The sequence below is a fragment of the Streptomyces venezuelae ATCC 10712 genome (assembly GCF_008639165.1).
Taxonomy (GTDB): domain Bacteria; phylum Actinomycetota; class Actinomycetes; order Streptomycetales; family Streptomycetaceae; genus Streptomyces; species Streptomyces venezuelae.
Genome location: NZ_CP029197.1, coordinates 3,743,186 through 3,852,713, shown reverse-complemented (window position 1 = coordinate 3,852,713; position 109,528 = coordinate 3,743,186). Strand labels below are relative to the sequence as shown.

Annotated in this window: 120 protein-coding genes, 1 tRNA gene and 1 riboswitch (2 of these 122 cut by a window edge); of the genes, 70 read left to right on the top strand and 51 right to left on the bottom strand. The window is 72.7% G+C overall.

The window, feature by feature from the left end; translation table 11 throughout:
• The 6 genes in view from DEJ43_RS17660 to DEJ43_RS17635 are tightly spaced (at most 37 nt apart) and all read right to left on the bottom strand, a layout consistent with a single transcriptional unit that may run on beyond the window.
• On the bottom strand, positions 1-1,712 hold the 5' portion of the coding sequence (locus tag DEJ43_RS17660; protein ID WP_015034746.1) for an FUSC family protein. It extends 268 nt beyond the left edge of the window; 1,712 of the gene's 1,980 nt are visible here — the first part of the coding sequence; its start codon is at positions 1,710-1,712; the stop codon falls past the left edge of the window.
• A gap of 32 nt (positions 1,713-1,744) precedes the next feature.
• Positions 1,745-1,981 carry a DUF2630 family protein gene (locus DEJ43_RS17655; protein ID WP_015034745.1) on the bottom strand — a complete coding sequence of 79 codons (237 nt, stop codon included), beginning with the start codon at positions 1,979-1,981 and terminating at the stop codon, positions 1,745-1,747.
• Between the two features lie 18 nt (positions 1,982-1,999).
• Complete coding sequence (locus tag DEJ43_RS17650) at positions 2,000-3,037, bottom strand: endonuclease/exonuclease/phosphatase family protein (RefSeq protein ID WP_015034744.1); 1,038 nt, start codon at positions 3,035-3,037, stop codon at positions 2,000-2,002.
• Between the two features lie 4 nt (positions 3,038-3,041).
• Positions 3,042-3,479, bottom strand: coding sequence for a hypothetical protein (locus DEJ43_RS17645; protein ID WP_015034743.1), 438 nt, complete (start codon positions 3,477-3,479; stop codon positions 3,042-3,044).
• A 9-nt stretch (positions 3,480-3,488) separates the two neighbouring features.
• Positions 3,489-3,923 (bottom strand): DUF7144 family membrane protein, encoded by a 435-nt coding sequence (locus DEJ43_RS17640; protein ID WP_015034742.1) that lies wholly within the window; start codon positions 3,921-3,923, stop codon positions 3,489-3,491.
• 37 nt (positions 3,924-3,960) lie between these two features.
• Positions 3,961-4,767 carry an alpha/beta fold hydrolase gene (locus DEJ43_RS17635; protein WP_015034741.1) on the bottom strand — a complete coding sequence of 269 codons (807 nt, stop codon included), beginning with the start codon at positions 4,765-4,767 and terminating at the stop codon, positions 3,961-3,963.
• Positions 4,768-4,843: 76 nt separating this feature from the next.
• On the opposite strand from DEJ43_RS17635, the gene DEJ43_RS17630 reads away from it, so the two are divergent.
• The 4 genes from DEJ43_RS17630 (at position 4,844) to DEJ43_RS17615 (ending at position 7,799) form a co-directional block, all read left to right on the top strand.
• Positions 4,844-6,175: an aminotransferase-like domain-containing protein gene (locus DEJ43_RS17630; protein ID WP_041662615.1), complete on the top strand. Its 1,332-nt coding sequence runs from the start codon at positions 4,844-4,846 to the stop codon at positions 6,173-6,175.
• A 95-nt stretch (positions 6,176-6,270) separates the two neighbouring features.
• The gene (locus tag DEJ43_RS17625) at positions 6,271-6,744 is read left to right on the top strand and encodes an RrF2 family transcriptional regulator (protein WP_015034739.1); all 474 of its coding nucleotides are present in this window, start codon (positions 6,271-6,273) and stop codon (positions 6,742-6,744) included.
• Positions 6,745-6,854: 110 nt separating this feature from the next.
• Complete coding sequence (locus DEJ43_RS17620; RefSeq protein ID WP_015034738.1) at positions 6,855-7,283, top strand: RidA family protein; 429 nt, start codon at positions 6,855-6,857, stop codon at positions 7,281-7,283.
• 111 nt (positions 7,284-7,394) lie between these two features.
• Positions 7,395-7,799: a hypothetical protein gene (locus DEJ43_RS17615; protein ID WP_015034737.1), complete on the top strand. Its 405-nt coding sequence runs from the start codon at positions 7,395-7,397 to the stop codon at positions 7,797-7,799.
• Here DEJ43_RS17615 and DEJ43_RS17610 read toward each other — a convergent pair.
• On the bottom strand, positions 7,757-8,314 hold the full coding sequence (locus DEJ43_RS17610) for a hypothetical protein (protein ID WP_015034736.1): 558 nt from the start codon (positions 8,312-8,314) through the stop codon (positions 7,757-7,759). The genes DEJ43_RS17615 and DEJ43_RS17610 overlap by 43 nt on opposite strands.
• 187 nt (positions 8,315-8,501) lie before the next feature.
• On the opposite strand from DEJ43_RS17610, the gene DEJ43_RS17605 reads away from it, so the two are divergent.
• Positions 8,502-9,470, top strand: a complete 969-nt coding sequence (locus DEJ43_RS17605) for a daunorubicin resistance protein DrrA family ABC transporter ATP-binding protein (RefSeq protein WP_015034735.1) — start codon at positions 8,502-8,504, stop codon at positions 9,468-9,470.
• Entirely contained in the window at positions 9,467-10,327 is an 861-nt protein-coding gene (locus tag DEJ43_RS17600) for an ABC transporter permease (protein WP_015034734.1), read from the top strand. The genes DEJ43_RS17605 and DEJ43_RS17600 overlap by 4 nt, the downstream gene beginning before the upstream one ends.
• A gap of 49 nt (positions 10,328-10,376) precedes the next feature.
• Here the strand turns inward: DEJ43_RS17600 and DEJ43_RS17595 are convergent, their stop codons facing one another.
• From DEJ43_RS17595 to DEJ43_RS17580, 4 genes are read right to left on the bottom strand one after another with little or no spacing between them, the layout of a single operon-like run.
• Positions 10,377-10,748: a VOC family protein gene (locus DEJ43_RS17595; protein ID WP_015034733.1), complete on the bottom strand. Its 372-nt coding sequence runs from the start codon at positions 10,746-10,748 to the stop codon at positions 10,377-10,379.
• A 41-nt stretch (positions 10,749-10,789) separates the two neighbouring features.
• Positions 10,790-11,212 carry a universal stress protein gene (locus tag DEJ43_RS17590; RefSeq protein ID WP_015034732.1) on the bottom strand — a complete coding sequence of 141 codons (423 nt, stop codon included), beginning with the start codon at positions 11,210-11,212 and terminating at the stop codon, positions 10,790-10,792.
• A 52-nt stretch (positions 11,213-11,264) separates the two neighbouring features.
• Positions 11,265-11,888, bottom strand: coding sequence for an FMN reductase (locus tag DEJ43_RS17585; RefSeq protein WP_015034731.1), 624 nt, complete (start codon positions 11,886-11,888; stop codon positions 11,265-11,267).
• A 3-nt stretch (positions 11,889-11,891) separates the two neighbouring features.
• Entirely contained in the window at positions 11,892-12,980 is a 1,089-nt protein-coding gene (locus tag DEJ43_RS17580; RefSeq protein WP_015034730.1) for an LLM class flavin-dependent oxidoreductase, read from the bottom strand.
• Positions 12,981-13,174: 194 nt separating this feature from the next.
• Between DEJ43_RS17580 and DEJ43_RS17575 the strand changes: the two genes are divergently transcribed.
• The 4 genes from DEJ43_RS17575 to DEJ43_RS17560 are packed head-to-tail and all read left to right on the top strand — an operon-like array spanning position 13,175 to position 15,892.
• Entirely contained in the window at positions 13,175-14,401 is a 1,227-nt protein-coding gene (locus DEJ43_RS17575; protein WP_015034729.1) for a bifunctional cobalt-precorrin-7 (C(5))-methyltransferase/cobalt-precorrin-6B (C(15))-methyltransferase, read from the top strand.
• Positions 14,398-15,147: a precorrin-4 C(11)-methyltransferase gene (gene cobM / locus DEJ43_RS17570; protein ID WP_015034728.1), complete on the top strand. Its 750-nt coding sequence runs from the start codon at positions 14,398-14,400 to the stop codon at positions 15,145-15,147. The genes DEJ43_RS17575 and cobM overlap by 4 nt, the downstream gene beginning before the upstream one ends.
• 56 nt (positions 15,148-15,203) lie before the next feature.
• On the top strand, positions 15,204-15,482 hold the full coding sequence (locus DEJ43_RS17565) for a hypothetical protein (RefSeq protein ID WP_041662612.1): 279 nt from the start codon (positions 15,204-15,206) through the stop codon (positions 15,480-15,482).
• Complete coding sequence (locus tag DEJ43_RS17560; RefSeq protein ID WP_015034726.1) at positions 15,479-15,892, top strand: PIN domain-containing protein; 414 nt, start codon at positions 15,479-15,481, stop codon at positions 15,890-15,892. Before DEJ43_RS17565 ends, DEJ43_RS17560 begins: the two co-directional genes overlap by 4 nt.
• A 105-nt stretch (positions 15,893-15,997) precedes the next feature.
• Here the strand turns inward: DEJ43_RS17560 and DEJ43_RS38770 are convergent, their stop codons facing one another.
• Positions 15,998-16,072, bottom strand: coding sequence for a 50S ribosomal protein bL37 (locus DEJ43_RS38770; protein ID WP_015034725.1), 75 nt, complete (start codon positions 16,070-16,072; stop codon positions 15,998-16,000).
• Between the two features lie 62 nt (positions 16,073-16,134).
• On the opposite strand from DEJ43_RS38770, the gene DEJ43_RS17555 reads away from it, so the two are divergent.
• A complete protein-coding gene (locus DEJ43_RS17555; RefSeq protein WP_015034724.1) occupies positions 16,135-16,848 on the top strand; it encodes a hypothetical protein in 714 nt (237 codons plus the stop codon).
• A gap of 32 nt (positions 16,849-16,880) precedes the next feature.
• Here the strand turns inward: DEJ43_RS17555 and DEJ43_RS17550 are convergent, their stop codons facing one another.
• On the bottom strand, positions 16,881-18,014 hold the full coding sequence (locus DEJ43_RS17550) for a cobalt-precorrin-5B (C(1))-methyltransferase (protein ID WP_015034723.1): 1,134 nt from the start codon (positions 18,012-18,014) through the stop codon (positions 16,881-16,883).
• Positions 18,015-18,026: 12 nt separating this feature from the next.
• On the opposite strand from DEJ43_RS17550, the gene DEJ43_RS17545 reads away from it, so the two are divergent.
• Positions 18,027-18,752: a cobalt-precorrin-6A reductase gene (locus DEJ43_RS17545; RefSeq protein ID WP_015034722.1), complete on the top strand. Its 726-nt coding sequence runs from the start codon at positions 18,027-18,029 to the stop codon at positions 18,750-18,752.
• Between the two features lie 55 nt (positions 18,753-18,807).
• Entirely contained in the window at positions 18,808-20,364 is a 1,557-nt protein-coding gene (locus tag DEJ43_RS17540; protein ID WP_041662608.1) for a serine hydrolase, read from the top strand.
• Between the two features lie 6 nt (positions 20,365-20,370).
• Here the strand turns inward: DEJ43_RS17540 and DEJ43_RS17535 are convergent, their stop codons facing one another.
• Genes DEJ43_RS17535 through DEJ43_RS17525 form a run of 3 tightly spaced genes read right to left on the bottom strand, consistent with a single transcriptional unit; the run spans position 20,371 to position 23,896 of the window.
• Positions 20,371-21,855, bottom strand: a complete 1,485-nt coding sequence (locus DEJ43_RS17535; protein WP_015034720.1) for a precorrin-2 C(20)-methyltransferase — start codon at positions 21,853-21,855, stop codon at positions 20,371-20,373.
• Positions 21,852-22,514: a precorrin-8X methylmutase gene (locus tag DEJ43_RS17530; protein WP_015034719.1), complete on the bottom strand. Its 663-nt coding sequence runs from the start codon at positions 22,512-22,514 to the stop codon at positions 21,852-21,854. The genes DEJ43_RS17535 and DEJ43_RS17530 overlap by 4 nt, the downstream gene beginning before the upstream one ends.
• Positions 22,511-23,896: a cobalamin biosynthesis protein CobG gene (locus DEJ43_RS17525; RefSeq protein WP_041662606.1), complete on the bottom strand. Its 1,386-nt coding sequence runs from the start codon at positions 23,894-23,896 to the stop codon at positions 22,511-22,513. The genes DEJ43_RS17530 and DEJ43_RS17525 overlap by 4 nt, the downstream gene beginning before the upstream one ends.
• Positions 23,897-23,968: 72 nt before the next feature.
• Positions 23,969-24,125: riboswitch (cobalamin riboswitch) on the top strand.
• 36 nt (positions 24,126-24,161) lie between these two features.
• Here DEJ43_RS17525 and cobN point away from each other — a divergent pair.
• Complete coding sequence (cobN, locus tag DEJ43_RS17520; RefSeq protein ID WP_015034717.1) at positions 24,162-27,782, top strand: cobaltochelatase subunit CobN; 3,621 nt, start codon at positions 24,162-24,164, stop codon at positions 27,780-27,782.
• Here the strand turns inward: cobN and abc-f are convergent.
• Positions 27,779-29,386: a ribosomal protection-like ABC-F family protein gene (gene abc-f, locus DEJ43_RS17515; protein WP_015034716.1), complete on the bottom strand. Its 1,608-nt coding sequence runs from the start codon at positions 29,384-29,386 to the stop codon at positions 27,779-27,781. The two genes, cobN and abc-f, sit on opposite strands and share 4 nt — an antisense overlap.
• Before the next feature lie 344 nt (positions 29,387-29,730).
• Between abc-f and DEJ43_RS17505 the strand changes: the two genes are divergently transcribed.
• On the top strand, positions 29,731-30,606 hold the full coding sequence (locus DEJ43_RS17505) for an alpha/beta fold hydrolase (protein WP_015034714.1): 876 nt from the start codon (positions 29,731-29,733) through the stop codon (positions 30,604-30,606).
• Between the two features lie 72 nt (positions 30,607-30,678).
• Here DEJ43_RS17505 and DEJ43_RS17500 read toward each other — a convergent pair whose 3' ends face one another.
• Entirely contained in the window at positions 30,679-31,653 is a 975-nt protein-coding gene (locus tag DEJ43_RS17500; RefSeq protein WP_015034713.1) for a S8 family peptidase, read from the bottom strand.
• A 136-nt stretch (positions 31,654-31,789) separates the two neighbouring features.
• Between DEJ43_RS17500 and DEJ43_RS17495 the strand changes: the two genes are divergently transcribed.
• Positions 31,790-32,755 (top strand): hypothetical protein, encoded by a 966-nt coding sequence (locus DEJ43_RS17495; RefSeq protein ID WP_015034712.1) that lies wholly within the window; start codon positions 31,790-31,792, stop codon positions 32,753-32,755.
• A gap of 2 nt (positions 32,756-32,757) precedes the next feature.
• On the top strand, positions 32,758-33,114 hold the full coding sequence (locus DEJ43_RS17490; protein ID WP_015034711.1) for a GntR family transcriptional regulator: 357 nt from the start codon (positions 32,758-32,760) through the stop codon (positions 33,112-33,114).
• A 144-nt stretch (positions 33,115-33,258) separates the two neighbouring features.
• Here the strand turns inward: DEJ43_RS17490 and DEJ43_RS17485 are convergent, their stop codons facing one another.
• Together DEJ43_RS17485 and DEJ43_RS17480 are read right to left on the bottom strand one after the other, a co-directional pair.
• A complete protein-coding gene (locus DEJ43_RS17485; RefSeq protein WP_015034710.1) occupies positions 33,259-34,218 on the bottom strand; it encodes a D-2-hydroxyacid dehydrogenase family protein in 960 nt (319 codons plus the stop codon).
• A 5-nt stretch (positions 34,219-34,223) separates the two neighbouring features.
• On the bottom strand, positions 34,224-34,931 hold the full coding sequence (locus tag DEJ43_RS17480; RefSeq protein ID WP_041662603.1) for a TetR/AcrR family transcriptional regulator: 708 nt from the start codon (positions 34,929-34,931) through the stop codon (positions 34,224-34,226).
• Between the two features lie 157 nt (positions 34,932-35,088).
• On the opposite strand from DEJ43_RS17480, the gene DEJ43_RS17475 reads away from it, so the two are divergent.
• Together DEJ43_RS17475 and DEJ43_RS17470 are read left to right on the top strand one after the other, a co-directional pair.
• Positions 35,089-35,616: a hypothetical protein gene (locus tag DEJ43_RS17475; protein ID WP_015034708.1), complete on the top strand. Its 528-nt coding sequence runs from the start codon at positions 35,089-35,091 to the stop codon at positions 35,614-35,616.
• 79 nt (positions 35,617-35,695) lie between these two features.
• Positions 35,696-36,055, top strand: coding sequence for a hypothetical protein (locus tag DEJ43_RS17470; protein ID WP_015034707.1), 360 nt, complete (start codon positions 35,696-35,698; stop codon positions 36,053-36,055).
• Between the two features lie 58 nt (positions 36,056-36,113).
• On the opposite strand, the gene DEJ43_RS17465 is transcribed toward DEJ43_RS17470, so the two are convergent.
• From DEJ43_RS17465 to DEJ43_RS17445, 5 genes are all read right to left on the bottom strand, one after another.
• The gene (locus tag DEJ43_RS17465; RefSeq protein ID WP_015034706.1) at positions 36,114-36,401 is read right to left on the bottom strand and encodes an SCO5918 family protein; all 288 of its coding nucleotides are present in this window, start codon (positions 36,399-36,401) and stop codon (positions 36,114-36,116) included.
• Positions 36,402-36,515: 114 nt separating this feature from the next.
• Complete coding sequence (locus DEJ43_RS17460) at positions 36,516-36,719, bottom strand: cold-shock protein (RefSeq protein WP_015034705.1); 204 nt, start codon at positions 36,717-36,719, stop codon at positions 36,516-36,518.
• A 374-nt stretch (positions 36,720-37,093) separates the two neighbouring features.
• A complete protein-coding gene (locus DEJ43_RS17455) occupies positions 37,094-37,723 on the bottom strand; it encodes a VOC family protein (RefSeq protein ID WP_051026109.1) in 630 nt (209 codons plus the stop codon).
• Between the two features lie 10 nt (positions 37,724-37,733).
• Positions 37,734-38,174 (bottom strand): helix-turn-helix transcriptional regulator, encoded by a 441-nt coding sequence (locus DEJ43_RS17450; RefSeq protein WP_041662601.1) that lies wholly within the window; start codon positions 38,172-38,174, stop codon positions 37,734-37,736.
• Positions 38,175-38,205: 31 nt separating this feature from the next.
• Positions 38,206-38,616, bottom strand: a complete 411-nt coding sequence (locus DEJ43_RS17445; RefSeq protein ID WP_015034702.1) for a VOC family protein — start codon at positions 38,614-38,616, stop codon at positions 38,206-38,208.
• A 367-nt stretch (positions 38,617-38,983) separates the two neighbouring features.
• Here DEJ43_RS17445 and DEJ43_RS37500 point away from each other — a divergent pair, with 367 nt between their 5' ends.
• Genes DEJ43_RS37500 through DEJ43_RS38135 form a run of 3 tightly spaced genes read left to right on the top strand, consistent with a single transcriptional unit; the run spans position 38,984 to position 40,795 of the window.
• Entirely contained in the window at positions 38,984-39,187 is a 204-nt protein-coding gene (locus DEJ43_RS37500) for a hypothetical protein (protein WP_041662600.1), read from the top strand.
• Positions 39,181-40,113 carry a Gfo/Idh/MocA family protein gene (locus DEJ43_RS17435; protein ID WP_051025896.1) on the top strand — a complete coding sequence of 311 codons (933 nt, stop codon included), beginning with the start codon at positions 39,181-39,183 and terminating at the stop codon, positions 40,111-40,113. The genes DEJ43_RS37500 and DEJ43_RS17435 overlap by 7 nt, the downstream gene beginning before the upstream one ends.
• Positions 40,114-40,162: 49 nt before the next feature.
• Positions 40,163-40,795: a response regulator transcription factor gene (locus tag DEJ43_RS38135; protein WP_015034699.1), complete on the top strand. Its 633-nt coding sequence runs from the start codon at positions 40,163-40,165 to the stop codon at positions 40,793-40,795.
• Between the two features lie 29 nt (positions 40,796-40,824).
• On the opposite strand, the gene metK is transcribed toward DEJ43_RS38135, so the two are convergent.
• From metK to DEJ43_RS17415, 3 genes are all read right to left on the bottom strand, one after another.
• Positions 40,825-42,042 (bottom strand): methionine adenosyltransferase, encoded by a 1,218-nt coding sequence (metK, locus tag DEJ43_RS17425; RefSeq protein ID WP_015034698.1) that lies wholly within the window; start codon positions 42,040-42,042, stop codon positions 40,825-40,827.
• A 64-nt stretch (positions 42,043-42,106) separates the two neighbouring features.
• The gene (locus tag DEJ43_RS17420) at positions 42,107-42,499 is read right to left on the bottom strand and encodes a hypothetical protein (RefSeq protein ID WP_015034697.1); all 393 of its coding nucleotides are present in this window, start codon (positions 42,497-42,499) and stop codon (positions 42,107-42,109) included.
• A 290-nt stretch (positions 42,500-42,789) separates the two neighbouring features.
• Positions 42,790-44,349 (bottom strand): amino acid adenylation domain-containing protein, encoded by a 1,560-nt coding sequence (locus DEJ43_RS17415; protein ID WP_015034696.1) that lies wholly within the window; start codon positions 44,347-44,349, stop codon positions 42,790-42,792.
• 237 nt (positions 44,350-44,586) lie between these two features.
• Here DEJ43_RS17415 and DEJ43_RS17410 point away from each other — a divergent pair, with 237 nt between their 5' ends.
• The 11 genes from DEJ43_RS17410 (at position 44,587) to DEJ43_RS17355 (ending at position 55,978) form a co-directional block, all read left to right on the top strand.
• Positions 44,587-45,336, top strand: coding sequence for an alpha/beta fold hydrolase (locus DEJ43_RS17410; RefSeq protein WP_015034695.1), 750 nt, complete (start codon positions 44,587-44,589; stop codon positions 45,334-45,336).
• Positions 45,324-46,568: an MFS transporter gene (locus DEJ43_RS17405; protein ID WP_341874289.1), complete on the top strand. Its 1,245-nt coding sequence runs from the start codon at positions 45,324-45,326 to the stop codon at positions 46,566-46,568. The genes DEJ43_RS17410 and DEJ43_RS17405 overlap by 13 nt, the downstream gene beginning before the upstream one ends.
• A 73-nt stretch (positions 46,569-46,641) precedes the next feature.
• Positions 46,642-47,775 carry a thioesterase domain-containing protein gene (locus tag DEJ43_RS17400; RefSeq protein ID WP_041662596.1) on the top strand — a complete coding sequence of 378 codons (1,134 nt, stop codon included), beginning with the start codon at positions 46,642-46,644 and terminating at the stop codon, positions 47,773-47,775.
• Positions 47,772-48,272 carry an SAM-dependent methyltransferase gene (locus DEJ43_RS17395; protein ID WP_015034692.1) on the top strand — a complete coding sequence of 167 codons (501 nt, stop codon included), beginning with the start codon at positions 47,772-47,774 and terminating at the stop codon, positions 48,270-48,272. Before DEJ43_RS17400 ends, DEJ43_RS17395 begins: the two co-directional genes overlap by 4 nt.
• Before the next feature lie 61 nt (positions 48,273-48,333).
• Positions 48,334-49,803: a radical SAM protein gene (locus DEJ43_RS17390; protein WP_015034691.1), complete on the top strand. Its 1,470-nt coding sequence runs from the start codon at positions 48,334-48,336 to the stop codon at positions 49,801-49,803.
• Positions 49,804-49,805: 2 nt separating this feature from the next.
• Positions 49,806-50,927, top strand: a complete 1,122-nt coding sequence (locus tag DEJ43_RS17385; protein ID WP_051025894.1) for a PLP-dependent transferase — start codon at positions 49,806-49,808, stop codon at positions 50,925-50,927.
• Positions 50,921-51,991 carry an OsmC family protein gene (locus tag DEJ43_RS37495; protein WP_071891373.1) on the top strand — a complete coding sequence of 357 codons (1,071 nt, stop codon included), beginning with the start codon at positions 50,921-50,923 and terminating at the stop codon, positions 51,989-51,991. Before DEJ43_RS17385 ends, DEJ43_RS37495 begins: the two co-directional genes overlap by 7 nt.
• Positions 51,992-52,144: 153 nt before the next feature.
• Complete coding sequence (locus DEJ43_RS17370) at positions 52,145-52,894, top strand: class I SAM-dependent methyltransferase (RefSeq protein ID WP_015034688.1); 750 nt, start codon at positions 52,145-52,147, stop codon at positions 52,892-52,894.
• Positions 52,894-54,270 (top strand): ATP-grasp domain-containing protein, encoded by a 1,377-nt coding sequence (locus DEJ43_RS17365; RefSeq protein WP_015034687.1) that lies wholly within the window; start codon positions 52,894-52,896, stop codon positions 54,268-54,270. Before DEJ43_RS17370 ends, DEJ43_RS17365 begins: the two co-directional genes overlap by 1 nt.
• 12 nt (positions 54,271-54,282) lie before the next feature.
• Complete coding sequence (locus DEJ43_RS17360) at positions 54,283-54,762, top strand: SAM-dependent methyltransferase (protein ID WP_015034686.1); 480 nt, start codon at positions 54,283-54,285, stop codon at positions 54,760-54,762.
• A gap of 205 nt (positions 54,763-54,967) precedes the next feature.
• A complete protein-coding gene (locus DEJ43_RS17355; protein WP_015034685.1) occupies positions 54,968-55,978 on the top strand; it encodes a helix-turn-helix transcriptional regulator in 1,011 nt (336 codons plus the stop codon).
• 9 nt (positions 55,979-55,987) lie between these two features.
• On the opposite strand, the gene DEJ43_RS17350 is transcribed toward DEJ43_RS17355, so the two are convergent.
• On the bottom strand, positions 55,988-56,767 hold the full coding sequence (locus tag DEJ43_RS17350; RefSeq protein ID WP_079179227.1) for an NIPSNAP family protein: 780 nt from the start codon (positions 56,765-56,767) through the stop codon (positions 55,988-55,990).
• A 231-nt stretch (positions 56,768-56,998) separates the two neighbouring features.
• On the opposite strand from DEJ43_RS17350, the gene DEJ43_RS17345 reads away from it, so the two are divergent.
• Positions 56,999-57,976, top strand: a complete 978-nt coding sequence (locus DEJ43_RS17345) for a helix-turn-helix transcriptional regulator (RefSeq protein ID WP_015034683.1) — start codon at positions 56,999-57,001, stop codon at positions 57,974-57,976.
• A gap of 147 nt (positions 57,977-58,123) precedes the next feature.
• Here the strand turns inward: DEJ43_RS17345 and DEJ43_RS17340 are convergent, their stop codons facing one another.
• Together DEJ43_RS17340 and DEJ43_RS17335 are read right to left on the bottom strand one after the other, a co-directional pair.
• A complete protein-coding gene (locus DEJ43_RS17340; protein WP_015034682.1) occupies positions 58,124-59,326 on the bottom strand; it encodes an NAD(P)/FAD-dependent oxidoreductase in 1,203 nt (400 codons plus the stop codon).
• A gap of 114 nt (positions 59,327-59,440) precedes the next feature.
• Positions 59,441-60,385 (bottom strand): RNA polymerase sigma-70 factor, encoded by a 945-nt coding sequence (locus DEJ43_RS17335; protein ID WP_041662590.1) that lies wholly within the window; start codon positions 60,383-60,385, stop codon positions 59,441-59,443.
• Between the two features lie 66 nt (positions 60,386-60,451).
• On the opposite strand from DEJ43_RS17335, the gene DEJ43_RS17330 reads away from it, so the two are divergent.
• The gene (locus DEJ43_RS17330) at positions 60,452-60,676 is read left to right on the top strand and encodes a DUF6243 family protein (RefSeq protein WP_015034680.1); all 225 of its coding nucleotides are present in this window, start codon (positions 60,452-60,454) and stop codon (positions 60,674-60,676) included.
• A 137-nt stretch (positions 60,677-60,813) separates the two neighbouring features.
• Complete coding sequence (locus DEJ43_RS17325) at positions 60,814-61,545, top strand: GNAT family N-acetyltransferase (protein WP_233447959.1); 732 nt, start codon at positions 60,814-60,816, stop codon at positions 61,543-61,545.
• Positions 61,546-61,642: 97 nt separating this feature from the next.
• Here the strand turns inward: DEJ43_RS17325 and DEJ43_RS17320 are convergent, their stop codons facing one another.
• A complete protein-coding gene (locus DEJ43_RS17320; protein ID WP_041662588.1) occupies positions 61,643-62,203 on the bottom strand; it encodes a GNAT family N-acetyltransferase in 561 nt (186 codons plus the stop codon).
• A 111-nt stretch (positions 62,204-62,314) separates the two neighbouring features.
• On the opposite strand from DEJ43_RS17320, the gene DEJ43_RS17315 reads away from it, so the two are divergent.
• Both DEJ43_RS17315 and DEJ43_RS17310 read left to right on the top strand, forming a co-directional pair.
• A complete protein-coding gene (locus DEJ43_RS17315) occupies positions 62,315-62,737 on the top strand; it encodes a VOC family protein (RefSeq protein ID WP_015034677.1) in 423 nt (140 codons plus the stop codon).
• On the top strand, positions 62,734-63,615 hold the full coding sequence (locus DEJ43_RS17310) for a sigma-70 family RNA polymerase sigma factor (protein WP_015034676.1): 882 nt from the start codon (positions 62,734-62,736) through the stop codon (positions 63,613-63,615). The genes DEJ43_RS17315 and DEJ43_RS17310 overlap by 4 nt, the downstream gene beginning before the upstream one ends.
• A gap of 30 nt (positions 63,616-63,645) precedes the next feature.
• Here the strand turns inward: DEJ43_RS17310 and DEJ43_RS17305 are convergent, their stop codons facing one another.
• Entirely contained in the window at positions 63,646-64,044 is a 399-nt protein-coding gene (locus DEJ43_RS17305) for a VOC family protein (RefSeq protein WP_041662586.1), read from the bottom strand.
• Positions 64,045-64,157: 113 nt separating this feature from the next.
• Between DEJ43_RS17305 and DEJ43_RS17300 the strand changes: the two genes are divergently transcribed.
• The 5 genes from DEJ43_RS17300 to DEJ43_RS17280 all read left to right on the top strand — a co-directional run bounded on the left by DEJ43_RS17300 (position 64,158) and on the right by DEJ43_RS17280 (position 68,770).
• Positions 64,158-64,811, top strand: coding sequence for a TetR/AcrR family transcriptional regulator (locus DEJ43_RS17300; protein WP_015034674.1), 654 nt, complete (start codon positions 64,158-64,160; stop codon positions 64,809-64,811).
• Between the two features lie 127 nt (positions 64,812-64,938).
• Positions 64,939-65,574 carry a DUF998 domain-containing protein gene (locus DEJ43_RS17295; RefSeq protein WP_015034673.1) on the top strand — a complete coding sequence of 212 codons (636 nt, stop codon included), beginning with the start codon at positions 64,939-64,941 and terminating at the stop codon, positions 65,572-65,574.
• Entirely contained in the window at positions 65,571-66,674 is a 1,104-nt protein-coding gene (locus tag DEJ43_RS17290; protein ID WP_015034672.1) for a sensor histidine kinase, read from the top strand. The genes DEJ43_RS17295 and DEJ43_RS17290 overlap by 4 nt, the downstream gene beginning before the upstream one ends.
• Complete coding sequence (locus DEJ43_RS17285) at positions 66,671-67,330, top strand: response regulator transcription factor (RefSeq protein WP_015034671.1); 660 nt, start codon at positions 66,671-66,673, stop codon at positions 67,328-67,330. The genes DEJ43_RS17290 and DEJ43_RS17285 overlap by 4 nt, the downstream gene beginning before the upstream one ends.
• 222 nt (positions 67,331-67,552) lie before the next feature.
• Complete coding sequence (locus DEJ43_RS17280) at positions 67,553-68,770, top strand: M23 family metallopeptidase (protein ID WP_234106312.1); 1,218 nt, start codon at positions 67,553-67,555, stop codon at positions 68,768-68,770.
• A gap of 170 nt (positions 68,771-68,940) precedes the next feature.
• Here DEJ43_RS17280 and DEJ43_RS17275 read toward each other — a convergent pair whose 3' ends face one another.
• The 6 genes from DEJ43_RS17275 to DEJ43_RS17250 all read right to left on the bottom strand — a co-directional run bounded on the left by DEJ43_RS17275 (position 68,941) and on the right by DEJ43_RS17250 (position 73,455).
• Positions 68,941-69,279 (bottom strand): MerR family transcriptional regulator, encoded by a 339-nt coding sequence (locus DEJ43_RS17275; protein WP_015034669.1) that lies wholly within the window; start codon positions 69,277-69,279, stop codon positions 68,941-68,943.
• A 691-nt stretch (positions 69,280-69,970) separates the two neighbouring features.
• Positions 69,971-70,267 carry an SCO5918 family protein gene (locus DEJ43_RS17270; protein ID WP_015034668.1) on the bottom strand — a complete coding sequence of 99 codons (297 nt, stop codon included), beginning with the start codon at positions 70,265-70,267 and terminating at the stop codon, positions 69,971-69,973.
• Positions 70,268-70,316: 49 nt separating this feature from the next.
• Positions 70,317-70,724: a CBS domain-containing protein gene (locus tag DEJ43_RS38130; protein ID WP_015034667.1), complete on the bottom strand. Its 408-nt coding sequence runs from the start codon at positions 70,722-70,724 to the stop codon at positions 70,317-70,319.
• A 46-nt stretch (positions 70,725-70,770) separates the two neighbouring features.
• Positions 70,771-72,282 (bottom strand): DEAD/DEAH box helicase, encoded by a 1,512-nt coding sequence (locus DEJ43_RS17260; RefSeq protein ID WP_015034666.1) that lies wholly within the window; start codon positions 72,280-72,282, stop codon positions 70,771-70,773.
• A gap of 250 nt (positions 72,283-72,532) precedes the next feature.
• Positions 72,533-72,736 carry a cold-shock protein gene (locus DEJ43_RS17255; protein ID WP_015034665.1) on the bottom strand — a complete coding sequence of 68 codons (204 nt, stop codon included), beginning with the start codon at positions 72,734-72,736 and terminating at the stop codon, positions 72,533-72,535.
• Positions 72,737-73,038: 302 nt separating this feature from the next.
• On the bottom strand, positions 73,039-73,455 hold the full coding sequence (locus DEJ43_RS17250; protein ID WP_015034664.1) for an arsenate reductase ArsC: 417 nt from the start codon (positions 73,453-73,455) through the stop codon (positions 73,039-73,041).
• Between the two features lie 112 nt (positions 73,456-73,567).
• On the opposite strand from DEJ43_RS17250, the gene DEJ43_RS17245 reads away from it, so the two are divergent.
• Genes DEJ43_RS17245 through DEJ43_RS17235 form a run of 3 tightly spaced genes read left to right on the top strand, consistent with a single transcriptional unit; the run spans position 73,568 to position 75,745 of the window.
• Positions 73,568-73,876 carry an ArsR/SmtB family transcription factor gene (locus tag DEJ43_RS17245; protein ID WP_015034663.1) on the top strand — a complete coding sequence of 103 codons (309 nt, stop codon included), beginning with the start codon at positions 73,568-73,570 and terminating at the stop codon, positions 73,874-73,876.
• Positions 73,877-73,910: 34 nt separating this feature from the next.
• Positions 73,911-74,681, top strand: coding sequence for an aquaporin (locus DEJ43_RS17240; protein WP_015034662.1), 771 nt, complete (start codon positions 73,911-73,913; stop codon positions 74,679-74,681).
• On the top strand, positions 74,678-75,745 hold the full coding sequence (locus tag DEJ43_RS17235; RefSeq protein ID WP_015034661.1) for an ArsO family NAD(P)H-dependent flavin-containing monooxygenase: 1,068 nt from the start codon (positions 74,678-74,680) through the stop codon (positions 75,743-75,745). The genes DEJ43_RS17240 and DEJ43_RS17235 overlap by 4 nt, the downstream gene beginning before the upstream one ends.
• 21 nt (positions 75,746-75,766) lie before the next feature.
• Here DEJ43_RS17235 and DEJ43_RS17230 read toward each other — a convergent pair whose 3' ends face one another.
• A complete protein-coding gene (locus DEJ43_RS17230) occupies positions 75,767-76,270 on the bottom strand; it encodes a GNAT family N-acetyltransferase (RefSeq protein ID WP_015034660.1) in 504 nt (167 codons plus the stop codon).
• Positions 76,267-76,629, bottom strand: a complete 363-nt coding sequence (locus DEJ43_RS17225) for an ArsR/SmtB family transcription factor (protein ID WP_041662582.1) — start codon at positions 76,627-76,629, stop codon at positions 76,267-76,269. The genes DEJ43_RS17230 and DEJ43_RS17225 overlap by 4 nt, the downstream gene beginning before the upstream one ends.
• 168 nt (positions 76,630-76,797) lie before the next feature.
• Here DEJ43_RS17225 and DEJ43_RS17220 point away from each other — a divergent pair, with 168 nt between their 5' ends.
• The 8 genes from DEJ43_RS17220 to DEJ43_RS17185 all read left to right on the top strand — a co-directional run bounded on the left by DEJ43_RS17220 (position 76,798) and on the right by DEJ43_RS17185 (position 84,023).
• Entirely contained in the window at positions 76,798-78,180 is a 1,383-nt protein-coding gene (locus DEJ43_RS17220) for an NAD(P)-binding domain-containing protein (protein WP_015034658.1), read from the top strand.
• A complete protein-coding gene (locus DEJ43_RS17215; protein ID WP_015034657.1) occupies positions 78,180-79,412 on the top strand; it encodes an MFS transporter in 1,233 nt (410 codons plus the stop codon). Before DEJ43_RS17220 ends, DEJ43_RS17215 begins: the two co-directional genes overlap by 1 nt.
• A gap of 190 nt (positions 79,413-79,602) precedes the next feature.
• Entirely contained in the window at positions 79,603-79,938 is a 336-nt protein-coding gene (locus tag DEJ43_RS17210; RefSeq protein ID WP_041662580.1) for an ArsR/SmtB family transcription factor, read from the top strand.
• Positions 79,939-79,940: 2 nt separating this feature from the next.
• On the top strand, positions 79,941-80,609 hold the full coding sequence (locus DEJ43_RS17205) for a cation efflux transmembrane domain-containing protein (RefSeq protein ID WP_015034655.1): 669 nt from the start codon (positions 79,941-79,943) through the stop codon (positions 80,607-80,609).
• 175 nt (positions 80,610-80,784) lie between these two features.
• Positions 80,785-81,024 (top strand): acyl carrier protein, encoded by a 240-nt coding sequence (locus tag DEJ43_RS17200; RefSeq protein WP_041662578.1) that lies wholly within the window; start codon positions 80,785-80,787, stop codon positions 81,022-81,024.
• Positions 81,021-82,043, top strand: coding sequence for a beta-ketoacyl-ACP synthase III (locus tag DEJ43_RS17195; protein ID WP_015034653.1), 1,023 nt, complete (start codon positions 81,021-81,023; stop codon positions 82,041-82,043). The genes DEJ43_RS17200 and DEJ43_RS17195 overlap by 4 nt, the downstream gene beginning before the upstream one ends.
• A 19-nt stretch (positions 82,044-82,062) precedes the next feature.
• Positions 82,063-83,298: a wax ester/triacylglycerol synthase domain-containing protein gene (locus DEJ43_RS17190; RefSeq protein ID WP_015034652.1), complete on the top strand. Its 1,236-nt coding sequence runs from the start codon at positions 82,063-82,065 to the stop codon at positions 83,296-83,298.
• A complete protein-coding gene (locus tag DEJ43_RS17185) occupies positions 83,298-84,023 on the top strand; it encodes a lysophospholipid acyltransferase family protein (RefSeq protein ID WP_015034651.1) in 726 nt (241 codons plus the stop codon). Before DEJ43_RS17190 ends, DEJ43_RS17185 begins: the two co-directional genes overlap by 1 nt.
• On the opposite strand, the gene DEJ43_RS17180 is transcribed toward DEJ43_RS17185, so the two are convergent.
• Positions 84,003-84,638 (bottom strand): histidine phosphatase family protein, encoded by a 636-nt coding sequence (locus tag DEJ43_RS17180; RefSeq protein WP_015034650.1) that lies wholly within the window; start codon positions 84,636-84,638, stop codon positions 84,003-84,005. The two genes, DEJ43_RS17185 and DEJ43_RS17180, sit on opposite strands and share 21 nt — an antisense overlap.
• Positions 84,639-84,883: 245 nt before the next feature.
• Between DEJ43_RS17180 and DEJ43_RS17175 the strand changes: the two genes are divergently transcribed.
• The 4 genes from DEJ43_RS17175 to DEJ43_RS17160 all read left to right on the top strand — a co-directional run bounded on the left by DEJ43_RS17175 (position 84,884) and on the right by DEJ43_RS17160 (position 88,661).
• Positions 84,884-85,771 carry a LysR family transcriptional regulator gene (locus tag DEJ43_RS17175; RefSeq protein ID WP_015034649.1) on the top strand — a complete coding sequence of 296 codons (888 nt, stop codon included), beginning with the start codon at positions 84,884-84,886 and terminating at the stop codon, positions 85,769-85,771.
• A 179-nt stretch (positions 85,772-85,950) separates the two neighbouring features.
• Positions 85,951-86,622 carry a hemerythrin domain-containing protein gene (locus DEJ43_RS17170; RefSeq protein WP_015034648.1) on the top strand — a complete coding sequence of 224 codons (672 nt, stop codon included), beginning with the start codon at positions 85,951-85,953 and terminating at the stop codon, positions 86,620-86,622.
• Positions 86,623-86,705: 83 nt separating this feature from the next.
• Positions 86,706-88,016: an SgcJ/EcaC family oxidoreductase gene (locus DEJ43_RS17165; protein ID WP_015034647.1), complete on the top strand. Its 1,311-nt coding sequence runs from the start codon at positions 86,706-86,708 to the stop codon at positions 88,014-88,016.
• A 102-nt stretch (positions 88,017-88,118) separates the two neighbouring features.
• Positions 88,119-88,661, top strand: a complete 543-nt coding sequence (locus DEJ43_RS17160) for a dihydrofolate reductase family protein (RefSeq protein WP_015034646.1) — start codon at positions 88,119-88,121, stop codon at positions 88,659-88,661.
• A 9-nt stretch (positions 88,662-88,670) separates the two neighbouring features.
• Here the strand turns inward: DEJ43_RS17160 and DEJ43_RS17155 are convergent, their stop codons facing one another.
• Positions 88,671-89,906 carry a glycosyltransferase gene (locus DEJ43_RS17155; RefSeq protein ID WP_106433722.1) on the bottom strand — a complete coding sequence of 412 codons (1,236 nt, stop codon included), beginning with the start codon at positions 89,904-89,906 and terminating at the stop codon, positions 88,671-88,673.
• Positions 89,907-90,116: 210 nt separating this feature from the next.
• A complete protein-coding gene (locus DEJ43_RS17150) occupies positions 90,117-90,545 on the bottom strand; it encodes a DUF6223 family protein (protein ID WP_015034644.1) in 429 nt (142 codons plus the stop codon).
• Between the two features lie 197 nt (positions 90,546-90,742).
• Here DEJ43_RS17150 and DEJ43_RS17145 point away from each other — a divergent pair, with 197 nt between their 5' ends.
• Both DEJ43_RS17145 and DEJ43_RS17140 read left to right on the top strand, forming a co-directional pair.
• Entirely contained in the window at positions 90,743-91,870 is a 1,128-nt protein-coding gene (locus DEJ43_RS17145; protein WP_015034643.1) for a sensor histidine kinase, read from the top strand.
• Positions 91,867-92,526 carry a response regulator gene (locus DEJ43_RS17140; protein ID WP_015034642.1) on the top strand — a complete coding sequence of 220 codons (660 nt, stop codon included), beginning with the start codon at positions 91,867-91,869 and terminating at the stop codon, positions 92,524-92,526. Before DEJ43_RS17145 ends, DEJ43_RS17140 begins: the two co-directional genes overlap by 4 nt.
• 84 nt (positions 92,527-92,610) lie before the next feature.
• Here DEJ43_RS17140 and DEJ43_RS17135 read toward each other — a convergent pair.
• Positions 92,611-92,681, bottom strand: a tRNA-Gly gene (locus DEJ43_RS17135).
• A gap of 402 nt (positions 92,682-93,083) precedes the next feature.
• Between DEJ43_RS17135 and dcd the strand changes: the two genes are divergently transcribed.
• Entirely contained in the window at positions 93,084-93,659 is a 576-nt protein-coding gene (dcd, locus tag DEJ43_RS17130) for a dCTP deaminase (protein WP_017240230.1), read from the top strand.
• Between the two features lie 13 nt (positions 93,660-93,672).
• Complete coding sequence (locus DEJ43_RS17125) at positions 93,673-94,170, top strand: phosphoribosyltransferase (RefSeq protein ID WP_015034639.1); 498 nt, start codon at positions 93,673-93,675, stop codon at positions 94,168-94,170.
• Between the two features lie 83 nt (positions 94,171-94,253).
• Here DEJ43_RS17125 and DEJ43_RS17120 read toward each other — a convergent pair whose 3' ends face one another.
• Positions 94,254-95,108 (bottom strand): Yip1 family protein, encoded by an 855-nt coding sequence (locus tag DEJ43_RS17120; protein WP_041662572.1) that lies wholly within the window; start codon positions 95,106-95,108, stop codon positions 94,254-94,256.
• Positions 95,109-95,333: 225 nt separating this feature from the next.
• Here DEJ43_RS17120 and DEJ43_RS38550 point away from each other — a divergent pair, with 225 nt between their 5' ends.
• The gene (locus tag DEJ43_RS38550) at positions 95,334-96,092 is read left to right on the top strand and encodes a hypothetical protein (RefSeq protein WP_015034637.1); all 759 of its coding nucleotides are present in this window, start codon (positions 95,334-95,336) and stop codon (positions 96,090-96,092) included.
• Between the two features lie 64 nt (positions 96,093-96,156).
• Here DEJ43_RS38550 and DEJ43_RS17110 read toward each other — a convergent pair whose 3' ends face one another.
• On the bottom strand, positions 96,157-98,418 hold the full coding sequence (locus tag DEJ43_RS17110; protein ID WP_015034636.1) for a (Fe-S)-binding protein: 2,262 nt from the start codon (positions 98,416-98,418) through the stop codon (positions 96,157-96,159).
• Between the two features lie 107 nt (positions 98,419-98,525).
• Entirely contained in the window at positions 98,526-99,020 is a 495-nt protein-coding gene (locus DEJ43_RS17105) for a sugar transferase (protein WP_015034635.1), read from the bottom strand.
• A gap of 202 nt (positions 99,021-99,222) precedes the next feature.
• On the opposite strand from DEJ43_RS17105, the gene dnaK reads away from it, so the two are divergent.
• From dnaK to DEJ43_RS17085, 4 genes are read left to right on the top strand one after another with little or no spacing between them, the layout of a single operon-like run.
• Positions 99,223-101,067, top strand: coding sequence for a molecular chaperone DnaK (gene dnaK, locus DEJ43_RS17100; RefSeq protein ID WP_015034634.1), 1,845 nt, complete (start codon positions 99,223-99,225; stop codon positions 101,065-101,067).
• Positions 101,067-101,711 carry a nucleotide exchange factor GrpE gene (gene grpE / locus DEJ43_RS17095; protein ID WP_015034633.1) on the top strand — a complete coding sequence of 215 codons (645 nt, stop codon included), beginning with the start codon at positions 101,067-101,069 and terminating at the stop codon, positions 101,709-101,711. The genes dnaK and grpE overlap by 1 nt, the downstream gene beginning before the upstream one ends.
• Positions 101,712-101,750: 39 nt before the next feature.
• Positions 101,751-102,932, top strand: coding sequence for a molecular chaperone DnaJ (dnaJ, locus tag DEJ43_RS17090; protein ID WP_015034632.1), 1,182 nt, complete (start codon positions 101,751-101,753; stop codon positions 102,930-102,932).
• Between the two features lie 4 nt (positions 102,933-102,936).
• Complete coding sequence (locus DEJ43_RS17085) at positions 102,937-103,380, top strand: heat shock protein transcriptional repressor HspR (protein WP_015034631.1); 444 nt, start codon at positions 102,937-102,939, stop codon at positions 103,378-103,380.
• A 78-nt stretch (positions 103,381-103,458) separates the two neighbouring features.
• Here DEJ43_RS17085 and DEJ43_RS38545 read toward each other — a convergent pair whose 3' ends face one another.
• Together DEJ43_RS38545 and DEJ43_RS17075 are read right to left on the bottom strand one after the other, a co-directional pair.
• Positions 103,459-103,932 carry a hypothetical protein gene (locus DEJ43_RS38545; protein ID WP_015034630.1) on the bottom strand — a complete coding sequence of 158 codons (474 nt, stop codon included), beginning with the start codon at positions 103,930-103,932 and terminating at the stop codon, positions 103,459-103,461.
• Between the two features lie 44 nt (positions 103,933-103,976).
• Complete coding sequence (locus tag DEJ43_RS17075) at positions 103,977-104,981, bottom strand: regulatory protein (protein WP_015034629.1); 1,005 nt, start codon at positions 104,979-104,981, stop codon at positions 103,977-103,979.
• A 367-nt stretch (positions 104,982-105,348) separates the two neighbouring features.
• Between DEJ43_RS17075 and DEJ43_RS17070 the strand changes: the two genes are divergently transcribed.
• Positions 105,349-105,669, top strand: coding sequence for a Rieske (2Fe-2S) protein (locus DEJ43_RS17070; protein WP_041662570.1), 321 nt, complete (start codon positions 105,349-105,351; stop codon positions 105,667-105,669).
• A gap of 181 nt (positions 105,670-105,850) precedes the next feature.
• Here the strand turns inward: DEJ43_RS17070 and DEJ43_RS17065 are convergent, their stop codons facing one another.
• Positions 105,851-106,255 carry a pyridoxamine 5'-phosphate oxidase family protein gene (locus tag DEJ43_RS17065; protein ID WP_015034627.1) on the bottom strand — a complete coding sequence of 135 codons (405 nt, stop codon included), beginning with the start codon at positions 106,253-106,255 and terminating at the stop codon, positions 105,851-105,853.
• Between the two features lie 131 nt (positions 106,256-106,386).
• On the opposite strand from DEJ43_RS17065, the gene clpB reads away from it, so the two are divergent.
• Complete coding sequence (gene clpB, locus DEJ43_RS17060) at positions 106,387-108,978, top strand: ATP-dependent chaperone ClpB (protein WP_015034626.1); 2,592 nt, start codon at positions 106,387-106,389, stop codon at positions 108,976-108,978.
• A gap of 141 nt (positions 108,979-109,119) precedes the next feature.
• A protein-coding gene (locus DEJ43_RS17055; RefSeq protein WP_041662569.1) for a type III secretion system chaperone family protein crosses the window boundary here: on the top strand, positions 109,120-109,528 show its 5' portion. The gene runs 128 nt beyond the window's last position; the window shows 409 of its 537 coding nt (coding positions 1-409); its start codon is at positions 109,120-109,122; the stop codon falls past the right edge of the window.

Below are 109,528 nucleotides of genomic sequence, written 5' to 3'. Positions count from 1 at the left end.
GCGGCGGCCCGGGTGCCGGTCGGCGGCGGCTCCGTCAGCGCGCGCTGGAACTCGGAGCGCACGGTCGACAGGTCGCGGTAGAGCTTGCGCCGGGCCCGCACCCGGGCGCCCTGGTCCCCGTCCGCGGCGAACGCGCGGGTCACATAGGCGGCGGTGTCGGAGACGGCGTCCGCGAGCCGGTCGCCGATCCGGCTGTGCCAGGACTCGGGCCACAGCAGGTAGCCGGCGATCAGCGCGATGCCGCAGCCGATGAGCGAGTCGTACAGGCGGGGCATGACCAGGGCGAAGCCCTGCTGGTTGAGGGTGTCGGAGAGGAGCAGGATCACCGGGGTGATGGCCGCGGTCTGGAAGGCGTACCCCTTGGCGGAGAAGGCGGGGATGAGGGCGGCGAGCACGCACATCACGGGCACGTCCCACCAGCCGCGCGGGACCTCGGCGAGGACGAGGGCGGCGAGCAGCAGCCCGGCGGCGGTGCCGAGGGCGCGCAGGACGGCCCGGGAGAACACCGAGCCGAAGTCGGGCTTCATGACGAACGTGACGGTCAGCGCCACCCAGTACGAGCGGGGCACGGCGATCAGCGACACGAGGGCCTGCGCGAGCCCGATGCAGAGCGCCAGGCGCAGCCCGTACCGCCAGGAGGCCTCCGACAGCAGGGCGGCGCGGGTGGCCCGGCGGGCCCTGATCCGCAGGGCGGCGGGGCGGCCGAGCCGGTCGTCGACGGAGTCGCCCTTGGCCGGTGACGCCGGGTGGGGTTCGGTTCCGGCGGTGTGGACGACGGCGGCGGCGTGCCGCAGGGCGTGGTCGACGGCCTTTTCTGCGGGTCGCTCGGGGGTCGGCAGGTCGAGTACGGGTGCCCCGGTGCGGCCTTCCTCGACGGCGTCGGCGAGTTCGCGGACGCAGGCGGGGACGGCGGCGGGGATCGGGCCGTACAGCTGGGCGCGGAGGTGGGCGGCGGGGGCGGCCTCGACGAGCGGGATGACGACGTTCAGCTGGGACAGCAGGCGGACCAGGGAGGGCGTGCGGCCGTGCTGGCGGGCGCGGCGGGCGAGGATGAGGTCGTAGGACTGGTTGAGGGAGGCGGTGACGGCCTGCCGCTGTTCGTCGTACGCGGCGGTGCCGGTGGCCTCGTACAGCGCGGCGACGGAGCGGTAGGTGGCGGCGACGGCGGTCCGTTCGGGCGCGGCGCGGCGGAAGGGCCAGCCGAGGAGGGTGAGGAGGAGGACGAACAGCCCGCCGAGGGTGAGCAGGACGGGGGCCTTCCACCAGGGGTCGGGCATCGGGAGTCCGGCTCCGACGACGGCGTTGAGCAGCAGGAGGAGGCCCGAGACGGAGGCGACGGCGCCGATCGAGGAGATCATCCCGGAGACCAGCGCGACGACCGTCAGCACGGCGACGGCGAGCCAGCCGTGTCCGAAGACGAGGGTGCCGAGGGTGACGCCGACGGCGCCGAAGAGCTGCGGCACGGCGATGTTGAAGATCCGCATCCGGTAGGCGTCGGCGGTGTCGCCGATGACGCCGGAGAGCGCGCCCATGGACACTAGCGCGCCGTACGCGGGCTGCCCGAGGGCCAGTCCTGCGGCGAGCGGGGCGGACAGGGCGACGGCGGCGCGGGCGACGGCGGCCCGGGGGACGGGGGTGTCGGCCGGTTTGAGGCCGGCGGTGAGCCAGGGGGGTGGGGTGAGGCGGGTGGGGCCGGTGGTAGGTCGCGCCATACGGCCAACGTACTGTCCCCGCCTGGCCCCGGTCAGTTGCGGTAGGACTCGACCTCCGTGGCCGGCCGGAGGGTGGCCGTGTCCGGGTCCTCGCCGAACTCCGCCTTCGCCCTCCGCTGCCGCAGCAGGTCCCAGCACTGGTCCAGTCGGACCTCCAGTTCCGCGAGGCGGGCGCGTTCCTCCGGGAGGAGGCCGCCCGTGCGCTGCCGGAGGGCGCGCTCCTCCTCGACGAGGGCGCCGATGTCGTCCAGGATCTCGTCGTTCTCCATGTCCTCAAGCGTGGCCGATCAGCGCGGCCCGCGCAGGTCGAGATCGGCGAGGACGGCCCGGTGGTCGGAGCCGGCGAGGGCGGGGAAGCGGACCTCGCGGACGGTGAAGTCGCGGACGAGGACGTGGTCGATCTGCACGTACGGGGGGAGGGGGCCCTCCGTGGGCCAGGTCGGCGTGCGGCTGGCCTCGGCGCGCCGGGCGGCGTCCTGGAGGCCGCCCGCGGCGAGGATGTGGCGGAAGGCGGCGTGGTCCTGGGAGGCGTTGAAGTCGCCCGCGATCAGGGTCGGGCCGGGGGTGCGGGCGGCGGTCGCGGCGTAGTCCTGGACGCGGCCGAGTTCGCGTTTCCACAGGTGGACCTGGCCGGGCAGCGGCGGCAGGGGGTGGGCGAGCTGGAGCCGGACGGGGACGCCGGCGATGTCCGCCGTGGCGCCCGGCATGCCCATGGCGGCGGGGATCATCCGCCAGTCGCGCAGCGGGTAGCCGCTGAGCACGATCGAGCCGGTGGAGCCTTCGCCCTCGACGGAGGCGTAGTACGGGTGCGAGTCGGCGAAGGCCGAGGTCAGTGCGGTGCGGCAGGCGCGGTCGCATTCGGAGACGAAGGCGATCTGGGGGCGTTCGCGCCGGATGACGTCGATGAGCGCCCGCGTCCCCTCGCCGAACTCGACGTTCGCCGCGATGACCTTGACCCGGGCGAGCGGCAGCCCGTACGGGATGACGGTCTGCGGCATGTAGGGGACGGAGCTCCAGGCGGTGGCGCCGAGGACGAGGACCGCCAGGTAGGTGAGGCCGCGGCGGCGGGCGGCCGCGGCGAGGAGTACGCCGAGGCCGGCGGGGACCGTCAGCCAGGGGAGGAACGAGAGCAGTTGGGGGACCGGGGTGACGGCGTCGGTGTCCAGGGCGCGGCAGGCGGCGGTGACGGCCGGGACGATCAGGAGCAGCCCCGCGGCCCAGGCCGTGACGCGGTGCCTGGGCCGCAGGGGCGGCTCGGGGGCCGGGGGGACGGGGCTGTCGTTCACGGGCTCGGCGGCATGCTCGGCGGCTAGGACTCGGTCCACGTCCTCAGTGTCGCAGGGCCTGGGTGATCTCTGCCTTGGGTTGGCCCGAGAGGCTCCGATTGCTGCGTGCCGTACCGGTTTTGGACTGTCCGGGCGGGACGCCGTCGATGTTCAGGACGACCGAGTCGAGGAAGTTCCCGTCCGCGTCCCGGAAGGTGACCATGATCGTGTAGTCGGCGGCCGCGTCCTTGGGGTTGGTCGCGGTGATCGGGGCGACGGTCCGGTCGCCGTCGGTGGCGGTCGGTCCCGCGCTCACGTCGCCGGCGGCGTTGACCCCGTCCTTGACCTCGTTCATCTTCTGCTCGGCGGCGGAGGCGACGGCCGCCGTCGCCGAGGAGAAGATGTCGCCCGCCGTGTCCTTGGCGGTGTCGCAGCCGGTGAGGCCGAGGGTGAGCGCGGTGCCGGCGGCGAGGGACAGGGCCGCCGCCGTGGTGCGTCTCATCGGCGCCCCTCAGAACTTCTCGTGGCGGCCGTACGCCTCGTCGGTGGCCAGCGCCCAGATCACGAAGACCGAGATGGCCATCGAGAACAGGGCCCACCACGGCTGGTAGGGCAGGAAGAGGAACTGGAAGAGGACGTTGAGGGAGGCGAGGGCGATGCCGGCGACCCGGCCCCATTCGGCGCCCTTGAGGATGCCGTATCCGGCGATCGCGACGATGACGCCGAGGATGAGGTGGATCCAGCCCCAGGTGGTGAGGTTGAACTTGAAGACGTAGTCGCCGACGCGGGTGTAGACGTCGTCCTCGGCGATGCCGGCGATGCCCTGGAAGATGTCCATGAAGCCGGTGACCAGCATCAGGACGCCGGCGAAGAGGGTGCCGCCGGCCGCCCAGGCGCCGGCGGACGAGGGCTTGGGGGTGCGCTGTGGTGCCGTGTTCTGGCTCATGGCCCCATCGTGGGAGCGTTCGTGCGGTTCCGAACTTTCAGTTGGGCCGTACGAGTGAGCGGAGGTAGTTCTCCAGTACGGCGTTGAACTCCTCGGGCCGCTCCAGGTTGGGCAGGTGAGCGGCCTTCTCGATGATCGCGAGGGTGGCCACGGGGAGGAGCGCGTGCATGTCCTCCGCGTCGGTGACCGGGGTGTACGTGTCGTCCCGGCCGACCACGACGAGCGCGGGGAACGGGACGGTGGTCAGCGTCCGCCGGTAGTCGGGGCGCTCGGCCCGGCCGCGCAGCGCGGCGGCCGCGCCGGCCGGGTCGGTGGCGCACATCATGCGGTGGACGTGCGGGGCTGCGTGGGTGTTGTACGGGGCGACCATCCGGTCCAGCACCTCGTCGGCGTATCCGCGCATGGCCCGGGCGCCGCCGGCGAGCAGCCGGTCGGCCATGGCGTTCCGGGCGGCCTTGCCCTCCTCGGTCTCGGCGGTGGGGAAGGTGTCGGCGAGGACGAGGCCCCGGACGCGCTCCGGGTGGCGGCGGTAGAGCTCCATGGCGATCTGCCCGCCCATGGAGAGCCCGGCGAGGACGCAGGTGTCGATGCCGAGCTCGTCGAGGAGGTCGATGAGGTCCTCAGCGAAGACGCCGAGGTCGGTGGAGTGGGGGTGCGCGCCGAGCGGTGTGGCGCCGTAGCCGCGCAGGTCGGGGGCGATGACCCGGTGGGTGCGGGAGAAGTGGTCGAGCTGGGGCTGCCACATGGTGTGGTCGAAGGGGTGCCCGTGGACGAGGAGGAGGGCGGGGCCCGTGCCCTGGTCCGCGTAGCCGATCTCGGTGGTGGCGGTGCGCATGACGTGCATGTCCGCAGGCTAGGCAGCCCGAACTCCTCGGTGCAATAAGATCTTTGCTCTCGGTGCAATGGTGGAGGGGGCCGGCGTGGAGGAGTACCGGAGGATCGCCGACCGGGTCGAGGCGGCCGTCCGCGACGGACGGCTGAAGCCCGGCGACCGGCTGCCGCCGCAGCGGGTCTTCGCCCGCCGCCACGCCATCGCGAACTCCACCGCGATCCGCGTGTACGGGGAACTCGCCCGGCGCGGCATCGTCGTCGGCGAGGTCGGACGCGGCACCTTCGTCCGGGCCGCACCCCCGCTGCCCGGGCCCGCGCTCGCCGAGGCGACCGGCGCCGCCCCCGTCGACCTCCAGCTCAACTACCCGGTCTTCGACGGCCAGTCGGAGCTGATGGCTCGGGCGCTCGCCGCCCTCGCCCGGCCCGACGTGCTGGCCGAGGCCGTCCCCCGGCCCGCCGCCGCGACCGGCACCCCGCAGGCCCGCGAGGCGGCGGCGGCCGTCCTCGCCAGGCCCGGCTGGGCGCCGGACCCGGACGGCGTCCTCTTCGCCGGGAACGGCCGGCAGGCCATCGCCGCCGCACTCTCCGCCCTCGTGCCGCCCGGCGGCCGACTGGGCGTCGAGGCGCTCACGTATCCCCTGGTCAAAGCGGTGGCGGAGCGGCTCGGCATCCGGCTGGTGCCGCTCGCCCTGGACACCGATGGGGTACGGCCCGAGGCGCTCGCGGCGGCCCACCGGGCGGCGCCGCTGGCCGCCGTCTACCTCCAGCCGACCCTGCACAACCCGCTCTCCACCGTCACCGGCGAGGCACGCCGGAGCGCACTCGCCGAGCTGCTCCGGCAGCTGGACCTGACGGCCGTCGAGGACACCACCTGGGCCTTCCTGGTGCCGGACGCGCCCGCCCCGCTCGCCGCGCACGCCCCCGAGCGGGTCCTCCTCGTCGACAGCCTCTCCAAGCGGCTCGCCCCCGGACTGACCGTCGGCTACCTGGTGGTGCCCGGCAGGCTGCGGGCGGCCGTGGCGGAGGCGCTGCGCTCCGGCGCCTGGACGGCCGGCGGGCTCGCGCTCGCGGCCGCGACCCGCTGGACCGGGGACGGCACGGTCGCCGAGGCCGTCGCGGCCAAGCGGGCGGACACGGCGGCCCGGCACGCCCTGGTCCGGCGGCGGCTCGCCGGGCACGCCGTGCGGACCTCGCCGTACGCGTACTACTGCTGGTGGGAACTGCCCGCGCCGTGGCGGGCGGAGACCTTCACGGCGGCCGCCGCCGCGCGGGCGGGGGTCGCGGTCACCCCGGGCGGCGCCTTCGCGGTGGGGCCGGGGACGGCCCCGGACGCGATCCGGGTCGGGCTCGCCTCGCCGCCGCGCGCGGTGCTCGACGGGGCGCTGGAGCGGCTGGCGGCCCTGGCGGAGGAGGGGCCGTAACGGGGCTTCCGGGAGGGGCCGTCGCGAGGCTTCCGGGAGGGGGTGGATCTCCCTTGCCTTCGTAATCCTGGATATGTAGTGTCCAGAATATGAAGATGAGCGACGGCGTGGAATGGGCGCTGCACAGCTGCCTCAACCTGGCCTGGATCGGATCCGGGCAGGCGGTCACCGCCGCACGGCTCGCGGCCTACCACGAACTGCCCCCCGCCTATCTGAACAAGCAGCTCCAGGCGCTCGCCCGGGCCGGGATCGTCACCTCGGTCTCCGGACCCAAGGGCGGCTTCCGGCTGGCGCGCGCCCTGGACCGGATCACGCTGATGGATGTCGTCGCCGCGATCGAAGGCCCCGACGAGGCCTTCCGCTGCACCGAGATCCGGCAGCAGGGGCCCGGCGCGGCGGCGCCGGAGTCGTACGCCGCCGAGTGCGCCATCGCCGGAGCCATGAGCCGGGCCGAACTGGCCTGGCGGCGGGAGCTCATGGCCCAGACCCTGGACGACGTCCGGGCGCGGGCCGAGCTCCAGGCGCCGGACGCGCCCGAGCGGCTCCGCCACTGGCTCGCCCACCTCTGAGACCGCGCCCGGCCCCGTCGCGCCCCCCCGCCACCGTCCGCACGGCGGGCGCCCGCACTCAGCCCGGCCGCCGCTCCGGTGGCCGTACTCCACGGAAGGAACGACCCGTCATGACGGACACCGACCGCACCCCCGCCGACCAGCGGACCATCACCAACCCGGACACCCTCCACGACCCCACCCCCTTCGGCTACAGCCACGCCGTCTCCGCCCCCGGTGAACTCGTCTTCATCGGCGGCCAGTACGCCTCCGACGCCACCGGCTCGCCGGTCCCCGGCGACTTCGCCGCCCAGGTCGAGCTGTCGCTCACCAACCTGCGGCTCGCCCTCGAAGGCGTCGGCCTCGGCCTGGAGAACGTCGTCCGGCTCGGCTCGTACGTCGTCGACCACGACATGACGAAGCTGGCGGCCCTCGGCAAGGGGCTGCACGCCCACTTCGGTGAGCGGCTGCCCGCCCAGACCCTGAGCGGTGTCGCCGCGCTCGCCCTCCCGGGCATGCTCTTCGAGATCGACGCCGTGGCGGTACGCCCGGCCCGCTGACGCCGCCGCCCGCCCGGCCCCCGCCTGATCCACTTGCGGGTCGCCGGGCGCGGGTGTGCCCTGGAGGGTGCGGGAAGCAGCAGGGGGGCGAGAGACGAAGGAGCTCCTGCCATGGCCGCACACGCAGCGATACCCGTCCGGAAACCGTTCGGCACGCACGGCTTGGCCACCCCGATCATCATCGGCGTGCTGTACGGCCTCTACGCGGCGACCGTCGCGCGCCACGGCGGCCCCACCACCCTCGGACAGCTCTGGCTGGGCCTCGTCTCGGCCGTGGTCCTGGCCGGCGGGATCTACGTCCTGCGGCGCTTCGGCCGCGCCCTGCCGCGCGAACTGCGCGCCCTCGCCTGGGGCTCCCTGACGGGCATCGCGGTCGGCTTCCTGTTCAGCCTGTCCGGCGCCAGCGTCCTGTCGTCGAGCGGCCTCGGACTGGCCTTCGCCGGCGTCAACGTCGCCGCGGCCTACTACCTCTTCTACACCCACGAGGACGCCGCCGGACGGCCCGCGCCGTACTGACGGCCACCGTCTGCCGCGCGCCTGCGCCGGTGGTACGCGACCGCCACCGCGGCGAGCAGCACCGGCCAGGCCGCAAGCGGCGCGTAGCAGGCGATCAGCAGGGCGTCCTGCGCCGGGCTCGCCGGGATGCCGGGTCCGAGGCCCGCGTACGAGGCGTACGCGCCCCAGCCGGCGATCGCGCACAGCCCGGCCACGCCGGCGAACGCGGCGCCGGTCGCGGCGGCCGCGTTCACCCGGCGCCCGCCGAGGAACGGCAGCCACCGCGGGAACACCTCGCCCCAGGAACGCACAAGACCCAGGGTGAGCAGGGCGAGCAGCTCGGACACGACGCTCAGGGAGACCACGTACACCGACGTCCCCAGCGTCATGGCACCGAGTTCGGCGTCCTGGGTGACCGGGAGACCGGCGACGAGCGCCAGGCGCCAGAGGCCCGACGGCAGGGTCGCGAGCGGAACGGCGTGGGCGGCGAGGACGGCCCAACGGGGCACATCGGGAAGGGCTTTGATTCTCGGCATGGGAGCAGCCTCCCGCCGGGGAGCCCCCCGGCACGTCGGCCCGCGGGCCGGTCCGCCTCCGCCGCGCGGGGGAGCCGCCGTCCCCCGCCGGTCGGGGTGCCGCGGCGCGGCGCCCTGGCGGTACGGGAGCGGCCGACGCAGACTGGGAGGAGCGCCCTCTTTCCCGGAGTGCTGGAGGAACCACGGTATGACCGACCTCGCCATCGAGACCGAGGGCCTGGTCAAGGTCTTCGGCAGCAACCGCGCCGTCGACGGGATCGACCTCCGCGTCCCCGCCGGAATCGTCTACGGAGTCCTTGGCCCCAACGGCGCGGGCAAGACCACGGCCGTCAAGATGCTCGCGACCCTGCTGCGGCCCGACGGCGGCCGCGCCCGGGTCTTCGGCAAGGACGTCGTCACGGACGCCGACGCCGTACGCGGCCGGGTGAGCCTCACCGGCCAGTACGCCTCGGTCGACGAGGACCTGACCGGCACCGAGAACCTCGTCCTGCTCGGCCGGCTGCTCGGCCACGCGCGGGCCGCCGCCCGCGAGCGCTCCGCGCAGCTGCTCGCCGCGTTCGGCCTCGCGGACGCCGCCGACAAGCAGATCAAGAACTACTCGGGCGGCATGCGGCGCCGCATCGACATCGCCGCGTCCATCCTCAACACCCCCGACCTGCTCTTCCTCGACGAGCCGACCACCGGCCTCGACCCGCGCAGCCGCAACCAGGTCTGGGACATCGTCCGCGCGGTCGTCGCCCAGGGCACCACCGTCCTGCTGACCACCCAGTACCTGGACGAGGCCGACCAGCTGGCCTCCCGGATCGCCGTCATCGACCACGGGAAGGTGATCGCGGAGGGCACGAAGGGGGAGCTGAAGGCCTCCGTCGGCTCGGGCTCGGTGCACGTACGGCTCCGGGACCCGGAGCAGCGGGCGGAGGCCGAGCGGGTGATCCGGGGCGCCCTGAACTCCACCGTCCAGCTGGACGCGGACCCGGTCGCCCTCACCGCCACGGTCGACGGCCACGGGACCGACCTGGGCGCCGCCGAGCAGGCCGCCAGGGCGCTGGCGGAGCTGTCGCGGGCCGGGATCACGGTCGACAACTTCGCGCTGGGCCAGCCCAGCCTCGACGAGGTCTTCCTGGCGCTGACGGACAGGAAAGGAACGACGGCATGACCACCGTCACCACCGGTAAAGAAGGGGCGGACGCACTCGACTTTGTCGCCCCGAAGGCGGACGAACTCGCGGCGCTGCTCGTGGGCCACTCCCGGCCGCCGCGCCCCAGTGCCCTGTCCGCCTCGATGACCTTCGGCTGGCGGGCCATGCTGAAGATCAAGCACGTGCCGGAGCAGCTGTTCGACGTGACGGCGTTCCCGATCATGATGGTGCTGATGTACACGTACCTCTTCGGCGGTGCGCTGGCCGGCTCCGTCTCCTCGTACATCCAGTTCCTGCTGCCGGGCATCCTCGTGATGAGCGTCGTAATGATCACGATGTACACGGGGGTCTCGGTCAACACGGACATCGAGAAGGGCGTCTTCGACCGCTTCCGCACGCTGCCGATCTGGCGTCCGGCGCCGATGGTCGGCTATCTCCTCGGCGACGTCGTGCGCTACTTGATCGCCTCGGCCGTGATGCTGACCGTCGGCATGATCATCGGCTACCGGCCGGACGGCGGTGTCGTGGGCGTGCTGCTCGGGGTGGCGCTGCTGCTGGTGTTCTCGTTCGCGTTCTCGTGGATCTGGACCATGTTCGGTCTGCTGCTGCGCAGCGAGAAGTCCGTCATGGGCGTCTCGATGATGGTGATCTTCCCGCTGACGTTCCTGTCGAACGTCTTCGTCGACCCGAAGACCATGCCGGGCTGGCTGCAGGCCTTCGTCAACAACAGCCCGGTGACCCATCTGGCGACGGCGGTGCGCGAGCTGATGGCGGGGAACTGGCCGGCCGCGGACATCGCCTGGTCGCTCGGCTGGTCGGCGCTGCTCGTGGTCGTCTTCGGGGCGGTCACCATGCGGCTCTACAACCGCAAGTAGCCGCGTCCCGCGTCCCGGCCGCCCGCGTCGTCGGTCGCTTCCCGCGTCGTCACTTCCCGCGCGGGGTGGTCTGCTGGACCGCCCAGCGGTTGCCGTCCGGGTCGGCGAAGAAGACGAACGAACCCCACGGCATGTCGGCGATCTCGCTCACCGCGATCCCGCGCGCGGTGAGTTCGCGGTGGGCCTCCTCGATGTCGGTGACGACCACCTGCATGTTGTCGAGGGAGCCCGGGGCCATCTCGGTGAGCCCCTTGCCGAAGGCGATCGAGCAGGCCGAGCCCGGCGGGGTCATCTGGACGAACCGGATGTCGTCGTTCACGGGCACGTCGTGGTCGGCGTGGAAGCCGACCCGCTCGTAGAAGGCCTTGGCACGGTCGACATCGGTGACGGGCACGGCGACCAGTTCCAGCTTGATGTCCATGGGGGCATCATGCGCCCCTCCGGCGTCCCGCGCTCCCCGGGCTACGCGCCCCGGACGACCACCACGGGGCAGGGGGCGTGCTGGGCGACCCTGGTGGAGACCGAGCCCAGGACGGCGGCCTTGAAGCCGCTGTGGCCGCGGTCGCCGACGACCAGCAGGGATGCGCCCTCGGCCTGGTCGATCAGGGCCTGGGCGGGGTTGCCGCTGACGACCGTCCGGGTCACGCCGGCGGCGACGGCCGGGTCGAGCGCCTTGGCGAGGGACTCGTCCAGGATCTGCTCGGCGAGCAGTTCGGGGTTGAAGTCGGGCGGTACCCCGGGGGCCGTCGTCCAGGACGCGGGGTACTCCCATGCGATGACCGCACGGAGGGAGTCCCCGGTCAGGGCGGCCTGCCCGGCCGCCCACGTCAGTGCCTTCAGGGAAGGCTCCGATCCGTCCACGCCCACCACGATCCTGCCGGCCATCGCCGACCTCCGTTACGTCGTCGGGAACTCTCCCCACAACGTAACAAACCGATCAATCAAGGCGCAGATCGGCCAACTGCTTCTCGAACGGGACGACCTCGTCGTCCTCCGCCCGCCGGGCCGGCCGGGCCGCGACCGTGTCGGCGAACTCGTTGCCCGCTCGGGTGATCCGGGTGGGCAGTCCCTCCGTGTACTCGTCGCCGCCGGTGCCCCAGTCCTCCGAGGCCGCGTAGACGGCGGTCGGGACGACGAGGGCCCGCAGATAGGCGAAGAGCGGCCGCAGGGCGTGGTCGAGGACGAGCGAGTGCCGGGCGGTGCCGCCGGTGGCCCCGATGAGGACCGGGGTGCCGGTCAGCGCGGCCGGGTCGATCAGGTCGAAGAAGGACTTGAACAGGCCGCTGTACGAGGCGGTGAAGACCGGTGTCACGGCGATGACCCCGTCGGCGTCCGTCACCGCGTCGATCGCGTCCTGGAGCCGCCCGGAGGGGAAGCCGGTCACGAAGTTGTTGGCGATGTCGACGGCCAGGTCACGGAGTTCGACGACCTGGACGTCGACGGCGTACTCCTGCTCGGCCAGCCGGTACCGGGCGGCCTGGAGGAGCCGGTCGGTGAGCAGCCGCGTGGAGGAGGGGGAGCTGAGGCCGGCGGAGACGGCGACCAGCTTCAGGGTCTGCATGGCTTACGACTCCTTCTGTGTACGGGAGTTGATCACGGCGGGGTGGAGCGGCGCGGTCTCGGGGACGCCGGCCGGGCGCAGGGCGGCGAACTCCTTGCGCAGCACCGGCACGACCTCCTCACCGAGGATGTCGAGCTGCTCCAGGACGGTCTTGAGGGGCAGTCCCGCGTGGTCGACGAGGAAGAGCTGGCGCTGGTAGTCGCCCACGTAGTCGCGGAAGGACAGGGTGCGCTCGATGACCTCCTGCGGCGAGCCGACGGTCAGCGGGGTCTCGCGGGCGAACTCCTCCAGGGACGGGCCGTGGCCGTAGACCGGCGCGTTGTCGAAGTACGGGCGGAACTCCCGTACCGCGTCCTGGGAGTTCTTCCGCATGAACACCTGGCCGCCGAGGCCGACGATCGCCTGCTCGGGGGTGCCGTGGCCGTAGTGGGCGTACCGCTGGCGGTAGAGCCGGACCATCTTCTCGGTGTGCTGCTTGGGCCAGAAGATGTGGTTCGCGAAGAACCCGTCGCCGTAGTAGGCGGCCTGCTCGGCGATCTCGGGGGAGCGGATGGAGCCGTGCCAGACGAAGGGCGGGACGTCGTCGAGCGGGCGGGGGGTGGAGGTGAAGCCCTGGAGGGCGGTGCGGAACGTGCCCTCCCAGTCGACGACGTCCTCCCTCCACAGCTTGTGGAGGAGCGCGTAGTGCTCGATGGCGAGCGGGATGCCCTGCCGGATGTCCTGACCGAACCAGGGGTAGACCGGGCCGGTGTTGCCGCGGCCCATCATCAGGTCCACGCGGCCGTCGGCGAGGTGCTGGAGGGTCGCGTAGTCCTCGGCGATCTTCACCGGGTCGTTGGTGGTGATCAGCGTGGTGGAGGTGGAGAGGATCAGGTTCTCGGTGCGGGCGGCGATGTGACCGAGGAGGGTGGTGGGGGAGGACGGCACGAACGGGGGGTTGTGGTGCTCTCCGGTCGCGAAGACGTCGAGCCCGACCTCCTCGGCCTTGAGCGCGATGGCGACGGTGTTCTTGATCCGCTCGTGCTCGGTCGGGGTGCGGCCGGTGGTGGGGTCGGCCGTCACGTCGCCGACGGTGAAGATCCCGAACTGCATCGTGCTCACCTCTCGCCTGGGGGCCGGAGGCCCTGTTGGTTGAATCGTAAACTATCCGCTCCAACGGCGCACCCCCACCCGCTATTCCCGCCCGCGAGGCCCGGCGGACGGCCCGCCCGGCCGCCCCCGTCCCGCGCGCCCAGTGGGCCCCGCCACGTACCGACGGAAAACGGCCCTCACGTAGAGTCCCCGACGTGAACGGTGCGATAGCGGTCGTCGGAATCGGCGCGGACGGCTGGGACGGACTCCCCGAGAACTCCCGCCGCGCCCTGCGCACCGCCGAGGTCCTCATCGGCGCCCCCCGCCAGCTCGCCCTGCTCCCCGGCGGCGACTGCCCCGGCGAACGGATCACCTGGCCCTCCCCGCTCCGCCCCGCCGTCCCCGGACTCCTCGCCGCCCACCAGGGCCGGGCGATCGCGGTCCTCGCCAGCGGCGACCCCTCCTTCTACGGCATCGGTCGCACCCTCGCCGAGACCGTCGGCGCCGACCGCCTCCGCATCCACCCGCACCCCTCCTCCGTCTCCTACGCCTGCGCCCGGCTCGGCTGGCCGCTGGAGGACACCGAGACCGTCTCCCTCGTCGCCCGCCCCCTCGCCGCGCTCGCCGCCGCCCTCCACCCCGGGCGCCGGCTCCTCGTCCTCGGCGAAGGCCCGGAAACCCCCGCGCGGGTCGCCGCCCTGCTCCGGGAGACCGGCTGGGGCGGCACCCGGATCCGGGTCCTGGAACAACTCGGCGGCCCGGCCGAGCGGCTCCTCGACGCGACCGCCGCCGACTGGCCGCACGAGCGGACCGACGCCCTCCACGTCCTCGCCCTCGACTGCGTACGCGACCCGGACGCGCTCCGGCTCGGCACCGTCCCCGGGCTGCCCGACGAGGCGTACGAGCACGACGGACAGCTCACCAAGCGGTACGTGCGCGCCGCGACCCTCGCCGCCCTCGCCCCCGCGCCCGGCGAACTCCTCTGGGACATCGGCGGCGGCTCCGGCTCCATCGGCGTCGAATGGATGCGGGCCCACCGCTCCTGCCGGGCGATCGCGGTCGAGAAGTCCGCGGAGCGGGCGGCGCGGATCGCCCGGAACGCCGACGCCCTCGGCGTACCGGGACTGCGCGTGGTCACCGCGTCGGCGCCGGACGGCCTCGCCGGGCTGCCCACCCCCGACGCGGTCTTCGTCGGCGGCGGCCTCACCGCCCCCGGCCTGCTCCAGGCCTGCTGGGACGCGCTGCCGGCCGGCGGCCGGCTCGTCGCCAACACCGTCACGCTCGAATCCGAGGCACTGCTCGCCGAGGGCCACCGCCGCCACGGCGGCGAGCTGATCCGGCTCGCGGTCTCCACCGCCGTCCCCGTCGGCGGCTTCACCGGCTGGCGCCAGGCGATGCCGGTCACGCAGTGGTCCGTAACGAAAGGTTCTGAACAGGCATGACCGTCTACTTCATCGGCGCGGGCCCCGGCGCGGCCGACCTGATCACCGTGCGCGGCGCGCGGACGCTCGCGTCCTGCGGGGTCTGCCTGTACGCGGGCTCCCTCGTCCCCACCGAACTGCTCGCCGAGTGCCCGCCGGAGGCGAAGCTCGTCGACACCGCCCGGATGGACCTGGACCAGATCGTCGCCGAGATCGCGGCGGCGCACCGGGCGGGGCAGGACGTGGCACGGCTGCACTCGGGCGACCCGTCGGTGTTCAGCGCGATGGCCGAGCAGATGCGACGGCTCGACGCGCTCGGCATCCCCTACGAGGTCGTCCCCGGCGTCCCGGCCTTCGCGGCGGCCGCCGCCGCCCTCAAGCGGGAGCTGACCGTCCCCACGGTCGGCCAGACGGTGATCCTCACCCGCATCGCCCAGCAGGCCACGCCGATGCCGGAGGGCGAGGACCTGGCGACCCTGGGCCGCAGCGGCGCCCTCCTCGTCCTGCACCTGGCCGCCCGCTACGTGGACCGCGTCGTCGACGAACTCGTCCCCCACTACGGCGCGGACTGCCCGGCGGCGGTCGTCGCGATGGCCAGCCGCCCCGACGAGATCGTCCTCCGCGGCACCCTGGAGGACATCGCGGCCCAACTGAAGGAGGCCGGCATCACGAAGACCGCCGTCATCCTGGTCGGCCGCACCCTGGCGGCCTCCCAGTTCCGCGACAGCCACCTGTACGACCCGGAACGGGACCGCCACACCTGCTGACGGCGGCCCGGCCGGAACCCCGTACGGCGGCGGGTATGGGGAGTATGGTCGTGAGTATGGCCACGAAGAAGGTGACGGTGACGATCCCGGAGGACCTCCTGGAGGAGGTCCGCGCCGAGGCGGCCGAGCACGGTCTGTCGGCGTACGTCGCGGAGGCGCTGCGGCTGCGGCGCGACCGTGACCGGCTCCGGGAACTGGTCGACTGGCTGGAGGAGGAGCACGGCCCGGTCACGGACGCCGAGCGGACCTCCGCCCTCGCCGAGCTGGACGAAGTCGACGCCGAACACGAACGGCGCCGCCGGGCCCGGGAGGGGCGCGCGGGTGAAGCCGCGTGACGAGGCGGGCGGAGCGGCCGCTCCGGGTCTTCGTCCTGGACAGTGAGGCGCTCTCGCTCGCCGTGCGGGGCGACCGGCCGATGATGGCCCGCCTCGACCTGGCCGCTCGGGGGGAAGCGGACGTGGTGACGTCCCCCCTGACGCTCGTCGAGGCGTACGACGGCAGGACGACGGAGCAGCGCTGGGACTGGGTACTGTCCCGCGTGCGCGTCGCGGACATCGGCAAGGACGAAGCCCGTCAGGCCCGTCGGCTCCTGTCCTCCACCGGGCTGCACGGGCACAAGTACGCCATCGACGCCGTTCTCGCGGTCGTCGCCCGTCAGCAGGCGGGCGAGGTCACGCTGTTCACGCCGGACGTGGACGACCTGGAGAAGCTCGTGACCGACCGGATCGTCGTCGTCAAGGTCTGACGGCGGGCTCGCCCCCGGCGGGGCGGCTTTCGGGCGGCGTGGGGGGACGCGCTTCGGGGCCCGGGGGAGTCCGATCCCCGGGGCCCCGGTGCGGTGCGTCGACGGTCAGGCGTTGGGGCGCTTGCCGTGGTTCGCGTTCTTCTTCTTGCGGGCCCGCCGCTTGTTGCCGCGCTTCGCCATGGGACTCCCTCTCGCTCGGGGGGTGTGTGCTGGCAAGCCTAGGTTCGGGGCAGGGGGGCCGCATGTCGGCCGTCGGCGGGGTGCGGTCTCATGGAGACGTGACTGTCTACGACGTGGCCCGGGCGCTGCCGGGCATCGAGGAACTGCGCGACCACAGCCGGGGGCTCGCGATGGTGGAGGCCGTGCTCAGCCCGGAGTGGGAGAGCCGGTACTACTCCTTCGACGCGCACTGGTCGGCGACCGAGCAGCTGGCGTCCATGAAGGACGGCCAGGGCGGCGAGTACACGATCGTGCTGTCCGCCGCCGGAGCCTTCGCGCGCGGCTTCGACCACGAGTCGCCGATGAGCCCGTACGGGGCGGCCGCGGACGGGGTCACGTGGCCCGGGGTGCTCGACGGGGTCCCGGAGGCGTTCCGGGAGTACCTGACGGAGCCCGCCTTCACGGACGAGGACGGCATCCACGTGACCACCGCCTGCCTGTGGCGCGAGACCGCCGACACGGCCTGGCGCACGGGTCCGGTCGAGTTCACGGGCCTGGAGGACCACGAGGACCCGGACGGGTCCGGCGGCCTCTTCCACCACCTCACGCACCGCTCGGCACAGGCGTACGCGGAATGGGCGTCGGACTACTACGAGCGGCCCGTCGACATCGAGGCGGTCCGGCACGTCCTCGCCCTGCGCCCGCTGACGGCGGAGACCGTCGCCGCCCTCAACCCGGACGTCACGCTCGCGGACCTCGCCGAGGACGTACGGGAGATCGGGTACCCGACGGCCTGACACCCGGCCGCCCCGCCGCTACCCGCCCGCCGCTACCCGCCCGCCGGGCCCGCCACCTCCGACCGGCCCACCACCGTGCCCGCGCGGTCGATGCAGATCACGTCCACCGCCACCGGGGCGCCCCGGAGGACCGTCAGGGCCTCGTCGCGGGCGCGGGCGGCCACCAGGTCGCCCAGCGGGACGCCGGCCGCCTCGCAGAGGCGGAGGGCCGCCAGGCCCGTGTTCGCGGCGGCGATCTCCGCCGCGAGGGCCGGTGACGCGCCGCCCGTGCGCGCCAGCTCCGCCAGGAACGCCTTGTCGACCTGCGAGCGGGCCGAGTGGAGGTCCAGATGCCCGGCGGCCAGCTTGGAGAGCTTCGCGAAGCCGCCGCAGATCGTGAGCCGGTCGACCGGGTGGCGGCGGACGTACTTGAGGACCGCGCCCGCGAAGTCGCCCATGTCGAGCAGCGCGATCTCCGGCAGGTCGTACAGGCCCGCCACCGTCCGCTCCGACGTCGAGCCCGTGCAGCCCGCCACATGCGTCAGACCGCCCGCCCGCGCCACGTCCACCCCGCGCCGGATCGAGTCGATCCACGCCGAGCAGGAGTACGGCACCACGACCCCGGTCGTGCCGAGGATCGACAGGCCGCCGAGGATGCCGATGCGGGGGTTCCAGGTGGAGCGGGCGATCTCGGCGCCGTTGTCGACGGAGACGGTGATCTCGACGTCGCCGCTCCCGCCGTGCCGCCCCGCGACCGCCGCCACGTGCTCCCGCATCAGCTGCCGCGGCACAGGGTTGATCGCCGGTTCGCCGACGTCGAGGGGCAGCCCCGGCAGGGTGACCGTGCCGACGCCCTCGCCGGCCCGGAAGACGACGCCCGAGCCCGCCGGCAGGAGCCGTACCGTCGCGCGGATCACCGCCCCGTGCGTGACGTCCGGGTCGTCGCCCGCGTCCTTCGTGACCGCCGCCATGGCCGTACCGGCGCCGGCGTCGAGGGACTCGGCCGTGAGCGCGAACGACGGCGTCTGGCCCTTCGGCAGCGTGATCGCCACCGGGTCAGGGAAACCGCCGGTCAGCAGGGCCGTGTACGCGGCGGTCGTCGCCGCCGTCGCACAGGCACCCGTCGTCCAGCCCGGGCGGAGGCCGGTGTGCTTGAGTTGGGCCTCACGCCCGCCGCCTGAAGTCACGAAGAGGCTCCTGTGCACATACTCATTCTCGGGGGGACCACCGAGGCCCGCGCCCTCGCGGGCCTGCTGCACGGCCGGCTCCGGGTCACCAGCTCCCTCGCGGGGCGGGTGGCGAGCCCCCGGCTGCCCGAGGGCGAGGTGCGGATCGGCGGGTTCGGCGGCGTCGACGGGCTGGTGGAGTGGATCGGCGCGCACGCGGTGGACGCGGTCATCGACGCCACGCATCCCTTCGCCGGGCGGATCAGCTTCAACGCGGCCCGGGCGGCCGCCACCGCCCATGTTCCCCTGCTGGCGCTGCGCCGTCCCGGCTGGGTCCCGGCGGAGGGCGACGACTGGCGTCCGGTGGCGTCCCTCGATGCGGCGGCCCGCGCCCTCGACGGCCTCGGCGACCGGGTGTTCCTGACCACCGGCCGGATGGGCCTCGCGGCCTTCGCGGACCGCCCGGAGTGGTTCCTGGTCCGCTCGGTGGACGCCCCGGCCGGCCCGATGCCGGCCCGGACCGAGCTCCTCCTCGACCGGGGCCCGTTCGGCCTGGCCGGTGAGCGGGAGGTGCTGGCCCGGCACCGGATCGACGTCGTGGTGACGAAGGACAGCGGCGGTGCGGCGACCGCCCCGAAGCTGACGGCGGCCCGTGAGGCGGGGCTTCCGGTGGTGGTGGTGCGCCGTCCTCCGGTCCCGGAGGGCGTCCCGGTGGCGGCGACCGCGGAGGCGGCCGCCGAGTGGGCCCGCACGCTGTGAACTCCTGGTTTCCGCCCCGCGCGACAGCCGGTTGCGGCGGGCGTTCAATGGAGGGGTGAGTACCGTCCGATGGCTGGTCACAGCGGGGCTCGCGTCCGTGCTGGGGTTCGCCCCCGGCTTCGGCGCCCCCTCGCCCACCCCCGAGCCGCCTCCGGCGGAGCCGCCACCGCTGCTCGACCAGGCGGACGTGGACCGGGCCGTCGACCGACTCGACGGAAGCGTCGCGGAGTTGATGCGGAAGACCGGGGTCCCCGGGGTGTCCGTCGCCGTCGTGTACAAGGGCAAGGTGCTCCACATCCAGGGCTACGGCGTGCGGGAGGTCGGCAAGAGTGCCCGCGTCGACGCCGACACCGTCTTCCAGTTGGCCTCGGTGTCGAAGCCGATCGCCTCCACGATCGTGTCCGGCGCGGTGGGTGTGGAGGGCTGGCAGAAGCCGGTCAATCCCGAACTGCCCGACTTCCGGCTGAAGGACCCGTGGGTGACCTCGCACATGACGGCCGCCGACCTGTTCTCGCACCGCAGCGGGCTGCCCGATCACGCGGGCGACCTCCTGGAGGACCTGGGCTACGACCAGGACTACATCCTGTCCCACCTGCGGTACGAGCCCCTGGCGCCGTTCCGCGTGAGCTACGCGTACACCAACTTCGGTCTGACGGGAGCCGCCGAGGCCGTCGCCGCCGAGAAGGGCGTGCCCTGGGAGAAGCTCGCCGAGGACACCCTCTACAAGCCCGCGGGGATGAACGACACCAGTTCCCGCTTCGAGGACTTCGTCTCGAACCCGGACCGCGCCCACGGCCACGTCAAGCAGCCCGACGGCACGTGGAAGGCGCAGTTCGTGCGCGACCCGGACGCCCAGTCCCCGGCGGGCGGGGTGAGTTCCTCGGCCCGTGACATGGCGCGCTGGCTGCGGCTCCAGCTCGCGGGCGGTGAGCTGGACGGGAAGCGGATCGTCGCCGAGGACGCCCTCGTCCTCACCCACCACCCCGAGTCCGTGTCCGGCCCGGCGCAGGCGCCGGCCGCCCGGACCGGCTTCTACGGGCTCGGCTGGAACGTGTCGTACGACGACGAGGGCCGGCTGCGGCTCTCGCACACCGGCGCGTTCGCCGAAGGGGCGCACACCAACGTCACGATGCTGCCGGGCGAGCAGCTCGGCATCGTCGTCCTCACCAACGGCGCGCCGGTCGGCGTCGCCGACACCGTGGCCCTGGACTTCTTCGACACCGCGCAGGACGGGAAGCCGAGCCGGGACTGGCTGCCGATCGTCGACGCCCTGTACGAGCAGGAGGCGGACGCCGACCTGTCCCCCACGGACTACGCGAAGCCCCCGGCGGACGCCGAGCCGGCGAAGGCCTCCGACGCCTACACGGGCACGTTCACCAGCGACTACTACGGCCGGGCGCAGGTGGTCGAGGAGAACGGCGGCCTGGTCCTGCGGCTTGGGCCGAAGCCCCAGACGTACAAGCTCACGCACTACGACGGCGACACGTTCAGCTTCCCGACCCGCGGGGAGAACGCCGTCGGTCTCACCGGCGTCACGTTCTCCCCGGACGGCACGTCCCTGCGCGTCGAGTACCTGGACCAGGAAGGCCTCGGTACCTTCACCCGGTCGTGATCCGGCTCACCCGTAGCGGCGCGGTGTCCACGCGATCGTCCGGCCGTCGCCCCGCTCGACCGCCCGCGTCTGCGAGGAGCCGACGAGGAGCAGGGTCCGCATGTCGACCTCGGAGGGCTCCAGGGTCTTCAGGGTGACGACCCGTACGGACTGCTCGGGCCCGCCCACGTCACGGGCGACGACCACCGGGGTCTCGGGGGAGCGCAGTTCAAGCAGGAGGTCGCGGGCGGCGGCCACCTGGTGCGTACGGGACCTGGATCCGGGGTTGTAGAGGGCGAGGACGAGGTCGGCGGTGGCCGCGGCGCGCAGCCGGGCCTCGATGACGTCCCAGGGCTTGAGCCGGTCGGAGAGCGAGACGGTCGCGTAGTCGTGGCCGAGGGGGGCGCCCGCGGCGGCGGCGGCCGCGTTGGCGGCGGTCACCCCGGGGAGGACCCGTACGGGCACGTCGGTGTACTCCGGTTCGCAGGCGACCTCCAGGACGGCCGTGGCCATCGCGAAGACGCCCGGGTCGCCGCCGGAGACGACCGCGACCTTGTGGCCGCGGCGGGCCAGGTCGAGGGCGAACTCGGCGCGCTCGGACTCCACCTTGTTGTCCGAGCCGTGCCGGATCTGCCCGGGGCGCAGCACCGGCACCCGGTCCAGGTAGGTGGTGTAGCCGACGAGGACGTCGGCGTTGACGAGCGCGCCGCGCGACTCGGGGGTGAGCCAGGGTGCGCCGGCCGGGCCGGTGCCGACGACGACGACCTCGCCCCGCTCCCGTACGGGAGGTTCCGCGTCGATGCGGGAGGGCAGGACGGCGACCGAGAAGTAGGGGACGGACTCGGGGTCGACGTCCGCGAGGTCGCCGGTCCGCTCGCCCGCCATGAACGCCCGCTCCACGTACCGGGCGTCGTCGAGCCGTCCGGCCCGCTCCAGGGCCCGCTTCACGGTGGGGAAGGTGCGGCCGAGCTTCATCACGACCGCCGAGTCGGTGCCCGCGAGACGGGCCGTCAGCTCGTCCTCCGGCAGGGTGCCGGGGATGATCGTGAGGACCTCCTCCGCCTCGCACAGCGGCTCGCCGAGCCGGGCGGCGGCGGCGGACACCGAGGTGACGCCGGGGATGACGGTCGTGTCGTAGCGGTCCGCGAGCCGCTTGTGCATGTGCTGGTACGAGCCGTAGAACAGCGGGTCGCCCTCGGCGAGGACGGCGACCGTGCGGCCCGCGTCGAGGTGCGCGGCGAGGCGGGCCGCGGCCTCCTCGTAGAAGTCGTTGAGGGCGCCCCGGTAGCCGCCCGGATGGTCGGTGGTCTCCACCGTGAGCGGGTACATCAGCCGCTCCTCGATGTGGTCCTCGCGCAGGTGCTCGGCGGCGATCGAGCGGGCGATGGACCGGCCGTGCCGGGCCGAGTGGTAGGCGATCACGTCGGCGGCGGCGATGGCCTTCACGGCGGCCACCGTCATCAGGTTCGGGTCGCCGGGGCCGAGCCCCACCCCGTACAGCTTGCCGGTCACTTCTGGATCTCCTGAATCTCCGCCTCGTGGGCGATGGCGTTGATCGCGGCGGCCGTCATCGCGCTGCCGCCGCGCCTGCCCCGTACGACCAGGTGGTCGAGGCCCAGGGTGTTCGCGGCCAGGGCGTCCTTGGACTCGGCGGCGCCGATGAACCCGACGGGTATGCCGAGGACGGCGGCCGGCTTCCCTGCGCCCTTCGCGACCATCTCCAGGAGGTGGAAGAGGGCGGTGGGGGCGTTGCCGATGGCGACGACGGAGCCTTCGAGGCGGTCCCGCCACAGTTCGAGGGCGGCGGCGGAGCGGGTGGTGCCCAGGTCGGCGGCGAGGGCGGGCACGGCCGGGTCCGAGAGCATGCACAGCACCTCGTTGGCGGCGGGCAGCCGCTTGCGCGTGACCCCGCTCGCGACCATCTGCGCGTCGCAGAGGATCGGGGCGCCGGCGCGGAGCGCGGCCCGCGCGTTCGCGACGACCCCGGGGGAGTACGCGATGTCCTGGACGAGGTCGGTCATGCCGCAGGCGTGGATCATCCGCACCGCGACGGTGGCGACGTCGGCGGGCAGCCCCGCCAGATCCGCCTCGGCGCGGATCGTGGCAAAGGACCGGCGGTAGATCTCCGCCCCGTCCTTCTCGTAGTCGAACATCCTGTTGCTCTCGCTCATCTCGTCGTCGTGCGGGCCGTGGTCACGGCTTCGGGCAGGGCGGTACGGGGGGCGGGGACGCCGTCCACGAGGTAGTCGCCGCCGGGGGTGGCGAGGACGTCGGTCCACCGGCCGTGCGGATGGCCGCAGCGGCGCTCACAGCCGGAGAAGTGCACGGGGAGGCCGTGGGCGGCCCCGACCGGTCCGGGGGCGGCGTCGGCGCGGACGTCGGCGAGGGCCTTGGCGCAGCCGGGCCGTCCGGTGCAGGCGCTGATGCCCACCCACGGGGAGTCGGGGCGGGTGACGAGCCCGGCCGCGTCGAGCGCGGGCAGCCGCTCGGGCCCGGCGCCGGCCACGACGACACCGCGCCAGGGCGTGAACCGCACCTCGTCGGCGGGCAGCAGCGCCCGCAGCTGCGCGGCGGTGAGCCGGCCGAGCGGGGCGAGCAGACAGACCGCGGCGGAACCGAGGGGGCCGGGGGGAGGGGGCGACCCTTGGGGAAGCGGGGGTACGGGCGCTTGCGGGGGTTCCGGCTTCCGGGCGGGGGTGGGGTCCAGGGTGCGGGCGTGGGATCGCACCGTCGCGGGGTCCGCGGGGTCCGCGGGCTCCGCGGGCTCGGCGGGCTCCGCAGGGTCCGTGGGCTCTGCGGGCTCCGTGGGGTCCGCGGGCTCCGCGGGCACGCACGCTTCCGTGAGCGCGGTCGGTACGTCCGGTTCGTGGTCCTCCGGGAGTTCCCGGACCCGCCAGGCGCCGGTGCCGGCCTCCCGCGCCGCGGTCAGGAACGCGCCCGCCGCCGCCAGCGCCGCGCGGGCCGCGTCGGCCGCCGCGACGCGGAGGGCCCGCCCGCCGACGTACAGGAGCGCCGCCCCGCCCCGCACTGCGACCAAGGTCACATCGCCGCCGAGCCCGGCCACGTCCCCGCGGCCGTCGTCGAGGACGAAGAGGAAACGGCCGGAAAGCGCCGCCGCCCAGGGCGTGGCGCACAGCAGGGCGTCCAGTTCGCGGGCCCACAACTGCACGTCGGCGGCGCCGAGTCCGTCGAGACCGGCGGCCGGGGAGGCCACGATGTTGCGGACCCGTTCATGCGTGGGGGAGGGCAGCAGGCCCGCTCCGGCGAGCAGCTCCGCGAGCCGTGCCCCGCAGTCGTCGGCGAGCCCGCGCAGCTCCGCGTTGCCACGCGAGGTGATGCTGATCCGCCCGTCGCCCAGGGTCTCCGCCGCGACCGCCAGAACCTCTACCTGACGCGCCGTCAAGCGGCCTGCGGGCAGGCGGAGTCGGGCGAGGCGGCCGTCGTCGGCGGAGTGCAGGCGCAGCGCCCCCGGGCACGCGTCGCCACGGTCCCGTATGCGAGGTTCGCCCGGGTCGGGCGTCGGGGTCGGGGTGGGCGGCATGGCGGCGAGCATACCGACGGGCCACCGGGCGGCCACCGGGTGTGATCCGGCCGACTCGGCCGTCCGCCCCGGGCCGTCGGCCGCACGATCTACTATGCAGACGGCATGGGGTCCCAGGACCCCGGGGAGGAAGCCCGGTGAGATTCCGGCGCGGTCCCGCCACTGTGAGCCGGCCCGGCTTCATGTCCGCATGATCCCGGTCCGGTGAGTCAGGAACTCCCGCCGTCCATACGACCACCCGGGGCGCGGACAACCCCGAGGAAGGCCTGCGCTCGCCATGCTTCTGCTGCTGTCGCACTCCGACACCGACCTGCTCAGCGCCCGCGCGGCCGGCGGCCCGGTGGAGTACCGCTTCGCGAACCCCGCCCGCCTCCCCCTGGCCGACCTCACCGGCCTCCTCGCCGACGCCGAGCTCGTCGTCGTACGGCTCCTCGGTGGACTCCGGTCCTGGGAGGACGGCCTCGACGCGGTCCGCGCCGCCGGGAAGCCGGTGGTGGTCCTCAGCGGCGAACAGGCCCCCGACGCCCAGCTGATGGAGGCGTCCACCGTCCCCGTCGGCGTCGCGACCGAGGCGCACGCCTACCTCGCGCACGGCGGCCCCGGGAACCTGGAGCAGCTGGCCCGCTTCCTCTCCGACACCGTCCTGCTCACCGGTCACGGCTTCGAGGCCCCGGCGGCCGCCCCCACCTGGGGCCCCCTGGAGCGCGCGGCCCGCACGACGACCGGCCCGACCGTCGCCGTGCTCTACTACCGCGCCCACCACATGAGCGGGAACACCGGCTTCGTCGACGCGCTGTGCGAGGCGATCGAGGACCAGGGCGCCCAGGCCCTCCCGCTGTACGTGGCGTCGCTGCGGGCCCCCGAGCCGGAGCTGCTCGACCGGCTCCGCACCGCCGACGCGATCGTCACCACCGTCCTCGCCGCGGGCGGCACCAAGCCCGCCGAGGCGCAGGCCGGCGGGGACGAGGAGGCCTGGGACGCGGGCGCGCTCGCCGCGCTCGACGTGCCGATCCTGCAGGCGCTCTGCCTCACCGGCTCGCGCGCCGCCTGGGAGGAGAACGACGAGGGCCTCTCCCCGCTGGACGCCGCCAGCCAGGTCGCCGTGCCGGAGTTCGACGGGCGGCTGATCACCGTGCCGTTCTCCTTCAAGGAGATCGACGAGGACGGCCTGCCCGCGTACGTCGCCGACGCCGAGCGCGCGGCCCGCGTCGCCGGGATCGCCGTCCGGCACGCCCGGCTCCGGCACATCCCGAACGCCGAGAAGAAGCTGGCGCTCGTCCTCTCCGCGTACCCGACGAAGCACTCCCGCATCGGCAACGCCGTCGGCCTCGACACCCCCGCCTCCGCCGTCTCGCTGCTGCGCCGGCTGATCGCCGAGGGGTACGACTTCGGCCCGGCCGAGGACCTCCCCGGCCTCGTCTCCGGCGACGGCGACGAGCTGATCTACGCCCTGATCGAGGCCGGCGGCCACGACCAGGACTGGCTGACCGAGGAGCAGCTCGCCAAGAACCCGGTCCGCATCCCGGCCGCCGACTACAAGCGCTGGTACGCGACGCTCCCCGAGGAGCTGCGGACCCACGTCGAGGAGCACTGGGGTCCGGCGCCCGGCGAGATGTTCCTCGACCGGTCGCGCAACCCCGAAGGGGACATCGTCCTCGCGGCCCTGCGCCGCGGGAACCTGCTGATCCTCATCCAGCCGCCGCGCGGCTTCGGCGAGAACCCGATCGCGATCTACCACGACCCCGATCTCCCGCCGTCCCACCACTACCTGGCCGCCTACCGCTGGATCGCCGCCCGCGCCGAGGACGGCGGCTTCGGCGCCGACGCGATGGTGCACCTCGGCAAGCACGGCAACCTGGAGTGGCTGCCCGGCAAGAACGCCGGCCTGTCCGCCGCCTGCGGCCCCGACGCGGCCCTCGGCGACATCCCGCTGATCTACCCCTTCCTCGTCAACGACCCCGGCGAAGGCACCCAGGCCAAGCGGCGCGTGCACGCCACGCTCGTCGACCACCTGGTGCCGCCGATGGCCCGCGCCGACTCCTACGGCGACATCGCCCGCCTGGAGCAGCTCCTCGACGAGTACGCGCAGATCTCCGCCATGGACCCGGCGAAGCTGCCCGCGATCCGCGCCCAGATCTGGACGCTGATCCAGGCCGCCAAGCTCGACCACGACCTGGGCCTCGAGGAGCGCCCGGAGGACGACGGCTTCGACGACTTCCTGCTGCACGTCGACGGCTGGCTGTGCGAGGTCAAGGACGCCCAGATCCGCGACGGACTGCACGTCCTCGGCGGCGCCCCGCAGGGCGAGGCCCGGGTCAACCTGGTCCTGTCCATCCTGCGCGCCCGGCAGATCTGGGGCGGCACGCAGGCGCTGCCCGGGCTGCGCGAGGCCCTCGGCCTCGACGAGTCGGCCGCCACCCGCACCACCGCCGACGAGGCGGAGGCGAAGGCCCGCGAGCTGGTCGAGGCGATGGAGGCGGCGGACTGGTCCGTGGCCGCCGTCGCGACGGTCGCCGCCGCGTACGGCCCCGACGTCCACGCCGTCCTGCGCTTCGCCTGCGAGCAGGTCGTCCCGCGTCTGGCCGCCACCACCGACGAGCTCGGCCACGCCGTGCACGCCCTGAACGGCGGCTTCGTCCCGGCCGGCCCGTCCGGCTCCCCGCTCCGCGGCCTGGTCAACGTCCTGCCAACCGGCCGGAACTTCTACTCCGTCGACCCGAAGGCCGTGCCGTCCCGGCTCGCCTGGGAGACCGGACAGGCGCTCGCCGACTCGCTCCTGGAGCGGTACCGCACCGACAACGGCGAGTGGCCGACCTCCGTGGGCCTCTCCCTGTGGGGGACGAGCGCGATGCGCACCGCCGGTGACGACGTCGCCGAGGCGCTCGCCCTGCTCGGCGTCCGGCCGCTGTGGGACGAGGCCTCGCGCCGGGTGAACGGCCTGGAGCCGATCCCGCTCGCCGAACTCGGCCGTCCGCGCGTCGACGTCACCCTGCGCATCTCGGGCTTCTTCCGGGACGCGTTCCCGCACGTCATCGGGCTCCTCGACGACGCCGTACGGCTCGTCGCCGGCCTCGCGGACGAGTCCGCGGAGGACAACTACGTCCGGGCGCACGCACAGGCCGACCTCGCCGAGCACGGTGACGAGCGGCGCGCCACGACCCGCATCTTCGGCTCCCGGCCGGGCACGTACGGCGCGGGCATCCTCCAGCTGATCGACTCGCGGGACTGGCGCACGGACGCCGACCTCGCCGAGGTGTACACGGTGTGGGGCGGGTACGCGTACGGGCGCGGGCTCGAAGGCCGTCCGGCGCGGGCCGAGATGGAGACGGCGTACAAGCGGATCGCGGTGGCGGCGAAGAACACCGACACCCGCGAGCACGACATCGCCGACTCCGACGACTACTTCCAGTACCACGGCGGCATGGTGGCGACCGTCCGCGCGCTCAAGGGCACGGCCCCCGAGGCGTACATCGGCGACTCGACCCGCCCGGAGACGGTCCGCACCCGGACGCTCGTCGAGGAGACCTCCCGGGTCTTCCGCGCACGGGTGGTCAACCCGCGCTGGATCGAGGCGATGCGCCGCCACGGCTACAAGGGCGCGTTCGAGCTGGCGGCGACCGTCGACTACCTCTTCGGGTACGACGCCACGACGGGTGTCGTCGCCGACTGGATGTACGACAAGCTCACCCAGGAGTACGTCCTGGACGCGGAGAACCAGGCCTTCCTGAAGGAGGCCAACCCCTGGGCCCTGCACGGCATCGCGGAACGGCTCCTCGAAGCCGAGTCGCGCGGCATGTGGGAGAAGCCGGACCCGGAGACGCTGGCCGCGCTGCGACAGGTCTTCCTGGACACCGAGGGAGACCTCGAAGCCTCCACGGACGGCTCCGACGAGGACTAGATCCTCACGGACTTCACCAGGGCGGGGGCCGGTGCCAGTTCCAGGCGGCGGCCCCGGAAGCCCTTTCTGAGGCGGCGGTCGTGGGTGACCACGACCAGTGTGCCCGGGTAGTGCGCGAGCGCGGCCTCGATCTCCTCCACGAGCGCCGGGGCCAGGTGGTTGGTCGGCTCGTCGAGGAGGAGGAGATCGGCCGGTTCGGTGACGAGGCGTGCCAGTTCCAGTTTCCGGCGCTGTCCTGTCGACAGGTACCGGACCGGGGTCGCCAGGTCCCCGGCGGTGAAGAGGCCGAGGGCGAGGAGTTCGTCCGTGCGGTCCGCTCCGAAGGTTTCGCCCACCGTACGGGGGTCGGTGGGCGGGGCCGTCTCCTGGCGGAGCATCCCCACGCGGGCCGGGACGTCCACCGTGCCCGTGTCCGGGGCGAGTTCGCCCGCGAGCACCTTCAGGAGGGTGCTCTTGCCGGCGCCGTTCGGCCCGGTGACCAGGAGTCGCTCGCCCGCGTCGAGGTGCAGCGCGTCGAGCCGGAGCCGGCCGTCGACCCGGAGGCCGGCGAGGTCGACGGGCGCGCCCTCACCGCTGAGTTCCGCGTGGAACCGGAGCGGCTGCGGGGGCGCCGGTACCGGGCGGGCGGTCAGCCGGGCGAGCCGCTCGCGGGCCGCCCGGATGCGGCTCATCGCGCCGTGCGCCCGTGACCGGGCCCGGAAGGCGCCCGCCCCGCTGAACGCGGCAGGGGCCTTGCGCGGGATGGCCGAGAAGCGGTCGATGTGGGTGTCGGCGAGTGCCCGGTACCGGGCGAGCTCCTCCTTCCACTCCTCGTGCTCCCGCTGTCTGCGGGCCCGTTCGGCGGCGCGTCCGGCGAGGTAACCGGCGTAGCCGTCGCCGTAGCGGCGGACGGTGTGACGGTCCTCGTCGACCTCCAGGACGGCGGTGGTGACCCGGTCGAGGAAGACCCGGTCGTGGGAGACGGCGACGACCGTGCCCCGGTGGGCGCGCAGCCGCTCCTCCAGCCAGGCCACGGCCTCGTCGTCGAGGTCGTTGGTCGGCTCGTCGAGCAGCAGCAGTTCGGGCTCGGCCGCGAGGACGGCGGCGAGTGCGAGCCGGGACCGCTGCCCTCCGGAGAGGGTGCCGAGCGGCCGGGCGCGGTCGAGCGGGCCGGGTTCGCCGAGCCGCCGCAGGGTGGTCTCGACCCGCCGGTCGGCCCCGGCGCCGCCTCTGGCCTCGTACGCGGCGAGCAGCTCCGCGTACCCGGTGAGGTCACCGGTCACGGCGAGGGCGGCCTCGGCCGCCCGGATCGCCCGCTCCAGCTCCCTTACGTCCGCGAGGGCGTGGTCGACGGCGTCGCCGACGGTCGCGTCCGGGGCGAGGTCCAGGGTCTGGGCGAGGTGTCCGAGCCCGCCGGGGGCGTCGACGGTCACGGTGCCGTTGTCGGGGGCCTCGATGCCGGCGAGCAGCCGGAGGAGGGTGGACTTCCCGGAGCCGTTGTCGCCGACGACCCCGAGGCGCTCCCCGGCCCGCACGGAGAGGGAGACCCGGTCGAGCACGGTGCGGTGCCGGACGTACCGGTCGTCGTAGCGCTTGGTGACATCGGTGAGTTGGGCACGGAACAAAGGGTGACTCCTGTTCGTCGACGACGAGGCCGCGATACTGAGACGGTACGTCTCGTCTCGCTTCTTCGACGGTACTCCAGGCGCGCCCCCTCCGCAAGACGATTCGTCTCGTCAGGCCGAGAGGGTGCTCAGCTCGCCGAGCGCGAACTCTTCGGCGACCTCACCGAAGCCGAACAGGTACTGCTGCGCGGCCTGTTGGACCGGGTCGTGGTGAACGCGGCGGAGCACGACTGCGACGCGGGGCAGGAAGAGTCGGCGGAGGGCCCGCGCGACCGATGAGTTCCGGTGGGGCCGGGGGTCCACCCCCATGAACGGCCGAACGGCCCACCACCGAGGAGATGACCATGGTCGAGATCGACACCCGCGTCCTGGACACCGCCGGCGCCACCCTGCGCTACGACGTGCGCCCCGGCACCGGGACCGGCGAGCGCCCCCTGCTGCTGATCGGCTCCCCGATGGACGCCACCGGCTTCACCACGCTCGCCTCGCACTTCGCCGACCGGACCGTCGTCACGTACGACCCGCGTGGGGTGTCCCGCAGCGAGCGCACCGACGGCGCGACGGAGACGTTCCCCGAGGAGCACGCCGACGACCTGGCCCGGCTGATCGAGGCGCTCGGCGCAGGACCCGTGGACGTCTTCGCGAGCAGCGGCGGCGCCGTCAACGCCCTCGCGCTGGTCGCCCGGCGCGGCGACCTCGTGCACACCCTGGTCGCGCACGAGCCCCCGACCGCCCAGGTCGTCCCGGACCGCGAGGCGGCCCTGGAGGTCTGCGCCGACGTCCACGCGACCTATCTGCGGGACGGCTGGGGACCCGCGATGGCCAAGTTCCTGGCGCTGACCGCCCGCACGGGGGAGTTCCCGGCGAACTGGGCCGAGGAGCCCGCCCCCTCCCCGGCGGCGTTCGGCCTGCCGTCCGAGGACGACGGCACGCGCGGCGACCCGCTGCTCGGCCAGAACATGCGGGGCTGCACCTCCTACGTCCCCGACTTCCCCGCCCTCCGCGCCGCGCCGACGCGGATCGTCGTCGCGGCCGGCAAGGAGTCCGAGGGCACCTTCGCCGCCCGTGCCGCGGTCGCCGTCGCCGAGGGCGTCGGCACCCCGCTCACCGTCTTCCCGAGCCACCACGGCGGCTTCCTGGGCGGCGAGTTCGGCCAGCACGGGGCTCCGGCGGAATTCGCGGAGGCGCTGCGCGCGGTCCTCGACGACAGCGCGAGCTGACCGGCCACGTCAGCCACTGCGCGAGCCGGCCGCCGTGTCGGCGTCGGCCGTGGCGCCGACTGGCCGGCCGTGTCAGCTCTTCGTCGCGGGGGCAACCTTCACGGCTGCCGACGCGTCGACGTTTCCGAGGCCGAGCTTGGCGAGCTGCTGCGGGTTGGCCGCCGCGCCGCGGATCGTCGACATGATCGCGGCCGGGTCGAGACCCTGGTGGTGCAGGAGCGCGGCCACGGCGGAGACGTACGGCGAGGCCATCGACGTCCCGGACAGCTTCCCGTACCCCGAGGTGTTCTTCAGGGTCTCCTTCGTCGGGTACGTCGGGAGGGTCGAGAGGATGTCGACGCCCGGGGCGGAGACGGCGTTCTGCGCGCCGAAGTTGGTGAAGGAGGCCGGCTGTCCGTTCCGGTCGGCCGCGTTGACGACGAGGACCGGGGTGTCGAGCTTGTAGGGCTGGAGCGCGGTGGAGTCGTTGCCCGCGGCGGCCACCACGACCGCTCCCTTGCCGTTGGCGTGCGTGATGGCCTGGTTGAGGATGCCGCCCTTGAGGAGACGGGCCATCAGGCCGGACTCGCCGAGGGAGAGGTTGATGACGTCGGCGCCCTGGTCGGCGGCCCAGACGATGCCCTTGGTGATGTTCGCGTCGGTGCCGCTGCCGTCCGCGCCGAGCACCCGGACCGGCATGATCTTGGCGCCGGGCGCGCCGCCCGCGACGCCGATGCCGTTGTCGGTGTGGGCGGCGGCGATGCCGGAGACGTGGGTGCCGTGGCCGTTCAGGTCCTTGGGCTCGTCGTCGCCGTCGACGAAGTCGTAGCCGTCGACGAGCCGGCCCTTCAGGTCGGGGTGGTCGAGGTCGACGCCGGTGTCGACGACCGCGATGACGGTGTCCTCGCCCTTGGAGGTCTTCCAGGCGTCCGGCAGCTTCAGTGCGTCGAGGGCCCATTGCTGACCGCGCAGCGGGTCGGGCTCGTCGTCGCTGCCGCAGCCGGTGGCGAGGGCGGCGGTGAGGACGACGAGGGCCGTGAGGGTGACGGTGGTGGGCCGACGACGCATGTTTTTCTCCCCATTTGTGCGCGTTTGGCCCAGTCAACAGGCTGTGGATCACGTCCGCATCCCGACGGAGACGCGCATTGTTCTAGCTAAGTGCGAACAACTTGTTCTATCCTGATGCGAACAAGGGAGGTTTCACATGAACCGCGCCACGCCTCGACTCCGCGCCTTCGCCGCGTTCCCGTTCGTCCTCACCCTCGTCACCTACCTGGTGCTGCTCGCCGCCTGGGGCGACCGGCTCCCCGACACCCTCGCCACCCACTTCTCCGGGGCCGACTCCGCCCGCGCCGACGGCTTCACCGGCCGCACCGCCTTCGCGGCCGTCAGTGTCGCCCTGCTCCTCGGCCTCGGCACCGGCTGGACCGTCCTCGTCCGCCGCACCGCCCTCTGGGGCGCCTGGGCGACGGCCGGCTTCACCGGAGCGCTGCTCGTCCTCCTGCTCCGGGACAACCTCGACGCGGCCGACCCGGCCCAGGTCGTCTCCCCGCTCACCAACCTCCTGCTCGGGGGCGCGGCCGCGGCCCTGTTCGCCCTCGCGGGCGGGGCGCTGACCCGGCTCGCACCGGCCGGGGCGGGAGCGGACGCTCCCGGGGCCGCGGCCGAGGGGCCCCGGCTTGCACTCGGCGCGAGCGAGGTCGCCGGCTGGTCACGCACCACCGCCTCACGGCCGCTGACCGTGCTCTCCCTGCTGGCCCTCGCCGCCGTCCCGGCGGGCCTGCTCCTCGCCCCCTGGCCCGCCGCCCTGCTCGCGCTGCTCGGCCTGGTCATCGGGGTGCCGGGGCTCGCGCTCGCCCGGGTCCGCGTCACCGTCGACCGGTGGGGCGTGACCGTACGGCCGTCGCTGGCCGGCCGGCCCCGCGTCCGGGTCCCGCTCGACGAGGTCACCGGCGCGAGCGTGCGGGAGCTCGACACCGCCGCCGTGCTCGCCGACTACGGCGGCTGGGGGTACCGGGTCAGGGCCGACCGCACCGGCCTGGTGCTGCGGGCCGGGGAGGCACTCGTCGTGCGGCGGTCCGGCGGGCGGGAGTTCGCCGTCACCGTGCCCGACGCGCGGACCGCGGCCGCGCTGCTCAACACGCTCGCCGAGCGCCGTGGGAAGGTCTGACCGTGCTCTTCCGTGTCGACCCGGCCTCCGCCGTCCCGCTCGGCGACCAGATCGCCGCCTGTGTCCGGGGCGCCCTCGCCGACGGCTCCGCCGCGCCCGGCGAGCGGCTCCCGGCCGCCCGCGAACTCGCCGACTCCCTCGGCGTCAACGTCCACACCGTCCTCCGCGGCTACCAGCGGCTGCGCGAGGAGGGCCTCATCGAACTCCGCCGGGGCCGGGGCGCCGTCATCGTCCCCGGGGCCGCCGCCCCCGACCGGGCCCGGCTGGTCTCCCGGCTCCGCGAGGCGGCGGCGGAGGCCCGCGAACTCGGCCTGACGGACGAGGAGTTCGTGGAACTGGCCCGTACGAGCCTGGGCTAGCGGGCGCGGGCTCGGCCGGCGCCGGGACGGGGCCAGCCCTCGGTCTGTACGGGGCCGGGTCGCGCCGGCCCTCGCCGGTACGGAGCCAGCCCTCGGCCGGTATGGTCCCGGGCCGCGCCCGTCCTTCCGGTACGGCCCCGGGCCTCAGGTCAGTTCGCGTACCGGCGCGCCCGCCAGGTAGGCCTCGATGTTCTCCACCGCCTGCCCGAAGTAGCGCGCGTAGTTCCCCTTCGTCACGTATCCGAGGTGCGGGAGCGCGAGGACGTTCGGCAGGGACCGCAGCGGGTCGTCCGCCGGGAGCGGCTCGGTGTCGAAGACGTCGAGGCCCGCCCCCGCGATCCACCCCTCGCGCAGCGCCCGCAGCAGCGCCGCGCCGTCGACGAGACCGGCCCGCGAGGTGTTCACGAGGTACGCGTGCGGGCGCATGGCCCGCAGTTCGGGCTCTCCGATCAGGCCCCGGGTGCGGTCGGAGAGCACCATGTGGAGCGAGACGAAGTCGCTGTCGGCGAGGAGTTCCCGCCGGTCCTTCGCGAGCCGTACGCCGTGCTCGGCGGCCCGCTCCTCGGTCAGGTGGGGGCTCCACGCGTGGACGTCCATGCCGAAGGCGAGCCCGATCCGGGCGACCCGGCCGCCGATCTTGCCGAGTCCGACGAGGCCGAGGGTCCGGCCGGCCAGGTCGGCGCCGACGGTCGACTGCCAGGGCCCGCCTTCCCGCAGGGCGCGGGCCTCGGCGGGTACGTGCCGGGCGAGGCCGAGGAGGAGGGCCCAGGTGAGTTCGGTGGGCGGCTCGGAGCTGCTCGCGGTGCCGCAGACGGTGACGCCGCGGGCGCGGGCGGCGGCGACGTCGACGGAGGCGTTGCGCATGCCGGAGGTGACGAGGAGCCGGAGCTGGGGGAGCCGGTCGAGGAGCGCGGCGTCGACGGGGGTCCGTTCCCGCATGACGACGAGGATCTCGCAGTCCTCGACGGCGGCGACGAGCGCGTCCCGGTCGGTGAGGTGCTCGCGGAGCACCCGCACGTCGATCCGGTCGGCGAGCGGGCTCCAGTCGGCGGAGGTGAGGGCGGCGCCCTGGTAGTCGTCGAGTACGGCGCAGCGCGGTTTCATGGGCCTCAGTTCTCGTCGGCGGTGCGGGTGGCGGGGTGGGCGGCGGGCAGTCGGGCCGCCATGCCGTCGAGCAGGGCGTCGAGGCCGAACGCGAAGGTGTCGTCGGGGCCTTCGGCGTAGTCGTCGGCGGTCAGGGCGTCGATGCGGCTCCGCAGCCGGGGGAAGCGCCCGGCGACCTCGGCGGCCTCCTTCATGGTGGCGGCGAACACCTCCCCGGCGTCCCGGCCGTCGCGTTCGATCCGGCGGGTCAGGGCGGTGGTGGCGGCGGAGGAGGAGGCGTTGCCGAGGACGTAGGTGAAGACGGCGGCGGCGGCCCGGTCGGCCGCGGGGCCGGTGAACCCGCCCGCCTCGTACACCGCGAGGTTGTGGTCGTCGTGCCGGGCCTTGCCCTCGCCGTGGAAGAGGTGGGTCGCGAAGGCCTGGACGAGCCAGGGGTGGCGGCCGAACATCGCGTACAGGTCGCCGGCCATGGCGGTGGCGGCCGTGCGCCAGTCGACGGTGTCGAGGTCGGGCAGCCGGATCTCGTCCCAGACGAGGTCGCCGGCCAGCGTGACCAGGTCGTCCTTGTTCTTCACGTGCCAGTAGACGGCGGTGGCGGCCGAGTTCAGTCGCTGGCCGAGGCTGCGCATGTTGAGGCCTTCGAGGCCGTCGGAGTCGAGGAGTTCGACGGCGGTGCGGACGATCTGGTCGCGGGTGAGCGTGGAGCGGGCCATGCGCTCACGATAGGTCACCGCGGATGCGGTTGCACAATGTTCAAGTCAGGTCTTGCACTTAGTTCAAGTGGGCCTCTACAGTTCTCGACATCGTCACTTGAACTAAGTGCAAGTCCGTCTGTGAGTCCATCGGATCGCAACCGCCAAGGAGCCCGTCATGACCACCCTCACCGTCCTCGCCGCCGCCGCCCAGATCCTCGTCGCCGCCGCCTTCGTCAGCATCCCCGTCCTCCGCCACCGCTTCGGCGCCGCCGCCAAGGCCGCCGCCGTCACCGAACTGCGGCGCCAGGGCGTCCGCCCGGCCGTCCTGGAGGAGAACAGGCTCCGCTTCGACGCGAGCGGCCACGAGTGGTGGGCGCCGGGCGCCTTCGGCGCCGCGTCGCTGACCGCCGCCGTCCTCAACCTGGCGGGCAGCCCCTGGGGAACCACCCTCACCTGGGTGTTCTCCTCGATCGCCTTCCTCGCCAACATCGCGATCCTGCAGAGCCAGCTCGGCGCCGTGAAGTCCGTCCGCGCCGCCTTCCGCCGCAAGGGCGACCCCGAGCTCCTCCGGGTCGACGTCCCCGCCTTCCTCGCGGCCGCCGAGGGCGCCTTCCCCGCCTGGACCCGCATCCTCCAGAACGTCCGCCACACCGTGGTGTTCGCCGGCTCGGCCCTCGCTCTGACGGCCGCGGCCCTGGTCTGACCCGGCGGCCGGGCCCGCCCGGCCGCCGGCCCGACGGGCACCGCTCGCGCGGTCGCGGGGCCGCCTAGAATCGACTTCCATGTCGAAGCCTGACGAACTGCTCGTCGCCCTTGCCTCCACGGTGGAGTCCGGGCAGAGCAACCAGATGTCCCTGACGGTGGTCGTGGGGGGTGCGGTCCTCACCGGCCGGCTCGCCCCGGAAGCCCTGTGGAGACAGCGCGTGTCGGAAGTCCTGACGGACTCGGACCGCCTCGGCGAGTTCTCCGGAATCTTCAGCCCCACCGTCCGCAAGGACGGCCCGCCCACCCATCTGCACTTCCATCTCGCCCGGATCCTCCAGGGCACGGTGGGCATCCCGGAGACCGGCGGAATGTACCGGGTCGCCCTCGCCGACGTCAGCGCCTGGACGGTGGGCGACTTCAGTTACTTCGACCACTGACCGCGCCCGCTGACCGGCCGCTGCCCGACCACTGACCGGTCACGTCGAACCGCTGACGTCAGAAGGCCGACCCGGTGGGCTCCTCGGTGGATTCCCCGGTGGGGCCCCCGGCGGTCACGGTGAGCGTCGTGAAGCCCAGCTTGGTCATCGCACGGACGACCTCGCCGGCGCTGAAGTCCCGCCGGTCCTGGCGGGTGACGACCTCGCCCACCTGCTTCACGGGGTACTGGCGGCGCCCGATGACGACGACCTCACCGATGGCCGGCTCGGGCTTGACGCCCTTCATCGATGCGATGACCCCGGCTTTGGTGAGCTCGAAGGGGAAGCGGGCGATGACACAGCGCATGGTGACTCCTGCGAAGAAGTGATCCGAATAAAAGGGGAGACAAAGAGCTGAGGCCCGCACCCCGAAGGTGCGGGCCTCAGCTCGTCAGCCGGTGCTGCGCGTCGGCGCCTGGACTCAGGCGGGGACGATGTTCTCGGCGGTCGGGCCCTTCTGGCCCTGCGCGATGTCGAAGCTCACCTTCTGGCCTTCCTGGAGCTCACGGAAGCCGGAGGCGGCGATGTTCGAGTAGTGGGCGAAGACGTCGGGGCCGCCGCCGTCCTGCTCGATGAAGCCGAAGCCCTTTTCCGAGTTGAACCACTTCACGGTGCCGGTCGCCATATCAAACTCCTTCGGGGCAGTGCTCGGAGCGCACGCCGTGCGCGCTCCGTGTCGCCGCGATGATCGCCCCGCCCGGAAAACCCGGAAATCAAAAAAAGAGCGCCCACAGCCGGTAAACCGGACGGGCACTCGTATGTTCGGGACCCACAACTGCAACTGATATCGACACTAGCACGGTGGGGGCCGTTGTGCGGGGTGAAGATTTCTCCGGGGGCGATCACGTGTGTTTAGATGACAAATTTTCACCGTGCGGCGCCCGGAATTCCCGCGGCGCGCTCTCGGATATTCACCCGGAGGCCGGAACCCGGAACCCGGGGGGGCGGGGGACCGGCCCGCGGCGGGCCGGTCCTGCCCCGCCGTGCGGGAGCGGGTGGTCAGGGCGTGGTGGGCACGGCCGCGGGTTCCCAGGCGAAGCCGTCCGGGTCGGTGAAGGCGTCGGTGCCGGTGCCGCCGAGCACGATCCGGTGGGACCCCTCGCCGTCGACCGGGACGCCGACGTCCTTGGCGAGCGCCCGGCGCCCGTACAGGGCGAGCTTCACCGGGCTGTCCGGCGCCGCGGCGAACTCCACGTACTTGCGGCCGAAGCTCTTGGCGACGGTGAGACCGTGCCCGACGTAGAACGCCCTGGTCTCGGCGACGTCCGAGGCCCCGAGGAGGAGCACGAACGAGTCGACGCGGCCGGTCGCCGGGCCGTCGTCCTTCTTGGCCGAGGTCGCGACCTTCCAGATGGTCCCGTCCGGGGCCTGGACGACGCCGCCGTAGCCCCAGAAGGACTTCGAGGCGGGCTTCAGCGAGGTGGCGCCGGCGTCCAGGGCTCCGTCGAGGAAGTGCCGGACATCGGCCGGCCGGTCGACCGTGAGCGAGAGCGAGAACCCGCGGAAGCCGGTCGTGGGCGCGTCCGAGGCCCGCAGGCGCACATGGGCGCCGAGCCCGGAGGCGGAGTAGAAGCGCTCGGCGGCCGGAAGGTCGGCCACCTCGAGGGTGATGGCTGCGAGGGAGGTCATGCACTTCACGCTAGGCGGGGGCGGCCACCGGTGCTTCTCGATTCCTGACCGGTCGGCCGACCTGCTTCGCGACGCACGACGGCATGCCCGCCTCGCTGTCGGCGACCTGGCGCCGGTAGACGCTGGGAGGGACGCCGACGAGCTCGGTGAAGCGGGTGCTGAAGGTGCCGAGCGAGGAGCAGCCGACGGTGAAACAGACGTCGGTGACGCTGAGGTCGCCCCGCTGGAGCAGGGCCATGGCCCGCTCGATGCGCCGGGTCATGAGGTAGGAGTACGGGGCTTCGCCGTAGGCCTGGCGGAACTGCCGGCTGAGGTGGCCCGCCGACATGTTCACGCCGCGGGCGAGCGCCTCGACGTCGAGCGGCTGCGCGTACTCCCGGTCGATGCGGTCGCGGACGCGGCGCAGCCGTGCCAGGTCGCTCAGGCGCTGCGCCTCGGTCAGTGCGCTCATCCACGCAGGATGACACATGGGAGGAATCCTTTCAGCGGAGCTGCTGGATCCGGACGAGGTTGCCCGCGGGGTCGCGGAAGGCGCAGTCCCGCACGCCGTACGGCTGCTCGGTCGGCTCCTGCACCACCTCGACGTCCCCGGCCTGCACCTTCTCGAAGACGCCGTCGAGGTCGGGGGTGGCGAGCAGGATCCAGCCGTACGTGCCCTTCGCCATCATCTCGGCGATGGTGCGCCGCTCGGCCTCGGTGATCCCCGGGTCGGCGCCGGGCGGTGCGAGCAGGATCGACGTGTCGGGCCGGCCGACGGGGCCGACGGTGATCCACCGGGTCCTGCCCTGGCCGACGTCGCTGCGCACCTCGAAGCCGAGGGCGTCGCGGTAGAAGGCCAGGGAGGCGTCGGGGTCGTCGTGCGGGAGGACGGTGGTGTGAATGGTGAGGTCCATGGCCCACAAGCTAGTTGGGCCGGCGGGGCGCCGCTTCTCGAATCCTGACGAAAACCGGTCGATCGCCCCAAGACCTTCGTAAGGCGGGCGAGCCCGGCCCCGGGGCTTCCGCCGCGCGGAACGTCAACGCCCCCTTCGGAGCGTCCCGTTGCGCGCGATTAGCGCCCCGGCGCCCCGCACCGCAAGATTGTCTCAACATGTGAGACGTGGCGGGGGGTGGCCACGAGGCGTCATGGCCACTGACCGCCATCCCGGGGCGTTGATCACCGCCCGCCGGGCGCACACCATGAACCCCACAGGCACCGCGGCGAGGCGCCCAGAAGTCGGAGGCGCCGCGCCGCTCCACACGTCTCGGGGGGACACCACAATGAGCAAGGCCCTGCGTACCCGCGTACTCGTCGCCACCACCGGCCTGCTGCTTGCCGCGCAGGCCACCGTCGCCGGCCACGCCTTCGCGGCCCCGGAGCCGGCCCCGGAGCCGGCGGCGGAGACGCACACCGTCGCCACCGCGCCGGCCACCACCGCGGCAGCGGCGGTGAACGCGCCGGGCGACGACAACGGCTGGTGGTAGCCGCCGCCGTGGTCGTGAACGTCGCGATCGTCGGCTTCGGCGTGGCGGGGCGCCAGCACGCCGAGGCCCTGGCCGGGTCCACCGAGTTCCGGGTCTCCGCCGTCGTCGAGGCCGACGAGGCCCTGACCACCGGCCCGCTGCGGCGCGCACCCTCCTGGGACGCGGTGCTCGCCGACCCCGAGGTCGACCTGGTGGGCCTCTGCCTGCCGCCCGGCGGCCGGGCCGACCTTGCCCTCGAAGCCCTGCGGGCGGGCAAGGCCGTCCTCCTCGAAGCGCCTCCCGCGCTCTCCGAGCAGGAGGTCGACCGGATGGTCTCGGTCGCGGAGCAGGCGGGCCGGCCCATCGGCGTCATGCTCCAGCACCGCCTCCGGCTGCCGGAGGCGGTGTGCGCGGCCGACTGGTCCGACCCTTCGCTGACCGGGACGCTCGAGGTGTCCCGGTTCAGGTCCCCGGCCCACTTCGGCCGGACGCCGTGGCGGTCGGACCCCGCCGCCGCCCTGGGCGGCGCCGTCGCGCACCTCGCGGTCCACTACCTCGACCTGGCCTGCCAGTTGCTCGGCGACCCCGCCGGGCTGTGGCTCGCCCCCGGCCGGGAGGCGTACCGGGGCATCGACACCCGGGCCACCGGCGTCATCGAGTTCGGCAGCGGGGCCACGCTCTCCTTCACCGCGACCTCGGAGGCGGCCGCCTCCTCCGAGCGGCTGCGGGTCCTCGGCCCCGCCAACTGCCTCTCCGTCGACGACGGCACGGTCAGCGCGCGGATCGACGACGTCGACGACATCTGGCCGACGCTGCCGCTCCCGCTGCTGCGGCGGCTCGTCTACCAGGACATGGCCGAGGCGATGAGGACGGGGCACCGGCCCCGGCACAGCCATCTGGACGGCGCGCGTCCCGTGACCCGGATCCTGCAGGCGCTCCGCGCGTGAGCGTGCCCTGCCCGGGCCTTCCCGACCGTACGACACTGTGAGGGTTCCGTTGTTCGAGATCGGACTGATCCACGACCATCCGCTGATCGAGTGGGCCGTGAGCCAAGCCCTCTCGGAGGCGCCGGACATGCGGGTCCACGTCCTGAGCACGGGGTACGGCCCCGCCGAGGACCCGTCCGGTTCCGGCGGCCCGGACGGACCCGGCGGTACGGGCGGCCCGCGCGGCTCCGTACGCGAGCTGCCGGAGCGGCTGGACGTCCTCGTCCTCGACCGGCCGCCTGAACGGGCGACGCCCGCCGAGGCGGCCGTGACCCGGGCGTCGTGCGTCCTGCTCATGCCCTCGACCGGACACCTGGAGAGCAGCTGTCCGGGCGTCAGCGGCTACCTCTCCGAGCGGTCCGGGCCGGTGGCCCTGGCCGCCGCCGTGCGCGAGGCGGCCGTACGGTCGCGCGGGGCGGAGCGGGAGGGGGAGGCGGCGGAGGAGGACGCGACGCTGCTGTCCGTACGCGAACGGCAGGTGATCCGCATGCTCACCCACGGCCTGACGCACGATCAGATAGCCCGCCGGCTGGGCATCAGCCGCCACACCGTGGACACGTACGTCAAGCGGATGCGCAGCAAGCTCGGCCTCGGCAACAAGGCCGAGCTGGTGCGGGCCGCGATGGCGTACGGCTGGGACTGACGGCCCCCGGCGGCGGCCGGGTCTCCGGCTCAGGCGCCCGCCGCGAGCCGGAGGCGCTCGGCGCGGTCCGTGCGCTCCCAGGTGAAGTCGGGCAGTTCCCGGCCGAAGTGGCCGTACGCCGCCGTCTGGGCGTAGATCGGGCGGAGCAGGTCCAGGTCCCTGACGATGGCGGCCGGACGGAGGTCGAAGACCTCGCCGACGGCCTCCTGGATCCGCGCCACGGGCACGGTCTCGGTGCCGAAGGTCTCGACGAAGAGGCCGACGGGTTCGGCCTTGCCGATGGCATACGCGACCTGGACCTCGCAGCGGCGGGCGAGCCCGGCCGCGACGACGTTCTTCGCGACCCAGCGCATCGCGTACGCCGCCGAACGGTCCACCTTCGACGGGTCCTTGCCGGAGAACGCCCCGCCGCCGTGCCGGGCCATCCCGCCGTACGTGTCGATGATGATCTTCCGCCCGGTGAGGCCCGCGTCACCCATCGGACCGCCGATCTCGAACCGGCCGGTCGGGTTCACGAGCAGCCGGTAGCCGCGGGTGTCGATGTCGAGCGAGGCCAGCTCGGGCTCGACCACGCACTCGTGGATGTCCGGCACCAGCACCGAGTCGAGGTCGAGGCCGTCGGAGTGCTGCGCGGAGACCACGACGGTGTCGAGCCGGACCGGCCGGTTGCCGTCGTACTCGATGGTGACCTGCGTCTTCCCGTCGGGCCGCAGGTACGGCAGGGTGCCGTCCTTGCGCACGGCGGCCAGCCGCCGGGCCATCCGGTGCGCCAGCATGATCGGCAGCGGCATCAGTTCGGGGGTCTCGTCGCAGGCGAAGCCGAACATGATCCCCTGGTCGCCGGCGCCCTGCCGGCCGATCGCGTCCTCGTCGCCCCCGGCGGCGCCCGCCTCCTCCTCCGCCGTCCGCACCTCGTAGGCGTGGTCGACGCCCTGGGCGATGTCCGGGGACTGCGAACCGATGGACACGGACACCCCGCAGGAGGCGCCGTCGAAGCCCTGCGTGGAACTGTCGTAGCCGATGTCGAGGATGCGATCCCGCACCAGCGAGGCGATCGGGGCGAACGCGGAGGTGGTCACCTCGCCGGCGACGTGGACCAGGCCCGTGGTGATCAGCGTCTCCACGGCGACCCGCGAGGAGGGGTCCTCCTTGAGCAGGGCGTCGAGGATGGTGTCGCTGATCTGGTCGGCGATCTTGTCGGGGTGTCCTTCGGTGACGGATTCCGAAGTGAACAGACGTCGGGACACGGAGCTCCTCCGAGGGGGCGGTGTACGGGGCGGATGGGGGCGGCCGGAACCCCGGCCGGGGTGGTCAGGAACCGGTGGGGGCGGGGACCTTGGCGTCTCCCTGCCACACGTTTCCCCGGACGAGCAGTTCGCCCGGGACGGCCCGGCGGACGACGAGGTAGACCTCGTCGGCCGGGACGGCGAGCAGCGTGCTCAGCTCGTCGCGCAGCAACAGCAGCAGCTCCGACACGAGTTCCTTCGGGTACGTCTCCTTGCAGGTGACGAAGCCGACGGGAGCGCACGGGGAGCCGTCGTCCCGCCAGTCGGGCCGGTGCGCCGCGTCGGCGTCGAGCCGCTGCCAGAGCACCCAGCAGTGCTCCGCAGGGATGCCCAGGAGGCCGGTGACCGCCTCGGCCACCCGCGCGAGGGCCGGGCGACCCGGACCGGGATCGGGCGACATGAGGGTGATGACGGGCATCGGGAGGGGCCTTTCGGTGAGGGACGCGAGGGGGGGCGAGGGGGGCGAGGGGTCGGCGGGGGCCGAGTGGCGGCCGGGGCGGGAGCTGTCGTCGTACGGGCCAGGCGGCCGGCCCCCCCCGGGACGGGCGCTCGGCCGCCGGGGCCCGGCGGCCGGCTCCCGGGACAGGCGCCGGGCCTGCGGGACAGGCGCCGGGCCTGCGGGACAGACGCCCGGCCCCCGGGGCCCGGCGGCGGGGCCCCCGGGGCCCGGTGACCGGCCCCCAGGGACCGGCCCCCGCCCCCCCCGGGTCAGGTGCCCAGCCCCGCGAGCAGCCGTGGGCGGTCGATCTTGCCGTTGGCGGTGACGGGGAGCCGGTCCACCCGCTGGACGACGTCGGGGACGGCGTACGGGGGGAGTTCGCGGCCCAGCGTGCGCCGCAGCGCCTCGGGCGTTCCTGGGTCCTCCCCGGCCGCCGTGTAGAACAGCGCGAGCCGGTCGTAGTTCCCCAGCACGCCGGGGACGGGCACGGCCGCGCAGCGGGCGATGCCGGGCAGCCGGGCGGCGTGGGCCTCGATCTCCTCGGGCTCGACGCGGTTGCCACGGATCTTGACCTGGCGGTCGGTGCGCCCGGTGAAGTGGAGGACGCCGTCCGCGTCGCGGAAGCCCCGGTCGCCGGTCCGGTAGGTGCGCGGGCGGGTCCCGTCGGGGGCGGCGGCGAGGAAGCGGCGGGCCGTGAGCCCGGGGTCGCCGAGGTATTCGCGGGCCAACCCCGCGCCGCTGACGCAGAGTTCACCGACGGCGTCGGGCCCGCAGGGATGTCCGTCGTCGTCGAGGACGTGCACCTCCGTCCCGGGGACCTCGCGCCCGATGGGGATGCCGTGCTCGCGGTCGCAGTCCTCCGGGCCGATCGGATGGACGGTGGCGAAGACACAACTCTCCACCGGCCCGTAGCCGTTGAGCAGCCGGATGCCCGGGTGCCGCTCCAGGAAGCGGGCGACGTGCGGGGCGGACAGCCGCTCACCGCCGGTGTAGAGCCGGCGCAGGCCGTCGAAGCAGTCCACGTCGATCTCGGTGAGGAGGTTGAAGAGGGAGGCGGTCAGCCAGGCGGTGTCGACGCCGTGGTCGGCGACGAGCCGGCTCACGGTGTCCGGGAGCAGGTAGTCCTCGGCGGCGGTGACACAGGTGCCGCCGGTGGTGAGCGGGCCCCACAGTTCGAGGGAGAAGGCGTCCCAGGGCGAGGGCGAGGCCTGCATCACGACGGTGCCGGGGCCGAAGGCGAGCGGGCCGTCCGGTGCGAAGAGCCGGGTGGTGGCCGCGTGCGGGGACACCACGCCCTTGGGGGTGCCGGTGGTGCCGGAGGTGAAGAAGACGGCGGCGGGAGCGTCGGCCGGCCCGTCGTACGCGACGAACCCGTCCTCGGCCCCGTCCTCGGTCCCGGCCTCGGTCCCGCCCTCGGTCCCGTCCTCGGTCCCGTCCTCGGTCCCGTCCTCGTCCCCGAGGGCCGGCGGCCGCCACGACGGGGTGTCGCCGTACGCCTCGTCCGCGTCCGTCACGAGCACCGGCGCGTCCAGCTGCCGGAGCACCTCCTCGACCCGCTCGCGGGGCCACCTCGGGTCCAACGCGGCGTACGCGGCCCCGCACTTGAGCACCGCGAGCAGCGCCGTGTACAGCCGGGCCGAGCGCGGCAGGAGGACCGGGACGAGGGTGCCGGGCCCCACCCCGGCGCGGGCGAGGAGCCCGGCCCAGTGGCCGGCCGCCGCGTCCAGGGAGGCGTACCCGAGGCGGGTGTCCCCGTCCACCACCGCGACCGCGTCCGGCGCCAGGCGGGCCTGACGGGTGACGGCCTGATGAATGAGCGCAATTCCCACGGATATCCCTCCGACGGTGGCGGACGATAAACCGTAGGCAAGGGGAAGAGACTCCCGCACCTGTCGTCGTGTCCCCGGTTCTGGGGACACCGGGGAGCGTTGACACCCCCGCACCGACCGGGAAATCTGATCGAGGTCCGGCGAGCAGCAACCGCCGCGATCCGCCCGGCGGTACGCCGGTTCCCTGCCGGCGTCGCCGCATTCGGTATTCGGTCCTTTCCCAAGGGGGTTTCGTCGATGAGCGCGCTCGATCCGGAAGCGCACGTCCTTCCCGGCCCGGCCCTGGCCGGTCACTCCAGCGGCGTCGAGCTGCTGGACTACGACGCGGTGCCCGGCGCGACGCGGGCCGGCGGGGCCCCGGGAAGCATGCTGCTGCTGCACGGATTCGGCGGCGACAAGCGACAGCTGCGGCCGATCGGGGACGCGCTGTGCCCGGCGGGCGCGGTGGCCGTCCACCCCTCCCTGCGCGGCCACGGCGACAGCCCGAGCCCCGACTGGGGCTTCTCCGTCCTGGACTTCTCCGCCGACCTGCACCGCTTCGCCGACGTGCTGCCGGACGAACTGCACCTGGTCGGCTACTCGTACGGCGGTCTCGTCGCGGCGGTCTCCGCCGTCACCTGGGGCGCCTCCCGGGTCCGCAGCGTGGTCGTCGTCGACCAGTCCTTCGACGCCCATCCGCACCTGCACGTGGCGGACGAGTGGGCCGAGGGGAGCCTGCTGCGCTGGACGTACGACTTCGGTCACCTGCCGGACCTGCTGGAGCGGCTCGGCATCCCGCTGCTCGTCCTGGCCGCCGACGACAGCCCCAAGATCCCGGCGGACGAGCGCGAGCGCCTGTCCCGCCGTGCCGGCGCCTCCTTCTCCCTCGAATTCATCAAGGGCACGCACGCCGACTGTCTCCGGCACACCGGTGACATCACCTCCGCCATGCGCGCGTTCTATCGGAACCATTTCGGCGGTACGGACGAGAGGGAATGCGCCGCATGAAGTTCGGTTCCATAGAGCGGGGCCCGGGGCGCATGCTGCTCCTGGGAACGCTCGCGAATTCCTTCGGAAACGGTGTGTTCCTGACGGTTTCCGTGCTCTATTTCACCCGGATCGCGGGATTCTCCCCGACCCAGCTGGGCCTCGGCCTCAGCATCGCGGGAATCGCCGGTCTCTTCGCGGGCGTCCCGTTCGGGCACCTCGCCGACCGCAAGGGCGCCCGGGGCACCACCGTCGTCCTGCTGATGCTGGCCGGCCTCGCCACCACCGCCTACCTGGCGACGGACTCCTTCCCGCTGTTCGTCGTCATCGCGACCTTCTACGCGACGTTCGACCGGGGCGCGCACGCCGCCCGGCAGGCGCTGATCCCGGCGGTCCTCAGCGGCGAGAAGCTGGTGCTCGTCCGGGCCAGGATCCGAGTCTTCACCAACCTCGGCATCTCGGCCGGCGCCGGCCTCGGCGGTCTCGCCCTGCTGTGGGACACCCGGGCCTCGTACCTCCTCATGTTCGCGATCAACGCCCTCAGCTTCGTGGTGTGCGGACTGCTGTTCCTGCGGCTGCCCGCCGCGCCCGTCGCCGCGGACCGCGCGCCCGGCGAGCCGCGGCTCGCGGTGCTCCGCGACCGCCCGTACGCGCTGCTCGCCCTGATCAACATGGTGATGCTGCTGTACATCCCGATCCTGGGCGTGATCATGCCGCTCTGGATCTCCCTGCACACCGACGCGCCCCGCTCGCTGACCGCCGTCCTGCTCCTCCTCAACACCCTGTCCGTCGTCGCGCTCCAGGTCAGGGTCACCAAGAAGATCGACTCCCTGGAGCCCGCGATCCGTTCGTTCCGCACGGCCGGCCTCGTGCTCCTCGCCTCCTGCCTCGCCTTCGCCCTCTCGGCGGACCGCGGCGGAGTGGCCGCCACGGCGGCCCTCGTGGTCGCCGCGGCCCTGCACGTGTACGGCGAGATGGTGCAGTCGGCCGGCTCCTGGGTGATCGGCTACGAACTCGCCCCGGCGGACAAGCAGGGCCAGTACCAGGGGCTGTTCAACACCGGGATCGCGGCGGTCCAGATGTTCGGCCCGGTCTCCCTGACGCTGCTCCTCGTCGACTGGGGCACGCCCGGCTGGCTGGTGCTCGGCGGGGTGTTCCTCGCGGGCGGACTGCTCATGGCCCCGGCCGTCCGGTGGGCCCAGGGCCGCCGCGCGACGGCGGGGGAGACGGACCCGGCCCCGCTCGCCGTCTGAACGGTCCGGCCACCACCGATCGATGACAGCCGCGCCGGCGCCCGAGCGCGCCGGCGCGAGGATGGGGGAACTCATGCTCCACCAGGAAGCCACCACGACAGCCACCACCCCGACAGCCACCACCACGACACCCGCCACCACACCGCCCCCGGGCGTCGGCCGCGACGGTGTGGAGCTCCAACTCTGCGACGTATGGCGCAAGTTGCTCGGCCGGACGGACGTCGGCATCCACGACGACTTCTTCTCCCTCGGCGGCCACTCCCTGCTCGCCATCCGGCTCACCGTGGAGGTGCGGCGACTCTTCCAGGTCGACCTCTCCGCCGCGGACCTGCTCTCCGCCGCCACCGTCGCGGAGCTCGCCGAGATCATCCGCCGGGGATCCACGGAGTCCCGTGGCCAGCTGGTCCGCATCCAGGCGGGCACCGGCGACAGCCCCGTCTACGCCCTTCCGCCGGTCTCCGGCACGGTCCTGCTCTACCCGCCCGTGGCCCGGGCCATGGGCACCGACCAGCCGTTCTGGGCCGTGCAGTCGGTCGGGCTGCAGCCCGGCGAGACCCCGCTCGGCTCGATCGAGGAGATCGCCGACGCCTTCATCGAGCAGCTCCGCACCGTCCATCCCGAGGGCGCCGAGTGGAACCTGATCGGCTACTCCATGGGCGGCCTGCTCGCCTACGAGACCGCCCGCAGGCTCACGGCGCGCGGAGAGCGCGTCGGGCTCGTCGGACTGCTCGACACCCGGATCACCGTCTCGCCCTCGGGCGACCCCGACTTCGCCCTGCGAGCCCTGCTGTGGCGCGGACTCAAGCTGGAACTGGACATCGACTGGCTCCGCGGCCTGCCGCCCGAGGAGCGGGCGGCGGTGCTCGTCGAGCGGGCCGTCGCCGCCGGGACGATGCCGGCCGACTTCGACGCGGACCGGCTGCGCCGCATGATCGACATGTACCAGTTCAACCTGGACGCCCTCGCGGCCTACGAGGTGAAGCCGTACGACGGCACCGTCACCGTCTTCCGGGTCACGGACCGCTCCATGGAGGACGGCACGCTGCCCGAGGACCTCGGCTGGAGCGCGGTCGCCGCGCGCACCGTCGTCTGCGACGTGCCGGGCAACCACTTCACGATGATCGAGCCCGGGCAGGTCGAGGTGCTGGGCCGACGCCTGAGGGAGCAGCTCGCCGCCGGCCGCGTGCAGGAGGGAACGCCCGCGTGAACCAGGAACTCAGCACCGCCCAGGCCCCGGCCGCGTACCAGTTCCGCCCGATCGGTGTCGTCCGCTCGCCCCGCACCGTGCCCCAGCACGACCACTGGGGCGACGTCAGCGCCGTCATCGAGCTCGACCCCGAGCAGCTGGAGCCCGACGCGGTGGCCGGCCTCGACCAGTTCTCCCACCTCGAAGTGGTCTTCCACTTCCACCTCGTACCCGAGTCCGACACCGTACGGGGCTCCTGCCCGCCGCGCGGCCGCGGGGACCTGCCGGCGCTCGGCATCCTCGCCCAGCGCCTCAAGGAGCGGCCCAACCGGCTCGGCGTCTCGCGCTGCGAGCTGGCCGGTGTCGACGGACTCACCCTCCACGTACGGGGACTCGACGCGCTGGACGGCACCCCCGTCCTCGACGTGAAGCCGTACCAGCAGATCTTCCAGCCGGCGCCCGAGACGGTGCGCGAGCCCACCTGGCTGCGGGCGGCGATGTCCGCCTACTACTTCTGACCGTCCCCGCCCTGCCCGGCCACAAGCCGGCCGCGGACGCCCACCCACAAGGAGACCTACCTTGTCCAGCCTCACCACCGGCGGCAACGGCACCGTCGACCTGGAACTGAACCTCGGCCGACTCCTCGACCGCAACCCGCAGCTGCAGATCCCCCGCGACGAGTACAACATCAACGTCACCTCGAACGAGGGCGACCAGCTCAGCAGCGAGGAACTCGCCCGGGAGTACGGCACGTTCCCCGGCGCCGGCCACCCGGCCCACCTGTACTTCCACCTCCCCCTCTGCAACTACATCTGTCACTTCTGCAACTACGTGAAGCGGCTGGTGCCGCGCGGCAAGGAAGACCCCTCGCTGCGCCTGTGGTCCGACCTCCTCATCGAGGAGTCGCGCCGCTACCTGGACCGCTTCGACTGGCTGTCCCAGGCCCGCGTCGAGTCCTTCTACATCGGCGGCGGCACCGCCGCGCTGCTCCTCAACAGCCCCGAGTACATCGAGCCGCTGGTCCGCCACGCCCGCGAGAACTACGACCTGTCGGACAACGTCGAGTTCAACATCGAGGGCAACCCCGAGAACTTCCAGCGCCACCACCTGGAGACCGCGCTGGGGCTCGGCTTCAACCGGTTCAGCCTCGGCGTCCAGTCGCTCCAGGACGAGGTCAACGACTTCACCAAGCGCCGCCACTCCTCGGCCCAGTCCATCGAGGCCATCGAAAACCTGCTGGCGACCGGCTGCCCGTTCAACGTCGACATGATGTTCGGACTGCCGTACCAGACCCCCGAGTCCGTCCGCCGTGACATGACGATCCTCACCGACCTCGGCGTCCCCACGATCACCATCTACCGGCTGCGCAACGCGGACCGCGAGGAGATGGGCATCGGCAACCGGGCCGTCTGGAACAACCCGGCCGTACGCGAACGCCTCATCAGCGAGGGCCGCTTCCCCGACCTGGACTCCACCTACGCGATGCGGCAGGAGGCCGTCGAGGTCCTCCTGGAGAAGGGCTACTACCCGAGCCCCTGCGGCTGGTGGAGCCGCCCCGACACGTACAGCGGCGGCAACATCCCGCAGACGTCGAAGAACAAGTGGGAGCACTACAACACCATGATCGCGTACGGTCCCGGCGCCTACGGCTGGCTGACCGGCGACCAGGAGGAGTTCCTCCAGACCCACAACATCACCGACATCAGCAAGTACGTCTCGTTCATGCAGAAGAACGACGGCCTGCCCCTCAACTTCGGCCGCCGCCTCTCCGGCCACAAAGCCATCGGCACCGCCCTCGGCTTCAACTTCAAGGCCAACCAGCCGATCGACCTCCAGCGCTACAAGGACCGCTTCGGCGCCGACCTGATGGAGATGGAGCCCTTCGCGTCCGCCTTCGCGGAACTCCTGGAGCGCGGGCTCGTGGAGATGGTCAACGACGGCACCGCCCTGAAGCCGACCCTGGACGGCGAAGCCCTCCACGAGGAGATCATCTTCCACTACTTCCACCAGCGCATCGGCCTCTCCGACGCCCCGGTCTGCCGGCGGTGACCATGTACGACGTCACCCTGAGGGCCCCGGCCGCCCCGGCCGCCCCGGGCCCGCCGTCCGCCGGGGCCCCCGGCCCCGTCCAGCGGGCCGAGGACGCCTTCGCCGCCCTGCACGGCGCCGACGCGGCGCTGCTGCTCCCCGGCGTCGTCGCCGCCACCACGGCCGCGCTGCTCGCCCTCACCAACCCCGGCGGTCACGTGATCGCCTCCGACCAGACCCGCGACCCGCTGCGCCGGGTCCTCCTCACCGAGCTCACCGGCGCCCGGCGGACGGTCTCGTTCGTCGACTGCACCGAGGTCGACGCGGTCGCCGCGGCGGTCCGCCCCGAGACCCAGGTCGTGTACACGCCGTCCCTCAGCGACCCGCTGATGAAGCTGTCCCAGCTCAACGACGTGGCCACCTACGCGCAGATGAACGACCTGCTCCTGGTCGTGGACAACACCGTCCTCTCACCCGCGCAGCTACGGCCCCTGGAGACCGGCGCCGTCGTCGTCATCGAGGACGCCTCGCCCTGCCTCGACGAGTGGGGTGACCTCAGCGCCGCCCTGGTGACCTGCGTCAACCGGTACCTCGTACCGATCCGCGAGCAGGCCGGACTCCTCGGCGGCCAGGTCGACCCGTGGGCGGCGCACCTCCTGGAGCGGTCCCTGTCCACCCTGGAACTGCGGATGACGGCCCGGCAGGCGAACGCCGAACGGGTCGCGGACGCGCTCCGCGGCCACCCCGCCGTCCACACCGTGCACCGGCCGACGTTCGACGAGGCGGACTGGGCCCTGGAGACCCACCAGGGCTTCGGCGCGCTGCTCTCCTTCGAGGTCGTGCCCGAGGCCGGGAACCTCGACGGCGTCCTGGCCGCCGCCGGGCCGCGCACCGCGGCGGGCAGCACGCTGACCCTCCCCGCGCTCACCACCCACGCCCACCTCAGCGAGCGGCTGCGCAGGGAGGCCGGAGTCTCCCGGCGGCTGGTGCGCGTCTCGGTCGGCATCGAGGACCCCGCCCCGCTGATCCGCCGCCTGCGCCAGGCCCTGGACGCGGCCCTCGCACCGGACGCCGGGGCCCTCGCGCCCGCCGCGTCCGCCGTGTCCGCCGCCCCGGCCTCCGGGGCCGAAGGAGAGTCATGCTGAACGGAGTCGACCTGCCGGCCAGGCGGGCACTGGCCGAGCAGATCCGGGAGGACTCCTGGGAGGCGCAGCTGAGCATCGGGGTGCAGGCGCACCCCGAGCCCGGCGCCCGCTGCCGGGTGGACACCGAGCCGATGCGCCTCGGGTCCACCCGGGTCGCCCGGTCCTTCAGCGTCCACCAGAGCCGCGGCACGGGCGCCGCGGATGCCTCCCCCAGCTGCCTCGACCCGGTCGGGTCGCTGCTCGTCGCGCTCGGCGCGTCCGTCGCCGACAGCGTGGCCGCCTCGCTGACCGGCGAGGGCTGCCACCTCACGCTCCTCAAGGTGCTCCCGGTCGTGGAGACCGGCGGGGACGGCGGTCGGTCCAGGCTCTCGTACGCGCTCCACATCGAGGGCGAGGTCTCCCCCGAGGAGGCCCGGCGGGCGGCCCTGGCGGCGCGCGAGCGCAGCAGCGGCCACCGCACCCTGGAGGAGCCGAACGAGATCCGGGTCGTCGTGCAGACCGCGCGGGACGAGCACCTCACCGCCCGGCCGGTCCCGGCCGACCCGGCGCCCTTCACCGGGGCGCTGCGGCGTGCGGCCGAGGTGGCCTGGGAGGTGGGCGCGCACGTGATCGCCGAAGTCGACGGCGTACGGGTCGAGTCGGACCAGCCGAAGCAGCTGTTCGGCGCCGACCTCGCGCCGAACGCCCAGGAGTACGTGCTGTCCGCGCTGGCGGCGGAGGCGCTCCGGTTCGCCGCCCCGGCCGACGCCGACGGCGCCACCGGCGCCGCCGGGGTCGCTTCCGGGGCCTCCGCCGGGGCCGGCGACGGCGGACCGGCGGCCGCGGACGCGGTCCACGCCTCCGGCCGGATCGACCTGCGCGGGCCGTATTCCGCGCAGGACGCTCAGGTCGGCCTGCGCAACATCCTCGTCCAGCTGCTGCCCGCCGATCCCTCGGCGGGCGACGGCTCCGCCGCCGCGGCCATGCGCGGCTGGCTGACCGAGGGGCACGCCCTGCGCCTGGTCAGGGACGCCCACCCGATCCACGTCGAACTGGTCCTGAACGGAACGCCGATCGCCGCCTGACCCCGACCCCCCCCACCCCCCACTCGCCCCACTCACCCCACTCGCCCCACTCGCCCCACTCGTCCCCCCACGGGATCCACCCCCCACCCCAGCCCCCACCTCCCCACACCCCCCACGCACCTCTCAGCACCGCCGAAGCGAAGGAGCAGCACCGTGCCCCGTGAATGGGACGCCAAGACGTACGACGCCCTCCCCCTGCCGCACCAGCAGTGGGGCAAGCGGACCCTCGGCCGCCTCAACCTGCGCGGCGACGAGACCGTCCTGGACGCCGGCTGCGGCACGGGCCGTGACACGGCGGCGCTGCTCGACCTGGTGCCCGACGGCCGGGTGATCGGTGTCGACGGCTCCACCCGCATGCTGGACCAGCTCCGGGTGAAGCTGGCCGACCGGCTCGACCGCCTGGAGGTCATCCACGGCGACCTGACGAAGCCGCTGGGCCTTGCCGGGCCGGTGGACGCGGTCAGCAGCGTGGCCACGTTCCACTGGATCACCGACCACCCCGCCCTCTTCGCCAACGTGGCCCGGAACCTCCGCCCCGGCGGCCAGTTCGTCGCCGAGTGCGGCGGCGAGGGCAACGTCGCGCGGATCAACGCCGCCGTCGAGGAGGTGCTCGGCGCCACCGGCGAGCGGGAGCAGGTCTGGTACTTCGCCGGGGTCGAGGAGACCACCGAGCGGCTCCGCGCGGCCGGCTTCACCGACATCGAGGTCGACCTGCTGCCCGACCCGGCCCGGCTGGAGCCCGGCGAGCAGCTGTGGAGCTACCTCGCGACCGTGGTGCTGGGCTCCCACCTGGACCGGCTGCCCGAGGAGGACCACGAGGACTTCGTCCGGTCGGTCGCCGCGAAGCTGCCGGAGCCGGTCGTGGACTACGTCCGCCTGAACATCACGGCCCGCCGCGCGTAATGGGCGAGCCCGCACTGCCCGTCCTGCTCGTCGTCCACGACGAGGGCTCCGCGGCGCCCATGCGGATCCTGGCGGCGGCCAGGGGACTGTGCCGGGTGGTGCTGCTCTGCGAGCCGGACCGGCCGCGCGTCGCGGAGGGGCTCCGGAGCGTGGGACGGCACGCCGAGATCGCGGACGTCACCGGCCTCGACACCGAAGCCGTGGGCCGGCTGGCCGCCGGGTTCGACCCGGCCGGAGTGGTCACCTTCAGCGAACGGCGGCTGCGGCTCACGGCGTCGGTGGCCGAGGCCTGCGGTCTGCCGTTCCACACGGGGGAGACCGTGGACGTCCTGACGGACAAGTTCCGGCAGCGCCGGGCCCTGGCCGAGCACGGCGTCCAGGACACCCGGTGCGCTGTCGTCCCGCGCACCGGGGGCGCTGACGACGTCGACGGTCTCGACGCCGCGCTCGCCCGCGTGGGCCTGCCCGCCGTGCTCAAGCCGAGGACCGGGGCGGGCAGCGTCGACACCTGCCTGGTCCGGTCGGCGGACGAGTGCCGGTCCCGGCTCGCCGAGTTCGCCCAAGACCGGGACGACCCCGGGGAGTTCGTCCTGGAGGAGTACCTCCCCGGCGATCCGGACCAGGCCGGCCCCGGCTGGGGGGACTACGTCTCCGTGGAGTCCGTGGTCGTCGACGGAGAACCCCGGACCGTCGCGGTGACGGGCAAGCTCCCGCTCGCCCCGCCGTTCCGGGAGACGGGACACCTCCTGCCCGCCCCGCTGGCCCCCGGGGCGGCGGCGGACGCCGTGCGCCTGGAGCGGCGTGCGCTGCGCGCCCTGGGCGTACGGCACGGGGTGACCCACACCGAGATCAAGCTGACCCCGGCCGGGCCCAGGGTCATCGAGGTCAACGGCCGCCTGGGCGGCCACATGGCCGAACTCGTCCAGCGTTCCCTGGGGTACGACCTGGTGGCGGCGGCCCTGCGGCTCGCCCTCGGCCTCCCCGTGGACAGCCCGGAAACCCCGCCGGGACACGGCCGGGGTACGGGTCCTGGCGGGGTGGCGTTCCACTTCAAGGTGGTCCCGCCGCCCGGCGCGCCGCCGCCGGACCGGGCGTCGCTCGTGGAGCGCCTCATGGAGGTCCCGGGCGTGGACCTGGTCGACCTGGCGGACCTGACGGAGATCCCCGGACCGTCCGGATGGCGTGCGGGGACGGCCGGGGCCGTCGGTGTCGTGTACGGCTCCGCCCCGGACCACGCCGAGCTGCGGAAAGTACTGGACCGGCTGCGGGAACTGCTGGACGCCGCCTGGCGGACGCCCGAACCGGAAGCCCCGCGAAGCCCCTTCGCACACCCCCGTACCGACGTACGGTGGCCCTTGATCACTCCCCACCCGTGAAAGGCGCAGCACATGCCAGAGAACAGCTCCCCGGTCGAGGTGGTCTCGGACCCGGTCGGCCGGGTGGTCGGCGGACGGGCCGAGGTGCGCGACGACGAATGGGGGGAGGTGTCCGCGGTGATCCGCCTCGACGAGCGGTTCGGCACGGAGGCGATCGCGGGCCTGGACTCCTTCTCGCACGTGGAGATCGTCTACCACTTCGACCGGGTCCCCGAGGACAAGGTGCAGACCGGCGCCCGGCACCCGCGCGGCAACACGGACTGGCCGCTGGTCGGCATCTTCGCCCAGCGCGGCAAGAACCGCCCCAACCGGCTGGGCGTCTCCCGCTGCCGGCTGGTGCGCGTCGACGGCCGGGACATCCATGTGGAGGGCCTCGACGCGGTCGACGGCACCCCCGTCCTGGACATCAAGCCCTACATGTCCGAGTTCGGCCCCCGTGGTGAGACGACCCAGCCGGAGTGGGCGACCGAGATCATGCGCCAGTACTACTGACGCCCGGTCCGCCCCGCAGGGGGTGGGGAGGGGGGCGACAAGAACCCCCCTCCCCACCCCCTTCTCAACCCTCCCCCGCCCCTCCCCGTCTTTGAGGTTGATCACAAAGATTCACGCTCGCGAACCGCACGCCCCGTGCGTAGGATCGCAAGCGCATCTGGTGCTGACGGGTGATCCCCGTGGAGGCCGGAACGGGGGGATCTGCATGCGCGCCGGTGAAGACCGGAGCGGGCTGGACCGCAAGGCCTACGGACTGCTCTACCGGAATCCCGGCTGGGGCCTCGAAGAGGTCTCCGCCGCGGCAGGCTGCTCACCCGCCGAGGCGGAGGAGGTCTGCGACCGGCTGCTCGCCATGGGACTGCTCCGCCCGGCCCCGTCCACACCGTGCGGATTCACCACGGTGGAGCCCGAGGCGGCACTCGCCCGGCTCGTCTCGCACGAGGAACGCCAGTCCGCGGCCCACGCCAAGCGTCTCGCCGGCATCAGGTCCGCCATCACCTCGCTCACCACGAACTTCTCCGACCTGCGCAACGAGCGGCGCGAACCGGTCGAGATCGAGACCCTCACGACGCCGGCGATGGTGAACTCCTTCCTGGAGGACGCGGGCAGCGCGGTGCGCAACCGGATGAGGTCGATGCACCCCGGCGGCCCGCCGCCCGAGGGCGTCATCGACGAGATGCTGCTCCGCGACAAGGAGATGGAAGGCCGGAACATCGAGGTCGACGTCCTCTACCAGCGCCGTACGGCCGAGGTGCCGTACGTGGCCGCGTACCTCAGGGACGCCTCGCGCCCGGGCCGCGAGGCCCGTACGGCGGAGTCCCTGCCGCTCCGGATGATCCTCTTCGACGACGACCTCGCCGTCCTGCCCATCAACCCGGCGGACAGCAGCGAGGGCGCCCTCGCGGTCCACGGCCGGGCGCTGCTCAGCTCCCTGCACGCGTTCTACGACCACTACTGGCACAACGCGACGCTCCCGCCCCAGCCCCCGCCCCGGCCCAAGCAGGGCGGCCCGGCGGCCCGGCCCGCCCTGGACAGCCAGGAGCTGGTCATCGTCCGCCTGCTCGCCGACGGCGTGAAGGACGAGGCGATCGCCCGCCACCTCGGCGTCTCCTCCCGCACGCTCAGCCGCCTGGTGTCCGGCCTCCTCGACACCCTGGGCGTCCAGACCCGCTTCCAGGCGGCCCTCCGCATCACCGAACTGGGCCTGCTGGCCTGACGGCGGGGCTCAGCGGACGAGCGAGCGGGCCGTGGGCGTCAGCCGGAGCAGCTCGGGAGCCCCGCCCCGCGCCGGTGCGAGCCTCGGCAGGATCTCCTGCCGTACGAGGGGGTGGCCCAGGACGCCGGCGAGATGGCGGCGGTGGGCGTTCTCGTCGGGGTACGAGGTGACGACGGCGACGACGTTCTCCCCGGTGCGGACCGGGAGCCGGGGGAAGGTGTTCTCCGCCGGCTCGGTGGCGAGCACGGCGAGGGGTGCGGGCCCGGTCTCCCGCAGGACGGGGACGAGACGGTCGTGGACCAGCGCGGCACCGTCCGGGTCGCCCGGCGGGAAGTGCCACAGGGCGGCGGCCACGAAGCGGTCCGGCGCCGCGGCGCCTGCCGGGGGCCGTTCGGACGGGGACACCGCGAAGCCGCTCCCGGCGGGGAGGGGCCGCAGCAGCAGGACGTCGTCGGAGTCGAGCATCGTCGCGTTCGCCCGGGGGCCGTGCGCGGCCCAGACCGGCCCGCCGTAGAAGGCCGACAGGGCCTCCCGCCGGGTCTCCATGTCGGCGAAGCCGCGCAGCCAGACGAACCGGTCCGGGTCGTCGAGGTCCCGGAACTGCCCGAGGACGGTCATCCCGGCCGCCTCCTGGGTCTCGACGAACTCCCGGTCGAACAGCTCGACGAGCTCGTCCCGACGGCCGGGACGCAGGACGTACCGGCGGAGTTCGATGACGGCGAGGTGGGCGGCGGGGCGGGCGGCGGGGCGGGCGGCGGGGTGTCCGGCGGGGCGGGGCGACGGGGGCACGGGGGACTCCTGGTTCGCGGTCGGTTCGGGTACGCGGAAGGGGGCGACGCTCGGCCGTGGCTCCGGCGGCCCGGACGCGAGGCTCGGCCGTGACTCCAGCGGCCCGGACCGACGCTCGGCCGTGGCTCCGGCGGCCCGGACGCGACGCGCGGCCGTGACTCCAGCGGCCCGGACCGACGTTAGGCGCCATATGTGCCACCGCCTGTCAGTGTTCCGGAGCAGAATCCCCGTATGTCCGCCGACCGTCTGCTGTCGCTGATGCTCCTGCTCCAGACCCGTGGCCGCATGTCGGCCCGACGGCTGGCCGAAGAGCTGGGCGTCTCCGTACGCACCGTCCACCGCGACCTCGGCCGGCTGCACGCCGCCGGCATCCCGGTCTACGCGGAACACGGCCGCGCCGGCGGCTACCAGTTGCTCGACGGCTACCGCACCCGCCTCACCGGGCTGAGCGCGAGCGAGGCCCGGGTGCTGTTCCTCGCCGGACTGCCCGCGCCCGCCGCCGACCTCGGCCTTGCCGCGGAAGTGGCCGCGACGAGGCTGAAGTTGCTCGCCGCGCTGCCGGCCGTGCTGCGCGAGGAGGCGACGCGCGCCGACGCGGTGTTCCACCTGGACGCGCCCGGCTGGTACCGGGAGGCCGAGGAGGCCCCGTACCTCCCGCTGTTCGTGGACGCGGTGTTCGGCCGGCGGGAGGTCGACGTGCGGTACCGCCGCTGGCGGGAGCCGCAGGAGGTGGACCGCCGGCTGCGCCCCTACGGCCTGGTGCTCAAGTCGGGCACCTGGTACCTCGTGGCCGGGGTCGAGGGACGGACCGCGACCTTCCGGATCAGCCAGGTGCTCGACGCGACGGTCCGGGACGAGCGCTTCGAACGGCCGGAGGGCTTCGCCCTCGGCGACTACTGGTCGTCCTACCTGGCCGAGTTCGAGGCCCGCCGCCACACGGGCACGGCCACCGTCCGGTTCTCCCCGAGGGGCCGCGAACGGCTCGCCGCGAACGTCCCGCCCGAGGTGGTGCGGGCCTACGAGGCCACCGCGACCCCGGTGGGCGACGACGGCTGGACGGAGGGCGAGATCCCGACGGAGAGCACCGAGCACGCCTGCGGCGAACTGCTACGGCTCGGCACCGACGTCGAGGTCATGGCACCGCCGGAACTCCGCCGCGCCGTCTCCGCCGCCGTCCACGCACTGGCGAGGACGTACGGCGACGACTGACGCCGCGAGCGGGCGGCGGCCAAGGCGTACGGCCGGGACCGCCGTCGTACTCGCGCGCCGGCCCGGGCGTACGGCCACGGCCGCCGTCGTACGCGCCCGCCGGCCGAGGCGTACCGCCACCACCGCCCCGGGCCCGAGCGGCGGCGGTCAGGCCGCCGTTTCCGCGTGCGCGGGGCTCAGGGTCTCCTGCCGTACGACCCGGCGGCGCCGGGACGGCATGCCCATCGTCGGGTTGGCGACTCCCCAGGCCGCGCCCTTGCAGATCAGCTCCTTGTACAGGGCCGCCATGCGGCCGGTCAGGGCGCGGTCGACGGCCCGGTCGTCGGCGGTGACGAACTGGATCAGGCCCTCGCCGCGGCCGAGCGAGACGCACTGCTGGAAGTAGCGGATGGCGACGCGGGGCACGTCGACGCCGGCGAGCCGCGCGGCGATGGCGTCGGCGGCCTGCCAGGCCATGGGGACGCCCGACGCGCAGGACATCCGCAGCGGCTTGTCCTGGGGGCCGAGCGCCATCGCCGCGTCGCCCACGGCGTACACGTCCGGGTGGGAGACCGACCGCATCGTGCCGTCGACCACGATCTGGCCGCGGTCGGTGACCTCCAGGGCGGTGGCCCGGGCGATCGGGTGGACGGCGAAGCCGGTGGTCCAGACGGTGACGTCGGCGGGGACGGTCCGCCCGTCGCGGGTCGTCACGCGGTCCGCCTCCACGGAGCCGACCGCGGCGTGCTCGTGGACGGTGATGCCGAGCCTGGTCACCACCTTCCGCAGGTGGGCGCGGCCCTTCTCCGACAGCCAGTCGCCGAGGACACCGTGGGTGGCCAGGGCGACGTCGAGGTCGGGACGGGCCTCGGCGATCTCGGTCGCGGCCTCCACTCCGGTCAGGCCGCCGCCCACCACGACCACCGGCCGGCCGGCGGACAGGGCGGCCAGCCGGTCGCGGAGCCGGAGGGCGCCGGGCCGGCTGGAGAGCTCGTGGGCGTGCTCGGCGGCGCCGGGGACGCCCCCGTCGTTCCAGCCGCTGCCGAGGGCGTAGACCAGGGTGTCGTACGCCAGCTCCTCCGGCGCGTGGCCGTGCGCGGCGGAGACGGTCACCGTCTTCCGGTCGACGTCCACGGCGGTGACCCGGGCGAGCTTCAGTTCCACGCCCGTGCCCGCGAACATCTCGCTGAACGGCCGGGGCTTCAGCTCCTGGCCGGCCGCGAGCTGGTGCAGGCGGACCCGCTCGACGAAGTCGGGCTCGGCGTTGACGAGGGTGATGGTGACGTCCTCGCGGTGCAGCCGCTTGGCGAGGCGGCCGGCTGCGACGGCTCCGGTGTAGCCGGCTCCGAGGACGACGATGCGGTGCTGCATGTCCGTGCTCCTGTCTGGACGGGGGCCGCCGGTGTCCGGCGCGGTTTCGCTGCTTGAACCGGGCAGCCCGCCGTTTCCTGACAGGAAAGAAGTGTGACCCGCGTCACACTCCACTCAGAGGGTGTAGAGCGGCCCCTCCGGGTGCTCCTCGGCGGCCCACCGCTCGGTCGCGCGGACGAGCTTGTCGGGGTTGACCTGGCTGCGGACCGCGGCGATGCCGTCCGCGGTGACCTCCAGGCAGGTGATGCCGACGATCCGGCCGTCCACGACCGCCACGACGGCGGGCCCGCCGTTGGCGGTCGTGGCGTAGATCTCGGGCACTCCGCCGACCAGGGCCCGCTTGGACTTGGCGGGCTTGAACAGGCCGCGCAGGAAGGTGGCGACCGCGAGCGCGCCCTCGAACGCCTTCGTACGGGCCGGGATCTTCCCGCCGCCGTCGCCGACGGAGACCGCGTCCTGGGTGAGCAGCTGGACGAGGGGTTCGGTACGGCCGCTGGTCGCGGCGGCCAGGAACTCCTCGACGATCCTCCGGGCGGCGGCCTCGTCGATCTCGGTACGGGCCCTGCCGTCCGCGATGTGCTTCTTGGCGCGGTGGTAGGTCTGCTGGCAGGCGGCCTCGGTGATGTCCAGGATGGCGGCGATCTCCCGGTGCGGGTACGCGAAGGCCTCGCGGAGCACGTACACCGCCCGCTCGGCCGGCGCCAGCCGCTCCAGGAGGACGAGGACGGCGTACGAGACGGAGTCGCGCTGCTCGGCGGTGTCGGCGGGGCCGAGCATCGGGTCCCCGGCGAGCAGCGGCTCGGGAAGCCACCGGCCCACGTAGGTCTCCCGCCGGGCGCGGGCCGAGGTCAGCTGGTTGAGGCAGAGGTTGGTGAGGACCTTCGTCAGCCAGGCCTCGGGCACGTCGATCCGCCCGGTGTCGGCGGCGTGCCAGCGCAGGAACGTTTCCTGCACGGCGTCCTCCGCCTCGCTCACCGAGCCGAGCAGCCGGTAGGCGATGGCCTCCAGCCGGGGCCTGGCGGTCTCGAACCGGTCCACGTCACTCGCGATCAACGCCATGCCTGTGATCCTAGGGGGGTACCGTCCCTGGGTCACCGTCACCGCACGTCTCCACCGGGAGCACTCATGCCCGACAGCAAGAACATCAACAACCCCGTCGGCCAGGGCGGGGGCCCGCGCAAGCGGCAGTCCCGCGCCGAACGGCAGGACAACGGGCCGCACCGCAACCGCGACCGCCAGAGCGCCGCCGACCAGAAGGCCGAGCTGGTGCGCAAGATGCGCGAGAAGGCCGCCGGGCAGTCGGCGGACCCCGACACCGCCCAGAACCGGCCCGACGCCACCCAGGACTGACCCGACCCCGGCCCCGGCCCCGAACTCGCCCGCGACCGTCCGGCTCGTGGGAGAAAACAGCCTGAGCGGGAGGCCAACAGCGCACTACCGTAGGCGCAATGACAACAAGATCACCTTCTGCGGACCGTCCCGCGACCGTGTCCCTGGCCGAGGCCCCGCTGCGGCAGGCCCGTAACTCCGCCGCCCTGTGGATCGCGACGGGCCGAAGCCGCGGGCACGAGATCGTCCGGCGCCGCGGATTCGTCGCGGTCGAGGGCGACGAGCGGGCCGGCACGCGGATCCTGATCCAGGAGGCCCACCTCGACCCGGCGGAAGTGGCGGAGCTGGGCGAGGTGGTGCGCCGGGCCGCGGGCGCCGTGACGGCCGAGGACCCGTTCGGCGCGACCGACCTGAGCCACCTGTCGATGCGCAACTGGCAGATGCCGGTCATGCTGCGCGCCCCCGGCCCCGTCGCCGAACCGGCCCTGGAGGTGATCCGGGTGACGGCCCCCGAGGACCTCCGGACCGCCGAGCGGATCGTGATCGAGGGCTTCGACCTGACCGGCTTCGCCCCGTACCGGCCCGGCGAGCTGTTCCCGATGTCCTTCATCGAGCAGCCGGGCGTGGACGTGTTCGTCGCCCTGCACGACGGCGCGGCCGCGGGGGCCTGCGTCAGCGTCGTGGACGACGGCGTCGGCAGCCACTACTGGGTCGCCACGTCGTCGGCCTTCCGCTCGCGCGGCGTGGGCAGGGCCGTCATGCTCGGCGCCTTGGCCCACCTCACGGCCTTCCCCGTCACCCTCACCGCCTCGAAACTGGGCAGGCCCCTCTACGAATCCCTGGGCTACACCGTCGCCGCCCCCTCGACCTGGTGGTCCTCCACCCCCTGATCACGCCCCTGACACCGAAGCAGCCCCAGGTCACGGACCTGGGGCTGCGTTCGGCCTTCGGGTCGCGGAGAACCGCGGGCCCGCCAGATGCAACGTCTCACCCGGCCGCCGGGGCGTCCGCCGGGGCCGCGGGGCGCACGCCGAACCACTGCTCGGCGCCGTACTCCTCGAACCGCTCGACCTCGGTGAAGCCCAGCTTCGCCGCGAGGCGCATCGCGCGGTCGTTGGCACTCCGAGTGGAGAGCACCACGGGTTCGCCGGGGCGGGCGCCGGAGAACCAGTCGAGTGCGGCCACGCACGCCTCGAAGGCATAGCCGCGTCCCCACGCCGCCGGCAGGAACAGGTAGCCGAGCTCGGCCTCCCCGGCCTCGGGGCGGACGTGTCCCCGGCGTTCGGCGTCACGGGGGTCGAGCGTGATCATGCCGATCATCGCTCCATCGTGTTCGACCACGAAACAGCCGGGGCGCCGGCCGGGCACTTCGGGCACCGCACGCTCGAGCTCGTCGCGCGGCCGGGCGCCACCGATGTAGGCGCCCACCTCCGGCGAAGCGAACAGCTCGACGAACGCGGCGCGGTCCCGCGCCTCGGACGCGCGGAGCACGAGCCGTTCGGTCGATATCGGTGCGGCCGGCCAGGCGAAGGTTCCGGGTTCGGTCATGGCCGGGAACCTATCGCACGCCCGGCGGGGCGTCAGGCGTCCATCCCCGCCGCACCCGAGGGGCCCTGTCACCTTCTCGCGCCGGCATCCGTCATAGGTGCGACGACCGCGATGCGAACGGTCGACGCCCCCGAGAGAATCGAGACCCGGATGCTGACCGACATCATGTACGTGACGATCTACGTCACCGATCAGGACCGCGCGCTGCGGTTCTACACCGACGGACTCGGCCTGGAGAAGCGGCTCGACTTCCCCGGGCCCGACGGGCGGTTCCTCACCGTCGGGCCGCCCGACAGCCCGGTGCAGATCATCCTGTGGCCGCACGCGGCGGCCACGGGACAGCCGGGCGTTGCGGGCGCGCCCGGCCCGCTGATCCTCGAATCCGATGACCTGCGGAAGGACTTCGCGCTCATGCGCGGGCGCGGCGTCACCTTCGAGGAGACCGAACCCGTGGACTACCCCTTCGGTGTCCGCGCCGAGGCCGTGGACCCGGACGGCAACCGGATCTCGCTCCGCGAGCGGCGCGAGCCGTGACCACCGCCCCGTCCGGCCTCGTCTCCGAGGCGTTCGAAGCCCAGCGTGATCGGCTGCGCGCCGTCGCGTACCGCGTCCTGGGCTCGCACGCCGACGCCGAGGACGCCGTCCAGGAGGCCTGGCTGCGCCTCGCCCGCCAGGACGAGGCGACCATCGGCAACCTGGCCGGCTGGCTGACCACCGTGGTCGGCCGGATCTGCCTCGACCTCCTGAGATCCCGTACGGCCCACCCCGAGGCCGCCTACGGCCAACAGTCCGCCGACCTCGTGGTGACACCCGCCGACGACCCCGCGCCCGACGAGCAGGCGGTGCGGGCCGACGCGGTCGGCCTCGCCCTGCTCGTCGTACTCGACTCGCTCACCCCGGGCGAACGCCTGGCGTTCGTCCTGCACGACATGTTCGCGGTCCCCTTCGCGGACATCGGCCGGATCCTGGGGAAGTCCACCGACGCCACCAAGATGATCGCCTCCCGCGCCCGCCGGAAGGTCCGGGGCGCGGACCGGCCGGCGGGCCCAGGCCGCGAACACCGACAGGTCGTCGACGCCTTCCGCGCGGCCGCCGTCGACGGCGACTTCGAGGCGCTGTTGCGTGTCCTCGACCCGGACGTGAAGCTGACCGTCGACACCCCGGCCGGGGCGGTCGTCACCCTCGGCGCCACCAAGGTCGCCGCAGGCGCCCGCATGTTCTCCGGCGAGGCCGCCCGCCACCGTCCCGTCCTACTCGACGGCGCCCCCGGCCACCTGACCTGGCGCCCTGACGGAACCCCCCTCTCCGCCATCGCCTTCACCGTCGCCGAAGGCCGTATCACAGCCATCCACATCGTCACCGACCCGCCGAAACTCGCCACGCTCCAGCTGTCGGCCCCGGGCCCGGCCTGACGGCGGCCCCGGCCTGACGGCGGCGGGGCCTCAGGCGTCCACCGGGGCGGGCGGGGTGACCCATTCGACGAACTGGACGATCACCCCGTTGGGGTCGGTGACCTGGAAGAGGCGTTCGCCCCAGGGCTCTTCGCGCAGCGGCATGGTGATCTCGACGCCCTCGGCGCGCAGCCGCTGCTCCTCGTCCTCGATGCCCGTGGCGGTGAAGGCGATGATCAGGCCGGAGGCGCGCCGGTCGCGCTGGTCGGCGGGCAGTACCTCGGTGCCGCGGGCGAGCAGGACGATGTCGACGGCGGCGTCGTCGCGCGACAGGGAGGCGAAGCCCTCGGCGGCGGCCTGCTCGGTGTAGCCGAGGTGGGTGGTGAAGAACCGCTGGGAGGCGGCGAGGTCGTCGACGGTGAGCGAGACGGTGGACGCGGTGATCTGCAAGGACATTCTCCTCAGTGGTTCTTCGCTCCGTGGGAAACTTGCGACGGACGTAAAATTACTGCGGGCGTACTGAGGCTGTCAACATAAAAATGCTACGAGTGTAAGATTGCGCCATGACTACTGATGGAGCCGTGCCCCCACCCCCTCCCGGCCTGCGCGAATCCAAGAAGCAGGAGACCCGGCAGCTCATCTCCGACGTCGCCACCGGCCTGTTCCTCGCCCAGGGGTTCGAGCGGACCACCGTCGCCGAGATCGCCGCCGCCGCGCGGGTGGCGAAGAAGACGGTCACCAACTACTTCCCGCACAAGGAAGACCTGGCTCTGGACCACCAGGACGCCTTCGCGGCCTCCCTGGCCGACGCGGTGACCAGCCGTCAGGCCGGCGAGTCGGCCCTCTCGGCCCTCCGCCGTGCCTTCGCCGCCGCGGCCACGGACGCCGACCCGGTCGCCGGCTTCTCCGGCCCCGAGTTCGCCCGCATGATCGTCGAGAGCCCCACCCTCTCCGCCCGGCTGCGCGACCTGCACGACCGCCGGGAAGCCGCCCTGGCCGACGCCTTGGCGGACGCCACCGGCGCACCCCCCGGCGACCTCACCCCCCGCATCGCCGCGGCCCTGCTCGGCGCGGTGCACCGCACGCTCTTCCGGCGCATCCAGGAACTCACCCTCGCCGGCCAGGACAACGCCCGGATCTCCGCCACCGTCATCACGGAGGCGGACAACGCCTTCAGCCTGCTGGAACCCGCACTCGCCGCCTACGCCACGGCGTGACGTCGGTCTGTCGTACGCCGCTCCGTCGTACATCGATCGGAGTAGTCGAGTACTCCGCTGACGCAGACTCGGATGACGCGTCCGGGACGATGCCCCCGAGGGGAGGACAGACCTACTGTCCGGTCCCATGACCAAGACATTCTCTCTCGCCTGCTTCGCCGTCGCCGTCCTTGCCTTCGCGATATCCGACGCGGTCCACAGGGGATACGACCCGTTGGCCGAGACGGTCAGCAGATACGTCAACCTGCCGCACGGCTGGCTGGTGACCGTCGGCCTGCTGGCGGTCGCGGCGGGGTCGGCGGCTGTGGCCGTCCGGGCCGTCGGCAGCGGGTGGGGCGGGTGGCTGCTGCACGTGTGGGCGGGATGCGTTCTCGTCGCCGCCGTCTTTCCGGCGGACCCACCGGGCAACTGGAGCCGTCCCTCGCTCTCCGACGGCGTGCACGGAGTCGCGGCCTGGACGGGATTCCTCGCGCTGGCGATCGCGATCGTCCGGCTGACCGTCGTCGGGCGGCGCGCGTCGGCGTGGGTCTCGAAGGCGCGGGGGCTGACCGTGCTCGCGTGGGCCTCGTCGGTGGCGTTCGTGCTGTTCGCCGTGGCGTTCGTGGACAGGGCGGTGCTCACCCACACCGCGCCCCTGGGACTGGCCGAACGTATCGTCATCGCCCTGAACCTGGCCTGGCTGGCTCTGGCCGCCACCGCGGCGAAGTCCCCGCCTCCGGCGTCGGGCACGATGGCCCGCATGACGTCGGACCTCGTCAAGTGAGCCCCCGTCCGCAGAGCGGGCGGCACGCCCGGCTGGTGGACCCGGCCCTGGCGCTGCTGACGGCCGTGGGTATCGCCGCGGGCCCCGCCGCGGTGGGCGCGCCGCTGTCGTGGCACGGCACGTTCGCCCTGGGGGTGATCCTGGGCGGTCTGCTGTTGGTCCGCCGCAGTCGGCCCGTGCCGGTGCTCGTCCTGTCCGCGGCGGTGCTCGTCGGCTACCAGAGCGCCGGCCTGTTCGAGGGCGGCGGCGTGTGGCCCCTGTCCGTCGCCCTGTTCACCGCCGCGCTCACCCGCCCGGGCCTGGCCTCCGCCGTCGCCGCCCTCGCTCTGGCGGGCGGCCTGGCCGTTCAGGGACTGGACGCTTCCGAGACTCTCGCCCGGGGCGGCGTCGAACTGCTCTGGCTGGCCCTGGTGACGGCCGCGGCGAGTTCCTGGCGTCAGTACGGCCGTTGGCGGGCCGAGCACCGGGCCCGTCTCCTGCAACTGGAACAGACCCGGCTGGTCGAGCAGCGCCTGACCATCTCCCGGGAGGTCCACGACGTGGTCGCCCACACCCTGGCCGTCGTCGGGGTCCACCTGAACGTCGCCGTCGAGGCGCTGGACGATTCGCCCGAGGAGGCGCGCGCCGCCCTGCGCACCGCGATCGCCGTGCGCAGCCGGGCCATGACCGACCTGAAGACGTTCGTGGGTGAGCTCCGGGACGTACCGCAGCACGGCTTGGAGTCCGTCGCCGACCTGGTCGCGCAGGCGGAGGCCGCCGGGTTGGACGTGCGTTACGACACGGAGGGCGACGTCGAAGCCCTTCCGGCGGCCCAGGCGCTCACCGCCTATCGGGTCGTCCAGGAGGCGGTGGTCAACACCCTGCGCCACTCCGACGCCGGGCGTCTCACCATCCAGGTGCAGGCCGGGCCGCAAGCCCTGGTGGTGACGGTCACCGACGACGGGCGCTCGGCGGCGGGTTTCACGGAGGGGCACGGCCTGACCGGGATGCGGGAGCGCGTCACGGCCCTCGGGGGAACGCTGCACGTCGACACCGGTGGCGGCTTCGCGGTCCGGGCCGTCCTGCCGCTGGCGGACCATCTGACAGGCTTGGCGCCATGACCATCCGTGTGCTGCTCGCCGACGACCAGGCGCTCGTCCGGGCGGGGTTCCGTAGCCTGCTCGGCCGGGCGAAGACCCTGACCGTCGTCGGCGAGGCCGCCTCGGGGGAGGAGGCGGTACGCCAGGCCGCTCTGCTGGAACCGGACGTCGTGCTGATGGACATCAGGATGCCGGGCATGGACGGCATCGAGGCCACCCGCCGCGTCCTGGCGGAGCGGCCGGCGACCAGGGTGATCATCCTGACCACGTTCGACACCGACGAGCACGTCTTCGAGGCGCTACGGGCAGGCGCGAGCGGTTTCCTCACCAAGGAGGTCGAACCGGCCGAGCTCCGCCGGGCGGTGGAGATCGTGGCGGCGGGTGACTCCCTGCTGTCACCGGGCGTCACCCGCCGCGTCATCGAACGCTTCGCGCACCGCCCCCGGCCGGCTGCCGCACTGCACGCGCTGACGGCGCGTGAGAACGAGGTGGTCAGGCTGGTGGCGGAGGGACGGTCCAACGACGAGATCGCCGCGGCACTGGTGATCAGCCCGTTGACCGCGAAGACCCACATCTCCCGGGCCATCACCAAGCTGGGCCTGCGTGACCGCGTGCAACTGGTCATCACCGCCTACGAGCACGGTCTCGTCAGCCCCTCGCGCACCGACGGCCGATGAGGCCGATGGGGCTGGACGGGCGGGGCTGGACGGGTGGAGTCCGGACCCGGCGCCGGTGCCATCGGCCCGGGTCGGCGCGTCGCCGGGTTACACATGGGCCTGCGCCTCGGCGCGGGGCGTGACGGTGCCCTTCGCGGCCCCGGACCCGACGACTGGAAGAGCACCATGGCAGAGCGCGACCCTCGCAACCGCACCGGCCGGAGCCCGCTACGTCGCGGGCTCGTGACCGCCGTGCTCGCGGCCGGCATGCTGACGGCTGCCACGGTCCCCGGATACGGGACCGACGGGGCCGGTCCGGCACCCGGCCCCCAGTTCACGCCGTTGACGGCGGCGGTGATGACCGAACCGACGCCGTTCCACGCCACGGACGGCAGGACGCACCTCTCGTACGAACTGCTCACCACGAACGCCCTGTCCAGCAGCACGAAGGTGCGCCTCGACCGGGTCGAGGTCCGGGACGCCCGTACACACCGGGTGGTGGGCTCGCTGAGTGGCCAGGCGCTGGCCGATGCCGCCAATCCGGTGGGTGATCCGCTGCCGGGTGCGGACGCGTACACCCCGGCGCCCCCGGGGCCGACGCCGACCGTGATCCCGGGTTCCCAGCAGTGGGTGATCTGGCTCGACCTGGCCCTCGACCGCGGTCAGCGCGTGCCCAAGGTCCTCGAACACCACCTCTCGGGCGCCGTCGTCACCGCCTCCGGCTCGTCCCCGTTCGAGGAGACGGTCCAGATCACCCCGACCGGCCGCACCGCGCCGCTGAACCTGGACGCGCCGGTCCGCCCCGGCACCTGGTACTCCAGCGAGTCGTGCTGCGGCAACACCCACCACCGGCGCGGCCTCGGCCCGATCAACGGCCGCTTCGACGTGCCGCAGCGCTTCGCGATCGACTGGTACAAGGTCGGCGAGCAGGGGCAGACCTGGGAAGGCGACCCCGCGCGGCTCACCAGCTACCTGAGCTACCGGCAGCCGGTCGTGGCGGCGGCCGGCGGCAGGGTGGTGGAGGTCCAGGACGGGATCCCGGACAACACGCCGCCCATCACGCCGCCGGTGCCGCCGATCGAGGAGACCGTCGGCAACCACGTGACCGTGGAGGTCGCGCCGGGCCGTTATCTGCTCTACGCCCACCTGAAGCCCGGCTCGCTCAGGGTCAGGGAAGGCGATCACGTCGAACCCGGCCGGGTTCTCGGACTGATCGGCAACAGCGGCAACTCGACCACGCCGCACCTGCACTTCCAGGTGATGACCACGGCCGAGTTCTTCCCGACCGACAGCCCGCCGTTCACCTTCCGGAAGTTCCGTGTGCTCGGACAGGTCGAACCCCGCCTCTGGGACGACAACCTGGGCACCCAGCCGACCGGCGTCCTCCCGATCACGCCCTCGCCGTACGACGGCCCCCACCACGCCCGCTATCCGCTCGACCGCGAGGTGCTGGAGTTCTGACGGCATAACGGTCGGGACGACGGCGAAGGCCCTGGTCCCCGACCAGGGCCGCCCTCCGACCGGACCTCAGAGATAGGTAATCGGCTCACGGCTCCGGGCTCGGGAGTGGGGCGGGGAGGTGTGTTCCCGCACCCCCGCTCGGGCGGGCCCCCGGGCCGGGCGTACTCACCTCAGGCCGACTCTGGAGGCGCGTCGGTCGTGGCGGCGCGGCGGTATTCGGCGTTGATGCGCTGGGCCTCTTCGAGCTGGTCCTCGAGGACGATGATGCGGCAGGCGGCCTCGATCGGCGTGCCCTGGTCGACGAGTTCGCGGGCGCGTGCGGCGATGCGCAACTGGTAGCGGGAGTAGCGGCGGTGGCCGCCCTCCGAGCGCAGCGGGGTGATCAGGCGGGCCTCGCCGATGGCGCGGAGGAAGCCCTGGGTGGTGCCGAGCATCTCGGCGGCCCGGCCCATCGTGTAGGCGGGGTAGTCGTCGTCGTCGAGACGGCCGTACGAGTCATCTGCTGTCATTTGCACCTCTCTGGGGAAACGCGTCGAGGGACCCTGGTGCCGTACTGGCACCAGGGCCCCGAAGGAACTACTACACCACCTGCCGGCCCTGATACTGCGCCGGCGTTCTGTGTCCGCGTACCCGACCTGACTGATGCCGGGGCTGCGGGGATCGCGGTTGCTTGACCGGAGACCACCTCACTATCGATGTCCTGCGGTACCCGGGCTCAAGACGCACGCCCGGGCGATCCTGATGGCGCGGTTCCTCCGTTCTTCCTCGGTGTTCAACTACTTACTACGGGTACTGCGTACTGCGTACTGCACTCACGGGTACCGCATCTGCCATGACCGCGGTCCCGCTGCGGCGGCCCCTGATCACTGCGGGCCGCCCGGTCCGGCCGTCAGTCCCGTCGCCGTCCTGCAACATCCCTGGCTTCGAAACTCCACCGCCGCACCGTTCTGCGAACTGCGACTTCCTGTACTGCTGGTACTGCTTGCCCGGCAGTTCGTCTCTGCCGGGCCCTGTTGTCTCTCTGGGCTACGTGAAAAAACATAGCCGTGCCACGACCCAATGTCTACTCCAGCCGACATAGATTTTCGCGTGCCGGGCGGACAGGATCACTGACGTGGCGCCCGTAGGAAACCGCCCGCCGATACGCGAGAGGGCCCGACCGGCGGGTGCCGGTCGGGCCCTCTTGGTTGTTCGGGTGCGTCAGCCGAGCATCGCGGAGGCGTGCTGGAACGGGTCGGCGGCGCGGGTGGGCATGGTGTCCTGGGGGAGGCCGCGGCAGGTGAAGCCGAGTTTGGTCATGGCGCGGAGGACTTCAGCCGCGCTGAAGTCGCGACGGTCCTGGCGGGTGATGACCTCGCCGACCTGCTTGGCGGGGTAGCTGCGGCGGCCGATGATCACGGACGCGCCGACGATCTCCTCGGGCTTGACGCCCTTCATGGAGTCCAGGACGCCGCTCTTGGTGAGGTCGAAGGGGAAGCGGGCGATGACACAGCGCACGATGCCTCACAGGGAGAGGGAGGGGATGATTCCGCCGTGGTGAGGCGGTTCACGCGAGGACGAGGACGAGGGCGGGAGCGGGAGCGCCGGCGGGATCGAGGACGGGATCGAGGACGGGAGCGAGGGCGCCCGGAGTGTCGTCCCGTTCGGTGGCCGAGGTGAGCGGCCCGCCGGCGCCGGAGAGGTCGCGCAGCTGGAGCCGGTCCGTGTAGGTGGGGCTTTCCCGGACGGCGGTGAGCTGGGCCCGGGTGACCAGGCCGGTGCACTGGTCATCGCTGTCGCAGACGAGCAGGTGCGTGGTGTGGGCCCCGGCCATGACGGCCAAGGCCACCTCCACGGTCATGTCGTCGCAGACCAGCGGCCCGGCGGTGGCCATGGCGTCGGCCACCGCCGGGTGCGCGGGGACGGGCGCGGGGGCGCCATGCGTCGGGCGGGGCTGCATCTGGACCAGCGTCACAACGTGCCTCCTGCGGAGATGGGTCGGCTTCCGGATGACGTACGGCTCAAGCCGCCACGTCGCCGGCGGAACGCCGTCCGGCGGCGCGCCTCGCCGCCGGGGCGGGCCCGCGTCGACCGCGGGAGGCCGGGCCGCGTTGGCGCTGCTCGGCCGGCGGCGCGGTGATCGTCACGGGGATGCCGGAAGGGGTCTGGGCGCCCGTGATCCGGCGCAGCGCCTCCTCGCCGGAGCGGACCTGGGTGGTCTCGGGCACGATGCCGGCGGCGGCCATGAGGCGCGTCATGTCGCGGCGCTGGTTGGCGGTGACCAGGGTGACGACGCTGCCGGACTCGCCGGCCCGGGCGGTCCGGCCGCCGCGGTGGAGGTAGTCCTTGTGGTCGGTCGGCGGGTCCACGTTGACGACGAGGTCGAGGTTGTCGACGTGGATGCCGCGCGCGGCGACGTTCGTGGCGACCAGGACGGTGACGTGCCCGGTCTTGAACCGGGCGAGGGTGCGGGTGCGCTGCGGCTGCGACTTCCCGCCGTGCAGGGCGGCGGCCCGGACACCGCAGCGGAGGAGGTCCTCGGTGAGGCGGTCCACGGCGTGCTTGGTGTCCAGGAACATGATCACCCGGCCGTCGCGCGCCGCGATCTCGGTCGTCAGCCGCTGCTTGTCGGCGCCGTGCACGTGCAGGACGTGGTGCTCCATCGTGGTGACCGCGCCCTGTGAGGGGTCGACGGAGTGGACGACGGGGTCGGTGAGGTAGCGGCGGACCAGGAGGTCGACGTTGCGGTCGAGGGTCGCGGAGAACAGCATGCGCTGGCCCTCGGGGCGGACCTGGTTCAGGAGGGCGGTGACCTGGGGCATGAAGCCCATGTCGGCCATCTGGTCGGCCTCGTCGAGGACGGTGATCGCGACCTGGTTCAGCCGGCAGTCACCGCGGTCGATGAGGTCCTTGAGGCGGCCGGGGGTGGCCACGACGACTTCGACGCCGTTGCGCAGGGCGTTCGCCTGCCGGCCGATCGGCATGCCGCCGACGACGGTGGCCAGGCGCAGCTTCACGGCGCGGGCGTAGGGCGTGAGCGCGTCGGTGACCTGCTGGGCGAGTTCCCTGGTGGGTACGAGGACCAGCGCCAGCGGCTGACGGGGTTCGGCGAGCTGTCCGGCGGTGCGGGCCAGCAGGGCGAGGCCGAAGGCGAGGGTCTTGCCGGAGCCGGTCCGGCCGCGGCCCAGGACGTCGCGGCCGGCCAGGGAGTTCGGCAGGGTCGCGCCCTGGATGGGGAAGGGGACGGACACGCCTTCCGCGGTGAGCGTGGCCAGGATGCGCCGGTCGAGGGCCAGGTCGGCGAAGGACTCGACGGCGGGCAGCGCCGGGGTGATCGTCTTCGGCGGGGCGAACTCCCCCTGTACGGCGGCGGGACGCCTGCCGTATCCGCCCGACCGGCTCGGACCGCCCGATCGGCCGGCGGCGGACGAACCGGACCGGCCGCCCCGGCCCGTTCCGGCGGAGGAGCCGTATGAGTGGCCGCCGGTGCGGCGGGTGCGGGAGGAGCGGCCGTTCGTGCGTGTGGGGTTCATGCAGAACCTTCCTTGATACGGCGCGTATCGAGGACCCGGCAGCGGATGAACAGCGCTGGGAATCACAGGCACGGGCCGAATGAAATACGAAAGCAAGCAGCCAGGCTCGGGACAAAGGAATTGTCGGCACAAGCGGGCGAGCGAAAGAAATACGAGAGACGCAGGTGCGCGTGAAGGCCCTGCGAAATGCATGCAGCTGGGGCCCGCACCCCGAAGGATGCGGGCCCCAGCTACGTATTACGCGTCAGCGTCAGGCGGAGACGATGTTCTCGGCCGTCGGGCCCTTCTGGCCCTGCGCGATGTCGAAGGAGACCTTCTGGCCCTCCTGGAGCTCGCGGAAGCCCTGGGCGGCGATGTTGGAGAAGTGGGCGAACACGTCAGGGCCGCCACCGTCCTGCTCGATGAAGCCGAAACCCTTTTCCGCGTTGAACCACTTCACGGTGCCATTAGCCATGTCATATCTCCTTGGGGCATTACGACGGCATCCGTACCTTACGGACGCCGTGTCGCCGCGATGATGCCCTGCCCGGAAATGACCGGAAATACAAAGCGCTTCCGTGCGACACACGGCCGACGGGAGGCGCTTGAAGTTTTTGGGTACCAAAACTGCAACTGAGTTCGACAGTAGCACGTCGCCGCAGTCTGTGTGCGGAGAATATTTCCCCCTGCGTGCCGCCGGTAAAAACTCTCTGTGCGATGACCGTTAAAATCTCAGACCGCGAACACAGGTATTCGCCTCGCGAATGCGCCGTTGGGTCACGCCTGCTGCTTCGCGTCGATCTCGGCGATAAGGCCCTCGATGAGGCCCTTGATCTCGTCGCGGATCGGGCGGACGGCCTCGACGCCCTGTCCGGCCGGGTCCTCCAGGGTCCAGTCGAGGTAGGTCTTGCCGGGGAAGTACGGGCAGGCGTCGCCGCAGCCCATGGTGATGATGTAGTCCGACGCCTGCGCGGCCTCCGTGGTGAGGACCTTCGGCTTCTGGTCGGAGATGTCGATGCCCAGCTCGGCCATGGCCGCGACCGCCGAGGGGTTGATCCGGTCGCCGGGGAGGGAGCCCGCGGAGCGGACCTCGACGCGGTCGCCGGCCAGGTGGCGCAGGAATCCGGCGGCCATCTGGGAGCGGCCGGCGTTGTGGACGCAGACGAAGAGCACGGAGGCGAGTGGAGCGGTCATCGGTTCTTCCTTAAAGGGGCAGTACGGGGAGCGGCCGGTGTCGTCCGCCTCGCCGCCGAGCGAGGTCAGCCCAGGCTGGTATCAGTCCAGGGTGATGTGACAGTATCAGTCCATGATGACGTCAGTCGATACTGATCTGATCCGGGTGCTGGGTGATCCCCTGCGCCTCCAGATCGTGACCCTGCTCGCCCGCGAGACGCTGTGCACCACCCACCTCGTCGAGGAGACCGGTGCGAAGCAGACCAACCTCTCCAACCACCTGAGAGTCCTGCGCGAGGCCGGGGTCGTGGAGACGGAACCCTGCGGCCGGTTCACCTACTACCGGCTCAAGCCCGACGTCATCGAAGCCCTGGCCGGCCGGTTCGCCGACCTGGCCGCAGCCGCACGCGCCCACGCCGACACCAAGAGAGCCTGCCCGTAGCCTCTCGTCTCACCTGCCCGAGGAGACCCCGCCCGTGACCGCCACCGAGCCCGCCGCGAGCGACGCCATGGCCGCCGACGCGCCGCCGCAGCCCGCGCCCGGCGCCACCCCGCCCCGTACCCCGCTCGTCGCCCGAGCCGCCGCCGAGCTCGTGGGCACCGCCGCGCTGGTGGCGATCGTGGTCGGCTCCGGCATCCAGGCCACCGGGCTCACCGAGGACGTGGGCCTGCAGTTGCTGGCGAACTCCACCGCCACCGTCTTCGGCCTCGGCGTCCTGATCGCCCTCCTCGGCCCGGTCTCCGGCGCGCACTTCAACCCGGCCGTCACCCTCGCCGAGTGGTGGACCGCCCGCCGCGGCGGCGCGGGGGTCGACGCCCGCGAGCTCGCCGTCTACGTCCCCTCCCAGGTCGCCGGCGCGATAGCGGGCGCGATCCTGGCGGACGCGATGTTCGGCGAGCCGCTGGTGAAGTGGTCCACCCACGACCGCTCGGCCGGCAACCTGCTCCTCGGCGAGGTCGTCGCGACCGCCGGCCTGATCCTGCTGATCTTCGGCCTGGCCCGTACCGACCGGCTCCGCTTCGCGCCCGTCGCGGTCGCCTCGTACATCGGCGCCGCGTACTGGTTCACCTCGTCGACGTCCTTCGCGAACCCGGCGGTGACGATCGGTCGTGCGTTCACCGACACCTTCGCGGGCATCGCTCCCGGCTCCGTGCCGGGGTTCATCGGCATGCAGCTGATCGGCGCGGTCGTGGGCCTCGCCCTGGTCGCGGTCATCTTCCCGCGCGGGAAGGCGAACGCCGGGTGACCCAGGCCGTGGACGTGGTGGTGATCGGCGGCGGCCAGTCCGGGCTCGCCGCCGGCTACCACCTGCGCCGCCTCGGGCTGGACTTCGTGGTCCTCGACGCCGGTGCGGCCCCCGGCGGGGCCTGGCGGCACACCTGGGACTCCCTTCACTTGTTCTCCCCGGCCGCGTACTCCTCGCTGCCGGGCCGGCTCATGCCGCCGCAGCCGGGGGAGACGTACCCGGACGCGGCGCACGTCGTCGCGTACCTCACCGAGTACGAGCAGCGGTACGAACTCCCCGCCGTGCGGCCCGTACGCGTCACCGGCGTCCACCGCGACGGCGAACTCCTGCGCGTGGAGACCGACTCCGGTACGTGGCGGGCACGGGCCGTCGTCAGCGCCACCGGCACCTGGTCACGCCCCTTCGTCCCCGCGATCCCCGGCCGTGCGGACTTCCGGGGCGCCCAGCTCCACACCGTCGCGTACGAGAACCCGGCAGCGTTCGCCGGACAGCAGGTGATCGTCGTCGGGGGCGGCAACTCCGGCGCCCAGATCCCCGCCGACCTCGCCCACGCCGCCCACCTGACCTGGGTCACCCTGCGCGAACCCCGCTATCTGGCCGACGACATCGACGGCCGCGCCCTCTTCGACCACGCCACCGCGCGCCGCCGCGCCCTCGACGAGGGCCGCACCGACACCGGAGGCGTGGCCTCCCTCGGCGACATCGTGGCCGTACCGCCCGTACGCGCCGCCCGCGACGCCGGCCTGCTCAAGGCCCAGCCGATGTTCGACCGGATGACCGCGGCCGGCGTCGCGTGGGTGGACGGGACCACGGCGGAGGCGGACGCGGTCATCTGGTGCACGGGCTTCCGCCCCGCCCTCTCCCACCTCGCCCCGCTCGGCCTGCGCGGCGCACGCGGCCGCATCCCCACGACCGGCACCCAGGCCGTGGACGAGCCCCGCCTCCACCTGCTCGGCTACGGCGACTGGACCGGCCCCGCCTCGGCCACCCTCATCGGCGTCGGCCGCCCGGCGCGAGAAGCCGCCCGGGCGATCGCCTCCCTCCTGGCAGGCGGCTCGAGCTAGGGCGCACCCTGCGCCCGACGGTCAGTCGATGTGGGGGCTGCGGCGCTCGACGAGGACGGTGTCGCGCCAGCGGCCGTTGTGGCGGCCGATGCGCTCGCGGGTGCCGATGACCCGGAAGCCGGCCCGCTCATGGACGGCGAGGCTGGCGGCGTTCTCGGGGAAGATCCCGGACTGGATCGTCCAGATCCCGGCCGCCTCGGTGGATTCGACGAGCGCCTTGAGGAGGGCGGAGGCGACGCCCCGCCCCCGCGCGTCGGGGTGCACGTAGACGGAGTGCTCGACGACGCCCGCGTACGCGCACCGGTCGGAGACCTTGGTCGCGGCGACCCACCCCAGGACCCGGCCGGTCTCGTCGACGGAGGCGAAGCGGTGCTCGGGCAGCTTGGCGGCGTCGAACTGCTCCCAGGTGGGGGCGGTGGTCTCGAAGGTGGCGTTGCCCTCGTCGATCCCGGCCTGGTAGATCGCGACGACCTGCGCCGCGTGTGCGGGCGTGAGCGGTACGACGGTCGCGGTGGACGCCGTCACGCGGCGGCCGCCTTGGTGAGGAGCGCGCCCATCGCCGCGAGGACGGCCGGCTCGACGCGGTAGTACACCCAGGTTCCGCGCCGCTCGGAGGAGAGCAGCCCGGCTTCCTTCAGCTTCTTCAGGTGGTGGGAGACGGTCGGCTGGGAGACGCCGACGTCGGAGATGTCGCAGACGCACGCCTCGCCGCCCTCGTGGGAGGCGACCGCGGAGAAGAGCCGCAGGCGGACCGGATCGCCGAGGGCCTTGAACATCCTGGCGGTGCGCTCGGCCTCCTCGGAGGTCAGCGGGCGCTCGTTCAGCGGCGGGCAGCAGGCGGCGGCCTCGGGCTGGATCAGCGGCAACACGGGGGCATTCGACATGCGTCTATGTTGACACATGTCGAACCAGTCGCCCAGGGGTGTTCCGGTCGCCCCGGACGCTCTGAACTCTCGAATTTCGATGAATGTCTATGTTGACGCTCGTCGATGCAAGTGCCATCCTGGCCGCACAAGACATCGACAGGTGTCGAAGCAAAGAGGGGAACCGTCGTGAACGCCATCGCCACCGACCAGCTGCCCGTCCTCGTGATCGGTGCCGGGCCCGCGGGTCTGGCCGCCGCCGCCCACCTCGTCGACCGTGGCCTCGAACCGCTGGTCCTGGAGGCCGGTCCGGCCGCCGGCGCGGCGGTGCGCGAGTGGGCGCACGTCCGGCTGTTCTCCACCTGGGGCGAGGTCACCGACCCGGCGGCGGAGAAGCTCCTCGCGCCGACCGGCTGGGTGAAGCCCGACGCGAAGACGTACCCGACGGGCGGCGACTGGGCGGCCGACTACCTCCAGCCGCTCGCCGCCGTCCTCGGCGACAAGGTCCGCCTGGGCGCCACGGTCACCGGCGTCTCGCGGGCCGGCCGGGACCGGATCGTCGACGCCGACCGCGAGACCCAGCCGTTCGTCGTCCACGTCACCCACGCCGACGGCCGCGAGGAGCGGATCTTCGCCCGCGCGGTCATCGACGCCTCGGGTACGTGGACCCTCCCGAGCCCGGCCGGAGCCTCGGGCCTCCCGGCCCTCGGCGAGAAGGCCGCCGCGGACCGCGTCTCGTACCGCGTCCCCGACCTCAAGGACCCGGCCGTCCGCGCCCGTTACGCGGGCAAGCGCGTTGCCGTCATCGGCTCCGGCGCCTCTGCCTTCACCGCCCTCGCCTCGTTCGCGGACCTGGCTCGGGAGGAAGAAGGCACGAAGGCGGTGTGGATCCTGCGCCGCGGCATCTCCGGCTCGACCTTCGGCGGTGGCACGGCCGACCAGCTCCCGGCACGTGGCGCGCTGGGTCTCGCCGCCAAGGCCGCCGTGGACGAGGGTCACGCGGACGCCGTGACCGGCTTCCGTACGGAGGCGATCGAGCGCGACGGCGAGCGGCTCGTGCTCGTGGCCGAGGACGGCCGCCGTCTCGACCCGGTCGACGAGGTCATCGTCCTCACCGGCTTCCGCCCCGACCTGTCCTTCCTCTCCGAGCTCCGCCTCGGCCTGGACGAGCGCCTCCAGGCCCCCGTCGAACTCGCCCCGCTCATCGACCCCAACCAGCACTCCTGCGGCACCGTCTACCCGCACGGCGTGAAGGAGCTGTCCCACCCGGAGCAGGGCGTCTACCTGGTCGGCATGAAGTCGTACGGCCGCGCCCCCACCTTCCTCGCCCTCAGCGGCTACGAGCAGGTCCGCTCCGTCGTCGCCGCCATCGCCGGCGACCACGAGTCGGCCGAACGCGTCGAACTCGTCCTCCCGGAGACCGGCGTCTGCGGCGGCGCCGGCCTCTTCGACCAGCCGGACGCCGACCAGCAGGACACCGCCCAGGGCGCCGACGGCGGAGGCTGCTGCGCCCCCGCCGCTCCCGCGCTGGTCCAGCTCGGCAGCACCAACGCCGCGCCCTCCTGCGGCTGATGCCCGGTCTGACCACCCGCTCGGACGGGGCGGCGACCGGAACGGGCGTCCGGTCGCGGCCCCGCGCCGTGCTGCCCGCGCTGTGCGTCACCCAGATCGCCGGCTGGGGCATCGTCTACTACGCCTTCCCCGTCCTCCTGTCCCGGATCACCGCGGACACCGGCTGGTCGGCGGGCACGGTCACGGGCGCCTTCTCCCTGGCCCTTCTCGTCTCGGCGGCGGCGAGCGTGCCGATCGGCCGAGTCCTGGACCGGCGCGGCCCGCACCTCGTCATGACAGCGGGTTCCGTCCTCGCCGCCGTGGCCCTGCCGGCCGTGGCAGCCGCCCCCAACCTCGCGGCGTTCTACGCGGCTTGGGCCCTGGCGGGCATCGCCATGGCCGCCACCTTCTACCAGCCCGCCTTCGCAGCCCTCACCCGCTGGTGGGGACCCGACCGGGTCCGCGCCCTCACGATCGTGACCCTCGCCGGCGGCCTCGCCTCCACCGCCTTCGCCCCGCTCACCGCCGCCCTCGCCGAGCGTCTGGACTGGCGCGCCACCTACCTGGTCCTGGCCGCCGTCCTCGCCGCGATCACGATCCCCGCCCACGCGCTCGCCCTCCGGGCCCCCTGGCCGCCCGCAACGCCGGGCCAGGAATCCGCGCGGCCCGCCGGAGCGGACGGAACCGCCCGCACCCGCCCCTTCGTCCTGCTCGCCACCGCGTTCACCCTCTCCGGCTTCGCCATGTACGCCGTCGTCATCGGCCTCGTACCGCTCCTCGAAGAACGCGGCGCGAGCCCGACCGCCGCAGCCTGGGCGCTCGGCCTCGGCGGCGCCGGCCAGACGCTCGGCCGCACTCTCTACGCCTCCCTCGCCGCCCGCACCACGGTCACCACCCGCACCGCCGTCCTGATCGCCCTCGGCGGCGCCACCACCGCGGCCCTCGCCCTGGTCCCCGGCCCGATCGCGCTCCTCGCTCTGCTCTCCGTCCTCGCCGGAGTCGTACGGGGCAACCTCACCCTCCTCCACGCGACCGCCGTCACCGACCGCTGGGGCGCCACCCACTACGGCCGCCTCTCCGCCCTCCTCGCGGCCCCGGCCACCCTCGCGGCCGCCCTCGCCCCGTGGGCCGGAGCCGCCCTGGCCGGAGCGCTGGGCGGCTACAGCGGACTGTTCGCCGCACTCGCCGGCAGTTCCGCCGTGGCCGCCGTCCTGGCGACGAGAACAGGCCTGCGCGACGCTCCGGCGGCCTGAGGGGCCGAGCCGGGGCGTCGCGGCGGCGCGATGTTCAGGGCTTGGTGAGGTTCGACGGCACCTGGCAACTCCCGCCACTGGTCCCTCGCACCTAGGGGGCAGGAGCGGTCGCAAACCGATGCCCGGCCGTGCGGACCGATCGACACGATCCACGGTTTCCTGAATTCAGGATTCTGTGTACTATCGGCGTGTGCTCACTGTTGCCTCCGACATCGACGTGCTCGCCCGGTTCGGCCGTGCCCTCGCCGACCCGATCCGCTGCCGCATCCTGCTCGCCCTCTGCGATGCCCCCGCCTACCCGGCCGACCTCGCCGACGCGATCGGCGTCTCCCGGACCCGGCTGTCGAACCACCTCGCCTGCCTGCGCGACTGCGGCCTGGTCGTCACCGTCCCCGACGGCCGCCGCACCCGGTACGAGCTCGCCGACGAGCGGCTCGGCCACGCGCTGGACGACCTGCGCACCGCTGTCGTGGCCGTGGAGACCGACCGCACCTGCCCGGACGCCGACGAGAAGGGCTGCTGCTGACCATGACCGCCGCGATGTCGATAACCCTCGGCCCCTCCCCGGCCCGCCGCGACGTGCTCACCCGCCGGATACGCCTGCTGGTCGCCGCGACGATCACCTACAACGTCATCGAGGCGATCGTCGCCCTCACGGCCGGCACCCTCGCCTCCTCCACCGCCCTGATCGGCTTCGGCCTCGACTCCGTCATCGAGGTCTCCTCCGCCGCCGCGGTCGCCTGGCAGTTCTCCGCCCGCGACCACGCCGTCCGCGAAGCCCGCGAACAGCGCACGCTGCGGATCATCGCCGTCTCCTTCTTCGCGCTCGCCGCGTACGTCACCGTCGACGCCGTCCGCGCGCTCACCGGCACCGGGGAAGCCGAACGCTCCGTCCCCGGCATCGTCATCGCCGCCCTCTCCCTCGCCGTCATGCCGTTCCTGTCGGCCGCCCAGCGTCGTGCCGGCCGTGAACTCGGCTCCGCCTCCGCGGTCGCCGACTCCAAGCAGACCCTCCTGTGCACCTACCTGTCCGCCGTGCTCCTGCTCGGCCTCGTCCTCAACGCCACGCTCGGCTGGTCCTGGGCCGACCCCATCGCCGCCCTGCTCATCGCCGCCATCGCCGTCAAGGAAGGCCGCGACGCCTGGAGGGGCGAGGGCTGCTGCGCATGTGAAGTGCCGGGCAAGACGGGGGCCTGAGCGGATCCCACCCCCTCGCCTCGGCGGTTCCGTGGTGCCGTCCCCCTATCGGGGGAATCCCTCGCGGCCGTTCACCCGTGAGAGTGGTCGCCGCGCCGTTCCAAGATCGCTGTCTGGAACGTTGGTCCGGAACGCCGCGCCATCGCGGCAACGGATGCGAGCAACAGGGAGAACCGTGTACGAGTGGCTGCGGGAAACGCTGGTGGACCGGCTCAGGCTGCCGGAGGACGCCGTGACTGCTCAGGCGACGGCGGACGCGGCAGGACTCGACTCCCTGGCCGTGACCGAACTGAGCATGATCGTCCAGGAGGAGTGGGGCGTCGCTGTCGACGAGGACGAGCTCGCCGCGTGTGCCACGGTCGGCGAGGTGGCGACGCTGCTCGAGCAGCGCTGCCAGCAGCCCGCAGCGCGGTGACGGCCGCACGGAACGCCGGGGGACCGGCGGCGGTGCTGTGCGGCCTGGGCGCATGGCAGCCGGCCACCGTGGTGTCCAACGACGAGATCGCGGAGCGGCTGGGGCTGACGGACGACTGGATCCGCCAGCGCACGGGGGTACTCAGCAGGCGCCGGGTGGCGCCGGGGGAGGCGACCATCGACCTCGCCGTGGAGGCGGGGGCGCGGGCCCTGAAGTCACAGGGGCACGGGCAGGTGGACGCCGTTCTGCTGGCGACGGCGACGCCTGACCGGTTGATCCCGTCGTGCGCACCCGAGATCGCCTCCCGCCTCGGGCTGTCGGGTGTCGTCGCGTTCGATCTCTCCGCGGCGTGTTCCGGGTTCGTGTTCGCCCTGTCGGTGGCCGCGGGTTACATCGCCGCCGGAACCGCGGAACGGGTTCTGGTGATCGGGGCGGAGACGATGTCCGCCGTCGTCGACCCTGACGACCGGACCACCGCCGCGATCTTCGGTGACGGTGCGGGCGCGGTCGTGGTGCGGGCGGGGCATGCCGACGAGCCCGGGGCCCTCGGGCCGTTCGTGCTGGGCAGCGACGGAACCGGTGCGGGTCTGCTGGGTACGGAGCTGGGCGGTTCTCGTACGCAGTACGGCTACACGGCCGAGGAACCGCGTCCCTACCTGCGCATGGAAGGGCGGCAGGTGTTCCGGCACGCGGTCGAGCGCATGGCGGGGGCGATCCGCGAGGCCACCGACAGGGGCGGCTGGAGCCTGCCTCTCGTCGACCGCGTGGCGATCCACCAGGCGAACGCACGCATCGCCCAGGCACTGTCGACCAGCCTCGGTGTGCCGGGGGACCGCTGGCTGTCGAACATCGAGCACGTCGCCAACACGTCCGCGGCGTCCGTTCCGCTGCTCCTCGACCACTCGGTCCGGGACGGTTCCCTCGCGGCGGGGCAGCGCCTGGTGATCGCGGCGTTCGGCGCCGGCCTGACCTGGGGGGCCACCACCGTCGTATGGCCCGAGCTGACGACGGGTGAATGAGGTGGAGGAGAGGGCGGACATGACGCGTGCGGCCGTTCCTGCCGTCCCGTATCCGGCGCTCGACGAGACGATCCGCGGGATGGAGGAGTCCGCCCACTACCTCCACATCGGCGCGGTCATGGAGATGGAGGGCGCGCCGCCGCGGATCGACGCGGTCCTCGACCACGTACAGCGGCGGCTTCCCTTGCTGCCGCCGCTGGTGGGCTGCCGCGATCACCTCGCCTCCCACGTACGTGAACTCGCCGTGCCGGGCTGCGGCTCCGGCGACTGGGCACGGGCTTATGACGCGTTGGTCAACAGCCCGGCGCCCGCGTGCGCGCAACGCCCCTGGGCGGTGTGGCTGGTTCCCGGTGAGGGCGGGGACGGGTATCTCCTGTGCTACCGCTCCCACCACGCCCTCCACGACGGGGTCAGCCAGATGCGGCTGATGCGCCTGCTGTTCGCGCGCACCGAACCCACCGCGCCCCCGTCGGCGCCGGAACGCCACAAGGAAACCCCCGCTCTCGGCGTGCGCGTCAGCGGACGCCTGCGCACGGCGGCGGCCTCCACCCGTCTGCTGGTGCGGGCACCACGGCTTCCTCTGCTGCCCGGCGTGCCCGACAACCGGCGTGTGCTCACTTCGGCGGTCGTGCCCGTCACCCGGCTCCGTGCGGCTGCGCGATCGCTGGAATGCTCGGTCCTGGACGTGCACATCGCCGCCCTGTCCCGGGTCGCCGAGGAGGCCGACCCCACGGGCTGGACGGCGGAGGGCCGGCGGACCCGTGGCATCGTCCTGCCCGTGTCCCTGGACGCGGGCGGCGTGACCCCGTACGCCGGAAACCGTTTCGCCCTGGCCTTGGTCGACCTCCCGTGGGAGCAGCGCGACCTCGGTGAACGCGCCAGGACCCTCGCCGGCCGCACCAAGTGGCTTCGGGATCCCGGGGCCCGCTGGGCCATGGGGAAGGCGATGGGACGGCTCGGCGTCGCCGAGGTCGGGGCGCTCTCCGGGCGGGTGTTCGCACGGGCCGGCATGCAGACCACCGTTCTGGGCTTCACCGCGGACATCGGCTTCGCCGGCCACCGGGCCCGACGTTTCATCAATCTGAACTGCCTTCCGGCCCCGTTCCCGTACCAGCCGGCGCTCACGCTCTGGCGTGACGAGGCAGTCTGTTCCATCACGGCGGACACCGCGCTGCCCGCCGCCGAGAAGCTGGCCGACCTGTGGCTCCGGGCCATCGACGTCCTGGCCCCGCCCGTACCCTCCCCCACCACGTGATGCACCGACCGCCGCACCTCTGTTACCGCACCGCGCGCGCCGCCATGCGGTTGATCACCCGCACCCACTGCCGTACGACGGTCACGGGCGTCGAGCACATCCCGGTCTCCGGCCCCGTCATCCTGGCCGGCAACCATCTCGCCGCCTGCGACACGTACTTCCTCTACGCCACCGTTCCTCGCGGCGTCGCCATCCTCGGCAAGGAGGAGTACTTCACACGCCCCGGCGCCAGAGGGCGACTGATGGCGCACTACTACCGCCGTCTCGGCATTCTGCCGGTCGACCGGTACGGCGGGCCGGCGGCCGCACGCGGCGTCCTGGACACGGGCCGCGGGGTCCTGGAGAGCGGCGGCCTCCTCGCGCTCTACCCCGAGGGCACCCGCTCCCCGGACGGCAGGCTCTACCGAGGCCGTCCAGGGGCTGCGGCCCTCGCCCTCATCAGCGGCGCCCCCCTCATCCCCTTCGGCATCAGCGGCACCGAACGGGTGCAGCCCATCGGCAGCGCGGGGCTGCGATCCCACCCGGTCCGGGTCCGCTTCGGCCCACCACTCGCCGTCGAAGCCGGTGAGCGCCGCGCCGACGGTTTCCCGACCACCGCGGCCCTGCGGGAGACCACGCTCCACCTCATGCACCGCATCGCCGAACTGTCCGGGCAGGAGTTCGTCGACCTGCCGGCCCCCCGCAAGGCGTCCCCGGCCTGGCGCTCACCCCACGAGCAAGGCTGACTCGGCCCGTTCGCCGACCTCGGTCCCCGCCCACGACAGCACGCGCCATCCGGTCGCCGGCGTGCCCTCCACCACGACGACGCCCGTGTTGGGCACCTCGTTCTCCAGGGCGTACCCGATGCAGATGTTGTCGGTGCGCGCGGCGGTCCAGATCCGGATCGCCGTGCCGTGGGTCACCAGCGCGGCGACGCGGGCCCCGCAGTCCGCCGCCTCGGCCATCACCGCGTCGAAGCGGCCGAGGAATTCCCTCCCGTCGGACGCCCCCGGCATCGGAACCTCGGGACGCCCGCACGCCCAGGCCGAGGCGACCGCCGCGTACCTGCTGACGTCGTCCCCGGCCGTGCTCAGCTCCCAGACACCCGCCTCCAGCTCCCGGAGGCCGTCCCGCACGGCCGGCCGCAGCCCGAGCGCCGAGGACAACGGCTCCGCGGTCTGACGGGTCCGGGTGAGCGGCGAGACGAACACGGCCCCGATCGGCTCCTCCCGCAGAACGTCCACCAGCGCGCCGGCCTGCCGGTGCCCGACCTCCGTCAAGGGCGACCCGGGGGCCGCCGTATCGAGGGCGCCCCCCAGGTTCGCGGCCGTCTGGCCGTGACGGATCAGCAACAGGCGCATCTGCACTCCCAGGGCAATCGACCATCATCAGGTCGCTCACCCCGTCAACGGCACCGACGACACCGAACGTGGCGCCCCGCAGGGGGAATTCACCCGGAAAGACCGGGCGGCACGAAGCCCATGTCCCGCCGGGTCCTCCTCCCGGGTCCTTCAGCCGCTTCCCCTGCGCGCGAAAGTGCGATCAACGTACAATTCGGCGGCTCGACAGCCCCTGGGTTGGCGGCCGAGGAGGACACGGGGGCGTGATGGAGCTGCGGGACATCGAGATCTTTCTGGTTCTGGCCGAGGAGCTGCACTTCGGCCGGACGGCCCAGCGGCTCCTGGTCTCCCAGGCGCGGGTCAGCCAGGCCATCAGGAAGCAGGAACGGCGCATCGGCGCCGCGCTGTTCGAGCGCACCAGCCGCACCGTGCGGCTCACCGGCGTCGGACGCCAACTGCGCGACGACCTGCAGCCGGTCTACGCGGGCCTGCACGAGTCCCTGGAACGCGCCCGGTCGGCCGCCCGCGGTGTCACCGGCAGGCTCCGCGTCGGCATGATGCCGTTCAACGTCGTCGACCTGCACCCCTACTGGAGGGCCTTCCGCGCGCGGCTTCCACGGTGGGAGCTGGAGGTCCGCCAGCTGGATTACGTCGATCCGTTCGGCCGGCTCCGTGCCGGTGACGTGGACGTGCTCGTCACCTGGCTGCCCGTGGAGGAGCCGGACCTCACCGTCGGCCCGGTCCTGTGCACCAACCCCCGCATCCTCGCCGTGGCCGCCGACCACGAGCTCGCCGGGCGAACGTCCGCGCGGCTGGAGATGTTCGCCGACTTCCGGCACGCCGTCGCCCCCGGCATGCCGGAGTACTGGGAGGACAGCTACCTGCCCTTCCAGACCTTCGAGGGCCGGCGGATCGAGCGCGGGCGCCCCGTGACCAACGCGGAGGAACTGATCAATCAGGTCGGCATGGGCGAGATCATCCACAGCTTTCCCAGCCATGTCGCCCGGCACTGGGGCATGCCGAACATCCGTTGGATACCCGTGACGGACCTGGCGCCGTTGTCCTTCGCTCTGGTCTGGCGTACCGAGGCGGAGTGCGAGCCGATCACGGTCCTCGCCGACACGGTCCGCGACCTCGGCGCCCTGCGGTTCTGACGCCTATCAGCTCCTGTACGCCGATAACCGTCGAGTTATCGATCAACGCACGAAACCGGCGTTGATCCGGACCTGGCATCAGACGAGGGTTGAGGCACCCGGGCGGGCTGGAGGAACCGGCATGAGGCCGCTGTCTGACGCTCACTCACTCGGCGACTTGATCCAGGAGCTGGGCAGACGTGACGGCCAAGGCAGACAGATTCGACATGACGGTGTCGTACGCGATGCACAACGCGTTCCGAAGGGAGTTGCACTCCTTGGCCCGCGTCACCACGCGCGCCGGCCCCGACCCCCGGAACGTCCTGCGCACCGCGGGCTGGAAGCTGTTCCGGAGGGCTCTGCACGCCCACCACGCCGCCGAGGACGACGCACTGTGGCCGTCCCTGCGTGAGGCTCTACGCGGCCGCCCCTTCTCTCTGGCGCGGCTGGAGGTGATCGAGGCCGAACACGCCGTGCTCGCCCGCCTGTTGGAGGCGATCGACCGGGCGACCGGCCAGGCACCGGGCGGCCCCGAGGTCGGTCCCGAGGTCGGTCCCGACCTGTTCAGTGAGCTCACCGGCTCGCTCGTCACCGGGCTCCGCGGACATCTCCGTCACGAGGAGGAGACCGTCTTCCCGTTGGTTCAGACCGTCCTGGGCGAGGAGCAGTGGAACCACTTCGGGCGCGTCCACGCCCAGCGGATCGAGCCGGACGCGGCCCGGATCCTGCCATGGCTCCTGGACGGCGCTGCCGAGCGGACCGTGGCCGCCGTACTGACGCAGCTCCTGCCGGAGTCCGTACACCGCACGTATACGGACAGATGGCAGCCCGCCTACGCGGCGCTCGACCGGTGGGGCACCCGGTCGCCCTGACGCTCACCCGCTCCTGAGCCCTGCCCCATTCCACAGACCATCGAACGAGGCGGAACATCTCCGTCCTCAAGAGGGGAATTTTCATGAAGGTTCTGCTCACCGGTGCCACCGGCTACATCGGCTCCGCCGTCACCGAGCACCTCGCCGCCGCCGGTCACCAGGTCGTCGCCCTCACCCGCGGCGCCGAGCCGCAGCCCGGCCGGACCTGGTACGCCCAACGGGTCGGCGACACCGCCGACCCGGCCTCGCTGGCCGACGCGGTGACCCCGGAGATCGAGGCCGTGATCCACCTGGCGCCCCCGAGCGGCGACGAGGACGTGGACACCGCCGTCATCGAGGCGCTCGCCGCTCCGCTCCGCGGCACCGGCCGCCCCTTCGTCTACACCAGCGGCGTCTGGGTTCTCGGCGCCACCGGTGACGCCCAGGAGGTCGGCGAGGAGGCTCCGACCGACCCGATCGGCATCGTCGGCTACCGCCCGAGGATCGAGCAGCGGGTGCTCGCCGAGGTCGCCGAGGGCGTACGCGCGGTCGTCGTCCGGCCCGGCATCGTGTACGGGCGTGGCGGTGGCATCCCCGCCATCCTGGTCGACCGGGCCCGCGGGCGGGGAGTGCCCGAGTACTACGGCGAGGAGGGCGTCCGTTGGCCGACCGTCCACGTGGACGACCTGGCCGAGCTGTTCGTGGCCGCCGTCGCGCGGGCCGAGGCCGGCACCGTCTGGCACGGTGTCGGCGAGGCGGCCGTCCCGGTCCGTGACCTCGCCCGCGCCGCGGGCCGAGCGGCCGGAGTGCTCGCCGTCCCGCTCGCGGTGCCGGTGGAGCAGGCCGCCGAGGTCTTCGGTCCGCTCTTCGCGGACGCGCTGGCCCTCGACCAGAGCGTCAGCGGCGCCGCCGCCCGTACCGTACTCGGCTGGCGGCCGGAGCGGCCGGGCGCGGTGGAGGAGCTGGTGTCGGGTTCGTACCGGCCGGTCGAGGTGTTCGGAGCCCCCGACAGCCCGGAGGCCGACGCCGAGGTGGCCGCGATACGCCGTCTGGTCGCCGAGGTCGAGCACGCCCGGCAGAACGAGCTGGTCGACCGGTTCCTGAGCCTCTTCCGCCGGCAGGACCCGGTGTGGACCACCGGCCACGGCAAGCGGCTGTCGGGCTTCGACGAGATCGCGGCGTACACGCAGAAGGTGCTGCCCGGTGCGTCGGCCGAGTCCACGGCCGTGTACGACGTCGAGCGCGTGCTGTTCCTGCGGCCGGACGTGGCCGCGGTGAACGTCCGTCAGCAGCCGGTCCGCCCCGACGGCACCCGGATCGCCGTCCGGCCCGAGGGCCGTCCCTGCTACCTCCTGGTGAAGGAGGACGGCGCCTGGCGCATCGGCGCCGCCCAGAACACCCTCGTCGCCGACTGACGCCCCGTACGCCTCCCGGTCCTGCCGCGCTCGGCCGGCACCGGCGACGGTGATCCCGCCGCCCTGTTCCATGACGCTCTCGACCACCCCCTGGGGGACCCTGTGACCTTCACCGCCACCGTCTTCATCGGCACCAGCCTCGACGGCTACATCGCCCGCCCCGACGACGACATCCACTGGCTGACCTCGCGCGGCGAGCAGGCGGGCGACATGGGCTTCTTCGGGTTCCTGGAGTCGGTCGACGCGGTGATCATGGGCCGCAACACGTACGAGAAGGTCATCGGCTTCGGAGAGGAGAACTGGCACTACGGCGACCGCCACGTCGGCGTCCTGAGCACCACCCTCCCCGAGGGCGCCGACCCGCGCATCACGGTCTACCGCGACCTGGACGGCCTCGTCGCCGACCTCGACGAGCGCGGGGTCAAGCACGTCTACCCCGACGGCGGACGCCTGATCCAGAGCTTCATCCGCGCCGGTCGCGTCGACCGGTTCATCATCAGCGTCGCCCCGGTCCTCATCGGCGCGGGCCACCGGCTCTTCGGCGACCTGCCCCACGACATCCCTCTTCGTCTGGACTCGGTCTCCGACGCCGGCGGCGGCTTCGCCCAGCTGCGCTACACCGTCGAACGGCGACAGCGGGCGTGATCCGCTGGGCTACCGCGTCGCGGCGCCCTCGGCCCTGGTGGGGGTCGCTTCGAGCAGCATCCGCGCGGCCACCACCGCCCCGTCGGCGCGGACCGTGCCGGCCACGGCGGTCGCCCGGGCGCGCGTCCCGGGGGCCAGGGCCACCTGGAGCGCTGCGGAGAGGGATGCGGTGGTCGCGACCGGGCCGGCGTGTGCCGCGCCGATGCCCAGGTCGTCCACCCTGTCGGCCCAGTACGACTGGTCCGCCCCCTGGGGCACCACCACCTGGGGCGCGCCGGCCCGGGCGGCGGTGGTCGTGGTGCCCGCGCTGCCGTGGTGCACGACGGCAGCCACCTCGGCGAACAGGGCCTGCTGGTTGACCTCGCCGACGGCGAAGCAGTCGTCCCGGTCGTCGATCGGGCCCAACTCGGCCCAGCCGCGGGAGAGGACCACGCGGCGGCCCTGCGCGCGGATCGCCCCGACGGCCGCCCGGGCGATGCCCTTCGCGTCGCCGAGGGGCATGCTGCCGAAGCCCACGTACACCGGCGCGGTGCCGGCGTCGAGAAAAGCCACCAGTTCGGGCGGGAGCGGCCGTTCGTCCGGCCGCAGCCACGCGCCGGTCTGCACCACGCCGAGGTCCGTCGGCCGCCACGGGCTCAGGACGGGGTCCGTGGCCAGCCACGGGCTGTCGGTGAAGGCGTAGTCGCGGACGTTGTCCACAGGTGGCAGGCCGATCCCCGCCCGGTGGGCATTGAGCACCTCGCCGAACATCTCGTTCGCGTTCCGGGCGTCGATGTCCCACAGCTCCCGGTTGTCGGAAACCTCCGGCGGCAGCGGTCGGCCCCGCCGCCCGGGCGGCGGCTGGTGCGGCGAGGGCAGGCTGACCGGCGTGTGACTGGCGTGTACGTAGCGGATGCCGAGCTTCTCGGCCACCGACCGGGCGCCGGCCGTGACCGGCAGCGGCCCGGTCGCCACCAGCGCGTCACAGCCCTCGGCCGCCGCGGCGACGGCGCCGAACTGCGCGGCGATCAGATCGGACACGCGCTTCGCCAAGCCCTCCGTCGACCCCGGCACCACCGTGGTCACCAGCGGGCGCACCGGCGCGCCGACCGGTACCGGAGGCACACCGATACCGTAGAGCAGCTCCGTGAACTCCTCGTCGGGCGGCGCGCACACCCGTACCTCCGCCCCGAGTTCCCGCAGCCGCACGGCGAGCCCCACCATCGGCTCGACGCTCCCGCGCGCCCCATACGTCGACAACACCACACGCACTTCGCGACCCCCGCGGCCTCACGTTTCCGGCTTAGACCGGCGATTCTCCGGCACGACCGATGCCTTGCCGCAAGCCCCCCGGCGCGGCTCGGGCCGTCCCTCGCGCTGACAGCCGAGGGCTGCCATGCCGACCGACCCGGCTCCGTCGGCGGCTGGTGGTGGAGGAACCGTGTGGTGGCCGCGGTGATCGCGCCTCCGGGGCCGTCAACCGGTGCGGCGGGAGCGGGTCAGTGCCCGGCTGCCCAGGGCAGCGCCGGCCAGTCCGAGCAGCAGGGCCACGTAGGCGCCGCCGAGTCCGTTGCCGGTGCCGAGTCCGCCGTCGGCGGTGGACGCGACCAGCGCGCCGAGAGCCATGGCGACCAGCCCCGCGACCACGGCCGCCGTGGCCCCGAGTGACCCGGTGGCAATGCCGAGACGACTGGCGGGTCGGGTCAGTGCCAGTACGGCGATGACCAACGCGGCAAGACCCAGCAGCCCGCCGGTGGTGGCTCCGAGCCTGCTGAGACTGAAGTCGGTCACGCCGGCGGCGGCAGGCTGGACCGAGGCGTGCGCTGCCGCTGGTGTGGAGAGAGCAAGGCCGAGCCCGCTGAGGAGGGCGGCCGAGGCGGCGGCGAACAGGCGGCGAGCGGGCATCAGAGTGCTCCTTCTCTTCCGATGACGGGATGCGTTTCGAGAATGTCGGTCGGACCTCTGGCAGGTCGTCGTGCAAGCGCAGACACTTCGCGCTACCACGGACACGGCAGGTGCCGCGGAAGTACTGCACGCGTGGTAGCCGGGCCCTCGTTCGCGAGCGGGATTCGCCCGTGGCGGTCCGGGCTTACGGTGCGCTCATGAACAAAGGGTGGTTCCGTGTTCGGGCCGGTGTCAGAGACGGGCTGATCGCCGTCGGCGTGGCGGCGGCGCTGCTGATCACCGGCGTTTCCGGGCAGCACCCCGCCACGGGGGTCGGCCTGCTCGGGTACGTGTTGCTGGCAGTCGGCGGCCTGGCCCTCGCCGCCGGACGCCGGGCTCCGGTCGCCGTGCTCGCCGTCACCGGGGTGTGTGCGGTGGGCTATCAGGCGGCAGGGTTCGACGTGGCCGCCGTCGCGTTCCTCTTCGCGGTGTACGCGGCCATGAGGGCGGGACACCGCCTCATCACGGTGGCGATGAGCGTGGCCGTGATGGCCTCCCTCCCCCTCGCGGCACTGGTGTCGGGCCTGCACGACGCGGGCGAGGCGTTCGCGCAGGCCCGGGGCGCCCTCCAGATCGCCTGGCTCATCGCCGCCGGCGCCGCTGGTGAAGCCCTCCGGCAGGCCGAGCAGAGGGCGGACGAAGCCGAGCGCACCCGCGAGGAGGCGGCGCGGCGCCGTGCGGACGAGGAACGGCTGCACATCGCGCGGGAGCTGCACGATTCACTCACCCATCAGATCTCGGTGATCAAAGTGCAGTCCGAAGCCGCCGTTCATGTGGCCCGCAAGCGCGGCGAACCGGTCCCGGACGCTCTGCTGGTCATCCGGGAAGCCGGCCGGGAGGCGTCACGGGAGCTGCGTGCCACCCTGGAGGCCCTGCGCGACGACGACACGACCCCACCGCACGGCCTCGACCACATCCCCGAACTGGTGGAGCGCGCCGGCCGGACCGGTGTGCGGACGACGTTGACGATCCAGGGCCGGCAGCACGGCGTACCGGCGGCGGTGGGCCGCACTGTCTACCGGATCGTCCAGGAGTCCCTCACCAACGTCGCCCGTCACGCGGACGCCACCGCCGCGTCCGTCCATATCGACTACCGCCCCGACGCCGTCGCCCTCCGGATCGACGACAACGGCAAGGCCACGCCGGACATCGACCCCGTGCCCGGCATCGGACTGCTCGGGATGCGCGAACGCGTCACCGCTCTCGGCGGGAGCCTCCGGGCAGCACCGCGCGACGAGGGCGGCTTCACCGTCCGGGCCGAGCTCCCCGTGGAGAGTGCCGCGTGATCCGTGTCCTGCTGGTCGACGACCAGCCGCTCATCCGCAGCGGGTTCCGCGCGTTCCTCGACCTGGAAGACGACATCGAGGTCGTGGCCGAGGCGGCCAACGGCCAGGAAGGGCTGGCGCTCGCCAGAGAACACCTGCCCGACGTCGCACTCGTCGACATCCAGATGCCGGTCCTCGACGGCATCGAGACGACCAGGGGCATCGCGGCCGACCCGGCGCTGGCCGACGTCCACGTGGTCATCCTCACCAACTACGGCCTGGACGCATACGTCTTCGACGCTCTGTCCGCAGGGGCCGCCGGATTCCTCGTCAAGGACATCGTGCCGGAGGACTTCCTGCACGCCGTACGCGTGGCCGCGCGCGGCGACGCCCTCCTCGCACCCTCGATCACCCGCAAACTGATCAACCGGTACGTCACCCAACCGCTCCCCACCGACACCGGCGAGGTACTGGAAGGCTTGACCGGCCGGGAACGGGAGGCCGTCGTCCTGGTCGCGCACGGCCTGTCCAACGACGAGATCGCGGCTCACATGGTGGTCAGCCCGCTGACCGCGAAGACCCACGTCAACCGGGCGATGACCAAACTCCGCGCCCGCGACCGCGCGCAGCTGGTGATCCTCGCCTACGAATCCGGCCTGGTGACCCCACGCGGCTAGGAGCGCCGACTGCCGGGAGGCGCGGAAGAAGGGTCCGGACAACGACGAAGCCCCAGGTCGCTTGACCTGGGGCTTCGTTCGAAGAGCGGATGACGGGAATCGAACCCGCGCTATAAGCTTGGGAAGCTCATGTTCTACCATTAAACTACATCCGCGCAGCGGCCGGGTGATCCGTGCCGCATCGTTGCACACTGTACCCCATGTGCCACTTGAGTCGAAGCTCATGGGGTTTCGTGTGCGGAGTGCCGTCTGCGTGCTGTCCTGTTCATCCCCTAATGTGGCTTCCCGTCCACCACATGTGTAGGGGAAGGGACTTGATGGGTTCGATGGAGCGCACCGTCGTCCGTTGTGCCGAAGGGCATGTGTTCAGTACCGCTTCGTTCCCGCTTCAGCAGCTCGGGGCCGGGCGGATCGGGCCCGGGCGGCTGATCCGGTGTCCGCGCTGTGCGCGGCTGCGGCATGCGGTGCCGGTGGAGGTCGGGCGGCGCTGACGAGTGCCCGGGGCGCGGGTGCCTGCCGATTGGGGCAGGTCCGCGCCCTCTGCGTATCGTGGGGGCGTGCTTCTCTCAGACAAGGACATCCGGGCCGAGATCGATGCCGGGCGGGTGCGCATCGACCCGTACGACGAATCCATGGTGCAGCCCTCGAGCATCGACGTGAGGCTTGACCGCTTCTTCCGGGTGTTCGAGAACCACCGCTACCCCCACATCGACCCCGCCGTCGAGCAGCTGGACCTGACCCGTGAGGTCGAGCCGGAGGGGGACGAGGCGTTCATCCTCCACCCCGGCGAGTTCGTGCTCGCCTCGACGTACGAGGTCATCACCCTCCCGGACGACATCGCGTCCCGGCTGGAGGGGAAGAGTTCCCTGGGGCGGCTGGGGCTCGTGACGCACTCCACCGCCGGGTTCATCGACCCCGGTTTCTCCGGGCACGTGACCCTGGAGCTGTCGAACCTCGCCACCCTGCCGATCAAGCTCTGGCCTGGCATGAAGATCGGCCAGCTCTGCATGTTCCGGCTGAGCTCGCCCGCCGAGTTCCCGTACGGGAGCGAGCGGTACGGCTCCCGGTACCAGGGCCAGCGGGGGCCGACGGCCTCCCGTTCGTTCATGAACTTCCATCGGACCCAGGTGTGAGGCGGTCGCAGGCATGAGTGAAGTACGCGAGAACCTGACGTACGAGGGTTTCGGGCGCGCCGTCCGTGAGCTGGCCCAGACGATCGCCGACGACGGCTACGAGCCCGACATCGTGCTCTCCATCGCCCGCGGCGGCGTCTTCGTCGCCGGCGGTCTGGCCTACGCCCTGGACTGCAAGAACATCCACCTCGTGAACGTGGAGTTCTACACCGGGGTCGGGACCACGCTGGAGATGCCGGTCATGCTGGCGCCGGTGCCCGACGCCATCGACTTCAGCGACAAGAAGGTGCTGATCACCGACGACGTCGCCGACACGGGCAAGACCCTCAAGCTGGTCCACGACTTCTGCGTCGACCACGTCGCCGAGGTCCGTTCCGCCGTCGTCTACGAGAAGTCCCACTCGCTCGTGAAGTGCGAGTACGTGTGGAAGAAGACCGACGAGTGGATCAACTTCCCCTGGTCCGTCGAGCCGCCCGTCGTGAAGCGTGAGGGTCAGGTCCTCGACGCCTGATCCCCGTGGCACGGCTGTGAGGCCACGAGAGAGGCCCCCCGACGGCGACTGCCGGCGGGGGGCCTCTCTCATGGTGCCCGCGGTTACAGGGTGCCCAGCTTGATCAGGCTCAGCAGGGCCACCAGCTGGATCGCCGAGGCGCCCAGCGCCTTCGGCCACGGAAGGTCGTGGGAGCGGCTCACCATCATCGTGAAGAGCGCCCCGGCCGCCAGCCAGGTCACCCAGCCGATGACCTGGACGAGGCCGTTCTCGCCGCCCAGGAAGAGCGCGAAGATCAGGCGCGGCGCGTCCGTGATCGACATGATCAGCATCGACAGGCCCACGGTCGGCTGCCACGCCCCGTCGCCGCCCAGCTGGCGCGCCAGGGTGTGCGTCACCGCGCCCAGGATGAGGCCACCGACGACGAAGCCGGTGGCCGTCATCAGGACGTACGGGATGGCCGTCGACAGGGTCGCGTTGATCGCCTCGTCGCGCGCCTTGTCGAAGCCGAAGATCGCCAGCAGTCCGTACAGGAAGGTGACGATCAGCGCCGGGCCCCAGACCGCGTGGTCCCGCATCCGCAGGAACGTGTCCGCGGGGCGCAGCACGATGCCGCTCAGGAGCGGCTTCCAGGGGAGGCGGGGGCCGGTCGGGACGGGCGCGGGGGCCGGTCCGCCCTGGGCATACGGGTCGTCGACGCTGAACATCTGGGTGTGGCCCGGGTTGTTCGCCGTCGCGGCGTGCGGGTGCTGCGGCTGGCCGTACGGGTCGCCGAAGTACTCCGGCTCCCCGTAGGGCTGCTGTTGTCCCTGCCGGCCGTACGGCTGCCCCTGCGGCGGCTGCTGCCACTGCTGCTGCGGGTACGGCGGAGGGGCAGCGTCGTGCCCGTACGGCGCCTGCTGCGGTCGATTGTGCGGGGGGCGGTTGTCCCGGCCGCGTCCGTTCCTGAATCCAGCCACGTCGTCGAACGTACCCGCTTCCGCCGCGCGACCGCTCCCCGGACCGGTCCTTGCCACTGAGCTGTGACATCCCCTAGGGGGTTGAGCGGATCCGCTGTGGGCCGTGACACGGTCGCCGGACAGGCTTGCGACCGCTGTTACAAATCCGACGTATCACCTCAATGTCGTACTCGTAGCTTCGAGGTGTCAGCGAGATGCCAGCGACTTGAGCAAGGAGCTCTTCCGATGCGTGTCACCCGTCGTTCCGCCCGTACCGCCGCCGTCGCCACCGGGGCCGTCGCCGCCCTCCTCCTGCCGGCCGCGGGGGCCTTCGCCGCCGACGGCCCGGACCCGGCGCCCACGGCGGCCCCGAGCGACGGGACGGCCGGCGACCAGTCCGTGTTCTGGCGGAACGTCGACCTCGCGGACGGTTCGCTCGCGAAGGTCTACCAGGACGGCCCGGGCCGCTTCTCCGCCGACATCTACGCCGGCGGGTCCCTGATCGACACCCTCACCAGCACCGGCGGGAAGCCCGCGTACGGGCAGCACAACGGGCTCCACGTCGTCCTCCAGCCGGACGGCACCGTGCGCTCCTGGGTCGAGACCGCCCCCAAGCCGAAGCCGGAGCCCAAGCCGGACCCGAGCACGAAGCCCCGGCCCAAGCCCGTCCCCAAGCCCACCCCCAAGCCCGTCCCGGAGCAGAAGAAGAACACCGTGCGGGCCGCCGACGCCCGGATCACCCTGCCCGACGGCAACGTCGCCCAGTTCTTCAAGAGCAAGAGCTGGCCGCGCGTCGAGCTCACCGCGAAGAACGGCGGCCACATCGGCTCCCTCGACCTCAAGCACCCGACCGCCGCCCACCACGGCTGGACCTACAAGCTCGTCGACGCCGGCAAGCACCAGTACAAGCTCGCCGCCATCGACACCCCCAAGCAGGGGGCCAACAGCTGGGTCTACGACTTCCAGGGCAAGCTCGTCGAGAAGTACGTCGCCCAGCGGGCCTGAGGCGCCACGACGAAGAGGGCCGCCCCGCGCTTCACGCGCGGGGCGGCCCTCTTCAGGATCACGCTCAGGCAGCCGGTTCCGGCTCCGGCTCCTCGGCCGGCTCGGGCTCCGGGTCCACCGGGGTCTTCACCGATTCGAGGAGCAGCTGGGCCACGTCCACGACCGTGACGGACTCCTTGGCCTTGCCCTCGTTCTTCTTGCCGTTGACCGAGTCGGTCAGCATGACCAGGCAGAACGGGCAGGCGGTGGAGACGATGTCCGGGTTGAGGGACAGGGCCTCGTCGACGCGCTCGTTGTTGATGCGCTTGCCGATCCGCTCCTCCATCCACATCCTTGCACCACCGGCGCCGCAGCAGAAGCCGCGCTCCTTGTGGCGGTGCATCTCCTGCTGGCGCAGGCCCGGGACGGCGGACATGATCTCGCGCGGCGGCGTGTAGACCTTGTTGTGACGGCCCAGGTAGCAGGGGTCGTGGTAGGTGATCAGGCCGTCGACCGGGGTCACCGGGACCAGCTTGCCCTCGTCGATGAGGTGCTGGAGCAGCTGCGTGTGGTGGATGACCTCGAACTCGCCGCCCAGCTGGGGGTACTCGTTCGCGATGGTGTTGAAGCAGTGCGGGCAGGTCGCGACGATCTTCTTGGCCGACTTCGGCTTCTTCGTCGACTCGTCCTCGTCGTCCTCGCCGAACGCCATGTTCAGCATCGCGACGTTCTCGGCGCCGAGCTGCTGGAACAGCGGCTCGTTGCCCAGGCGGCGGGGCGAGTCACCGGTGCACTTCTCCTCGCCGCCCATGATCGCGAACTTGACGCCCGCCATGTGCAGCAGCTCCGCGAACGCCTTGGTGGTCTTCTTGGCGCGGTCCTCCAGGGCGCCGGCGCAGCCGACCCAGTAGAGGTAGTCGACCTCGGTGAGGTCCTCGACGTCCTTGCCGACGATCGGGACCTCGAAGTCGACCTCCTTGGTCCACTCGACGCGCTGCTTCTTGGCCAGGCCCCAGGGGTTGCCCTTCTTCTCCAGGTTCTTGAGCATCGTGCCGGCCTCGGACGGGAAGGCGGACTCGATCATCACCTGGTAGCGGCGCATGTCGACGATGTGGTCGATGTGCTCGATGTCGACCGGGCACTGCTCGACGCAGGCGCCGCAGGTGGTGCAGGACCACAGGACGTCGGGGTCGATGACGCCGTTCTCCTCGGCGGTGCCGATGAGGGGGCGCTCGGCCTCCGCGAGGGCGGCGGCGGGGACGTCCTTGAGCTGCTCCTCGGTGGCCTTCTCGTTGCCCTCCATGTCCTTGCCGCCGCCCGCGAGCAGGTACGGCGCCTTGGCGTGCGCGTGGTCGCGCAGCGACATGATGAGGAGCTTGGGGGAGAGGGGCTTGCCGGTGTTCCAGGCGGGGCACTGCGACTGGCAGCGGCCGCACTCGGTGCAGGTGGAGAAGTCGAGGATGCCCTTCCAGGAGAACTGCTCGACCTGGGAGACGCCGAAGACGGCGTCCTCGGCCGGGTCCTCCCAGTCGATCTCCTTGCCGGCCGTCGTCATCGGCTGGAGCGCGCCGAGGGCGGTGGAGCCGTCGGCGTTCCGCTTGAACCAGATGTTCGGGAAGCCGAGGAAGCGGTGCCAGGCGACGCCCATGTTGGTGTTGAGCGAGACCGTGATCATCCAGGTGAAGGACGTGACGATCTTGAGCGCGGCGAAGCCGTAGGTGAGGTACTGGATCGTGCTCAGGTCCAGGCCGTCGAGCAGCGCGATCAGCGGGTACGAGGCGAAGAAGCCGGGCTCCCAGCTGGTCACGTGGTGCTGGACGCCTTCGAGGGCGCGGAGCGTCATGATGCAGACGCCGACGATCAGGATGACCGCTTCGACGAAGTAGGCCTGGCCGGTCTTGGAGCCGGCGAAGCGGGACTTGCGGCCGGCCCGGGTCGGCTTGCTGAGCTGCCGGATCACGATGAGGGTGACGATGCCGAGGACGGTCATCAGGCCGAGGAACTCGGTGAAGATCTCGTACGGCAGCCAGTCGCCGATGATCGGGATCAGCCAGTCGGCCTGGAAGAGCTGGCCGAAGGCGTTGACGATCGTCAGGAGCAGCGAGAAGAAGCCCACCGCCACGAACCAGTGCGCGAAGCCGACGATGCCCCAGCGGTTCATGCGCGTGTGGCCGAGGAACTCCTTGACCAGCGTGATGGTGCGCTGCTTGGGGTCACCGGTGCGCGTACCGGCCGGGACCGGCTGACCGAGCCGCACGAAGCGGTAGATCTGCACGGTGGCGCGGCCGAACAGCGCGACGGCCACCACCGTGATGGCGATCGACACGATGATCGCGGCGAGTTGCATGACGGGCTCCTCGGGCGGGCCTACTAAGCGGTAACTTATTGAGTTCCTGCTGAGATTACCCGGTCACGGCGCCGCGCTGTAGCGGCGCTCGCGGTGATATGTGTCGCTCAGGCAAACCTTGCCGCGCGACGTCTGCGGACTGCTGGAAGCGTACGCGCCAGGATCGTCAGATCCATCCCCAGCCAATGGTGGTCCACATAGTGGAGATCGAGCAGCTCGCGCTCCTCCCACGGCAGGTCCGAGCGCCCGCTGATCTGCCAGGGGCCGGTGAGCCCGGGGCGTACGGAGAGCCGGCGGCGTCCCTCGCCCGCGCACTCGCGGTGGGTCGGGGCCAGCGGGCAGGGCCCCACCAGTGACATCCGGCCGCCGACGACGTGCAGCAGCAGGGGCAGCGCGGCCAGCGGGCCCCGGGTGCGGAAGGTCAGCATGGTGAAGGGGCGGCCCTCAAGACCCGCCACCTCGCGGCGGCGGAGCACCGCGCCGGTGCCGCCGAGGGCGATCGACAGGGCGGTTCCGGCGATCAGCGGCGCGAGCACGAGGAGCAGGAGGAGGCCGCCCGCCACATCGACCGCGCGCTTCGCCGTCATGTGCTTCGCCGTCATGCGCTCACACCCTTCGGCGGTAATCCTGGGATATGTCCGGACCCTCTCATGCGAATCCGGTCAAACAGGGGAACGGCACGCCCTCTGAGCGGCCGGGGCGGTGAAGAGTTGAGTCCCCTCGACTCAGGTCTGTTGACGGGCTCGGCCTCGTCGTGCATCCTTGAGTCAGATCCACTCAAGTACGTCAGCTGGAGGAATCGAAATGGCACGTGCGGTCGGCATCGACCTGGGCACGACTAACTCCGTCGTCAGCGTTCTGGAAGGCGGCGAGCCCACCGTCATCACCAACGCCGAGGGCGCCAGGACCACGCCGTCCGTCGTCGCCTTCGCGAAGAACGGCGAGGTGCTCGTCGGCGAGGTGGCCAAGCGTCAGGCCGTCACCAACGTCGACAGGACCATCCGGTCGGTCAAGCGCCACATGGGCACCGACTGGAAGATCGACATCGACGGCAAGTCCTTCAACCCGCAGCAGATGAGCGCCTTCATCCTGCAGAAGCTGAAGCGCGACGCCGAGGCCTACCTGGGCGAGAAGGTCGTCGACGCGGTCATCACCGTCCCGGCGTACTTCAACGACTCGGAGCGCCAGGCCACCAAGGAGGCCGGTGAGATCGCGGGCCTCAACGTCCTGCGCATCGTCAACGAGCCGACGGCCGCCGCCCTCGCGTACGGCCTCGACAAGGACGACCAGACGATCCTCGTCTTCGACCTCGGTGGCGGCACCTTCGACGTGTCCCTCCTGGAGATCGGCGACGGCGTCGTCGAGGTGAAGGCCACCAACGGTGACAACCACCTCGGTGGTGACGACTGGGACCAGCGCGTCGTCGACTACCTGGTGACGCAGTTCCAGAACGGCCACGGGGTGGACCTGGCCAAGGACAAGATGGCTCTCCAGCGTCTCCGCGAGGCCGCGGAGAAGGCGAAGATCGAGCTCTCGTCCTCGACCGAGACCTCCATCAACCTGCCGTACATCACGGCCTCCGCCGAGGGCCCGCTGCACCTGGACGAGAAGCTCACGCGAGCCCAGTTCCAGCAGCTCACCTCGGACCTGCTCGACCGCTGCAAGGTGCCGTTCCACAACGTCATCAAGGACGCGGGCATCCAGCTCTCCGAGATCGACCACGTCGTTCTCGTCGGTGGTTCGACCCGCATGCCGGCCGTCGCCGAGCTCGTCAAGGAGCTGACCGGCGGTCAGGACGCCAACAAGGGCGTCAACCCGGACGAGGTCGTCGCCATCGGCGCCGCGCTCCAGGCCGGTGTCCTCAAGGGTGAGGTCAAGGACGTCCTGCTCCTCGACGTGACCCCGCTGTCCCTCGGCATCGAGACCAAGGGCGGCATCATGACCAAGCTCATCGAGCGCAACACCACGATCCCGACCAAGCGGTCCGAGATCTTCACGACGGCCGAGGACAACCAGCCGTCCGTGCAGATCCAGGTCTACCAGGGCGAGCGCGAGATCGCGGCGTACAACAAGAAGCTCGGCATGTTCGAGCTGACCGGTCTGCCGCCGGCCCCGCGTGGCGTCCCGCAGATCGAGGTCGCCTTCGACATCGACGCCAACGGCATCATGCACGTGACCGCGAAGGACCTGGGCACGGGCAAGGAGCAGAAGATGACCGTCACCGGCGGCTCCTCGCTGCCGAAGGACGAGGTCGACCGGATGCGCCAGGAGGCCGAGCAGTACGCGGACGAGGACCACCGTCGCCGCGAGGCCGCCGAGTCCCGCAACCAGGGCGAGCAGCTCGTCTACCAGACGGAGAAGTTCCTCAAGGACAACGAGGACAAGGTCCCCGGTGACGTCAAGACCGAGGTCGAGGCCGCGCTCGGCGAGCTGAAGGAGAAGCTCAAGGGCGAGGACACCGCGGAGATCCGCACCGCCACCGAGAAGGTCGCGGCCGTCTCGCAGAAGCTCGGCCAGGCGCTGTACGCCGACGCCCAGGCCGCGCAGGCCGCGGGTGGCGAGGCCGGTGCCGGTCAGGCGCAGGCCGACGACGACGTCGTCGACGCCGAGATCGTGGACGAGGACAAGCCGAAGGGCGGCGCTGCCTGATGTCGGAGGAGACCCCGGGCTTCGAGGAGAAGCCCGAAGTCCCCGCCGACGGCACGCCCGAGGAGCCCGAGGCCGCCGCCTCCGCCGACAAGGCGGAGCAGGCGGCCCCGGCCGGGGACGCTACTGACGTAGCTCTGCTGGCGCAGCTGGACCAGGCCCGCAAGGCGCTCGAGGAGCGCACCGCGGACCTCCAGCGGCTCCAGGCCGAGTACCAGAACTACCGCCGCCGCGTGGAGCGGGACCGGGTCACGGTCAAGGAGATCGCCGTCGCGAGCCTCCTGACCGACCTGCTGCCCGTGCTCGACGACGTCGGCCGGGCCCGGGACCACGGCGAGCTCGTGGGCGGGTTCAAGTCGGTGGCCGAATCGCTGGAGACCGTCGTCGCCAAGATGGGTCTGCAGCAGTTCGGCAAGGAGGGCGAGCCCTTCGACCCGACGATCCACGAGGCCCTGATGCACAGCTACGCGCCGGACGTCACGGAGACGACCTGCGTGGCGATCCTGCAGCCTGGGTACCGGATCGGCGAGCGGACCATCCGGCCCGCCCGGGTGGCCGTCGCCGAGCCCCAGCCGGGCGCGGCCCCGGCCAAGGACGACGCGAAGTCGTCCGCTGACGAGGAGAGCGGTGCCCCCGAGGAGGGGTGACGCGGAGATCACCGGAGCAGTCCGGAAGGAGGGACGTCGATGAGCACGAAGGACTTCGTCGAGAAGGACTACTACAAGGTTCTCGGCGTCCCCAAGGACGCCACCGAGGCCGAGATCAAGAAGGCGTACCGGAAGCTCGCCCGCGAGAACCACCCGGACGCCAACAAGAACGACGCCAAGGCCGAGGAGCGCTTCAAGGAGATCTCCGAGGCGAACGACATCCTCGGCGACCCGAAGAAGCGCAAGGAGTACGACGACGCCCGCGCCCTCTTCGGGAACGGCGGCTTCCGTACGCCCGGCGGTCCCGGGGCCGGGGGTTCGTTCAACTTCGACCTGGGTGACCTCTTCGGGGGCGCCCAGGGCGGGGCCGGCGGCGGTTTCGGCGGCGGTGGCGGCATCGGGGACGTCTTCGGCGGCCTGTTCAACCGCGGCGCCGGCGGGGGCACCCGTACCCAGCCGCGGCGCGGTCAGGACATCGAGTCCGAGGTGACGCTCAGCTTCACCGAGGCCATCGAGGGCGCGACCGTACCGCTGCGGATGTCCAGCCAGCAGCCGTGCACGGCGTGTTCGGGCACCGGCGACAAGAACGGCACCCCCCGGGTGTGTCCGACCTGCGTCGGCACCGGTCAGGTCTCGCGCGGCAGCGGCGGCGGTTTCTCGCTGACCGATCCGTGTGTGGACTGCAAGGGCCGCGGCCTCATCGCGGAGAACCCCTGCGAGGTCTGCAAGGGCAGCGGCCGGGCCAAGTCCTCGCGGACCATGCAGGTCCGCATCCCGGCCGGGGTGAGCGACGCCCAGAAGATCCGGCTGCGCGGCAAGGGAGCGCCGGGCGAGCGCGGCGGGCAGAACGGCGATCTGTACGTCGTGGTGCACGTCGACGCCCATCCGGTGTTCGGCCGCAAGGACGACAACCTCACCGTCACGGTGCCGGTCTCCTTCACGGAGGCGGCGCTCGGTGGCGAGATCAAGGTGCCGACCCTCGGCGGTCCCGCGGTCACGCTCAAGCTGCCCGCGGGCACTCCGAACGGCCGGACCATGCGCGCCCGGGGCAAGGGCGCGGTCCGCAAGGACGGCACCCGCGGCGACCTCCTCGTGACGGTCGAGGTCGCGGTGCCGAAGGAGCTGGACGACAAGGCACGTGACGCCCTGGAGACCTATCGCGAGGCGACCGCCTCCGAGGATCCGCGGGCGGAGCTGTTCCAGGCCGCGAAGGGAGCGTGACCCGGTGGACGGGCGCCGACGTAATCCGTACGAACTGACCGACGAGTCGCCGGTGTACGTCATCTCGGTGGCGGCCCAGCTCTCGGGTCTGCATCCGCAGACGCTCCGTCAGTACGACCGTCTCGGTCTGGTCTCCCCGGACCGTACGGCGGGCCGTGGCCGGCGCTACTCGGCCCGTGACATCGAGCTGCTCCGTCAGGTGCAGCAGCTGTCGCAGGACGAGGGCATCAACCTGGCCGGGATCAAGCGCATCATCGAGCTGGAGAACCAGGTCGCGGCGTTGCAGAGCCGGATCGCGGAGCTGTCGGCGGCCGTCGACGGCGCGGCGGCGGCGATGCGGCAGCGTGAGGCCCAGGTGCACGCCTCGTACCGGCGGGACCTGGTGCCGTACCAGGACGTGCAGCAGGCGAGCGCTCTGGTGGTCTGGCGGCCCAAGCGCGGCGAGTAGCGCCAGGCGCGTGCCTGCGCGTGAACGGACGGAGCCCCTTCCACAGCTGTGGAAGGGGCTCCGCGCGTGGACGGGGTGCTACGGGATGAGTTCGGCCACGATGTCGCCGACGGTCTCCCACCAGGGCGCGGCGCCCGTGCCGAACGCGGCGGCGAGCGCGGTGCCGACGGCGTGGTCGAGCGGCGTCGGCGTGGCGTCCGGCTCCCAGTCGGCGTCGACCCGGCCGTCCCCTTCGGACTCCAGGGTGCCGAGCTTCCGTCCGTCGCGGGTCAGCCGGCTGTCGACGTGCGAGCTGGGCACCAGCCGGTAGCGGTGGCCGCCGACGACCGCGTCCACCCGGTAGGAGCGGCGCAGCAGCCGTCCGCGGGCGGCGGTGAGGGTGGCGGGCTCGCCGTCGACGGTGAGCGCGAGCAGCGCGGCCTTGCGGGTCCCGATGGGGGTGTGGGTGTCGGGGCGGGTGCCGGGGGCCCGGAGGAGCTCCACGGTGGGCAGTCCGTGCCCGGACACCCGGAGGGTCCCGGCGGGTCCGTCGAGGTGGATCTGTATGTACACGGTGGTGAGTTGTCCCGTTCGACGCTGGTCAGGTGTCTCGGCGGTCAGGCGTCGCCCTCGAGGATGCCGGACTGCGCGATCAGGTAGCCGAGCTGGGCCCGGCTTCCGCTGCCGAGGGCGGCGGCGAGCTTGGCGATGTGGGCGCGGCAGGTGCGGACGTTCATGCCGAGGCGGCGGGCGATGGCCTCGTCGACGTGGCCCTCGACGAGGAGTTTGGCGATGGACCGCTGCACGCCGCCTATGCCGTCCACGGAGGGGCTGTACGGGATCTCGTCCTCCCAGGGCACGCCGTGCAGCCAGAACTGGTCGAAGACGCCGACGAGGTACTGGACGAGGCCTTCGTGGCGCAGTTCGAGGGCGACCTGGCGGTCGCTGCGGGCGGGCACGAAGGCGACCTTGCGGTCGACGATGATCAGCCGGTCGACGATCTCTTCGAGGGTGCGCAGTTCGAGCCCGTAGGGGGCGACGCGCTCGACGTAGGCGAGGGTGGCGGGATGGTGCCGTGCCGTGTGCTGGTAGAGCGTACGCATCCGGACACCGCGGTCGAGCAGGGGTTCCATGCGGCGCAGGGCGGCTTCGAGGGTCTCGGGGCGGCGGCCGCTGCCGGGCTGGATGGTGAGGAGCTCGACGGTGCACTCGTTGATGACGCGGTCCAGCGTGGCGTTGATGGCGCTGAGGCCTTCGAGGACGGTGATGGCCTGGCCGCCGGACGGGTCCTGGGTGTGGATGGCCATGAACGGCTCGAAAGCGTCGGCGAGGGCTATCGCGTGCTGTCTGCGGACCTGTATCTCCTGCTCGATGGGGTGCACGAGCTGGTTGAGGGCGATGGAGGGCGGCACGGGTCGCAGGCACTCGCTGTCGTCCGGGTCCGGGTGCAGGAGGGAGAGTTCCCTCAGGCAGGGGGCGGCTTCGGCGTCGGCGCGGGCTATCCGGCCGGTGCGGAGGGCGCTCGCGTAGAGCTCCTTGCCCACGTCGCATAGTTCACCGTGACTGTGCTTATGGCCGGACTCGTCGCCTTCTCGCCTCATTTGCACCCCCCTCAGGGTCATGAATTACAGGAACATGATGCCCGGGTTGGCTGGTGGAAAGGGGCGGGAGTGAGCCATCGTCTTACTCGCGGGGGGGAGGTAGTGATCAAAAGAGGTGGAGATCGGCCATGACCAGGATGGTTCGTGCACTTAGCGCCATAGCCGTTGCGGCGGCTGCTCTCGGCGCACTCGCCGCTGGCGAGCCCTCGTGGGAGAGCACCCCGGCGCATTCCGTGGCGGGGCCCGGCGAGCCCTCGTGGGAGAGCACTCCGGCGCACGACGTGGTGGCGGGACCGGGTGAGCCCTCGTGGGAGATCGCTCCCGCGCGGACCGTACTCGCCTCGCCGTCCGAGCCCTCCTGGGAAATCGCTCCCAAGGGTGCGGGCGCGTGACCGTGCCGCCGGACGACCCCAGGTTCCGCCGGGAGATGGCTTCGGCCTACCGCTCCGGATGGCACTTCGTCGACCTCGCCACGGCCATCCCCCACCGTGGTGACGCGCTGAAGGTCACCCTCTTCGGAGAGCCCATCGTCGTGGCACGGGAGCAGGACGAGGACGTCCGCGCCTACCGCTGCCTGCGCCGCCCCCGCGGCGCGCCACAGCCCATCCGCTGTGCCATCCGGTACGGCATGATCTTCGTCAATCTCGACCAGCGGGACCACCAGCTGATCGAGCCCGAGACCATCACCGCCACCCCCCGCAGTGCCTGAGCGATTCCCCCGTCGTTGTAGATCGCTCCGGCACTTCCCCCACACAGCGGCGCCATCGCGGACCTGAAACGCGATGGCGCCGTTGTGCTGCGCCCGTACGCACCCCCCTTCGCGTACGGGCGCAGGGGTGTGTCCCGGGAGGGGCGCACGGGTTCTCAGGCGCGCCCCGTCGCACGGGTTCTCAGGCGCGCCCCATCGCCCGGGTGAGGGCGATCTCGATGACGACCCGGTCCGGGTTCTCCGCCGGCGTGCGCCCGTAGCGCTCCGCGTAGCGCGCCACCGCGTCCGCGACGGCCTCCGCCTCCGTACGGATGTGCGCGACGCCCTCCAGGGTGGCCCAGCGCCGCCGGTCGACCTGGCAGACCGCGACCCGTGCGCCGTCCGGGCCGGCCGCCAGGACGTTGGCGACCTTCCGGCTGTGCTTGTTGGTGATGACCCGCGCGTATCCGCCCTCGGGGTCGTAGGTGACGCCCACCGCCACGACGTGCGGGGTGCCGTTCGGGCGCGGGGTGGTCAGGGTGCACATGTGGTACTCGCGCCAGAAGCTGAGGTACGAGTCGGAGGGGTTCCTCGGGTCGGTCGCCATGTCCGGAAACTACCCGGGGCGGAGCCCCTTCCCACACCTTGAGCGGAATAGACTCAACTTTGTGTACGCTGGAAGGGTCATAAAGGAAGAGGACTCACCAGGGACCACGACGTCGAGGAGGAGCACCCCACGTGGACGCCGAACTGACCAACCGGAGCCGGGACGCGATCAACGCGGCCAGCAGCCGCGCCGTGTCCGAAGGACACGCCGACCTGACCCCCGCGCACCTGCTGCTCGCGCTGCTCACCGGTCAGGACAACGAGAACATCACCGACCTGCTCGCCGCCGTCGAAGCCGACCAGGCGGTCGTGCGCGCCGGCGCGGAGCGGCTCCTCGCCGCCCTGCCGAGCGTCACCGGCTCCACGGTCGCGCCCCCGCAGCCCAGCCGCGACTTCCTCGCCGTCGTCGCCGAGGCCGACCGGCAGGCCAAGGAACTCGGCGACGACTACCTGTCCACCGAGCACCTCCTCGTCGCGATCGCGGCCAAGGGCGGCCAGACCGGTGAGATCCTCGACGCGCAGGGCGCGAGCGCTTCGAAGCTGCTCGACGCGTTCGAGAAGAGCAGGGGAGGACGCCGGGTGACCACACCCGACCCGGAGGGGCAGTACAAGGCGCTGGAGAAGTTCGGCACGGACTTCACCGCCGCCGCGCGCGAGGGCAAGCTGGACCCGGTCATCGGCCGCGACCACGAGATCCGCCGCGTCGTGCAGGTGCTGTCCCGCCGCACCAAGAACAACCCGGTCCTCATCGGTGAGCCCGGCGTCGGCAAGACCGCCGTCGTCGAAGGCCTCGCCCAGCGGATCGTCAAGGGCGACGTGCCCGAGTCCCTGAAGAACAAGCGGCTGGTCTCGCTCGACCTCGGCGCCATGGTCGCCGGAGCCAAGTACCGCGGCGAGTTCGAGGAGCGGCTCAAGACCGTCCTCTCCGAGATCAAGGCCAGCGACGGCCAGATCATCACCTTCATCGACGAGCTGCACACCGTCGTCGGCGCGGGCGCCGGCGGCGACTCCGCCATGGACGCCGGCAACATGCTCAAGCCCATGCTGGCCCGCGGCGAGCTCCGCATGGTCGGCGCGACCACCCTCGACGAGTACCGCGAGCGGATCGAGAAGGACCCCGCCCTGGAGCGCCGCTTCCAGCAGGTCCTGGTCGCCGAGCCCACCGTCGAGGACACCATCGCGATCCTCCGCGGCCTCAAGGGCCGGTACGAGGCCCACCACAAGGTGCAGATCAACGACTCCGCGCTGGTGGCCGCCGCGACCCTCTCCGACCGGTACATCACCTCCCGCTTCCTGCCCGACAAGGCCATCGACCTCGTCGACGAGGCGGCCTCCCGGCTCCGCATGGAGATCGACTCGTCCCCGGTCGAGATCGACGAGCTCCAGCGCTCCGTCGACCGGCTCCGCATGGAGGAGCTGGCCCTCAGGAACGAGACGGACGCGGCGAGCAAGCAGCGCCTGGAGAAGCTGCGGCGCGACCTCGCCGACCGCGAGGAGGAGCTGCGCGGCCTGACCGCCCGCTGGGAGAAGGAGAAGCAGTCCCTCAACCGGGTCGGCGAGCTGAAGGAGCGCCTCGACGAGACCCGCGGCCGCGCCGAGCGCGCCCAGCGCGACGGGGACTTCGACACCGCGTCCAAGCTGCTCTACGGCGAGATCCCGGCCCTGGAGCGCGAGCTGGAGGAGGCGAGCGAGGCCGAGGCCCAGCAGGAGTCCGCCAAGGACACGATGGTCAAGGAGGAGGTCGGCCCCGATGACATCGCGGACGTGGTCGGCTCCTGGACCGGCATCCCCGCCGGGCGCCTCCTGGAGGGCGAGACGCAGAAGCTGCTGCGCATGGAGGACGAGCTCGGCAAGCGGCTGATCGGCCAGTCCGAGGCCGTCCAGGCCGTCTCCGACGCCGTCCGCCGCACCCGCGCGGGCATCGCCGACCCCGACCGGCCCACCGGCTCCTTCCTCTTCCTCGGCCCCACGGGCGTCGGCAAGACGGAGCTGGCGAAGGCGCTCGCGGACTTCCTCTTCGACGACGAGCGGGCCATGATCCGCATCGACATGTCGGAGTACGGCGAGAAGCACAGCGTCGCCCGCCTGGTCGGCGCGCCTCCCGGCTACGTCGGGTACGAGGAGGGCGGCCAGCTCACGGAGGCCGTCCGCCGCCGCCCGTACAGCGTGGTGCTGCTCGACGAGGTGGAGAAGGCGCACCCGGAGGTCTTCGACGTCCTGCTCCAGGTCCTGGACGACGGACGGCTGACCGACGGGCAGGGCCGGACGGTGGACTTCCGCAACACCATCCTGGTCCTCACCTCGAACCTCGGCAGCCAGTACCTGGTCGACCCGGTGACCCCGGAGGAGACGAAGAAGCAGCAGGTCATGGACGTGGTCCGGGCCAGCTTCAAGCCGGAGTTCCTCAACCGGCTGGACGACCTGGTCGTCTTCTCAGCCCTCGACCGGGCCGAGCTCGGCCGCATCGCGCGCCTCCAGATCGACCGGCTCGCCAAGCGGCTCGCCGAGCGCCGGCTCACCCTGGACGTCACCCCGCAGGCCCTGGAGTGGCTCGCCGAGGAGGGCAACGACCCGGCGTACGGCGCCAGGCCGCTGCGCCGCCTCATCCAGACGGCGATCGGCGACCGACTGGCCAAGGAGATCCTCGCGGGCGAGGTCCAGGACGGCGACACGGTCCGCGTGGACCGCTTCGAGAACGGCCTGATCGTGGGCCCGGCCCGCTAGGAGCCGGTCCTGCGCCCGGTCCGGGAGCGCGTGATCCTGTCAGCTGGCAGCGGATCTCGCCGCTTCCGGACCGGCGGGGCTTGCCACGTACCGCCTGGCATGGGGGAGGATGGCGAGCATCCGTACGAAGGGAAATTCACGGTGAGCATCGACCCGTCCTCGATTCCGAATTTCGGGGGCCAGCCCCAGCCTCAGGCCGCAGGACCGGCGGGCCCCGTCGTCCCCGACCAGGACCTCGTCAAGCAGCTCCTCGAGCAGATGGAACTGAAGTACGTCGTCGACGACGAGGGTGACCTCGCGGCGCCGTGGGAGGAATTCCGCACGTACTTCATGTTCCGCGGCGAGGGCGAGCAGCAGGTCTTCTCGGTGCGGACGTTCTACGACCGCCCGCACTCCGCCGACGACCGCGCCAAGGTTCTCGACGCGATCGACGACTGGAACCGCCGCACCCTGTGGCCGAAGGTCTACACCCACCTGCACGAGGAGGAGGACGGCTCCGCCACCCTCCGTCTCATCGGTGAGGCGCAGATGCTGATCGGCACCGGCGTCG

Bases quoted from the DNA above. Each gene is read 5' to 3' on its own strand.
- dnaJ (WP_015034632.1), top strand. From the start codon at position 101,751: ATGAGCACGAAGGACTTCGTCGAGAAGGACTACTACAAGGTTCTCGGC.
- DEJ43_RS17625 (WP_015034739.1), top strand. From the start codon at position 6,271: ATGAGCGACGGCGTGGAATGGGCGCTGCACAGCTGCCTCAACCTGGCC.
- DEJ43_RS17655 (WP_015034745.1), bottom strand. From the start codon at position 1,981: ATGGAGAACGACGAGATCCTGGACGACATCGGCGCCCTCGTCGAGGAG.
- DEJ43_RS17105 (WP_015034635.1), bottom strand. From the start codon at position 99,020: ATGACGGCGAAGCACATGACGGCGAAGCGCGCGGTCGATGTGGCGGGC.
- DEJ43_RS17645 (WP_015034743.1), bottom strand. From the start codon at position 3,479: ATGAGACGCACCACGGCGGCGGCCCTGTCCCTCGCCGCCGGCACCGCG.
- DEJ43_RS17500 (WP_015034713.1), bottom strand. From the start codon at position 31,653: ATGCGTCGTCGGCCCACCACCGTCACCCTCACGGCCCTCGTCGTCCTC.
- DEJ43_RS17620 (WP_015034738.1), top strand. From the start codon at position 6,855: ATGACGGACACCGACCGCACCCCCGCCGACCAGCGGACCATCACCAAC.
- DEJ43_RS17355 (WP_015034685.1), top strand. From the start codon at position 54,968: ATGCGCGCCGGTGAAGACCGGAGCGGGCTGGACCGCAAGGCCTACGGA.
- grpE (WP_015034633.1), top strand. From the start codon at position 101,067: ATGTCGGAGGAGACCCCGGGCTTCGAGGAGAAGCCCGAAGTCCCCGCC.
- DEJ43_RS17250 (WP_015034664.1), bottom strand. From the start codon at position 73,455: ATGACCGCTCCACTCGCCTCCGTGCTCTTCGTCTGCGTCCACAACGCC.
- DEJ43_RS17320 (WP_041662588.1), bottom strand. From the start codon at position 62,203: ATGACCGAACCCGGAACCTTCGCCTGGCCGGCCGCACCGATATCGACC.
- DEJ43_RS17180 (WP_015034650.1), bottom strand. From the start codon at position 84,638: ATGCGCCTGTTGCTGATCCGTCACGGCCAGACGGCCGCGAACCTGGGG.
- DEJ43_RS17465 (WP_015034706.1), bottom strand. From the start codon at position 36,401: ATGCGCTGTGTCATCGCCCGCTTCCCCTTCGAGCTCACCAAAGCCGGG.
- DEJ43_RS17330 (WP_015034680.1), top strand. From the start codon at position 60,452: ATGCCCGACAGCAAGAACATCAACAACCCCGTCGGCCAGGGCGGGGGC.
- DEJ43_RS17075 (WP_015034629.1), bottom strand. From the start codon at position 104,981: ATGACCCTGAGGGGGGTGCAAATGAGGCGAGAAGGCGACGAGTCCGGC.
- DEJ43_RS17285 (WP_015034671.1), top strand. From the start codon at position 66,671: ATGACCATCCGTGTGCTGCTCGCCGACGACCAGGCGCTCGTCCGGGCG.
- DEJ43_RS17595 (WP_015034733.1), bottom strand. From the start codon at position 10,748: ATGGACATCAAGCTGGAACTGGTCGCCGTGCCCGTCACCGATGTCGAC.
- DEJ43_RS17190 (WP_015034652.1), top strand. From the start codon at position 82,063: ATGACGCGTGCGGCCGTTCCTGCCGTCCCGTATCCGGCGCTCGACGAG.
- DEJ43_RS37500 (WP_041662600.1), top strand. From the start codon at position 38,984: ATGAGCAAGGCCCTGCGTACCCGCGTACTCGTCGCCACCACCGGCCTG.
- DEJ43_RS17255 (WP_015034665.1), bottom strand. From the start codon at position 72,736: ATGGCTAATGGCACCGTGAAGTGGTTCAACGCGGAAAAGGGTTTCGGC.
- DEJ43_RS17480 (WP_041662603.1), bottom strand. From the start codon at position 34,931: ATGGCCCGCTCCACGCTCACCCGCGACCAGATCGTCCGCACCGCCGTC.
- DEJ43_RS17615 (WP_015034737.1), top strand. From the start codon at position 7,395: ATGGCCGCACACGCAGCGATACCCGTCCGGAAACCGTTCGGCACGCAC.
- DEJ43_RS17275 (WP_015034669.1), bottom strand. From the start codon at position 69,279: ATGACAGCAGATGACTCGTACGGCCGTCTCGACGACGACGACTACCCC.
- DEJ43_RS17360 (WP_015034686.1), top strand. From the start codon at position 54,283: ATGCCAGAGAACAGCTCCCCGGTCGAGGTGGTCTCGGACCCGGTCGGC.
- DEJ43_RS17125 (WP_015034639.1), top strand. From the start codon at position 93,673: ATGAGTGAAGTACGCGAGAACCTGACGTACGAGGGTTTCGGGCGCGCC.
- DEJ43_RS17150 (WP_015034644.1), bottom strand. From the start codon at position 90,545: ATGCCCGCTCGCCGCCTGTTCGCCGCCGCCTCGGCCGCCCTCCTCAGC.
- DEJ43_RS17445 (WP_015034702.1), bottom strand. From the start codon at position 38,616: ATGGACCTCACCATTCACACCACCGTCCTCCCGCACGACGACCCCGAC.
- DEJ43_RS17605 (WP_015034735.1), top strand. From the start codon at position 8,502: ATGACCGACCTCGCCATCGAGACCGAGGGCCTGGTCAAGGTCTTCGGC.
- DEJ43_RS17635 (WP_015034741.1), bottom strand. From the start codon at position 4,767: ATGCACGTCATGCGCACCGCCACCACCGAGATCGGCTACGCGGACCAG.
- DEJ43_RS17165 (WP_015034647.1), top strand. From the start codon at position 86,706: ATGAAGGTTCTGCTCACCGGTGCCACCGGCTACATCGGCTCCGCCGTC.
- DEJ43_RS17260 (WP_015034666.1), bottom strand. From the start codon at position 72,282: ATGAACCCCACACGCACGAACGGCCGCTCCTCCCGCACCCGCCGCACC.
- DEJ43_RS17300 (WP_015034674.1), top strand. From the start codon at position 64,158: ATGACTACTGATGGAGCCGTGCCCCCACCCCCTCCCGGCCTGCGCGAA.
- DEJ43_RS17245 (WP_015034663.1), top strand. From the start codon at position 73,568: ATGATGACGTCAGTCGATACTGATCTGATCCGGGTGCTGGGTGATCCC.
- DEJ43_RS17585 (WP_015034731.1), bottom strand. From the start codon at position 11,888: ATGCAGACCCTGAAGCTGGTCGCCGTCTCCGCCGGCCTCAGCTCCCCC.
- DEJ43_RS17495 (WP_015034712.1), top strand. From the start codon at position 31,790: ATGAACCGCGCCACGCCTCGACTCCGCGCCTTCGCCGCGTTCCCGTTC.
- DEJ43_RS17470 (WP_015034707.1), top strand. From the start codon at position 35,696: ATGTCGAAGCCTGACGAACTGCTCGTCGCCCTTGCCTCCACGGTGGAG.
- DEJ43_RS17525 (WP_041662606.1), bottom strand. From the start codon at position 23,896: ATGCTCGCCGCCATGCCGCCCACCCCGACCCCGACGCCCGACCCGGGC.
- DEJ43_RS17335 (WP_041662590.1), bottom strand. From the start codon at position 60,385: ATGGCGTTGATCGCGAGTGACGTGGACCGGTTCGAGACCGCCAGGCCC.
- DEJ43_RS17340 (WP_015034682.1), bottom strand. From the start codon at position 59,326: ATGCAGCACCGCATCGTCGTCCTCGGAGCCGGCTACACCGGAGCCGTC.
- DEJ43_RS17590 (WP_015034732.1), bottom strand. From the start codon at position 11,212: ATGGCCGGCAGGATCGTGGTGGGCGTGGACGGATCGGAGCCTTCCCTG.
- DEJ43_RS17295 (WP_015034673.1), top strand. From the start codon at position 64,939: ATGACCAAGACATTCTCTCTCGCCTGCTTCGCCGTCGCCGTCCTTGCC.
- DEJ43_RS17580 (WP_015034730.1), bottom strand. From the start codon at position 12,980: ATGCAGTTCGGGATCTTCACCGTCGGCGACGTGACGGCCGACCCCACC.
- DEJ43_RS38550 (WP_015034637.1), top strand. From the start codon at position 95,334: ATGCGTGTCACCCGTCGTTCCGCCCGTACCGCCGCCGTCGCCACCGGG.
- DEJ43_RS17225 (WP_041662582.1), bottom strand. From the start codon at position 76,629: ATGTCGAATGCCCCCGTGTTGCCGCTGATCCAGCCCGAGGCCGCCGCC.
- DEJ43_RS17565 (WP_041662612.1), top strand. From the start codon at position 15,204: ATGGCCACGAAGAAGGTGACGGTGACGATCCCGGAGGACCTCCTGGAG.
- DEJ43_RS17405 (WP_341874289.1), top strand. From the start codon at position 45,324: ATGCGCCGCATGAAGTTCGGTTCCATAGAGCGGGGCCCGGGGCGCATG.
- DEJ43_RS17460 (WP_015034705.1), bottom strand. From the start codon at position 36,719: ATGGCGACCGGCACCGTGAAGTGGTTCAACTCGGAAAAGGGCTTCGGC.
- DEJ43_RS17555 (WP_015034724.1), top strand. From the start codon at position 16,135: ATGTCGGCCGTCGGCGGGGTGCGGTCTCATGGAGACGTGACTGTCTAC.
- cobM (WP_015034728.1), top strand. From the start codon at position 14,398: ATGACCGTCTACTTCATCGGCGCGGGCCCCGGCGCGGCCGACCTGATC.
- DEJ43_RS17345 (WP_015034683.1), top strand. From the start codon at position 56,999: ATGTCCGCCGACCGTCTGCTGTCGCTGATGCTCCTGCTCCAGACCCGT.
- DEJ43_RS17475 (WP_015034708.1), top strand. From the start codon at position 35,089: ATGACCACCCTCACCGTCCTCGCCGCCGCCGCCCAGATCCTCGTCGCC.
- DEJ43_RS17505 (WP_015034714.1), top strand. From the start codon at position 29,731: ATGGTCGAGATCGACACCCGCGTCCTGGACACCGCCGGCGCCACCCTG.
- DEJ43_RS17065 (WP_015034627.1), bottom strand. From the start codon at position 106,255: ATGGCGACCGACCCGAGGAACCCCTCCGACTCGTACCTCAGCTTCTGG.
- DEJ43_RS17315 (WP_015034677.1), top strand. From the start codon at position 62,315: ATGCGAACGGTCGACGCCCCCGAGAGAATCGAGACCCGGATGCTGACC.
- DEJ43_RS17600 (WP_015034734.1), top strand. From the start codon at position 9,467: ATGACCACCGTCACCACCGGTAAAGAAGGGGCGGACGCACTCGACTTT.
- DEJ43_RS17365 (WP_015034687.1), top strand. From the start codon at position 52,894: ATGGGCGAGCCCGCACTGCCCGTCCTGCTCGTCGTCCACGACGAGGGC.
- DEJ43_RS17450 (WP_041662601.1), bottom strand. From the start codon at position 38,174: ATGAGCGCACTGACCGAGGCGCAGCGCCTGAGCGACCTGGCACGGCTG.
- cobN (WP_015034717.1), top strand. From the start codon at position 24,162: ATGCTTCTGCTGCTGTCGCACTCCGACACCGACCTGCTCAGCGCCCGC.
- DEJ43_RS17110 (WP_015034636.1), bottom strand. From the start codon at position 98,418: ATGCAACTCGCCGCGATCATCGTGTCGATCGCCATCACGGTGGTGGCC.
- DEJ43_RS17485 (WP_015034710.1), bottom strand. From the start codon at position 34,218: ATGAAACCGCGCTGCGCCGTACTCGACGACTACCAGGGCGCCGCCCTC.
- DEJ43_RS17385 (WP_051025894.1), top strand. From the start codon at position 49,806: ATGTACGACGTCACCCTGAGGGCCCCGGCCGCCCCGGCCGCCCCGGGC.
- DEJ43_RS17185 (WP_015034651.1), top strand. From the start codon at position 83,298: ATGCACCGACCGCCGCACCTCTGTTACCGCACCGCGCGCGCCGCCATG.
- DEJ43_RS17215 (WP_015034657.1), top strand. From the start codon at position 78,180: ATGCCCGGTCTGACCACCCGCTCGGACGGGGCGGCGACCGGAACGGGC.
- DEJ43_RS17420 (WP_015034697.1), bottom strand. From the start codon at position 42,499: ATGCCCGTCATCACCCTCATGTCGCCCGATCCCGGTCCGGGTCGCCCG.
- DEJ43_RS17610 (WP_015034736.1), bottom strand. From the start codon at position 8,314: ATGCCGAGAATCAAAGCCCTTCCCGATGTGCCCCGTTGGGCCGTCCTC.
- DEJ43_RS17455 (WP_051026109.1), bottom strand. From the start codon at position 37,723: ATGACCTCCCTCGCAGCCATCACCCTCGAGGTGGCCGACCTTCCGGCC.
- DEJ43_RS17175 (WP_015034649.1), top strand. From the start codon at position 84,884: ATGGAGCTGCGGGACATCGAGATCTTTCTGGTTCTGGCCGAGGAGCTG.
- DEJ43_RS17145 (WP_015034643.1), top strand. From the start codon at position 90,743: ATGAACAAAGGGTGGTTCCGTGTTCGGGCCGGTGTCAGAGACGGGCTG.
- DEJ43_RS37495 (WP_071891373.1), top strand. From the start codon at position 50,921: ATGCTGAACGGAGTCGACCTGCCGGCCAGGCGGGCACTGGCCGAGCAG.
- DEJ43_RS17205 (WP_015034655.1), top strand. From the start codon at position 79,941: ATGACCGCCGCGATGTCGATAACCCTCGGCCCCTCCCCGGCCCGCCGC.
- DEJ43_RS17410 (WP_015034695.1), top strand. From the start codon at position 44,587: ATGAGCGCGCTCGATCCGGAAGCGCACGTCCTTCCCGGCCCGGCCCTG.
- DEJ43_RS17640 (WP_015034742.1), bottom strand. From the start codon at position 3,923: ATGAGCCAGAACACGGCACCACAGCGCACCCCCAAGCCCTCGTCCGCC.
- DEJ43_RS17530 (WP_015034719.1), bottom strand. From the start codon at position 22,514: ATGAGCGAGAGCAACAGGATGTTCGACTACGAGAAGGACGGGGCGGAG.
- DEJ43_RS17400 (WP_041662596.1), top strand. From the start codon at position 46,642: ATGCTCCACCAGGAAGCCACCACGACAGCCACCACCCCGACAGCCACC.
- dnaK (WP_015034634.1), top strand. From the start codon at position 99,223: ATGGCACGTGCGGTCGGCATCGACCTGGGCACGACTAACTCCGTCGTC.